Genomic DNA, 115,343 nt, shown 5'->3' with positions numbered 1-115,343 from the left:
TCAATTATCTCAAGATCAACTTTCAAATGTAATGTTTCCAATTGGAGATATCGAAAAGAGTGAAGTACGTCGTATTGCTGAGGAACAAGGACTTGTTACTGCCAAGAAAAAAGACTCCACTGGTATTTGTTTTATCGGTGAGAAAAACTTTAAAACATTCTTGTCTCAATATTTACCGGCACAACCAGGTGATATGGTTACACTTGACGGTAAAAAAATGGGTAAACATAGTGGTTTAATGTACTATACGATTGGTCAAAGACATGGATTAGGTATCGGTGGCGACGGTGATCCTTGGTTTGTCGTTGGTAAAAATTTAAAAGACAATATTTTATATGTAGAACAAGGCTTCCATCACAATGCACTTTACAGTGATTATCTTATTGCTTCTGATTATTCGTTTGTTAATCCTGAAGATAATGATATAGACGAAGGTTTTGAATGTACTGCAAAATTTAGATATCGACAAAAAGATACTAAGGTTTTTGTAAAGCGTGAAAATGAACATGCTTTACGTGTCACTTTTGATGAACCTGTAAGAGCTATCACACCTGGACAAGCTGTTGTCTTTTATCAAGGTGATGTTTGCCTTGGCGGAGCAACGATCGATGATGTATATAAAAATGCAGGTCAACTAAATTATGTCGTATAAATGTTTGTGATTTAAAGTGATATAAATGATTGAGTAATATTATATATATGATATGTGATTTTTCAACCCATCATGTAGCGAGTCGGACAGTGTAGAGCCACTAATGATTTACTATGTAGTGGTTCTTACACATTAGCCACAGCTAATATGTACTTAAAAATAGGAATACATGAGTAAAACTCATGCATAAGAAATACTAATATCTAAAGAAAAAGAATTGCTTTATGTTGGGGCCCACCCCAACTCGCATTGCCTGTAGGATTTCTTTTCGAAATTCTCTGTGTTGGGGCCCCAACACAGAAGCTGGCGGAAAGCCAGCTTACAATAATGTGCAAGTTGGGGTGGGGACCCGCCAACTACTGCTAATATAACATTGTAGAGCCTAGGACATTTGTGTCTCAGGCTCGCTTTTATTGGATGGGAAATACATAGTAATTCTAAATGATTACTGTTATAAGATTTGAGACAGAGTAATTATTGAAATGTTATAATTGTTAAGAAATGAGGTTCGGACATGATAGATCAACAGACAATATATCAATACATTCAAAACGGGGAAATAGAGGCTGCGTTACAAGCACTTTTCGATAATATCGAAGAAGACCCTAATATTATTGAAAACTATATTAATGCCGGTATTGTTTTGGCAGATGCGAATGAGATTGAAAAAGCAGAACGATTTTTCCAGAAAGCTTTAACAATCGATTCACAAAATGGTATCGTTTTTTACAATTTAGCTAACATATATTACAATCAGCAACGTTATCAAGAATCTATTAAATTATATCAACAAGCGTTGCGAACTAACATTGAACAAGTTGACTGTAATTATATGATTGGTATGGCATTTAATCAATTAGAAGCATTTAAACAAGCCTTACCATTTTTAATGACTGCTGCTGAATTAGATGAAAACAATGATATAGAAGTTCAATTTCAATATGGCCTAGTCTTATGCCAACTTGAAATGTTTGATGAAGCTATTACACAACTTAAACATGTTTTAGCAATAGATGGAAATCATGTTGATGCAAGATACAACTTAGGCTTAGCAATATTTATGAAGAATGAGAATATTGACGAGGCTATCGGGCATTTTAAAGAAGCAGTACAAATTGATCCTAAGCATTTGTTAAGTCAACATGCATTGAAAACATTCACTACAATGAAAGAGGAGGAATAGTATGTCAGACCCTACACTATTTGATTATTCGATGATCAAAGGTACTGTTGAAGCGATATTGTTTCAAAACAGTGATAATTTTTATACGGTGCTCAAAGTAGATACCATTGAAACAAATGAAGATTTTGACACAATGCCAACAGTTGTAGGGTTTCTTCCAAATATTGTTGAAGGAGATGTCTACACGTTTAAAGGACAAGTGGTTGAACATCCTCGTTACGGTAAACAATTAAAAGCCGAAACATTTGAAAAAGAATTGCCACAAACTAAAGAGGCCATCATAAGTTATTTATCAAGTGAGTTGTTTAAAGGTGTTGGTAAAAAAACTGCTCAAAATATTGTAAATACATTAGGTGAAAATGCGATTAACGATATATTGGATGATCCGACGGTATTGGAAAAAGTTTCAGGATTACCGAAAAAGAAACAAAAGCAAATTGCAGAACAAATTTCAGCAAATCAAGAATCAGAAAAAATTATGATTCGTTTGCATGACTTAGGATTCGGTCCAAAACTTTCAATGGCAATTTATCAATTTTATCTTGGAGAGACACTTTCGATTTTAGATCAAAACCCATATCAATTAATTTACGATATTAAAGGGATTGGCTTTAACAAGGCGGATCAACTTGCTAGAAATATTGGGATAGCATATAACGATAATGAGCGATTAAAAGCAGCACTGCTTTATACATTAGAGGAAGAATGCATAAAACAAGGACATACATATTTGCCTGTTAATGTTGTCATTGATTTAACTGCTGAAGTATTAAATTATCAAGACGATGAGTTCATCGATTCTGAAAAATTAGACGAAATGTTGCAATTTTTGAATGAAGAAAAGAAATTAATCATTGATAATGAGCAGGTGGCAATTCCTAGCTTGTATTACTCAGAAATCAAAAGCGTTCAAAATTTATTTCGAATAAAGACGCATACAAATAAACTTACTGAAATTGAACAGTCTGACTTACAGATGCATATTGGTGATATTGAAGATGCCAATCAAGTGAACTATGCAGCTTCACAAAGAGAAGCTTTACAAACAGCAATTAATTCTAAAGTAATGTTGTTAACTGGAGGGCCTGGTACTGGGAAAACGACAGTAATTAAAGGCATAGTAGAATTGTACGCAGAAATTCATGGATTATCTTTAGATTATGATGATTATGTTAACGACGACTATCCTGTTGTATTAGCAGCACCAACAGGAAGAGCATCAAAACGGCTACAAGAGTCCACTGGATTAGAAGCAATGACCATTCATCGTTTAATTGGATGGAATCAAGATACAAAGCCAGAGGATATTCTAGATAATGAGATAAATGCACGACTAATTATTATTGATGAAATGTCAATGGTGGATACATGGTTGTTTCATCAGTTTTTAAGTGCGGTCCCATTAGATGCTCAATTAATATTTGTAGGTGATGAAGATCAACTACCTTCAGTAGGTCCTGGTCAAGTTTTTAAAGATTTAATTGAATCTAAAGCGATTCCTAGAGTGAATCTAACAGAAGTTTACAGACAACAAGATGGTTCAAGTATTATTGAATTAGCACATCGAATGAAATTAGGGCAGAAAATTGATATTACACAACGTTTTCATGATCGTAGTTTTATTAATTGCCAAGCTAATCAAATTCCAGATGTTGTTGAAAAAGTTGTAACTAGTGCAGTTAATAAAGGATATACAATGGCAGATATTCAAGTGCTTGCACCAATGTATAAAGGAAATGCTGGTATTAAACGATTAAATCAAGTTTTGCAAGAGATATTAAATCCTAAAGTAAAAGATACGCGTGAAATTGAATTTGGTGACGTTGTATTTAGAAAAGGAGATAAAGTTCTACAACTTGTTAATCGACCTAATGATAATATATTTAATGGTGATATAGGTGTTATTGTTGGCATTTTTTGGGCTAAGGAAAATGCACTTAATAAAGATGTACTTGTTGTTGATTTTGAAGGTAATGAAATTACATTTACAAAACAAGATATGATGGAGTTAACACATGCATATTGCACTTCGATTCATAAATCACAAGGTTCAGAATTTCCAATTGTTATTATGCCGATAGTTAAACAATATTTTAGAATGTTACAAAGACCTATTTTATACACAGGTTTAACAAGAGCTAAAACAAGTTTGGTTTTACTTGGAGATCCAGAAGCATTTGATATTGGATTGAAAACAAATGGTCAAGCACGTTTAACACAGTTGTGTACCTTATTAAAAGGATATTTTAATTCTGATTCAGATGATAGCGCGACAACCTTTGTTGAAAACGGTACAAGTTCTAAACAAAACGATTCAATTGAGAGTGATGATAATCAAATTGAATTATTAAATGATAACGTCGAAGTAGACTTACCTGAGAATAAATCTACACAAAAAAATAATATTGTTCTAACTGAAGCTACTATATTTAAAATAGACCCTATGATTAATATGGGGGAAATCACGCCATATGACTTCATAGAACGTTGACAACAGGCATAAATGTCACTAAAATAGAATTAAATTCGTATAAAGATGAGTAGTTAATGATTTGTATCTCAGAGATGTGCTGGTTGGTGTAAAGTACAACAAACATTAGTGAACGCTACTTTATGCACAACTGTATAGTCAATTTAAAGTGATAAGCGTCTTAATTACGCTTATAACTAGGGTGGTACCGCGATAACGTTCGTCCCTTTTGAGGATGGGCGTTTTTTATTTTTTATAAAATATATGCATTTTTTTGTCGACGGTATAATTAAATTGATTATCTGTGTCATCAATTTTTATGGAATGATAATTTTTAAAAACAGTAAATAGGATGTGTAAATGATGAAAAAGTTAAAAGCGAGTGAAATTAGACAAAAATATCTTGATTTCTTTGTTGAAAAAGGACATATGGTAGAACCTTCAGCACCTTTAGTACCGATTGATGATGATACATTATTATGGATTAATTCAGGTGTAGCAACATTAAAGAAATATTTTGATGGTCGTGAAATACCTAAAAAACCTAGAATTGTAAACTCTCAAAAAGCAATTCGTACAAATGATATTGAAAATGTTGGTTTCACAGCGCGTCACCATACATTCTTTGAAATGCTAGGTAACTTCTCAATTGGTGATTACTTTAAACAAGAAGCAATTGAATTTGCATGGGAATTTTTGACAAGTGACAAATGGATGGGTATGGAACCAGATAAGTTGTATGTCACAATTCATCCAGAAGATATGGAAGCATATAATATTTGGCATAATGATATCGGTCTTGAAGAAAGTCGCATTATTCGTATTGAAGGTAACTTTTGGGATATCGGAGAAGGACCTTCTGGACCTAATACTGAGATTTTCTATGATCGTGGTGAAGCATATGGACAAGATGACCCAGCTGAAGAAATGTATCCAGGTGGAGAAAATGAACGTTATCTTGAAGTTTGGAATTTAGTATTTAGCGAATTCAACCATAATAAAGATCACAGTTACACACCACTACCTAATAAAAATATTGATACTGGCATGGGGTTAGAACGTATGGCCTCAGTATCTCAAAATGTTCGTACAAACTATGAAACAGATTTATTCATGCCAATTATGAATGAAATTGAAAAAGTTTCTGGCAAACAATATTTAGTGAATAGTGAGCAAGATGTGGCATTTAAAGTTATTGCTGATCATATCCGAACAATTGCATTTGCGATTTCAGATGGTGCTTTACCTGCAAATGAAGGACGAGGCTATGTGTTACGACGCTTATTACGTCGTGCGGTAAGATTTAGTCAAACTTTAGGAATCAACGAACCATTTATGTATAAATTAGTTGATATTGTTGCAGATATTATGGAACCTTACTATCCAAATGTTAAAGAAAAAGCAGATTTTATTAAGCGTGTTATTAAATCTGAAGAAGAGCGATTCCATGAAACATTAGAAGAGGGCTTAGCGATTTTAAATGAATTAATTAAGAATGCGAAAACATCTACAAATGAAATTGCTGGTAAAGATGCATTTAAATTATATGATACGTATGGTTTCCCAATTGAATTGACAGAAGAAATTGCACTTCAAGAAGGATTAAACGTTGATATGACTACATTTGAGTCAGAAATGCAACAACAACGTGACCGTGCACGTCAAGCACGTCAAAATTCACAATCAATGCAAGTTCAAAGTGAAGTATTGAAAAATATTACGACTGAAAGTACGTTTGTTGGCTATGAAACTGCCACAGCACAAACTACTTTAACACACTTAATTTATAACGGTGAAGAAGTAAACCAAGTTGAAGCAGGCGAAACAGTGTATTTCATGTTAACAGAAACACCATTTTATGCGGTTAGTGGTGGACAGGTTGCAGATACAGGTATTGTATTTAATGATAATTTTGAAATTGCTGTTAGCGAAGTAACAAAAGCACCAAATGGTCAAAACTTGCATAAAGGTGTTGTACAATTTGGTCAAGTTAATGTTGGCGCAACTGTGTCTGCTGAAGTAAACCAAAATGACCGACGTGACATTCAAAAGAATCATAGTGCTACTCATTTACTACATGCTGCACTTAAAACTGTGCTAGGCGATCATGTTAATCAAGCAGGTTCATTAGTTGAAGCAGATCGTTTACGATTTGATTTTTCTCATTTTGGACCAATGACAAATGAAGAAATTGATCAAGTGGAACGTCTAGTAAACGAAGAAATTTGGAAAGGTATTGACGTAAATATCCAAGAAATGGATATAGCGTCTGCTAAAGAAATGGGTGCGATGGCATTATTTGGTGAGAAATATGGCGAAGTTGTACGTGTAGTAAATATGGCGCCATTTTCAATTGAATTATGTGGCGGTATCCATGTACGTAATACTTCTGAAATTGGTTTGTTCAAAATTGTAAGTGAATCAGGTACAGGTGCAGGTGTTCGTAGAATTGAAGCTTTAACTGGAAAAGCAGCATTTTTATATTTGGAAGGCATTCAAAATAAATTCAATACTATGAAGTCACATCTTAAAGTCAAATCGGATGATCAAGTTGTTGATAAATTGACTCAATTGCAAGATGAAGAGAAAAACTTATTAAAACAATTAGAGCAACGTGATAAAGAAATTACGGCACTTAAAATGGGAAATATTGATGATCAAGTAGAAGAAATTAATGGCTTTAAAGTATTAGTTACGGAAGTAGATGTGCCAAATGCCAAAGCAATTCGCTCGACAATGGACGATTTTAAATCTAAACTACAAGATACAATTATCATTCTTGCAAGTAATGTTGATGATAAAGTATCAATGGTTGCAACTGTCCCTAAATCTTTAACGAACCAAGTTAAAGCTGGTGATCTTATAAGAGAAATGGCGCCAATTGTTGGCGGTAAAGGTGGCGGTCGTCCAGATATGGCTCAAGGTGGCGGTACACAACCTGAAAATATCTCAAAATCATTAAGCTTTATTAAAGATTACATTAAAAATCTATAATTTAAAGCCATAATATTGTATGATGATAGTGAGTTATATTTGTAATTAAAGGAGTGTCGCAAATGGAAAACTTTGATAAAACAATGAAATTCGACTATGAAGAGCTTCCAACACAAGACGTTAGAGATGTTTTAAATAATGTTTATCGTACATTAGATGAACGAGGATATAATGCCGTTAACCAAATCGTTGGTTACTTATTATCAGGCGACCCTGCATATATTCCACGCCAAAATGAAGCAAGAAACCAAATTCGTCATATCGATAGAGATGTCATTATGGAAGAACTTGTTTCATACTATTTAAAAGAGCAAAACAAATAATTTATGTTACAGCATAAAATTTTAGGACTAGATGTTGGTAGTAGGACAGTAGGAATTGCAATTAGTGATTTAATGGGTTGGACGGCACAAGGATTAGACACACTCCGTATCAATGAAGAAAATAATGAACTAGGTATTGACCAATTAGTGGACATTATTAAAAAACACAACGTAGGTACAGTCGTAATAGGACTACCTAAAAACATGAATAATTCAATAGGTTTTCGTGGGGAGGCATCTCTAACATATAAAGAGAAATTGCAAGAAGCTTGCCCATCTATTGAGATTGTGATGTGGGATGAAAGATTAAGCACAATGGCTGCTGAACGATCATTATTAGAAGCAGATGTTTCAAGACAAAAAAGAAAACAAGTGATTGATAAAATGGCAGCAGTATTTATTTTACAAGGCTATTTAGATTCACTACATTAAAAGGAGATTTTACTATGACTGAACATAATCATGATTCACAACTAGAAATTAATAACGAAGAAGAACTATTAACTTTATTTGATGAAGAAGGTAATGAAGTTTTATACCGTAAAGTATTAGAATTTTATCACCCAGAATTCAAGAAAGAATACGTTATTTTAGCAGAAGAAGGTGCACAATCAGATGAAGATGACATGATTGAACTTGTACCAATGATTAACGAACCAGATGAGTCAGGTGACGGTGGTAAATTAGTGCCAATCGAAACTGATGAAGAATGGGATATGATTGAAGAAGTCGTTAATACGGAAATGGAAGAATAAAAAACATAAGTCACTCTTGCTTGCCTTTAGATGGGTAAGTGAGAGTTTTTTGATGTCAATAACTCATATTTAAATAACGCTTATAATTTTGTTTGAAATATGGTAAAATATCTAAAGTTAATTTTTATATGAATGATTCGCTTCTAAGAATAAAATAGCATTGCGTCTAACACGAAATCAGTCATTTAATTGATTGGCACGATCGAAATCAATTGTGAAGGCTGATTTATTTTATTGTCATAATCATATTGATTTATTTTACATAAAGGAAGTTTAAAACATGGATGATCTAAATAAAAAATATTTAATAGATTTACATCAACATCAAAATAGTCCTATTGAAGTATTGCGTGACTTTGCAATAACAAATGAAGTGCCAATTGTTGATCGTTTAACTTTAGATTTGATTAAACAACTTATTCGAATGAATAAAGTAAAAAACATTTTAGAAATTGGAACAGCAATAGGTTATAGTTCTATGCAATTTGCCTCATTATCTAATGATATTAATGTCACTACGATAGAGCGTAATGAGACGATGATTAAGTATGCGAAACAAAATTTTGCTGACTATAAACTTGGAAACCAAATTCGTTTAATAGAAGGTAATGCATTAGAGCAATTTGAAAATGTAAATGATAAAGTTTATGATATGATATTTATTGATGCAGCAAAAGCGCAATCGAAGAAGTTTTTTGAAATATATACACCACTTTTAAAACAACAAGGTCTCGTTATTACAGATAATGTTTTATACCACGGTTTCGTATCAGATATTGGAATCGTTAGGTCGAGAAATGTAAGACAGATGGTTAAAAAAGTTCAAGATTATAATGAGTGGTTAATACAGCAACCGGGATATACAACGAATTTTTTAAATATAGATGACGGATTAGCGATTTCAATTAAAGGAGAATGACTATGACAGAATTACTTGTCACACCCAAGTCATTAAGCCATATGGAAACACTTATTGAAAAAGGTGCAGATGCTTTTGTAATTGGTGAACAAAAGTTTGGCTTAAGACTTCCTGGGGAGTTCAATAGACAACAAATGACAGAAGCTGTTGCATTAGCACATGAAAATGGCAAAAAAGTATACACAGCAGTAAATGGTTTATTCCATAATTATCATTTAGATGCTGTAGAAGATTATATTAATTTTTTACATGAAATAAGAGTGGATAGAATTATATTCGGAGATCCAGCTGTAGTGATGTATGTTAAAGCTCAAGAAAATCCAATTCCGCTTCATTGGAATGCAGAGACGTTAGTAACAAATCATTTTCAATGTAATTACTGGGGTAAAAGAGGTGCGTCTAGAGCAGTTTTAGCACGTGAATTAAATTTAGATGAAATCATAAATATAAAAGAAAATTCAGATGTTGAAATAGAAGTACAAGTCCAAGGTATGACATGTATGTTCCAATCTAAACGTATGTTACTTGGTAATTACTACACTTTCCAAGATCGTCAGATGAAAATAGAACGTCGCAATGATGAACAATCTTTATTACTTTACGATGAAGAAAGACAAAATAATTATCCTGTATATGAAGATTATAATGGAACACATATTATGTCACCGAATGATATTTGCTTAATTGAAGAATTAGCACCATTTTTTGAAGCTGGTATAGATGCTTTTAAAATCGATGGTATTTTACAAACAGAAGAATATATAAATGTTGTAACGGAACAGTATCGTCAAGCGATAGATTTGTACAATGAAGACCCTGAAATTTATGAGGATGAGAAATTTATGTTGATGGATCCAATAGAAGAAATTCAACCTGATCATCGCCCATTTGACGAAGGTTTCTTATATAAACAGACAGTATACTAAGGAGGATAATCATGAAAACAATAGAAGAGATTAAATCAACTCCTAAAACAGTTATGAAGAAACCAGAATTATTAGCACCAGCAGGTAACTTAGAAAAATTAAAAATTGCTGTTCATTATGGTGCAGATGCGGTATTTTTAGGTGGCCAAGAATACGGGTTACGATCTAATGCTGATAATTTCACAATGGAAGAAATAGCTGAAGGTGTTGAATTTGCGAATCGTTACGGTGCTAAAATTTATGTAACAACGAATATAATTGCACATGATGAGAACATTGAAGGTTTAGAAACATATTTACGTAATTTGGAAAAAACTGGCGCAACAGGTATTATTGTTGCAGACCCATTAATTATAGAAACTTGTAAAGAAGTTGCACCAAATCTTGAAATTCATTTATCAACACAACAATCACTTTCAAATTACAAAGCTGTTGAGTATTGGAAAGAAGAAGGATTAGATCGTGTTGTACTAGCACGTGAAACAGGCGCAATGGAAATGCGTGAAATGAAAGAAAAAGTTGACATTGAAATTGAAGCATTTATCCATGGTGCGATGTGTATTGCTTATTCAGGTAGATGCACATTAAGTAATCATATGACTGCAAGAGATTCGAATCGTGGTGGATGTTGTCAAAGTTGCCGTTGGGATTATGAACTATTAGAAGTTGATGATAACGGTGAACTTGATGTATTTTATAATCAAGGTGAGGTAACACCATTTGCGATGAGTCCTAAAGATTTAAAATTAATCGAATCTATTCCTCAAATGATGGATATAGGTGTGGATTCATTAAAAATTGAAGGGCGTATGAAATCAATTCATTATATTGCGACAGTTGTCTCAGTATATCGTAAAGTTATTGATGCCTATGCAGCTGACCCTGAAAACTTCAAAATTAACCCAGAGTGGTTAATTGAATTAGATAAGTGTGCAAATAGAGATACTGCGCCAGCATTTTTTGAAGGAACGCCAGGTTACGAAGAGCAAATGTTTGGTCAGCAACAATCGAAAAAGTCGCCATTTGATTTTTGTGGATTAGTATTAGATTATAATGAAGATACAAAAATTGCGACGATTCAACAACGTAATAATTTTAAACCGGGTCAAGAAATTGAATTCTTTGGTCCAGAAATTGAAACATTTACACAAGTAGTAGAAGCAATTTATGATGAAGAAGGTAACAGCTTAGACGCGGCGCGCCATCCATTACAAATCGTTCAAATCAAAGTGGATCGCCCGATATATCCAAACAACATGATGAGAAAGGAAATTGGCTAATGAAGGCTACTACAATCATTGGTATAGCTGGTGGATCAGGCTCAGGTAAGACAACTGTAACAAATGAAATAATGAAAAATTTAGAAGGGCATAGTGTGGCTTTATTAGCGCAAGATTACTACTATAAAGACCAGACGCACTTGACTTTCGAAGAGCGACTAGAAACCAATTATGACCATCCGTTTGCGTTTGATAACGATTTGTTAATTGAAAATCTTAAAGATTTAAAAAGTGGCAAAGCAGTAGAAGTACCTACTTATGATTATGCTAGTCATACAAGAAGTGACATTACCATTGATTTTAAACCTAAAGATGTTATCATCGTAGAAGGTATTTTTGCTTTAGAAAACAAGGTATTACGTGATATGATGGATGTTAAAATATATGTTGATACAGATGCTGATTTAAGAATATTACGTCGTTTAACACGAGATACTAAGGAACGCGGTCGTTCAATGGATTCTGTAATCAATCAATATTTAAGTGTTGTTAGACCTATGCATGACCAATTTATTGAACCAACGAAGAAATATGCTGATATAATTATTCCTGAAGGTGGTAGCAATAAAGTTGCAATAGATATCATGACAACGAAAATTCAATCTTTAGTTAGTAAACAATAGTATAACTCAGTAAAGGAAGATGACATTATGGAAAATCAAAAGCAATACCCAATGACTCAAGAGGGTTATGAAAAACTAGAACGTGAATTAGAAGAATTAAAAACGGTAAAACGTCCAGAAGTAGTAGAAAAAATTAAAGTAGCACGTTCATTTGGTGACTTATCAGAGAACTCTGAGTATGATGCAGCAAAAGATGAACAAGGATTTATAGAACAAGATATTCAACGTATTGAACATATGTTAAGAAATGCATTAATCATTGAAGATACTGGCGATAACAATGTTGTTCAAATTGGTAAAACTGTAACATTTGTTGAACTACCAGGTGATGAAGAAGAAAGTTACCAAATAGTAGGTTCAGCAGAATCTGATGCTTTTAATGGCAAAATTTCTAACGAATCACCTATGGCTAAAGCATTAATTGGTAAAGGGTTAGATGATGAAGTACGTGTACCTTTACCGAATGGTGGAGAAATGAACGTTAAGATTGTTAAAATTCAATAATTAGTAATAAATTTATTTAGACTACGATTGATGTATGTTAAACATACGTTGGCCGTAGTCTTTTTTTGTGCTGTGTTTCTTGCGAAGGCATAAGACTAACTTGGTCAGTCCGGTGGATAATAATTTAAAGAAAAGATGGTTTATGTTCACTACTTAACTTTGTTTTTTAAAGTAAACGATAATTATTCAAAATAATTGATTATCATTTGTTATTGTATACGATTATAATTACTTATTAAACAACTCGGGTATCGCAGTGATACAATGAAAAGGTATTCAATAGTGTTTTGTTGCAATACGAAGGGGGATTTAATGTGGATATAAGATTTATTAACGAGCAAACAATCATGATTTATTTTAAAAATGAAATAACTGAAGTAACTTATCATAATGTCATGTCAATGATGCGTTGGATAAGTGAAAAAAATATTTCAGAGATTCAAGATATTGTGCCATCGTATCGTGCTATTTTAATTTATTTTGATGATCAAGCTATAACAGCTTCAAAATTAATTGAAAATTTAGAACTTACAAAATTCAATGATAAAAATATTATTGATGTGAATCAGCATAAACGTATTATTAAAATACCTGTTCTCTATGGTGGGATGTTTGGTCCAGATATTGAAGAAGTTGCAGAGTATAATCAGATTTCAACTAAACAGGTTATTGAAAAACATACAAGTAGACCTTATTTAATATATATGCTGGGTTTTATGCCTGGATTTCCTTATTTAGGTGGTTTAGATGAATCTCTACATACACCTAGACGTAGTGAACCAAGGCTTAAAATAAAAGCTGGCTCTGTAGGTATTGCGAACAATCAAACAGGATTATACCCACTTGATTCCCCAGGTGGTTGGCAAATTATTGGACGAACTCCAGTTACAGTTTTTAATAGTAAACGTAACCCAATGACTTTATATGAAGCTGGTGATTGGATTCATTTTTATGAAATTGATGAAAAACAATATAAACAAATAGAAAAAAACATTTCTGAAGATAAGTTTAACTTTGCTGATTTGGTGGTGACAGAAATTGACTATTAAAATCTTACAACCTGGTTTATTTTCAACGATACAAGATAAAGGGCGAAGTGGTTTTGAACATGTAGGATTTTCTGGCGCAGGTGCTATGGATCAGCCTAGTTTTAAAGTTGCACAGTCTTTAATTGGGAACGAAGGACCTGCAATTGAATATACTGTGATAGGACCGACAATTCAGTTTAATACACAAAATACAATTGCACTTACTGGTGGTACTGTAAATGCGACACTTAATTGTGAGTCGATTCCGATGTATACAGTCATATTTGTAAATAAAGGAGATATTTTAAAAATAGGTCAAATCACAGAAGGCGCGCGTGGATATATCACATTTGGTAATCCGATTAATGTTCCTTTAATTGCTGGGAGTTATGCGACACATACTCGAAGTGGTATAGGTGGATATAAAGGTAGAACTTTGCTTTCGAATGATTGTATTACTATAAATATGAACGAACATTTTAAAGAAAATATTGGTAAGTGTATTAACGTAAATTTACTTCCAGAAAACAATATTATACACATACTTAAGGGGCCGCAAATTGAGTCGTTTTCAGAAGAAGCTATAAAAAAACTAGTAAATCTTCCATATACAATAACGGAACAATCAGATCGCATGGGTTATCGCTTGGAAGGTGAAAATGTTGCGCCAATTAACCATGCGGATATTATTTCAGAACCAGTTGCTTTAGGTAGCATTCAGGTACCGAACGACGGACAGCCAATTATTTTGTTGAATGATAAACAAACAATTGGTGGATACACCAAAATTGCAACTGTATGCAAGTTTGACTTGGGAAAATTAGCGCAGATGAAGCCAAAAGACCAGGTACAGTTTAAATGGCTTTCTTTTCAAGAGGCAGAAAAAAAGAATCGAGAACAAATGTCTATACTTAATGATATTTTAAAGGAAAATCTAGTATCACCAGTATTTGATATTTCAAAAATGCGCCAAACTTCTAAAAAATTAGCAACGTTAGTTAAAGGGGACTTTTAAAATGGATATTGAAAAAATCGAACAAATAATAAAGGTAGTAAAAGATTATGATGTAAAGAAATTTAAATATAAAAACTTTGATGATGAAATTGAAATTGATTTTACAGAAGAGCAACCTAAATCAGTTTATAGCAATTACCATAATCAAAACAATGATAATGAAACAGTAGTGGCCGATAAAAATGATAGCAAGAATGATACACATTCAGATGAAGGTGAAGCAATAAAATCCCCAATGGTTGGCACATTCTTTTTACAAGATAGTAAAGAACTTACTGAACCAAAGATTAAAGTTGGAGATACAGTAAATAAAGGCGATGTTATAGGATACATTGAAGCAATGAAAGTATTAAATGAAGTAACGACTAACGTTAGTGGAGAAGTCGTGGAAATTGTAGTTGATCATGGAACAAATGTTGAATATGATCAAGTGTTAGTGCGTGTAAAGTAAAGGGGGAAAACAAATGCTTCGTTGTTTAATTGCAAACAGAGGTGAAATCGCTGTAAGAATTATACGTGCTTGCAGAGAAATGGGAATAGATACTGTTGCAGTATATGCAAAAGGTGATGAACAAAGTTTACATGTTCATTTAGCAGATCAGGCTATATGTATTGGTGAAGCAAATGCTTTAGACAGTTATCTAAACATAAACCGTATAATTGCAGCTGCAGAAATAACAGGTGCAAATGCAATTCATCCAGGATATGGATTTTTATCAGAATCAACAAAATTTGCTCAAGCTGTAGAAGAACATAACATTTTGTTTATAGGTCCTACTAAGGAAACAATGCAAATGATGGGAGATAAAATAACTGCAAGACAAACAGTACATCGAGCTGGTGTTCCAGTTATTCCAGGTTCTAATGATGCTATCAATGAAGTTTCTGAAATAGAAACTCTTGCAAAAGATATCGGGTATCCAGTTGTAATTAAGGCCGCAAGTGGTGGCGGTGGTAAAGGTATTCGTATCGTTAAACGTGCCGAAGATCTTGAAAAAGCTTTTAAAGAAGCTAAAAGTGAAGGACAAAAGTATTTTGATGATGAGCGTGTATATGTAGAAGCTTTTATTCCTGTGGCAAAGCATGTAGAAGTGCAAATTATGGGAGATGGTAAAGATAATTATGTGCACTTAGGTGAGCGTGATTGTTCAGTACAACGTAAAAATCAAAAATTGATAGAAGAATCACCTTGCGCGGCACTTTCAGAAGAGAGACGACAACAAATTTGTAATGATGCAGTAAAGGTAGCGCGTGCTGCTAATTATAGAAGTGCAGGTACGATAGAATTTTTAGTAACAGAAGATGCACATTATTTCATTGAAATGAATGCACGAATTCAAGTAGAACATACAGTTACTGAAATGAGAGCAGAAAGGGATTTAGTTGCAGCTCAACTATTTTTACTTGAGCAAGACCGACTACCTTTTACACAAGAAGACATTAGATTTAATGGTCATGTTATAGAAGCGAGAATTAATGCTGAAAATCCAGAAAAGAAATTTATGCCAACGCCAGGCAAAGTGACTGGTTTACATTTACCTCAAGGTTTTAATGTACGTGTTGACTCTTTGTTATATCACGGTTATCAAGTATCACCATACTATGATTCTTTAGTTGCAAAAGTTATCGTAAAAGCGCGTGATAGAGCTGCTGCAATTGAAAAATTAAAAGTTACATTAGATGAAATGGTGATTGATGGTTTTTCAACAACAGCAGATTTTTTATATGCAGTATTAAATTATCCAGCATATTGCGATGGCGATGCGAAAGATGTTGATATCAAATTTTTAGAAAAGCACCAAATAGTAAACGGGGTGGAATTATAATGCGAGTCGATTTGAATTGTGATTTAGGAGAAGCATATGGAAATTATTCGTTTGGTGGTGATCATCAAATTATTCCATTAATTACAAGTGCAAATATTGCTTGTGGATTTCATGCAGGTGATGAAAATGTAATAAATGAAACTGTTAAGTTAGCAAAAGAACATAACGTTGCCATAGGCGCACATCCAGGCTTACCTGATTTAAAGGGGTTTGGTAGACGAAATATGGATATGTCTTTAGATGAAATTTATAATCTGATGATTTATCAATTAGGTGCACTACAAGGGTTTTGTCAAATTTATCAGGTTAGAATAAGTCACGTAAAGCCACATGGAGCGTTATATCAGATGGGAGCAAAAGATAAAGCGATTGCAAGAGTGATTGCACAAGCTGTTTATGACTTTGATCCCTCATTAGTCTTAGTTGGCTTGGCAAATTCATTCTTAATTTCTGAAGCAAAAGATGTTGGGCTCATTACAGCATCTGAAGTTTTTGCTGATAGACGTTATGAGGATAATGGACAGTTAGTAAGTAGGAGAGAAAGTGGAGCGGTTATCACTGATACTGAAGAAGCATTAAATCAAGTTTTGAAAATGGTTAAAGAAAATAAAGTCATCTCGAAAAACAACAAAGAAATAACGTTACAAGCAGATACAATCTGCGTGCATGGTGATGGTGCTCATGCTTTAGATTTTGTATCGAAAATAAGAAAAATATTAACGAAAGAAGGCATTGATATTCAATCCTTATAGGGGGCTAAAACATGGGGAGAAATTTAAAAAATAAACAGCATGGAAGTGACTTTGAATTTACTAAAAATCATAAAAGGTTATTATTAGGTTCCGTATTCTTAATGGCAACTTCTGCTATTGGACCGGCATTTTTAACACAAACTGCTGTGTTTACATCGCAATTTTTTGCTAGTTTTGCATTTGCAATTTTATTATCAATCATTATTGATATAGGTGCGCAAATCAATATTTGGCGTATTTTAGTAGTGACTGGCTTAAGGGGACAAGAAATTTCAAATAAAGTTATTCCAGGATTAGGTACTGTAATTTCGATTTTAATTGCATTTGGTGGTCTTGCATTTAATATTGGAAATATAGCAGGTGCGGGTTTAGGTTTAAATGCCATTTTTGGATTAGATGTAAAATGGGGCGCAGCAATTACTGCAATATTTGCCATATTAATCTTTGTAAGTAAAAGTGGACAAAAAATTATGGACATTGTTTCTATGATTCTCGGTATTGTGATGATATTAGTTGTCGCTTATGTAATGTTTGTTTCTAATCCGCCTTATGGGGATGCTTTTGTGCATACCTTTGCGCCAGAGCATCCAATGAAATTAGTATTGCCAATTATTACTCTAGTTGGTGGAACTGTAGGTGGTTACATTACGTTTGCAGGTGCACATCGTATTTTAGATTCGGGCATTAAAGGTAAGCAATATTTACCTTTTGTAAATCAATCAGCAATTGCTGGTATTTTGACAACTGGTATTATGAGAACATTATTATTCTTAGCAGTTTTAGGAGTTGTAGTAACAGGTGTTACACTAAGTTCTGACAATCCACCTGCATCTGTATTTGAACATGCTATTGGACCAATTGGTAAAAATATTTTTGGTATTGTATTGTTTGCTGCAGCTATGTCATCCGTGATTGGCTCTGCATATACTAGTGCGACATTTTTAAAAACACTTCATAAATCATTTAACGAAAAGAGTAATTTGATTGTAATTGTATTTATCGTAATTTCAACTTTGATTTTCTTATTCATTGGAAAACCAATCAGTTTATTAATTATTGCAGGAGCGATCAATGGTTGGATATTGCCTATTACGTTAGGTGCGATATTAATCGCTAGTAAAAAGAAATCAATTGTCGGTGATTACAAACATCCGAACTGGATGTTTATCTTTGGTATCGTAGCGGTACTTGTTACGATATTGACAGGTATCTTTTCATTTAAAGAAGTGCTCCAGTTGTTTTAAAATGACTTATTGTTTTAGGGTGTAACTTTACAAGAAGTTAATTTTAAAGATTAAGCTATATTTTGATTTTTAGAATTTTATTTTAATACTTCACAAGAGAAATGATAGTGAGTGGCACATGTTTCGTGTGCTGCTTTTTTGTTGTGTGGAAATAAAATATTCGTGTTAATTAGGAAGCTTTCTGTTTATATAGTTTTTAGAGTATAAGCATGATAAAATTTATCAAATATATTGAAAATTGATTTTTATCTCAAAAAACACATTTTTACATAAGGAGGGTATTGAATATGAGCTTTAGAACTTTAAAAAGTATTTTTCATGAATACAATGAAAGCAAAATGAAAGATGAGTATAAAAGAAGATTTAATTCCTTAGCCTCATTCAATACTAATATCAATATCACGCCTATGGTAAATGGAAAAAAGGTAGTAGATAAAAAATATCCATTGTTTTTCATGGTTACTAAAAATTTATCTAAAAAGCAAGAATTAATTTCGTTAAACAGTAGAAGAATCGATAGTGCACTAAATTCTGTACCGCATGCAGTTAGAGAACAATATTTTAATGATTTATTAATTGATGAATTACAAAGTACTAATGAAATTGAAAATGTATTTAGTACAAAAAAAGAAATTGCACATGCACTAAATAATAAATCATCAGAATTTTTAAAGTTTAGAGGACTAGTAGACCAATATAAAGAAATAGAACATAGTCAGAAAATAAGAGTTGATAGTGTTAAAGATATTAGAGAAATTTATGATAAATTAGTTTCTAGAGAAATTAATGAACAAGATAAGTTAGATGGGAATTTATTCCGTAAAAATTTTGTAGGTGTGCACGATGCATCGACGAATAAGTATATGCATGTAGGCTTAGAACCAGAAACCAAAATTATTGAATATATCGGTGAAATGCTGACGTTTTTAAAATATTTTGATGCACCTCAACCGTTTAAAATTATGGCTAGTCATTATCTGTTTGAATACATTCATCCGTTTTATGATGGTAATGGTAGAGTTGGAAGATTTATAATAGCAAAACTTTTAAGTGACTATTACGATAATTATACTGCATTGACATTTTCGTATGTAATTAATAGAAATAAATCAAAATATTATAAAGCATTTATAAATGCTTCAAATCACTTGAATTGTGGTGATTTGACAGGCTTTATAGAAATTATGCTTGATTTATTAATTGTGGGACAAGATAGGATACTCGATGATCTAGTACCTAAAATGAATGCAACTGAAAAATTAACACGCTGTTTATCAAATCATTATAAAAAGGTTGACTATGAATGTTTATATCTCTTATCAATGGATAAATTATTTGGTAATAAAAGGAATAGATTATCTTTAATCGATATAGAAAACATATTGGGTGTTAGTAGAGTTAAAATTAATAACACAATAAAAAAATACAATCAGTATTTAGTTAAAATTAAAAGTAGACCAGCAATTTATGAAATTAGTGATGAATTTTTAAATATGATTATTAAATAAGTTTTATTGTGCTTTAGCTATACTAGTTAAGTTGTTTGTAAGATTACGTAATTACTTCATAGAAAAAATAAATTCGTTGAGAGTGGCACATGTTTCGTGTGCTGCTTTTTTGTTTGGTAAAAAATCGCAAGTTAATTCTATAATTGTTAAATTAACTTTGTTCTCGACAAATATATTAAATTAGAATTTTTCTGTGATATAGGTTCTTGATTATAATTAGTGTAATTACATAAATATGTATCGTTTGTTTGATAGACCAAAATTAAAGACCAGATGATTTTAACAACTGGTCAGATGTAGAAATTAACGATATAGTTATGATTATTTTTGTAACAATGATTCACATTTCTATAGTAAAAAGAAGATAAAGACAATGATAATAAATGCATCGAATATAATTTTCTTGATGTTTTTATCAACAACATCAGGTAAGGACATAAGTATAAATCCTAAAATCAAAGTATATCGACATATATTCATCACCTGTGTTAAAAATTGAACGTCAAAAGTGAATTTTAAAAAAATACTAACAAATAAAATAATAAATGAAGCAATTGCGATAAAACTGCCCCAAGTGGCTATCTTTGTTACATAGTTGTTTTGATTATTTTGTGCCATTATATATCCCTCATATTTTCATCATGATTTATCTAAACATATCATTTTCATTCTGATTAATAAAGTGATCTTTGTTTTATAAATTATCTTATTTCTCGTCTTGAAAAATGAATGCAATGAATAAATTATTACCTCTAAGATAATCTCCAGTTTAGATTTCCGTTAGTAGTTTGTTTGTAGAAAGTTAAATTAACCTAAAATATGCAAAATATTAGCACTATGATGAAAATCATTATACTTGTCGTTGTAGTGATTAAAATGTGATAAAATAACAAATGCTAGGATTTTATAAATGAGGTGAATCAGATAATGATTGGTATAATTGGTGCCATGGAAGAAGAAGTTACAATTTTAAAAAATAAATTAACACAATTAAGTGAGATTTCAATTGCACATGTTAAATTTTATACTGGCATTTTACAAGAAAGAGAAGTAGTGATTACCCAAAGTGGAATTGGAAAGGTGAACGCTGCAATTTCTACAACATTATTAATTAATAAATTCAAACCTGATATTATTATTAACACTGGATCGGCAGGTGCACTAGACGAAAGTCTGAAAGTTGGTGACGTGCTTATAAGTGATGATTTAAAATATCATGATGCAGATGCAACAGCATTTGGATATGAATTTGGTCAAATACCACAGATGCCAGCTACTTTTGAATCAAGTAAAGGCTTAATAGAAAAAGTATCACAAGTAATTGATCAACAGCAATTAGCAGCTAAAGTAGGCTTGATAGTGAGTGGAGATAGCTTTATTGGTAGTGTAGAACAACGTCAGAAAATTAAAGAAGTATTTCCAAATGCTATGGCGGTTGAAATGGAAGCTACAGCAATTGCACAAACATGTTATCAGTTCAAAGTACCATTTGTTGTTGTGAGAGCTGTTTCTGACTTGGCAAATGGAGAAGCTGAAATTAGTTTTGAAGCATTTTTAGAAAAAGCAGCAGTATCATCTAGTCAAACAGTTGAAGCATTAGTTTCTCAATTATAAAAAGGTAAAGGTGAGTTAAATGGGTTTAGTTCGCAAGTTTTTTATGCCTAATTCATATGTTCAGTCAATATTTCAAATTGATTTAGATAAGTTAGTCGACAAAGGCGTGAAAGGTATCATAACAGATTTGGATAATACATTAGTAGGTTGGGATGTAAAAGAACCTACAGAACGTGTTAAAGCTTGGTTTAAAGAAGCTAATGAAAAAGGCATCACAGTCACAATTGTGTCTAATAACAACGAAACACGTGTTGCGAGTTTTAGTCAGCACTTAGATATAGATTTTATATTTAAAGCAAGAAAACCAATGGGTAAAGCATTTGACAAAGCAATGACTAAAATGAACATTAAGCCAGATGAAACAGTTGTCATTGGTGACCAAATGCTTACAGATGTATTTGGTGGGAATCGTCGAGGTTTATATACAATTATGGTAGTTCCAGTAAAGAGAACAGATGGATTTATTACTAAGTTTAATAGATTGATTGAAAGACGATTATTGCGTCATTTTAGTAAAAAAGGTTATATCACATGGGAGGAAAATTGATTGTCAGATATTTTAAAATGTATCGGTTGTGGTGCACCACTTCAATCTGAAGATAAAAATAAACCTGGTTTTGTACCAGAACATAATCTGTTCCGAGATGACGTGATTTGTAGACGTTGTTTCCGACTGAAAAATTATAATGAAGTTCAGGACGTAGGGTTAGAAAGCGAAGACTTTTTAAAATTATTATCAGGTCTTGCAGATAAAAAAGGTATTGTCGTTAATGTTGTCGATGTGTTTGACTTTGAAGGATCTTTTATCAATGCAGTTAAACGTATTGTCGGAAATAAAAAGATTATTTTAGCGGCAAATAAATTGGATTTATTACCGAAGCAAATTAATAAGCGTCGAGTTAAAGAATGGTTAAAACGAACTGCTAGAAAATATGGATTAGAAGCAGATGATGTCGTGTTAATTTCAGCAGAAAAAGGCTGGGGTATCGATGATTTATTAAGCTCAATTGCAAAAGTAAGAGAAAATGAAGACGTGTATATTGTAGGAACTACAAATGTTGGTAAATCAACACTAATCAATAAATTAATTGAAGCAAGTGTCGGAGAGAAAGATGTTGTAACAACATCAAGATTCCCAGGCACAACTTTGGATATGATTGATATTCCTCTAGATGAAACTTCATTTATGTTCGATACACCAGGTATTATTCAAGACCATCAAATGACTCATTTAGTGAGTGAAAAAGAATTAAAAATTATAATGCCTAAAAAAGAAATCAAACAACGTGTTTATCAATTAAATGAAGAACAAACATTGTTCTTTGGCGGATTAGCGCGAATTGATTATGTATCAGGTGGCAAGCGCCCATTAATTTGCTTCTTTTCAAATGAATTGAATATACATCGAACTAAAACAGAAAAAGCTAACGAATTATGGCGTAATCAATTAGGTGAGTTATTAACGCCACCTAGTAATCCTCAAAACTTTGATCTTAATGAGGTGAAAGCTGTTAGACTTGAAACTGGTAAAGAAAAACGAGATGTAATGATTTCTGGGCTTGGTTTTATAACTATTGGACCAGGAGCAAAAGTGATTGTACGTGTTCCTAAAAATGTTGATGTTATATTAAGAAATTCTATTTTGTAAGGTGATTTAAAAATGAAATTTGCAGTTATCGGTAGTCCAATTGAGCATTCTTTATCACCGTCGATGCATAGTGCAAACTTTAAGTCTTTAGGGTTAGACTATACTTATGACGCTTTAAATATTCCAGTTGAGGATTTTCATTTAATTAAAGAAATTATATCTGAAAAAAAATTAAATGGCTTTAATGTTACTATTCCGCATAAAGAACGTATCATGCCTTATTTAGACATCATTGATGAACAAGCAATTATTGCAGGTGCTGTAAATACCGTTTTGATAAAAGAAGGTAAGTGGATAGGGTATAATACAGATGGCATTGGTTATGTTAAAGGTTTATACCAAGTTTATCCAGATTTAGAGAATGCATATATATTAATTTTGGGGGCAGGTGGTGCAAGCAAAGGCATCACTTATGAATTATCTAAAATTGTAAAGCATAAATTGACAGTCGCGAATAGAACAATGTCTCGATTTGAATCTTGGAATTTAGATGTGAATCAAATTACGTTAAACGATGCTGAAATGTATTTAGATGAATTTGATATTGTGATAAATACTACTCCGGCAGGTATGGCAGAAAATAATGATAGTATTATCGAATTGAAGCATCTTTCTCAGAATGCTTTAGTGAGTGATATTGTTTATATACCTTATAAAACACCGATTTTATTAAAGGCAGAAGAAAAAGGAAACCCGATTTATAATGGATTAGATATGTTTATTTATCAAGGTGCTGAAAGTTTTAAAATATGGACAGGTAAAGAAGCTGATATTAACTGTATGAAATTAGCAGTATTAGAAAAATTAAAAGGAGAATAACACTATGCTTACAGGCAAACAAAAACGATATTTAAGAAGTTTAGCACATAATATTGATCCTATTTTTCAGATTGGAAAAGGCGGTATCAATGAAAATATGATTCAACAAATTGATGACACATTGGAAAATAGAGAACTAATTAAAGTTCATGTTTTGCAAAATAATTTTGATGATAAAAAAGAATTAGCGCAAACATTAAGTGAAGCTACACATAGTGAATTAGTGCAAGTAATTGGTTCAATGATTGTTATTTATAGAGAATCTAAAGAAAATAAAGAGATTGAATTACCATAACAATGAAAAAAATTGTACTTTACGGCGGGCAATTTAATCCAATTCATACTGCACATATGATAGTAGCTAGTGAAGTTTTTCATCAACTAAAGCCAGATGAATTTTATTTTTTACCTAGTTTTATGTCACCGTTAAAACAACATCATGATTTTCTTGATGTGCATCATAGATTAACGATGATACAGTTAGTGATTGATGAACTTGGTTTTGGGAAAATATGCGATATAGAAATTGAACGAGGCGGTCAAAGCTATACTTATGACACGATAAAGACTTTTAAAGAGTTACACAAGGAAAGTAAGTTGTATTTTGTTATTGGAACGGATCAATATGACCAGTTGGAAAAATGGTATCAAATTGAAATCCTGAAAGATATGGTGACTTTTGTAGTTGTAAATAGAGACAAAAATGTTCAAAGTGTTGATAGCAATATGATTGCCGTTCAGATTCCGAGGGTAGATATAAGTTCTACAATGATAAGACAAAGAGTTAAAGCAAAACAATCCATCCAAGTTCTTGTTCCTAAATCCGTTGAAAATTATATTAAGGGGGAAGGATTATATGAACATTGAAAAAGCTAAACGGCTTGCCAAAGAAAAATTGCCCGAAAAACGCTTCAATCATTCTTTAAGAGTGGCAGAAACAGCAGTAAAACTTGCTGAGATTTATGATGGAGATGCTAGCAAAGCAGAATTAGCAGGTGTTTTACATGATTTATGTAAGTATAATGACTTAGGAAAAATGTATCAAATTGTTAGACAATATGAATTAGGCAATGATTTACTAAGTTACGGTAGTGAAATTTTGCATGGCCCGGTATGTGCAGCAATTATGGAGCATGAATATGGTATTCACGATGAGGAAGTTTTAATGGCGATTAAGTATCATACTACAGGTCGTCAGCAAATGACAAAAACTGAAAAATTGATTTTTATTGCGGATTATATCGAACCTGGAAGAACAATACCAGGAGTTGAGGATATCCGGGATATGGCATACAATCAAGGTAGTTTAGATAAAACAATTTATGAAATTTCTAAACGAACAGTATTATTTTTAATTCAAAAAGACATTACAGTATATAATAAGACAATTGATTGTTTGAATTATTACAATTATAGCGACGAAAGAATAAAGGATGATTAAATGAATTCACAAGAATTATTAACAATTGCAGTGAATGCAGTTGACAATAAAAAAGGCGAAGATATCATTTCATTAGAGATGAAAAACATTAGTGATATGACAGATTATTTTGTTGTAACCCATGGAAATAACGAACGCCAAGTTCAAGCAATTGCTCGAGCTGTTAAAGAAGCGGCCAACGAACAAAATGTTGATGTAAAACGTATGGAAGGTTACAATGAAGCACGCTGGATTTTAATTGATTTAGCGGATGTTGTAGTACATGTTTTCCATAAAGATGAAAGAAATTACTATAATATTGAAAAGTTATATCAAGATGCACCATTAGAATCTTATGGCCAGGTTGCGTACTAATTATGTCACAATATGCGGAAATGAGTTTAGTGTATGATCAATTAACACAAGATCAACCTTATGAAAAATGGTATGAACTTGTTGCAAATTATTGTGAGAATGGCTCGAATATTTTGGATATTGGTTGTGGAACAGGGAGCTTGACTGTTCGATTAGTAGATTTAGGTCAAGTGACTGGTATGGATTTAAGCGTAGATATGTTAACTGTTGCGTCTCAAAAATCAACAAATGTTAATTGGATAGAGGGCAACATGACTTCTTTTGATTTGCAGCAAACATTTGATGTTATCACAATTTTTTGTGACTCTCTAAACTATTTACAAGATGAGAATGCTGTCATTGAAACATTCAAAAATGTATATAATCATTTGAATGACTCAGGTGTATTTATGTTTGATGTACATACAGTACACAAGATGATGACATTGTTTAATAACCAAAGTTATATTGATGATAGAGACGGAATATTTTTAGCGTGGGATGCAATACAAGGTGACTTACCTTTAAGTGTTTATCACGAAATGTCATTTTTCATACAAAATGAAAATCAAACATATTCTAGATTTGACGAGTCACATTATCAAAGGACATTCGCAGAAACAACTTATTTAAAATGGTTGACCGAAATTGGATTTAATGACATCGAAACTTTTACAGACTTTGATGAAAATGAACATAATGAACATGCAGATAGATTATTTTTTATTGCCAAAAAATAAAAGTAAAACCACTTGCTCAGACGTGTAAAAAGTTGAGGAGTGGTTTTGTTGTATCAATTTTTATTACGCTATAAAGATTTTTTCAATCAATGGAAGTTATATATTATAAGTGCTGTTGTTTTAATTATGTTATTAATAGGTTTTATATTCTGGAGACAAGATGAACATACTGCAAGAGATTTTGAAAATAAAGATACTGCTCTGAAACAAAACACTAGTGAAAATAGTAGTTTGTCCAAATTAGAAGATGTCCAGGTCAAAGATGGAGATAATTCAAAAAATAAAGGTCCTGTATATATCGATGTAAAAGGTGCTGTTAAACATCCTAATGTTTACAAAATGACATCTAAGGATAGAGTAATTGATTTACTTGATAAAGCACAATTATTGGATGATGCAGATGTAAGTCAAATTAATTTGTCTGAAAAATTAACAGATCAAAAAATGATTTTTATACCGCATAAAGGACAAAAGAACGTTGAACCACAAATTGGAGTAAATAGTGTGCACGAAAAAAATGGGAACACAAAAAATGGGAACACAAATAATGGAAACACAAATAATACTAAAGTAAATCTAAATACGGCATCTGTATCTGAATTGATGTCTGTTCCTGGAGTAGGTCAAGCTAAAGCTAATGCAATTGTTGAATATCGCAACCAACAAGGTGCATTTCAAGAAATTGACGATTTGAAAAAAGTAAAAGGTTTTGGAAGTAAAACTTTTGATAAACTGAAATCTTATTTCACGACATAACGGATTATTTTAATTGCAAATTTTATTTTTTGTGATTAATCTTATATTATTAGAAAATGTTACTAAATTTTAAGTATGGAAGGTGAACATCTTGGAAAGAATCAAGTGGGAAGAATATTTTATGGCACAAAGTCATTTGCTAGCATTACGTTCAACTTGTCAAAGATTATCTGTAGGTGCAACGATTGTTAAGGATAATCGTATTATTGCTGGTGGTTATAATGGCTCTGTAGCTGGCGAGGTGCATTGTATAGATGAAGGATGTTTAATTGAAGATGGACATTGTATCAGAACGATACATGCAGAAATGAATGCTTTATTACAATGTGCAAAACAAGGTGTATCTACTGAAGGTGCTACAATCTACGTTACTCATTTTCCATGCCTAAATTGTACAAAGTCAATTATTCAAGCAGGCATAAAGCGTATCTACTATGCAGAAGATTATCATAACCATGAATATGCAACTAAATTACTCAAGCAATCTGGTATTGAATTTAAAAAAATTCCATTTTCACCAGAATATGTTGCTAAATACCTGACTAAAGGTTAATGTGTTGCTGTATGTCGCATTATCAATGATTGTAGGAGTACTTTGGAATTCTAGCAAAGTGCTCTCTACATTTCTTTTCATTTTACTTTTGTTTATTGCTTATCGTAAAAATAAAATAGTTTATGCTCCTATTTCTCTCTTTTTAATCATTTTTTCCTCATGGTATTTACATTATTCGCAACAAGCAGTATTTAATTATATCAATTATATTGAACGTAATCCTCAGTTTAATGAGCGTGCTCAAGTAATCCAAATTCAACGTCAAGATAGTGACACATATAAAGGTAGGTTGAGTTTAAAGAATGAAATATATCCTTTCTTTTTAACAGATAAAAAGAATTTTGATTTAAAGAAAATTGAAAGTCGTAATTGTATTGTTAAAGGACAATTCAAAGTTAATGACAACAAGTTTGTAACTCTTAAATTACAAAGTATAGTTGTACAAAGCTGTCTAAAATCGAACCAGTCTAATTTAATTGAGAAACATAAACAGTTTATAATGAATCGAATTTATGATTCGGGTATTAAGTTTCCAAATCGTATTATGGCATTGATTACTGGTGACGTAAAAGAAATTAATGAGCAATTTAAGGAACGTGTTAAAGAGATAGGTATATATCATTTGCTGGCAGTAAGTGGCTCGCATATAGCTGCAATTGTATTCTTAATTTACCAACCTTTAAAACGATTAAATTTTCCTTTATTTGTCATTAAAGGAATTACAATCATTGTATTAGCTTTGTTTGCTCAATACACAAATTATGCACCTAGTGCGGTAAGAGCTATAATAATGACAACACTAGTACTACTTATTACTAAGCAAATTAAAATAAAGGGTATTCAGCTATTAGCATTTACTTTTATAATTATGTTTATTTTGAATCCACTAGTTGTTTATGATATTGGATTTCAATTTTCATTCATCATTTCATTTTTTATTATGCTACTTTTTCCTTTTTTACAGCAATTGTCAAAGTTACAATCATTATTCATAATTACTTTTATTGCACAATTAGCTTCATTTATCGTTGCCATTCCTAACTTTCATCAACTTCAATGGGTGGGTTTTTTATCTAATTTGATTTTTGTACCGTACTATTCGATTATACTGTTTCCTCTATCAATTGTATTCTTTATTACAAGCCATTTTATTGTGGGCTTAACGCCGCTAAATTACTTTGTTGACCTAAGTTTCAATTTTCATGATTGGTTACTAGACCTATTCACTCGAATCAAGCAATCACACTTTTCTATTCCTAAGTTTAATGATTGGATATTTATATTGTTTATAATTTCTGTTTATTACATATTTTGGTTATTGGCTAAACGTAAATATAGATTGGTTACGTTTTGGACTATAATTATTATGACATTATTAATAACGTATCCAACAAATTCACATCACAAAATTACAATGTTAAATGTGGGGCAGGGAGACAGTATTTTATATGAAGGCGGTAAGAACCAAAATGTCTTGATTGATACAGGTGGAAAAGTGATTAATGATACTAAACAACCTAGTTTTTCAATTTCTAAATATCATATTTTACCAACGCTAAATGAAAGAGGGATAAACGAATTAGAGTATTTAATTTTAACACATCCACACAATGACCATATTGGTGAAGTAGAATATATTATTAGTCATATTAAAATTAAGCATATAGTGATATACAATAAAGGATATAGTAGTAAAACATTGTTGTTATTATCAAAATTAAGCCATAAGTATAACATTAAACTTATGGATGTAAGACAAGTTAGTAGTTTTAAACTTGGGGATAGTAGTTTTCAATTTTTTGATAGTTTTATTCCAAATAGCCGAGATAAAAATGAATATTCGATTATTACTATGATTACATATCAAAATAAAAAAGCTTTATTAATGGGTGATGCTAGTAAAAATAATGAATCTTTACTATTAAAGAAATATAATTTGCCAGAGATTGATATTTTAAAAGTAGGACATCATGGAAGTAAGACAAGTAGTTCTAAAGAATTTATAGAGGTGATTAGGCCTAAAATAAGTTTGATTTCTTCTGGGAAGAACAATATGTATCATCTACCTAACATAGAAGTTGTTAAACGATTGCAAGGTATTCGCAGTCGCATTTACAATAGTCAACAAAACGGTGAAGTTACAATAGACTTAGATGAAAATTTAAAAGTTGATTCAAACTCTTATGGAAATGCAAGTGGTTTATAGATACAGAAACATGATATAATCTATTGATGTGTTAAACGAATGAAAGGGTGTAATGAATGAGCGACAATATTGTAGCTATTTATGGAGATGTGCCTGAATTGGTTGAAAAACAAAGCGCAGAAATCATATCACAATTTTTGGAAAGTGATAGAGATGACTTTAACTTTGTGAAATATAATTTATACGAAACAGAGATTGCGCCAATTGTTGAAGAAACATTAACATTGCCTTTCTTTTCAGATAAAAAAGCAATTTTGGTTAAAAATGCATATATATTTACAGGTGAAAAATCGCCAAAAGATATGGCTCATAATGTAGATCAATTAATAGAATTTATTGAAAAATATGACGGTGAAAATTTGATAGTCTTTGAGATATATCAAAATAAACTTGATGAAAGAAAAAAGTTAACTAAAACTCTAAAAAAGAATGCAAGGCTTAAAAAAATAGAGCAAATGTCTGAAGAAGAAATAAAAAAATGGATCCAAAGTAAATTAAATGAGAATTTCAAAGATATCAAAAGAGATGCATTAGATTTATTTATTGAGTTGACAGGTATTAACTTTAATATTGTTTCTCAAGAATTAGAAAAGTTAATTTTGTTTTTAGGTGACAGACCAACAATTAATAAGCAAGATGTCAATCAAATTATTAACAGAAGTTTAGAGCAAAATGTATTTCTACTCACAGAATACATTCAGAAAAGGAAAAAGGAACAAGCAATTCATTTAGTAAAAGATTTAATAACTATGAAAGAAGAACCTATTAAATTACTTGCACTAATTACGAGCAATTACCGATTATTTTATCAATGTAAGATTTTGAGTCAAAAAGGATATAGTGGACAGCAAATTGCTAAAACAATAGGCGTACATCCATATAGAGTAAAATTAGCGTTAGGACAAGTGAGACATTATCAACTTGATGAATTATTGAATATTATAGATGCTTGTGCGGAAACTGATTATAAACTCAAGTCATCTTATATGGATAAACATTTAATCCTGGAATTATTTATTTTATCGCTATAACATAAAAAATAAAAGTTCAAGCATATGCTTGAACTTTTATTTAAAAAGATTATTTATTTGCAGTCATTAATTGTGATTTAATACGGTCAGCTTTGTTTGAATGTATTAAATTACTTTGAGCAGCTTTGTCAACTAACTTAACTGCTAAGCTTACTAATTCATTTTTATTATCAGCGTTATTTGAAACAGCTGTTTTTGCGTTTTTCACTGCTGTACGCATTGCACTCTTTTGTGAAATGTTGCGTGCTTCAGCTTTTTCAGTTGTTTTTACACGTTTAATTGCAGATTTGATATTTGCCATTTCTGTCACCTCCTAAAAGTGAGATCATCTTATCAAATTTTTATTTGATTACAACAAGAAATATTTTAACAAAAGTCTAACCTTTGTGCAATCATTTATTTGATGGGGTTAGCTTAAATTTTGTTTGGTTCGATAAATTGTGTTGGAAACACAATCAATACGTTTTATAATTATAAGTACGTAACTTTAATATTAACATATCGTAATTAGGTATATAAATAAAGATTGTTTTAAAATCATAGTTCATCGTTGATTATGGCGTTTGCATTTACCTTTTAAAAACGTTATTATATCAAAGATACGAATGATAATACGGGTTTATTTTATGAAAGTGAGAAGGATAAAATGGATAAAGAGCAACGCTTAAAAAGAAGAGAGAATATAAGGAATTTCTCAATAATAGCACATATTGATCACGGTAAATCTACATTAGCTGATAGAATATTGGAAAATACAAAGTCAGTTGAAACAAGAGATATGCAAGATCAGCTATTAGACTCTATGGATTTAGAAAGAGAACGTGGTATTACAATTAAATTAAATGCAGTTCGTCTAAAGTATGAGGCAAAAGATGGAGAAACTTATACATTTCATTTAATTGATACACCTGGGCATGTCGATTTTACATATGAAGTATCTCGTTCGTTAGCTGCTTGTGAAGGCGCTATCTTGGTGGTTGATGCTGCCCAAGGTATTGAAGCGCAAACTTTAGCAAACGTTTATTTAGCTTTAGATAATGAATTAGAGCTATTACCTGTTATTAATAAAATTGATTTACCTGCAGCCGAGCCAGAACGAGTTAAACAAGAAATTGAAGACATGATTGGTTTAGATCAAGATGATGTTGTTTTGGCAAGTGCTAAATCTAATATTGGTATTGAAGAAATACTTGAAAAAATAGTAGAAGTTGTTCCAGCACCAGATGGTGATCCAGAAGCACCGTTAAAAGCATTAATATTCGATTCTGAATATGATCCATACAGAGGTGTTATTTCTTCAATAAGAATTGTTGATGGTGTAGTAAAAGCTGGTGATAAAATTCGAATGATGGCAACAGGTAAAGAATTCGAAGTAACAGAAGTGGGTATCAATACGCCAAAACAGCTACCAGTTGACGAATTAACAGTTGGAGATGTAGGTTACATTATTGCAAGTATTAAAAATGTTGATGATTCAAGGGTTGGTGACACTATCACATTGGCAAGTAGACCTGCATCAGAACCTTTACAAGGTTATAAGAAAATGAACCCAATGGTATATTGTGGGTTATTCCCAATCGATAATAAAAACTATAATGACTTAAGAGAAGCGTTAGAAAAACTACAATTAAATGATGCTTCGTTAGAATTCGAACCTGAATCATCACAAGCTTTAGGGTTTGGTTATAGAACTGGATTTTTAGGTATGTTGCATATGGAGATTATTCAAGAACGTATCGAAAGAGAATTCGGTATTGAGTTAATTGCTACTGCCCCATCTGTAATTTATCAATGTATTTTAAGAGATGGTTCCGAAGTGACAGTGGATAATCCTGCACAAATGCCAGATCGTGATAAAATCGATAAAATATTTGAACCATACGTTCGTGCGACTATGATGGTTCCAAATGACTATGTCGGTGCTGTAATGGAATTATGTCAACGCAAACGTGGTCAATTTATTAATATGGATTATTTAGATGATATTCGTGTAAATATTGTTTATGAATTACCACTAGCAGAAGTAGTATTTGATTTCTTTGATCAACTTAAATCTAATACTAAAGGTTATGCATCATTTGACTATGAGTTTATCGAAAATAAAGAAAGTAATTTAGTTAAAATGGATATTTTATTAAATGGTGATAAAGTAGATGCATTAAGCTTTATAGTTCATAGAGATTTTGCATATGAACGTGGTAAAGCGTTAGTAGAAAAACTTAAAACATTAATTCCGAGACAACAATTTGAAGTGCCTGTTCAAGCGGCAATAGGACAAAAAATAGTTGCGCGTACGAACATTAAATCAATGGGTAAAAACGTGTTAGCTAAATGTTACGGTGGTGACATTAGCCGTAAACGTAAGTTGCTTGAAAAGCAAAAAGCTGGTAAAGCTAAAATGAAAGCGGTTGGTAATGTAGAGATTCCACAAGATGCTTTCTTAGCTGTATTGAAAATGGATGATGAGTAAAATATAACGAGCTCTTATTTTTAAAATTACCAAAGTTGAATAGTTAAATTGAGGGTCTGGGACATAAGTGTTTCAGACTCTAATCTTTGCATTTACTATGAAAAAGTACTAAAAAAATTACAATCGGAAGTTCAATATAAACGTTAGAAATTATTCAAGTAGATATAGCTGTAGGAATTTTAGAATGAAAAGTGGGGCGTGAATATGACAGTAAAGAGTGCATATATACATATTCCTTTCTGTGTAAGGATATGTACATATTGTGATTTTAATAAATATTTTATACAGAACCAACCAGTAGATGAATACTTAGATGCATTAATAAAGGAAATGTCTACAGCAACCTATAAAAATTTAAGAACGATGTACGTTGGTGGAGGCACACCAACAGCTTTGTCAATTGCGCAACTTGAAAGACTTTTAATAGCTATACAAAACACTTTTACTATTACAGGTGAATATACGTTTGAAGCAAATCCTGATGAATTAACAAAAGATAAAGTTCAATTATTAGAAAAATACGGTGTGAACAGAATCTCGATGGGTGTACAAACTTTCAAACCTGAATTACTTTCAATTCTTGGAAGAACACATAACAGTGAAGATATTTATAATTCTGTGTCAAATGCGAAAAATGCAGGTATTCAATCAATAAGTTTAGATTTAATGTACCATTTACCTAAACAATCAATTGAAGATTTTGAACAAAGTTTAAATCAAGCACTAGCGATGGATATCCAACATATATCTAGTTATGGATTGATACTAGAACCTAAAACGCAATTTTATAATATGTATAGAAAAGGACTTCTTAAACTGCCAAATGAAGATTTAGGTGCCGATATGTATCAATTATTGATGTCTAAAATTGAACAATCCTCATTTCATCAATATGAAATATCTAATTTTGCATTAGATAATCATGAATCGGAACATAATAAAGTTTATTGGTTAAATGAAGAATATTATGGGTTTGGTGCTGGTGCAAGTGGATATGTAGACGGTGTTCGTTATACTAACATTAATCCTGTAAATCATTATATCAAAGCAATTAATAAAGAAACTAAAGCAATTTTAGTGTCAAACAAACCTACTTTAACAGAACGTATGGAAGAAGAAATGTTTTTAGGATTACGTTTGAATGAAGGTGTCAATAGACAAAGGTTTAAAAATAAATTTGACCAATCAATTGAAAACGTCTTTGGTCAAACGATAGAAGACTTGAAAAATAGACAATTGTTAATAGAAAAAAGTGAATCAATTGCACTATCAGAACGTGGAAAAGTCATAGGTAATGAGGTTTTTGAAGCTTTTCTTATAAATGATTAAAAAAATTTGAAATTTCGAGCCTTTAACATTGACTTACTTTGACCAATTTGATAAATTATAATTAGCACTTGAGATAAGTGAGTGCTAATGAGGTGAAAAACATGATTACAGATAGGCAATTGAGTATTTTAAACGCAATTGTTGAGGATTATGTTGATTTTGGACAACCCGTTGGTTCTAAAACGCTAATTGAGCGACACAACTTAAATGTAAGTCCAGCTACAATTAGAAATGAGATGAAACAACTTGAAGATTTAAACTATATAGAAAAAACACATAGTTCTTCAGGGCGTTCACCGTCACAATTAGGTTTTAGATATTATGTCAATCGTTTACTTGAACAAACATCTCATCAAAAAACAAATAAATTAAGACGATTAAATCAATTGTTAATTGAGAATCAATATGATGTATCTTCTGCATTGAGTTATTTTGCAGATGAATTGTCAAATATATCTCAATATACAACTTTAGTTGTTCATCCAAATCATAAACAAGATATTATCAATAATGTGCATTTGATTCGTGCTAATCCTAATTTAGTAATTATGGTTATTGTGTTTTCGTCAGGTCATGTTGAACACGTACATCTTGCTTCAGACATACCTTTCAATAATGACAAATTAAATACAATTTCAAACTTTGTTACGAATAAATTAACAGAGTTTAATAGAAATCATCAAGATGAAATTGTGTCTTTTGTTCAATCAGAACAAGAAGAGGAATTTATCAATAAATTATTGAATACGATGAATAACCATATTTCAAATCAAAGTAATAGCATTTATATGGGTGGAAAGGTTAAACTAATTGATGCATTGAATGAATCAAATGTATCTTCAATTCAACCGATTTTACAATATATAGAATCAAATAGAATTGCAGAATTATTACAGGATATATCTTCACCAAGTATTAATGTAAAAATTGGAAATGAAATTGATGACAGCTTAAGTGATATATCAATTGTTACTAGTCAATATCATTTTGATGAAACGTTAAAAGGTCAAATTGCAGTAATTGGACCAACAGCTATGCATTATCAAAATGTCATTCAATTATTAAATAGAATTTGGTAATGATGGAGTAGAAAAGTATTGGAGGGCAGAAAATGACAAATAAAGACGAATCAGTTGAGAAAAACACTGAATCAACAGTTGAAGAAACTAACGTCAAGAAGAATAACGATGATTCAGTTGAACAAACTGAAGAAAGTAAAGGTCATTTACAAGATGAAGCAATAGAAGAAACGTCTGACGAGAATGTTATTGAAGAAATAGATCCGAAAGATCAAAAAATTGACGAACTTCAACAATTAGTAGATGAAAATGAAGAAAAATATTTAAGACTTTACGCAGAATTTGAAAATTACAAGCGTAGAATTCAAAAAGAGAATGAAATAAATAAAACATATCAATCACAACGCGTATTAACTGATATATTACCAGCAATTGATAATATTGAACGTGCACTTGAAATAGAAGGTGAAGATGAAACGTTTAAATCACTTCAAAAAGGTGTTCAAATGGTTCATGAAAGTTTAATTAACGCGTTAAAAGATAACGGTCTTGAAGTTATCAAAACTGAAGGTGAAGTGTTTGATCCAAACATTCATCAAGCTGTAGTTCAAGATAACAATCCAGATTTTAAATCTGGAGAGATTACTCAAGAACTTCAAAAAGGTTATAAACTTAAAGATAGAGTTTTAAGACCATCAATGGTTAAAGTAAACCAATAAATCATTATTGGCGAAACGACATTGCTATAAATTAATTAATTTAATGATTAAATGGAGGAATTTTATTATGAGTAAAATTATTGGAATAGACTTAGGTACAACAAATTCATGTGTAACAGTATTAGAAGGCGATGAGCCAAAAGTAATTCAAAATCCTGAAGGTTCTCGCACAACACCATCAGTAGTAGCGTTTAAAAATGGTGAAACACAAGTAGGTGAAGTTGCAAAGCGTCAAGCAATTACTAACCCAAATACTGTACAATCAATTAAACGTCATATGGGTACAGATTATAAAGTTGACATTGAAGGTAAATCATACACACCACAAGAAATTTCAGCTATGATTTTACAAAACTTAAAAAATACTGCTGAAAGTTATTTAGGCGAAAAAGTAGATAAAGCTGTTATCACAGTACCTGCATACTTTAACGATGCTGAACGTCAAGCAACTAAAGATGCTGGTAAAATTGCTGGATTAGAAGTTGAGCGTATTATTAACGAACCAACTGCTGCGGCATTAGCATATGGTTTAGACAAAACAGACAAAGACGAAAAAGTACTTGTATTTGACTTAGGTGGCGGTACGTTTGACGTATCTATTTTAGAATTAGGTGACGGCGTATTCGAAGTACTTTCAACTGCTGGTGACAATAAACTTGGTGGGGATGACTTTGACCAAGTAATCATTGATTATTTAGTGGCTGAGTTTAAAAAAGATAACGGCGTTGATTTATCTCAAGATAAAATGGCATTACAACGTTTAAAAGATGCTGCTGAAAAAGCTAAAAAAGATTTATCTGGAGTATCACAAACTCAAATCTCATTACCATTTATCTCAGCTGGTGAAAACGGTCCATTACACTTAGAAGTTAACTTAACTCGTTCTAAATTTGAAGAATTATCAGATTCATTAATTAGAAGAACTATGGAACCTACACGCCAAGCAATGAAAGATGCTGGTTTAACTAACTCAGATATCGACGAAGTTATTTTAGTTGGTGGTTCAACTCGTATTCCTGCAGTACAAGAAGCAGTTAAAAAAGAAATTGGTAAAGAACCTAACAAAGGTGTAAACCCAGATGAAGTAGTAGCAATGGGTGCTGCAATTCAAGGTGGCGTAATCACTGGTGATGTTAAAGATGTTGTATTACTAGACGTTACACCATTATCATTAGGTATTGAAATTTTAGGTGGACGTATGAATACGTTAATTGAACGTAATACTACAATTCCAACTTCTAAATCTCAAATTTACTCAACAGCTGTAGATAACCAACCTTCAGTTGATGTACACGTTTTACAAGGTGAACGTCCAATGGCTGCTGACAATAAAACGCTTGGTAGATTCCAATTAACGGATATTCCACCAGCAGAACGTGGAAAACCTCAAATCGAAGTAACATTTGATATCGATAAAAATGGTATTGTAAATGTAACTGCTAAAGATTTAGGTACTAATAAAGAACAAAGAATTACTATTCAATCAAGTTCATCATTATCAGATGAAGAAATCGATCGTATGGTTAAAGATGCTGAAGTTAATGCTGAAGCGGATAAAAAACGTCGTGAAGAAGTTGACTTGAGAAATGAAGCAGATAGCTTAGTATTCCAAGTTGAAAAAACATTAACTGATTTAGGCGAAAATATTAGCGAAGATGATAAAAAATCTGCTGAAGAGAAAAAAGATGCACTTAAAACAGCTTTAGAAGGCCAAGATATTGAAGATATCAAAGCTAAAAAAGAAGAGCTTGAAAAAGTAATTCAAGAATTATCAGCTAAAGTTTATGAGCAAGCTGCGCAACAGCAACAACAAGCGCAAGGTGCAGATGCTGGTAAAAATAACGATAGCACTGTAGAAGATGCAGAATTTAAAGAAGTAAAAGACGACGACAAAAAATAATTAAATACCCAATTATAATATTGTGTCGTTATGATCTAAAAAGTCAAAGTCAATAGAACATTGGCTTTGGCTTTTTATTTGGATAGTGAGACAGTTTAAGATAAACTATATTAGTTAATTAAGAAAAGGAGAGATAGCTGTGGCCAAAAGAGATTATTATGAGGTTTTGGGTGTAAATAAAGATGCCTCAAAAGATGAAATCAAAAAAGCGTATCGAAAGCTTTCAAAAAAATATCATCCGGATATTAATAAAGAAGAAGGTGCAGATGAAAAGTTTAAAGAGATTTCTGAAGCTTATGAAGTCCTAAGTGATGATAATAAACGTGCGAATTATGACCAATTTGGCCACGATGGTCCTCAAGGTTTTGGTGGTCAAGGATTTAATGGCTCTGACTTTGGTGGTTTTAGTGGCTTTGGCGGTGGCGGCTTTGAAGATATCTTTAGTTCTTTCTTCGGTGGCGGCAGACAAAGAGATCCAAACGCGCCTCAAAAAGGTGATGATCTTCAATATACGATGACACTTACATTTGAAGAGGCTGTATTTGGCACAACAAAAGAAATATCAATTCGTAAAGATGTAACTTGTGAAACGTGTCATGGTGATGGTGCAAAACCAGGTACAAGCAAAAAGACATGTAGCTACTGTAATGGTGCAGGTCATGTAGCTGTTGAACAAAATACTATTTTAGGAAGAGTACGTACTGAACAAGTTTGCCCTAAATGTAATGGAAGCGGTCAAGAATTTGAAGAAGCTTGTCCGACTTGTCATGGTAAAGGAACTGAAAATAAAACAGTTAAACTAGAAGTTAAAGTACCTGAAGGCGTTGACAATGAGCAACAAATTAGATTAGCTGGCGAAGGTTCTCCTGGTGTAAACGGTGGCCCATCTGGCGATTTATATGTAGTGTTTAGAGTTAAACCTTCTGAAACTTTCAAACGTGAAGGCGATGATATTTATTACAAATTAAATATTAGTTTCCCTCAAGCAGCTTTAGGTGATGAGATTAAGATACCTACATTAAATAATGAAGTTGTATTGACTATTCCAGCTGGTACACAGACTGGCAAGCAATTTAGATTAAAAGAAAAAGGAATTAAAAATGTGCATGGCTATGGTTACGGCGACTTATATGTTGACATTAAAGTAGTTACACCAACTAAATTAAATGATAAACAAAAAGAACTAATGAAAGAATTTGCCCAAGTTAGTGGCGAAGAAATTAGTGAACAACCTTCGAATTTTAAAGATAGAGCAAAAAGATTCTTTAAAGGAGAATAAAGCATGAATTGGACAGAGCTTTCAATTATTATTAATCACGAAGCAGTAGAATTGGCTACAAACATACTAGAAAATCATGGTTCAAATGGTGTTGTAATAGAAGATTCCAATGATTTAATTAATCAACCGGAAGATAAATACGGAGAAATTTATGCCTTGAAAAAGGAAGATTATCCGGACAAAGGCGTGAGATTAAAAGCCTATTTTAATGAAATGACTTATGATAAAAACTTGCGTCAACAAATTAAGAGTGAGCTTTTAAATTTAGATGAACTTGATCAACAGCTTGTTCAATTTAATGAACAAGTTATAGCTGAAACAGATTGGGAGAATGAATGGAAAAATTATTTCCATCCATTCCGAGCATCTAAAAAGTTCACCATAGTACCAAGTTGGGAAACATATGCTAAAGAAGTTGAGGATGAACTTTGTATTGAACTAGATCCAGGTATGGCTTTTGGTACTGGGGATCACCCAACAACAAGTATGTGTTTAAAAGCAATAGAAACTTATGTATCACCAAAACATTCAGTCATAGATGTCGGTACAGGTTCAGGTATTTTAAGTATAGCTAGTCACTTAATCGGTGTAAAACGTATTAAAGCGTTAGATATTGATGAAATGGCAGTTAGTGTAGCTAAAGAAAATTTTAAAAGAAATCACTGTGAAACGTTAATTGAAGCTGTTCCAGGTAATTTGTTGAAAGATGAAACTGAAAAATTCGACATAGTAATAGCCAATATTTTAGCTCACATTATTGATGAAATGATTGAAGATGCTTATAATACTCTAAATGAAGGCGGATATTTTATTACTTCTGGTATTATAAAAGAGAAGTATGAAGATATACAGTCACATATGGAGCGTGTAGGTTTTAAAATTATTTCAGTACAACATGACAACGGATGGGTTTGTCTTGTTGGTCAGAAAGTGAGTGAATAATGTGCAACGTTATTTCTTAAACCAAAACGCTGATGAAAGTCAGCGTTTTTTTATTACAAAAAAAGAAGATATACATCATATTACAAACGTAATGAGAAATTCAGTTGGCAACAAAATTATTTTAACTTTTAAAGATCAAAGTGTTTATACTTGTGAAATTGTTGAAATAACGAACGAGAGTATTACAGTATCGCTAACTGAAAAACAAAATATTAATACAGAATTGCCAGTTGATGTAACTATTTGTAGTGGGTTGATCAAAGCAGATAAATATGAGTGGTTGTTACAAAAAGCTACAGAATTAGGCGCAACATCATTTATAGCAGTTAGCATGGAACGCTCAATTGTTAAATTAAATGATTCGAAGGTTGCAAAAAAATTAGAACGTTGGCAGAAAATTATTAAAGAAGCTGCTGAACAAAGCTATCGATTGGCAATTCCTTCTATTCAATTCGAGTCGAATTTAAACTTGATTTATGATACTATAGATAATTATGACTATGTACTTATTGCATACGAAGAACAAGCTAAAGATGGTGAAATGAGCAATTTCAAACAAACATTACAACAGTTTAAACCTCAGGATAAGGTGTTAATGATATTTGGACCTGAAGGTGGATTCTCTGAAAAAGAAATTGCTTTATTTAACAATTCAAGCACAGTAGTTGGGCTTGGACCAAGAATTTTACGGGCAGAAACAGCGCCATTATACGCTTTAAGTGCAATAAGTTATGAAAAAGAATTAATGGGGTGAATATTTATGTCAACAGTTGCGTTTCACACTTTAGGTTGTAAAGTAAACCATTATGAAACTGAAGCGATTTGGCAATTATTTAAAGAAGCAAATTATGATCGTGTTGATTTTGAAGCAAATGCAGACGTATTTGTTATAAATACTTGTACAGTAACTAATACTGGAGATAAGAAAAGTCGCCAGATTATTAGACGTGCTATTAGACAAAATCCAGATGCTGTTATTTGCGTGACGGGTTGTTATGCACAAACATCTTCTGCTGAAATTATGGAAATTCCTGGTGTAGATGTTGTAGTTGGTACACAAGATAGACATAAGCTTCTTGGTTATATTGATGAATTTCGAAAAGAACGACAACCAATCAATGGTGTCGGAAATATAATGAAAAACCGTAAATATGAAGAGTTAGATGTGCCATATTTTACTGATAGAACACGTGCATCTTTAAAAATTCAAGAAGGGTGTAATAATTTCTGTACATTTTGTATTATTCCATGGGCACGTGGCTTGATGCGTTCAAGAGACCCTGAAAAAGTAGTTGAGCAAGCGACACAACTTGTTAATTCTGGATATAAAGAAATAGTATTAACAGGTATCCATACTGGTGGATACGGCCAAGATTTAAAAGATTACAACTTAGCACAATTGTTACGTGATCTAGAAACGATAAATGGATTGGAACGTATACGTATTTCATCAATTGAAGCAAGTCAACTTACAGATGAAGTGATTGATGTGTTAGAACACTCCACTAAAGTTGTGCGTCATCTACACATTCCATTACAATCTGGTTCAGATACAGTGTTAAAACGTATGAGACGTAAATATACAATGGAACGTTTTTCAGAAAGATTAACGAAATTGCATAAAGCTTTACCAGACTTGGCTGTTACAAGTGACGTAATTGTTGGTTTCCCTGGAGAGACTGAAGCAGAATTCCAAGAAACATATGACTTTATCGTGAAACACAAGTTTTCTGAATTACACGTATTCCCATATTCACCTAGAATTGGTACACCAGCTGCTAGAATGGATGATCAAATTGATGAAGAAGTTAAGAACGAGCGAGTTCATAAATTAATTACTTTGAGCAATCAATTAGGTAAATTATACGCTTCTAAGTTTGATCAAGATGTTCTTGAGGTTATTCCTGAAGAACAAGGAGATATTGAGGGTACATTAGTTGGATATGCAGATAATTATATGAAAGTGCAATTTGAAGGTGATGAATCACTTATCGGTCAAATTGTCAAAGTGAAAATTACACAAGCGAACTATCCGTTAAATGAAGGTCAAGCTATTAAAGTTGTAGATTTTGCAACAAATAAATCAGATAGAGAAGTTTTAGTGTAAATTAACAACACCCATACTTTTATATAAAGCTTGGTTAGATAATATCTAGTGTTGTTTTTACAAATTGAAAAAGCACTATATAATCAACTCTTATCATTAAATAAAATATTTAGAGTTTTTTAGAACGAAATATGAAAGTCTTTGTGATTTTGATGTGAAATATGTTTCAAATAAAAAACAATTTACTAATTGACCATAAATTACAGATATATTATACTTATAAATGCATAGTTTTACTGTGCAATTGACTATAAAGTTCCGTTGATATTTGGAGGGAGGGAAATACAGATGTCTAAAACAGTAGTACGTAAAAATGAATCACTTGAAGATGCGTTACGTAGATTTAAACGTTCAGTTTCTAAAAGTGGAACAATCCAAGAAGTACGTAAACGTGAATTTTACGAAAAACCAAGCGTAAAACGTAAAAAGAAATCAGAAGCTGCACGTAAACGTAAATTCAAATAATTAATACCTCTGTTGACTCCCTCAACACGAATATTAATTATATAAAGTAAACATCACCTATTAGTGGAAGTCACTAATAGGTGATGTTTTTATTTGCCAAATTTTCGAGTTCTATAATAAATCAGTAACTTATCTTATTTAAAATGCATCTCTGAAAACTATAATCAAGTCGATGTTTAACGAGTATATAATTTGAATACTTATATAGTTTTGAATTAATTAATTTGATATTCTATGGGTTCTTTTAACTATAATGTAAATTCGTTTTCATGTATAATTAATGTGAGGGCGAGGTGAAATTGTGAGTTATAATAATTTTTTACAAATGACAACTATCTTGGAATCAACTACTGGTGACACATGGGTTGAACAAGTAAGTAATATAATTGTTCAACCTATTTTTACGTTAATATTAACCTGTTTGACATTCTTAGGATTTGTATATCAACTTTACTCTAAAAAAATCAATGCGGCTGGTATAATAGCTTCTTTATCATTACTTATTTTATTTTTGGGATTTCTCATCCAGGGAAATGTCAATATGCATTCTATCTTAATTTTCTCAATTGGCGTTATATTAGTTGTAATTGAATTATTTGTAGTAGGTGCAGTAATTGGTATTATTGGTATGATACTGATAACTGTAAGCATAACAACGCTCGGTGATAATTTGCTATTTATGCTTGCAAATGTTATTGTTGCGTTGATTTTAACGATTGTAGAATGGGTGATATTAGTGAAGATTTTCAACAGGAAGATTCCATTTTTGGATAAAGTTATCTTAAAAGATTCAACTAATTCTGAGTCTGGTTACAATTCGCATGATAACCGCTCGCATCTCGTAGGAAAAACTGCTCAAACAGTTACAGATCTTCGTCCAGCAGGGATTATTTTTTATGAAAATGAGCGTATTGATGCTGTTTCAGATGGTAACTTCATTTTACGCAATAAAACCGTTAAAATCCTTGAAGTAGAAGGTACGAGAGTAGTTGTGAGGGAAGTAGATTAATAAAAAGGAGCGATACCATGTTTAGTTTAAGTTTTATCGTAATTGCAGTTATTATAGTAGTTGCATTACTTATTTTATTCTCATTTGTACCGATTGGTTTATGGATTTCAGCTTTAGCAGCTGGTGTTCATGTTGGTATAGGTACATTGGTAGGTATGCGTTTACGTCGTGTATCTCCAAGAAAAGTTATAGCGCCATTAATTAAAGCGCATAAAGCAGGACTTGCGTTAACAACAAACCAATTAGAATCACATTATCTAGCAGGAGGAAATGTTGACAGAGTTGTTGATGCTAATATTGCTGCACAACGTGCTGACATTGACCTTCCATTTGAACGAGCTGCAGCAATTGATTTGGCAGGACGTGACGTGTTAGAAGCTGTTCAAATGTCTGTTAATCCTAAAGTTATTGAAACGCCATTTATTGCTGGTGTTGCTATGAACGGTATTGAAGTTAAAGCTAAAGCCCGTATTACAGTTAGAGCAAATATTGCTCGACTTGTTGGTGGTGCTGGTGAAGAAACGATTATTGCTCGTGTTGGTGAAGGTATCGTTTCAACAATCGGTTCAAGTAAACATCATACTGAAGTACTTGAAAATCCGGACAATATTTCTAAAACAGTATTGAGTAAAGGTTTGGACTCTGGTACAGCGTTTGAGATTTTATCAATTGATATTGCTGATGTCGATATTAGTAAAAACATTGGTGCGGATTTACAAACTGAACAAGCATTAGCGGATAAAAATATTGCGCAAGCTAAAGCCGAAGAGCGTAGAGCTATGGCTGTTGCGACTGAACAAGAAATGAAAGCGCGTGTGCAAGAAATGCATGCTAAAGTTGTTGAAGCAGAATCAGAAGTGCCATTAGCCATGGCGGAAGCATTACGTTCTGGCAATATAAGTGTGAAAGATTACTATAATTTAAAAAATATTGAAGCAGATACAGGAATGAGAAACGCTATTAATAAACGAACTGATCAAAGTGATGATGAGTCACCTGAACATTAATTCGAGAGGTGATTAGATGAGCGTTGGTATTCTAATTTTTGTCATATCAGTGATCATTTCTATCATTACAACTATGCGTGAAAATAGTCATAAAGATAGACAAAATCAAAAGCCACCTCAAAGAACATCTAGCGATAATGAACCAAAAAAAGGTGGCTTTTTTGAAGAAATCGAACGAACGTTTAAAGAAATTAGTGATGAAATAAATCAAGAAGAGAAGAAAACATCAAAGAGAAAATTTGATGATACGTTACCACCACTATTTGATGAACTTCCAAAAGAAGAACCTAAATCAAAACCTACTTCTGAACCAATGGCACCTCAAAGACAACCAGAAACAAAACCTATGTCTGAGAAACCTGTAAGTTTGCCTAAAGTAGAACCTGTGGAAGCAAAACCTAGACCTTCACGTCAAGATAATTCAGATGAAATTAGACGACAATTAGAAAAATCACTGAGAGATGATATTAAATCGATTCGTAACGATATAGACAAAGAAAAAGAAAAGCAAATTGCTAAAATGGAAAAACGTGCGCGTGATATTATTGAAGATAAATATTTATCAGAGCGTACAAAACGTTTGAAATTGAAACAATTGCTTAATTCTCAAAATGTCGAAAAAGGTATGACTAAATCCGCTTTCCAATTTGATAATGATGAAGTCATCAATGGCATGATATGGTCAGAAATTTTAGCTAAACCCAAACAGTTATAATATTAAATGAAACAAGCACTGTCGAAATGATAGTTGCTTGTTTTTTTATGTTTCAAAAACTGTGTACTGTAAAAATATTATTTTCTTAGTTCGATTCTACTCAGCCAAAAATATTATCGGAGTAAATTTAAAAATCAAATTAAGGTCGCTTCTAATAAAGAAAAATAAGTAAGTCGATGCAAAGATGTTTAAATCAATCAATAGCATGATATAATTAAGTAGATATTAAAGCATCATAGAATGAATATAAATGATATATGAAAAGGAGCGCGTGTATGCCTGGAATTATACAAATAGACGATATGAACCAATCTCAAGCTTTGATAGGAAATAATGATGAGCATTTAAAAGCAATTGAAGAGAGTTTCGATGTTGTCATCCATGCAAGAGGACAAGAAGTAGCCGTTAAAGGTACAAAAATTGAAAATGTTGAAAAAGCTGAATCTGTATTAATCAATTTGCTTAAAGTAATTGAGTTAGGTAATAATATAACAATTAAAGACGTTGAAGCGGCTATAAAAATGGCCCAAAATAATACAATACAACATTTATTAGATTTATATGATGAAGAGATAACAAAAGATGCATTTGGTAAAACGATTCGAGCAAAGACAATGGGGCAACGGTTATATGTCAATGCTATGAAAAATAATGATTTAGTTTTCGGCATTGGTCCTGCAGGTACAGGCAAGACTTTTTTAGCTGTAGTATACGCAGCAAAACAACTTCGCAAAGGTTCTGTTAAACGTATCGTGTTAACTAGACCTGCTGTAGAAGCTGGGGAGTCCCTTGGTTTCTTGCCAGGTGATTTAAAAGAAAAAGTAGATCCTTATTTAAGACCATTATATGATGGTTTATATACGGTTCTCGGTCGAGAACAAACAGAACGTTTTATTGAAAGAGGGATAATTGAAATTGCACCGCTTGCATATATGCGTGGTCGAACTTTAGAAGATGCCTTTGTTATTCTTGATGAAGCTCAAAATACGACACATGCACAGATGAAAATGTTTTTAACAAGATTAGGCTTTGGTTCTAAAATGGTTGTAACTGGAGATCAAACCCAAATTGACTTACCTAAAGGTGTTAAGAGTGGCCTGAAAGAAGCTGTTAACAGATTAAGTAATGTTAAGGGAATTAGTATCTTAAAACTAGATCAAAGTGATGTTGTTAGACATCCATTAGTAAGTAAAATCATTGAACAATATGAAGGAGAGAATTAAATGTTTACGATAGATTTTAGCGATCATACAGGATTAGTTAAAGATGATTGGTATAGACAAATTGAGGATTTACTTGAGTTTGCTAAAAATGAAGAACATATTGAAGATGATGCTGAACTGTCTGTGACATTTGTTGATAAAAAGGAAATTCAAGAAATTAATCGAACTTATCGTGATAAGGATAAAGTTACAGATGTCATTTCATTTGCATTAGAAGAAGATGAACCAGAAATTGATTTTAGTGATTTAGATATTCCACGTGTACTCGGAGATATTATTATTTGCACTGATGTTGCTCAAGAACAAGCTGATAATTATGGACATTCTTTTGAGCGAGAGTTAGGATTTTTAGCACTACACGGATTTTTACATCTATTAGGTTATGATCACATGACAGAAGCGGATGAAAAAGAAATGTTTGGTCGACAAGATGCAATATTAAATGCATATGGCCTTACTCGAGACTAATTATGAATAGGTTTAAATATGCACTTGATGGACTAAAAATCTTAATTCAAAAAGACTATAAATTTTTATTGCATGTGTTTGCTATGATTGTTGTAATAGTTTTTGGTTTCGTTTTTAATATTAATCGTATTGAATGGCTATTTATACTTATCGTCATTGCATTAGTTCTTACTGTAGAAGCATTAAATACAGCAATTGAATATGTGGTTGATTTAGTGACAGTTGAATATCATGAACTGGCAAAATATGCTAAAGATATTGCAGCATTTAGTGTTCTTATAGTTTCAATTTTAGCGGTAATCATTGGCTTGATTGTATTTGTACCACATTTTATTGCGTTATTTTAGGGAGGTATATATGAGTTATCAACCTCATTATTTTCAAGAAGTTAGAAAAGCACAACAAGAATCTTATTCACCATATAGCAATTTTAAAGTAGGGGCTTATTTAAAAGCGAAAGATGGTAGAACGTTTTATGGCACAAATGTAGAAAATGCATCATATCCGTTATCAATTTGTGCAGAAAGAGCAAGTTTAGTATCAGCAATTTCTCAAGGGTATCGACCAGGAGATTTTGAATCAATCACAGTAACTGTAGATGTAGATAAGCCTTCATCACCATGTGGTGCATGCCGTCAAGTATTAAAAGAATTATGCGATGATGATATGCCGGTATATATGACGAATCATAAAGGTGATATGGTAATGATGACTGTAGCAGAATTACTACCATTTGGATTTTCAGGAAAGGATTTAAAATAGATGACAGAACATAAATCAGGATTTGTTTCAATTATAGGAAGACCAAATGTAGGGAAATCTACATTTATGAATAGAGTAATTGGACATAAAATTGCAATCATGTCTGACAAAGCACAGACAACAAGAAATAAAATTCAAGGTGTAATGACTAGAGATGATGCTCAAATTATTTTCATAGACACACCGGGCATTCATAAGCCTAAACATAAATTAGGTGATTATATGATGAAAGTTGCTAAAAACACTTTATCTGAAATAGATGCCATTATGTTTATGGTAAATGCTAATGAAGATATTGGCCGTGGCGATGAGTATATTATGGAAATGTTGAAAAATGTTAAAACACCGGTATTTTTAGTATTAAATAAAATTGATTTAGTACATCCGGATGAGCTTATGCCTAAAATTGAACAATATCAAACATACATGAATTTTACAGAAATTGTACCTATTTCAGCATTGGAAGGTTTAAATGTAGATCATTTTATTGATGTATTAAAAACGTATTTACCAGAAGGACCAAAATATTATCCGGATGACCAAATTTCAGATCATCCAGAGCAATTTGTTGTAGGTGAAATTATTCGTGAAAAAATACTGCATTTAACAAGTGAAGAAATACCTCATGCAATTGGTGTAAATGTAGATCGAATGGTTAAAGAAAGTGAAGATCGCGTACATATCGAAGCGACAATTTATGTTGAAAGAGATTCTCAAAAAGGTATCGTCATTGGTAAAGGCGGTAAAAAGTTAAAAGAAGTTGGAAAGCGAGCAAGACGTGATATTGAAATGTTGCTTGGTTCAAAAGTATATTTAGAACTGTGGGTAAAAGTTCAAAGAGATTGGCGAAATAAAGTGAATTTTATACGTCAAATTGGATATGTTGAAGATCAAGATTAATCTTAAAAGTGGTGAAGATAATTGTTAATGCGCCAAAAAGGGATTATTATCAAAGCAGTCGATTACGGAGAATCCGATAAAATCATAACGATTTTAAATGAACACGGGGCTAAAGTACCACTAATGGCAAGACGAGCTAAAAAGGTTAAAACAGGTTTACAAGCTCAAACACAAATGTTTGTATATGGTTTATTTATTTATAATCAATGGCGAGGTATGGGAACATTGAATTCTGTCGATGTGATTAGTCAGCATTATAAATTACAAATGGACCTTTATGTGAGTAGTTATGCCTCTTTAGCAGCTGAAACAATTGATCGATCTATGGATGAAGGCGACATTGCACCATATAATTATCAATTATTACAATTTGTACTTGCTAAAATTGACGAAGGTACATCTGCGCAGTTAATGTCTGTAATTGTAATGTTAAAATGTATGAATCGCTTTGGATTTACAGCATCTTTTGACTATTGTGTTGTAAGTGGTAATTTAGCACAAGCTGATTTAGTTGGTTATAGTTTTAAATTTGATGGTGCTATTTCTAAGCAAGAAGCTTTCAAAGATCCACATGCTGTTATTTTATCGAATAAAACGTTATACCTTTTAGATGTATTGCAAAAGCTACCAATTGATAAAATGAATGCATTAAATATACATCAAGATATTATAGATGAAATGTCAGAATTAATACTAATGCTATATAGGGAGTATGCTGGTCTATTTTTTAAAAGTCAGAAATTAATTAACCAATTAAAAAGATTAGAACAATAATTAAAAAAAGGGTATTTAACCAGACACATAACGTAAGCTGTGTTTGTTTAAATACCCCTTTACTATATGTAAATATAAAAAATGAAGCTGAATCCAACTCGAACACAGCTTCATTTTTCTATCTATTCGCTTATTAGAATTTAGTTTTCTCTGTTAAGAATGCTTCCAACTCTGAGATTGGCATACGAACTTGTTCCATAGAGTCTCTGTCACGTACTGTAACTTGGTTATCTTCTAATGAATCGAAGTCAAATGTTACACAATAAGGTGTACCAATTTCATCTTGACGACGGTATCTTTTACCGATTGATTGTGATTCATCGAAGTCAATTGAGAATTTAGAACTTAATTGTTCGAAAATTTTAATTGCTTCACCAGATAATTTTTTACTTAAAGGTAAAATTGCTGCTTTATATGGTGCTAATGCAGGGTGGAAGTGTAGAACTGTACGTGCATCTTTACTACCTTCAACGCCTTCTTCATCATATGCATCACATAAGAAAGCTAATGTTACACGATCTGCACCAAGTGATGGTTCGATACAATATGGAATATATTTTTCGTTAGTTTCTGGATCATGGTATCTGAAATCTTCACCAGAGTGTTCAGCATGTTTACGTAAGTCGAAGTCTGTACGACTTGCGATACCCCATAACTCACCCCAACCAAATGGGAATTTATATTCAATATCAGTTGTTGCATTTGAGTAATGTGATAGTTCGTCTTCATCATGATCACGTAAACGCATATTTTCAGTACTCATATTTAAGCTTGTTAACCAGTCACTTGCAAAAGTTTTCCAGTAATTTTGCCATTCAATTTCTTCACCAGGTTTACAGAAGAATTCAAGTTCCATTTGTTCAAATTCTCTTGTTCTGAAAATGAAGTTACCTGGAGTGATTTCATTACGGAATGATTTACCAATTTGACCGATACCAAATGGTAATTTTTTACGCATTGAACGTTGCACGTTTTTATAGTTTACAAAAATACCTTGTGCTGTTTCAGGACGTAAGAAAATTTCATTTGTAGAATCTTCAGTTACACCTTGGAATGTTTTAAACATTAGATTGAATTGGCGAATTTCAGTCCAGTTAGCAGTTTTACTTACAGGACAAACAATACCTTCATCATCAATGATTTTTTTCATTTGTTCAAAACTTAAACCATCGGCAATAAAGTTTTCATCACCTTTAACATCTTGCATATAATCTTCAATTAATTTATCAGCGCGATATCGAATTTTACTATCTTTATTATCAATCATTGGGTCGTTGAAGTTGTTTAAGTGTCCTGAAGCTTCCCATACTTTTGGATTCATTAAGATTGCAGCGTCGATACCAACGTTAAAAGGTGATTGTGTGATAAATTTTTGCCACCATGCTTTTTTAACATTGTTTTTTAATTCAACACCTAGTGGGCCATAATCCCAAGTGTTTGATAAACCACCGTAAATATCACTACCAGGGAACACAAAACCTCTGTGTTTTGCTAATGAAACGATTGTATCCATATCTTTTGCCATAATTACCTCTCCTCATACATGAAAACGCCCCATGGAAAATAACAGCGTAAAATTTACGCTTTACTTCCATGGGACGAGTTAATATTTTAAATTGTATTAAATACAAAATAAGTTACCTAGTTAACCCGCGGTTCCACCCAAATTAGTGTAGTCACTCGCTTTGATTTTAAAATGATTTTTGCGCCAATCTTCAGTGTTAAGCTTACACTATCCTTAACTCGCTGTACGTTTATTCTAATTGATAGATTATTTAAAGGCAAGTAAAATTAATGTGTTTGTGACATGAAAGAAATATAGGTATAATAATATATGAATAAAAAAGGGGTGAAGACCTATAGAACTCAGTCAAAGACAAGAACGAATCATCGAAATTGTTAAAACTAAAGGACCTATTACTGGCGAACAAATAGCAGACAAGTTAAATTTAACTAGAGCAACACTTAGACCAGATTTAGCCATACTAACAATGTCAGGTTTTTTAGAAGCACGTCCCCGAGTTGGATATTATTATTCAGGTAAATCCAAAGACAAATTTTTTAATGATAAGTTAAGACAATACGAAGTTAAAGACTATATGTCTCAACCGGTTGTTCTTAGAGAGAATACAACAGTATATGATGCTATTTGCACAATTTTTTTAGAAGATGTTAGCACATTATTTATTATTAATGAGGAAAATGATTTTGTTGGCGTTTGTTCTAGAAAAGATTTATTAAGAGCATCAATGATAGGTGCAGATATTCATACCGTACCAATAAGTGTTAATATGACTCGTATGCCAAATGTAACTTATTTGGAAGAAAGTGAATTAGTCATATATGCCGCTGACCAAATGATTGAAAATGAGATAGATTCTATCCCGATTGTTAGAAAAAAGAACAATCATAAATTTGAAGTCATTGGAAGAATTTCAAAAACAACAATAGCTAAATTATTAGTAGCATTATATAAAGAATAGGTGAGAAATTTTGGAAAATATTAAAATTATAGTAGCCTCAGACTCTATTGGAGAAACAGCAGAATTAGTTGCAAGAGCTGGAATTTCGCAGTTTAATCCTAAACAATGTAAAAATGAATTATTAAGATATCCTTATATAGAATCATTTGAAGATGTTGATGAAGTGATTCAAGTTGCTAAAGATACGAATGCCATTATTGTATACACACTTATCAAACCAGAAATGAAACAATATATGAGCGATAAAGTGGCAGAATATCAATTGAAATCTGTTGATATCATGGGGCCATTAATGGATTTATTATCAGAGTCAGTTGAGGAAGAACCATATAATGAACCTGGTATTGTTCATCGATTAGATGATGCTTACTTTAAGAAAATAGATGCTATAGAATTTGCAGTTAAATATGATGATGGTAAAGATCCTAAAGGTTTACCAAAAGCAGATATTGTATTACTTGGTATTTCGAGAACATCAAAGACGCCGTTATCTCAATATTTAGCGCATAAAAGTTACAAAGTAATGAATGTTCCAATCGTTCCTGAAGTAACACCACCAGACGGACTGTATGATATTGATCCGAAAAAGTGTATTGCTCTAAAAATTAGTGAAGAAAAATTAAATAGAATTCGAAAAGAACGTTTAAAACAATTAGGATTAGGTGACACTGCTAGATATGCAACTGAAGCACGTATACAAGAAGAGTTGGATTACTTCGAAGAAATTGTAAGTGAAATTGGCTGTCCAGTTATAGACGTTTCACAAAAAGCAATTGAAGAAACAGCAAATGACATTATTCATTATATTGAACAAAATAAATCGAAATGATTTCATTTTTTGCGTAAATTAGGTATAATAGTATAACTAATGCTTAATAGGTGATTCAATTTGCGAATAGATCAATCGATCATTAATGAAATAAAAGATAAAACTGACATTTTAGACTTAGTAAGTGAATATGTAAAATTAGAAAAGAGAGGACGCAATTATATAGGTTTGTGTCCTTTTCATGATGAAAAGACACCCTCATTTACAGTATCCGAAGATAAACAAATATGTCACTGCTTTGGTTGTAAAAAAGGAGGCAATGTTTTTCAATTTACTCAAGAAATAAAAGACATATCATTTGTTGAAGCGGTTAAAGAGTTAGGTGATAGAGTTAATGTATCAGTTGACATAGAGACGACTCAAACTAATTCCAACGTACAAATTGCTTCTGAAGATTTACAAATGATAGAAATGCATGAATTGATTCAAGAATTCTATTATTACGCATTAACGAAAACAGTAGAGGGCGAACAAGCTTTAGCCTATTTACACGAACGAGGATTTACTGATGCGCTTATAAAAGAGCGTGGTATTGGTTTTGCACCTGATAGCTCACATTTTTGTCATGATTTTCTTCAAAAAAAGGGATATGATATTGAATTAGCATATGAGGCAGGTTTGCTATCTCGTAATGAAGAGAACTTTAGTTATTATGATAGGTTTAGAAATCGAATAATGTTCCCATTGAAGAATGCACAAGGAAGAATTGTGGGATATTCAGGCAGAACTTATACAGGACAAGAGCCTAAGTATTTAAATAGTCCAGAAACACCTATTTTCCAAAAAAGAAAATTGCTTTATAACTTAGATAAAGCACGTAAAACTATTCGGAAGACAGACGAAATTGTCTTATTAGAAGGATTCATGGATGTCATAAAATCTGATACAGCTGGGTTAAAAAATGTTGTTGCGACGATGGGAACTCAGTTGTCAGATGAGCACATAACATTTATACGTAAATTGACATCAAATATAACATTAATGTTTGATGGTGATTTTGCTGGTAGCGAAGCGACACTTAAAACAGGACAACATTTGTTACAACAGGGGTTAAATGTTTTTGTAATTCAGTTACCTACCGGAATGGATCCGGATGAATATATTGGAAAATATGGTGACGAAGCTTTCAACGCTTTTGTTAAAAGTGATAAGAAATCATTTGCACATTATAAAGTGGGAATATTGAAAGATGAAATTGCACATAATGACCTTTCATATGAGCGTTACTTAAAAGAAATAAGTCATGATATTTCACTTATGAAATCTTCAATTTTACAGCAGAAAGCATTAAATGACGTTGCGCCATATTTCAATATTAATCCTGAACAATTAGCAAATGAGATTCAATTTAACCAGTCAACTACAAACTATTTTCCAGAAGATGATTATGGTAGTTATATAGAATCAGAGCCACTTGGTATAGCGCAATTTGATAATTTAAATCGTCAAGAAAAAGCAGAACGTGCCTTTCTCAAACATTTAATGCGCGATAAAGATACTTTTTTAAATTATTATCAGAGTGTTGAAAAAGACAACTTTACGAATCAGCACTTTAAATATGTATTTAATATTTTACATGATTTTTATGCAGAAAATGACCAATATAATATTAGTGATGCAGTACAATATGTGGATTCTAATGAGCTCAGGGAAACGCTTATAAGCTTGGAACAATATAGTTTAAATGATGAACCGTATGAACATGAAATTGATGATTACGTCAATGTCATAAATGAAAACGGTCAAGAAACGGTTGAATCACTAAACCATAAATTAAGGGAAGCAACTAGAATAGGTGATATTGAATTGCAAAAATATTACTTGCAACAAATAGTTGCTAAAAATAAAGAACGAATGTAATGTATTTTAAGTTGGTAAGATGAAACATGATTATGTCAAAATATATAAGGGTAAATAATAGTTACCTTATTGAAACAACAAAATTGAAAAATTATTATAAGGATAAGTTCCAAATTGTAAAATAAAATTAAAAATATGGATGAATTAATTAAGAATTTGGTTTAAAATAGCAATATTGAATAAATTTCGAATGTTCATATTTAAAATCGGGAGGCCGTTTCATGTCTGATAACACAGTTAAAATTAAAAAACAAACAATTGATCCGACATTAACATTAGAAGATGTTAAGAAGCAATTAATTGAAAAAGGTAAAAAAGAGGGTCATTTAAGCCATGAAGAAATCGCTGAAAAACTTCAGAATTTCGATATAGACTCAGATCAAATGGATGATTTCTTTGATCAATTAAATGATAATGATATTTCATTAGTGAATGAAAAAGATAGTTCAGATACTGACGAGAAACTTAATCCAAGTGATCTTAGTGCCCCTCCAGGTGTTACAATAAATGACCCAGTTCGTATGTATCTTAAAGAAATTGGTCGTGTAAACTTATTAAGTGCACAAGAAGAAATTGAATTAGCTAAGCGTATTGAACAAGGTGATGAAGTAGCAAAATCACGACTTGCAGAAGCTAACTTAAGATTAGTTGTAAGTATTGCTAAAAGATATGTAGGTCGCGGTATGTTATTCCTTGATTTAATTCAAGAAGGGAATATGGGACTTATTAAAGCGGTTGAAAAATTTGACTTTAATAAAGGTTTTAAGTTCTCAACTTATGCAACATGGTGGATTCGACAAGCTATCACTCGTGCAATTGCTGACCAAGCACGTACAATTCGTATCCCGGTGCATATGGTCGAAACAATTAACAAATTGATTCGTGTACAACGTCAACTTTTACAAGATTTAGGCCGTGATCCAGCGCCTGAAGAAATTGGTGAAGAAATGGACTTGCCAGCGGAAAAAGTTCGTGAAATTTTAAAAATTGCTCAAGAGCCAGTTTCTCTAGAAACACCAATTGGTGAAGAAGATGATAGTCATTTAGGCGACTTTATTGAAGACCAAGAAGCGCAAAGCCCATCAGACCATGCTGCATATGAATTGTTAAAAGAACAATTAGAAGATGTGCTTGATACATTAACAGATAGAGAAGAAAATGTATTACGTCTAAGATTTGGTCTAGATGATGGTAGAACAAGAACACTTGAAGAAGTAGGGAAAGTTTTCGGTGTAACACGTGAACGTATCCGTCAAATTGAAGCAAAAGCACTTAGAAAATTAAGACATCCAAGTCGTAGTAAACGTTTGAAAGACTTTATGGATTAATTAAATCAATTTGATATTTGATACTAGGACATGAATTAGTGCTTAAAAACTTTAATTAATATTTATCATAAGTGAGGTTGGTACATTGAATAATGTTCAACCTCATTTTTACATAAAGGAGATTACAATGATTTCGTTAAATGACCGATTGACCGCAGTAAGTAAATTTTTAAAACAAGGTACAATTGTTGATATAGGTTCTGATCATGCATATTTACCGATTTTTGCAATTCAAAATCATTTATGTGAAAGTGGTGTTGCTGGAGAAGTAATCAAGGGACCTTTTCAAGCAGCAGTTAAAAATGTAGCTGCAAATCAACTAGCTGATAAAATTAATGTTCGTTTAGGTGATGGACTAAGTGTCATTCATTCTGAAGATATAGTTGATAATATTACAATTTGTGGAATGGGCGGCCCTCTAATTGCTAAAATATTAACGGAAGGTCACCAAAAATTAAGTCAACATCCAAGATTGATTTTACAAAGTAATATTCAAACAGAAAATTTACGAAATACATTACAACAATTGAAATATGAAATTATAGATGAAATAATTATGGAAGAAAAAGGGCATATTTATGAAATTGTTGTAGCTGAATATAATGAACAATTAAATGAATTATCAACTAATGAATTAAAATTTGGACCTAAGTTACTAGTTGAAAAGAATGAGTATTTTATAAAAAAATGGCAAAGAGAGCTAGAGGCATTATATCAAATTAAATCAAAATTAAATAAAGAGCAACATCATGCACGATTAGCTCAAATTACTGAAGAAATTGCTGTAATTGAAAGGGTGTTATAGTAATGAAAATAGCTGATTTAATGGCATTATTAGACAATCATGTTCCATTCGCAACTGCTGAATCTTGGGATAATGTAGGGTTGTTAATTGGTGATAGTGATGCTGAAGTTACAGGTATTTTAACTGCACTAGATTGTACGTTAGAAGTTGTAAATGAAGCAATAGATAAAGGGCATAATACAATTATTAGTCATCATCCTTTAATATTTAAGGGCCTAACAACGGTAAAAGCTGAAGGATATGGTTTAATTATTCGAAAATTAATCCAACATGATATTAATTTAATTGCAATGCACACAAACTTGGATGTTAATCCAAATGGTGTCAATGTTATGTTAGCAAAAGCCATAGGGTTAAAACACATTAATGTGATTAATAAGCAACAAGAAAATTATTATAAAGTTCAAACATATATCCCAAAGGAAAATGTGCGAAATTTTAAAGATAAATTAAGCGAAAATGGTTTAGCTCAAGAAGGAAATTATGAATACTGTTTTTTCGAAAGTGAAGGACAAGGTCAATTTAAACCTGTTGGTGAAGCAAATCCAACAATAGGTGAATTAAACAATATTGAATATGTGGATGAAATTAAAGTTGAATTCATGATATCAGGAAATCAAAAGCTATTGACTGAAAATTTGATTAAGCAACATCATCCATACGAAACGCCGGTTTATGATTTTATTGAAATGACACAATCATCACAATTTGGCTTAGGAATTATTGCAGAATTAGAAAATGAAATGACTATTGCAAATTTTGCTGCTGAAGTTAAGTTGAAATTAAACATTCCGAGTGTGCGCTTTGTAGGACTACCTAATCAAAAAATTAAACGTATTGCAATCATTGGTGGGTCTGGTATAGGTTATGAATATCAAGCAGCTCAACAAGGAGCAGATATTTTTGTCACAGGTGATATTAAACATCACGATGCGCTAGATGCGAAGATTCAAGGAGTCAATTTATTAGATATTAATCATTATAGTGAGTATGTTATGAAAGAAGGTTTAAAAGTATTACTTCTCAAATGGCTGCCTGCAGCTAATGTAGATATAAATATAGAAGCATCAACAATTAATACAGATCCATTTCAATATATTTAAGCTAAAATCTCGGGATTTCTAAATTTTGAAATTTCGAGGTTTTAATATTTTTATTTAAAATAGCACATTTATACTTTATAATAGTAAAGATGAACATATAAGGAGGCCAAATCATGGCAAAACATCCATTCGAACAATTTAATCTAGAATCTAGTTTAATTGACGCTGTGAAAGACCTTAATTTTGAAAAGCCAACTGAAATTCAGAATCGAATTATTCCAAGAATATTAAAGAGAACTAATTTAATTGGTCAATCTCAAACAGGTACAGGGAAATCTCATGCATTTTTGTTACCATTAATGCAATTAATTGATAGCGAGATTAAAGAACCACAAGCAATAGTAGTTGCACCAACAAGAGAGCTTGCACAACAACTATACGATGCTGCGAATCATTTAAGCCAATTTAAAAGTGGTGTATCAGTAAAATTATTCATTGGTGGTACAGATATCGAAAAAGATAAACAACGTTGTAGCACACAGCCACAATTAATTATAGGTACACCAACAAGAATTAATGACTTAGCAAAAACGGGACATTTGCATGTTCACTTAGCATCATATTTAGTTATTGATGAAGCTGATCTTATGATCGACTTAGGATTAATAGAAGATGTTGACTATATTGCTGCAAGACTTGAAGATAATGCAAATATCGCAGTATTTAGTGCGACAATTCCACAACAACTACAACCATTTTTAAATAAATATTTAAGTCATCCAGAATTTGTAGCTGTTGACAGTAAAAAGCAAAATAAAAAGAATATTGAATTCTTTTTAATTCCAACAAAAGGTGCTGCAAAAGTTGAAAAAACTTTAAATTTAATTGATATATTAAATCCTTACTTATGTATTATTTTCTGTAATAGCAGAGATAATGCTAATGATTTAGCGCGTTCTTTAAATGAAGCAGGTATTAAAGTTGGTATGATTCACGGTGGTTTAACACCACGTGAGCGTAAACAGCAAATGAAACGTATTCGTAATTTAGAATTCCAATTTGTTATTGCGAGTGATTTAGCATCAAGAGGTATTGATATTGAAGGAGTTAGTCATGTAATTAATTTCGACGTACCAAATGATATTGACTTCTTCACGCACAGAGTAGGCAGAACTGGTCGTGGTAACTATAAAGGTGTAGCAATCACACTATATAGTCCAGACGAAGAGTCTAATATTTCATTAATAGAAGATCGTGGTTTTGTTTTCAATACTGTTGATATTAAAGATGGAGAATTAAAAGAAACTAAAGCACATAACCAACGTCAAGCTAGAATGCGCAAAGATGACCATTTAACAAATCAAGTAAAAAATAAAGTAAGAAGTAAAATTAAAAACAAAGTTAAACCTGGATATAAAAAGAAATTTAAGCAAGAAGTAGAAAAAATGAAGCGTCAAGAACGTAAACAATTTAGTAAACAACAGAGCAGACAAAAGCGTAAACAAAACAAAAAAGGTTAGGTGTATTTAATGTTAATAGGATCACATGTTTCAATGAGTGGTAAAAAGATGTTAGAAGGTTCTGCATTAGAAGCGCATGATTATGGGGAAACAACATTTATGATATATACAGGTGCGCCACAAAATACGCGCCGTAAAAGTATTGAAGATTTAAATATTACTAAAGGTCATGAAGTAATGGAGAAATATGGTTTGTCTAATATTGTTGTTCATGCACCCTACATCATTAATATTGCAAATACAACTAAACCTGAAACATTTAATCTTGGTGTGGATTTCTTACAACAAGAAATTGAAAGAACACAAGCGATAGGTGCAAAAGATATTGTGTTACATCCAGGTGCACATGTTGGTGCTGGTGTAGATGCTGGAATTAACAAAATAATCGAAGGATTAAATGAAGTATTAACAAATGACAATAATGTTCGTATCGCACTTGAAATAATGGCGGGTAAAGGGACAGAGATAGGTCGTTCATTTGAAGAATTAGCACGAATCATTGATGGTGTACATAACAACGAACGATTATCAGTATGTTTTGATACATGTCATACACATGATGCTGGTTATAACATCAAAGAAGATTTTGATGGGGTATTAAACGAATTTGATAAAATCATTGGTGTCGATAGAATTAAAGTTGTACACGTAAATGATTCTAAAAATGAGCGTGGTGCTCAAAAAGACCGACATGAAAATATTGGTTTCGGATATATTGGTTTTGATGCATTAAATTATATCGTCCATCACGACAGTTTTAAAGATGTACCAAAAATTTTAGAAACGCCTTATGTTGGTGAAGATAAGAAAAATAAAAAACCCCCTTATAAATTAGAAATCGAAATGTTAAAACAACAACAATTTGATCCAGAACTTAAAAATAAAGTAATGGAACTATAAATTGATAATGCTCCTTTCAAGTGGATTGTTAACTATAACTTGAAAGGGGCATGTCTATTTATTATGTATAAATACCAGTCGTAAACATTACTGTTTACATATGTTACTAGGAGTTGTATAGTTGAATGCGAGGTGAGAATACGATGACACCAGTCTTTGAATTGAAAAATGTCAATTATAATTATGATCATAAAAAGGTGTTAGAAAATATTAACATCAAAATAAATAAGGGTGAATTTTTAGCAATAGTTGGACCTAATGGTGCTGGTAAATCGACCTTGCTAAAATTGATATTAGGTTTGCTACCTCTACAAAGTGGTGAAATATTTGTGGAAGGTGAAAATTTTAAAAATAAAAAAACATCTATTAAATTAAGTTATGTTTCACAAAAAGCGAATGCATTTAATTCTGGGTTTCCAGCTAGTGTTAAAGAAGTTGTTTTAAGTGGATTAACTAAAACAAAAAGACTATTTCAAACATTTAATAATGATGATAATAAAAAGGTAATAAAAGTTCTTGAGAGACTAAACATTGCTGATTTGATTCATAAAAACATTGCAGAATTATCTGGAGGGCAACAACAACGTGTGTTGATTGCACGTGCATTAATTTCTGAGCCTGCAGTACTTGTTCTAGATGAACCAACGAATGGTATTGATGCAAAACATGTAAATGAATTTTATAATACCTTAGATCAATTAAAACAAGAAGGAATTACAATTATCTTAGTTACACATGATATTGGAGTGGTAGCAGATACAGCAACAGAAGTTGCATGTTTAAACAAGCATTTACATTTTCATGGTACAACAGATGAATTTAAATCACTTGATGAAGTAGAAATTTCAAAAATTTATGGACATCCTGTACGTTTTGTCGATCATCAACATAATCGAGAATGTTGTAATTAATAAATTATGATTTTAAATAAAATGGAAAGGCGTGTCAAAATTGATAGATGCATTACTAAATTTTGATTTTATGAGGTACTCTTTAATAAGTGGTATCTTGATAGGTTTCATTGCGCCTTTAATTGGTGCTTTTATCGTTGTAAGGCGACTTTCGCTTATCGCTGATGCATTAAGCCATGTAACATTAGGTGGAATATCATTTGGTATGTTTTTATTAACTGTAATGCCGACACTTGTTTTTATTAATCCGATGTGGTTTGGTATATTATTTGCAATTGTTGGTGCATTGTTAATTGAAAAATTAAGAACGTCATATTCAGCATACCAAGAAATAGCAATTCCAATTATTATGAGTGCTGGTATTGCATTGAGCGCAATTTTCATATCGTTAGCTGATGGATTTAATCAAGAAATTGTAGGATTATTGTTTGGTTCTATTAGTGCAGTGAATATAAGTGATTTAACTACGATTATTATTATAGCAATTATCGTTGTGCTGTTTCTTATTCTGTTCTATAAAGAACTGTTTATATTGTCATTTGATGAAGAATACAGTAAAGTCATCGGCATTCCAAAATGGATTCAGTTTTTATTTATTGTTATTGTAGCAATGGTTATTTCAGCCTCAATGCGTGTAGTAGGGATATTGCTAGTGAGTGCGTTAATCACATTACCAATAGCAATAAGTATGCGATTAACTAAAAGTTTTAAACAGTTGATATTATTAAGTGTTTTTCTAGGAGAATTATCAGTTATTTTAGGGTTAGTTTTAGCGTTTTATATGGATATTTCTCCGGGTGGGGTAATTGTAGTATTACTAGTTATTATACTCATGATTACAATGACTTATCAGAAAATGCGAATGAAGTTTAAAAAGGGAGCTAATATCAATGAATACAAATGATGCTATTAAAATATTAAAAGAGAACGGTTTGAAATATACAGACAAACGTAAAGATATGTTAGATATTTTCGTTAAAGAAGATAAATATATTAATGCTAAGTATATACAACAAGTTATGGATGAAAATTATCCAGGTATTTCATTTGATACAATATACAGAAATCTACATTTGTTTAAAGATTTAGGGATAATCGAAAATACAGAACTTGATGGTGAAATGAAATTTAGAATTGCGTGTACTAAACATCACCATCATCATTTTATTTGTGAAAAATGTGGAGATACAAAAGTGATAGATTATTGTCCGATTGATCAAATAAAGTTATCACTTCCAGGTGTTAATATTCACAAACATAAACTTGAAGTTTATGGTATATGTGAATCTTGCCAAGACTAATATTATAAATGAGATTTATGTACATTTGGTCAGATAAATGCATAAATCTCATTTTTATTTTTATTGAAAAATGTAGAGAAGTTTTAAAATCATACTCCGTTCGTATGATTTATGGTAATTATGTTAACTTTTTTGAAGTAAAATGTTTAATTATTTTTGATTTGAGTTATATTAAGTAAGTAGACACAATAATAAGTAGCTAAATATAAGCAAATTCTTTGTTGAAGCATTTTCTGCTTGTTATTATTTACTTACAGACATTTTAGGAGGATGATTATTTATGGCTTTTGAATTACCAAAATTACCATACGCATTTGATGCATTAGAACCACATTTTGACAAAGAAACTATGGAAATCCACCATGACAGACATCATAACACTTATGTTACGAAATTAAATGCAGCAGTCGAAGGTACAGATTTAGAATCTAAATCTATCGAAGAAATCGTTGCTAATTTAGACAGTGTACCAGCTGATATTCAAACAGCTGTACGTAACAATGGTGGTGGACACTTAAACCATTCATTATTCTGGGAATTACTATCACCAAACTCAGAAGAAAAAGGTACTGTAGTAGAAAAAATTAAAGAACAATGGGGTTCTTTAGATGAATTCAAAAAAGAATTTGCTGACAAAGCAGCTGCACGCTTTGGTTCAGGTTGGGCTTGGTTAGTAGTTAATAATGGCCAGTTAGAAATCGTTACTACACCAAATCAAGATAACCCATTAACAGAAGGTAAAACTCCAATTTTAGGATTAGACGTATGGGAACACGCTTATTACCTAAAATATCAAAACAAACGTCCTGATTATATCGGCGCATTTTGGAATGTTGTTAACTGGGAAAAAGTTGACGAATTATACAATGCTACAAAATAATTAGTAATAACTATTTCGGTCTCTCTAACGAGACCGTTATTTTTTTGTCAAAAAGATAGAAATAATTTTGAAATTCATATATCATTTAAAGTGAAAGACTTTGAATAGAGGTAGGTAGTTTTGTTAAAAAGACTAAAAGAAAAATCAAATGATGAAATCGTTCAAAATACAATTAATAAAAGAATCAATTTTATATTTGGTGTAATTGTATTTATTTTTGCAGTACTAGTACTACGCTTAGGTTATTTACAAATTGCACAAGGCTCTCATTACAAACAAATCATTAAAAATGATGAAAATATTACTGTAAATGAGTCTGTGCCAAGAGGTCGTATTTTAGATAGAAACGGAAAAGTTTTAGTAGATAATGCGTCTAAAATGGCTATTACATATACTCGCGGTCGTAAAACAACGCAATCAGAAATGTTAGATACGGCTGAAAAGTTATCAAAGCTTATTAAGATGGATACGAAGAAAATTACAGAAAGAGATAAAAAGGATTTTTGGATTCAATTACATCCTAAAAAAGCGAAAGCCCTGATGACAAAAGAACAATCAATGCTAGCTGATGGCAGTATTAAGCAAGACCAATATGATAAACAACTATTATCAAAAATTGGAAAATCACAACTTGATGAACTATCATCAAAGGATTTACAAGTGTTAGCAATTTATCGTGAAATGAATGCAGGTACTGTATTAGATCCACAAATGATAAAAAATGAAGATGTTAGTGAAAAAGAATATGCAGCAGTTTCACAACAACTTTCAAAGTTGCCAGGAGTAAATACTGCTATGGATTGGGATAGAAAATATCCTTATGGAGATACATTAAGAGGTATATTTGGAGATGTTTCTACACCATCAGAAGGTATTCCAAAAGAATTAACGGAACAATATTTATCTAAAGGTTATTCTCGAAATGATCGTGTTGGGAAATCATATTTAGAATACCAGTATGAAGATGTATTACGTGGTAAGAAAAAAGAGATGAAATATACGACGGATAAATCTGGTAAAGTGACATCATCTGAAGTGTTAAATCCAGGTGCTCGTGGTCAAGACTTAAAATTAACAATAGATATTGATTTACAAAAAGAGGTAGAAGCTCTACTTGATAAACAAATTAAGAAACTTCGAAGTCAAGGCGCTAAAGATATGGATAATGCGATGATTGTTGTTCAAAATCCTAAAAATGGGGATATACTTGCTTTGGCAGGAAAACAAATTAATAAAAATGGTAAAATGACTGATTATGATATTGGTACATTTACATCCCAATTTGCAGTCGGATCTTCTGTAAAAGGTGGTACTTTATTAGCTGGTTATCAAAATAAAGCAATTAAAGTTGGGGAGACAATGGTCGATGAACCATTACATTTCCAAGGTGGTTTGACTAAACGATCTTACTTTAATAAAAACGGTCATGTTTCAATTAATGATAAACAAGCATTAATGCATTCATCTAACGTATATATGTTTAAAACAGCACTGAAGTTAGCTGGTGATCCATATTATTCTGGTATGCCTTTACCTTCAGATATAAGTTCTCCTGCACAGAAATTAAGAAAGGGTCTTAACCAAGTAGGTTTAGGTGTTAAAACAGGCATCGATTTACCAAATGAGACACGCGGACAAATTGAACCATTAACTAATAATCCGGGTAATTATCTTGATTTATCAATTGGTCAGTATGATACTTATACACCATTACAATTGGCGCAATATGTTTCAACGATTGCAAATGATGGATATCGAATTCAACCGCATATTGGTTTAACAATTCATGAATCAACTAATAAAGATGAAGTTGGTCCGCTTAAAAAGAAAATCACTGGAAATGTTTTGAATAAAGTTAATAATACCGAAAAAGAAATCAAACAGGTTCAAGAAGGTTTTAAAATGGCATTTAATGAAAAAGATGGTACAGGTTATGTAAGCTTTAAAGATACTGTTGTACCAACTGCTGGTAAAACTGGTACGGCCGAGGTATTCCAAAATGGGGAACCAAGAGTTAACTCAACATATATTGGATATGCTCCGATTGATGATCCGAAACTAGCATTTTCAATTGTCTATACAAATCAACCCGTACCACCACCATGGTTAACTGGTGGAGACCTAGGTAGAGATGTAATTAATTATTATTTCAAACAGCTTGGTAAAGATGATAAAGATAAAGACAAAGATAAATAAAGCTTAATGACTACTAGATATGCACATGGTTGTAAAATTTTAACTTTGCAAATATTATAGATGTTGGTATAATAATAAAGTCGTATTTAGAAATGATAAGGAGGAAGAACCATGCGCGTAAACGTAACATTAGCTTGTACGGAATGTGGTGACAGAAACTACATTACAACTAAAAACAAAAGAAATAACCCAGAACGTGTTGAAATGAAAAAGTTCTGTTCACGTGAAAACAAACAAACTTTACACCGTGAAACTAAATAATCATTGAATTTTAAATTTAAATAACAATAAAAAAGGTGAAATCTCAATTAAACGAGGTTTCACCTTTTTATTTGTACTTTGTGACAACGTATTAGATTAATTAAATGAATTATGTAAATAATTTTAGAATTGTCGCATAATTCAATAGGACAACTTAATGACATGAATAGTTATAAACGATATAATAGTAATGAATAAAGTGGGTGATGATGTGACTAAAAAAGAGATTAGGCAAACAATTTTACATAAAATGAAAAACTTTAATAAAAATGAAAAGCAAAAGGCCGACACATGGCTAGCTAATAATTTTTTTGAAACAAGTGAATATAAAGAGGCAAAGTCAATTGCATTGTTTCTTGCATTCAAACATGAGGTTGATACTTTCTCAATCATTTCGCATGCCTTAAAACAACATAAACGTGTTTTTGTACCAGAAATGGATTATTCAAATCGTCAAATGACTTTTAAAGAAATATTTAATCTAGACGACATTGAAGTTGATAACAAGGGGATTTATTTTTCGACTTCAGAAGGTGAAATTACAAACGCCTTGGATTTAGTTGTTGTGCCTGGTGTTGGTTTTCAAAATGATGGATATAGGATAGGGTACGGTGGTGGCTATTATGATAAATTTTTAGCTGAATACCAGACGAAGACAATAAGCTTACTATATGATTTTCAATTAACATCTTTTGAACCAGAATCATTTGATCAAGCAGTCGATAAACTGATTATATATAAATCAGCATAGTGGAGGACTAAATGAACATAGACAAACAATTTTGGAAGACAATTTATTATTGGATTAGGTATTTAAATTTCGATATCGTCAGTAGGGAGAAAGATGACCAAGAAATTTGGTTAGCACATAAAAGAAAAAAACAAATAGTTATTTTTAAGCAACACATAAATTCTACTCAGGAAATGCGCTTCGATAAAGCGAAAGTTCTAGATCATAAAAAAGAAATCGCTGAATTTATATCTTTTGAACCACAAAGTTTTGAATTTTACTATTTTACAGAAGCGTCATTCTCAGAAGAACAATTAAATGAAGTTGCGCCGATTAAAATTAAATTTAATATTATAAGAAACACTAATGATTTAATTAAGCAAATGCCGAATTTTATTTTAGCTAAAATGATTTCTGAAGATAATGATAAAAAAACATATATGTTTTATAAACGTAAAGTATTAACTGATAATTTTTTAGATAAATATATGCAGAAGTTTTCACCGGCAACATACATGTTAATATTTGTTAATGTCTTAATATGGTTATGTATGATTTTATATTTAAATAATTTTTCTGATGTAAAACTATTAGATGTTGGCGGACTTGTGCATTTTAATGTCGTGCATGGTGAATGGTATAGAATTATAACATCTATGTTTTTACATTTTAGTTTCGAACATATACTTATGAATATGCTTTCGTTGTTTATTTTTGGTAAAATAGTCGAAGCAATTATTGGTTCATGGAGAATGCTAGGTATTTATTTTATAGCAGGATTATTTGGTAACTTTGTATCCTTATCGTTCAATACGACAACCATATCTGTTGGTGCAAGTGGCGCGATATTTGGATTAATTGGGGCAATTTTTGCGATGATGTATGTTTCTAAAACATTTAATAAAAAAATGTTAGGACAGTTAATGATAGCATTAGTAATCTTGATTGGTGTGTCATTATTTATGTCCAATATCAATATCGTAGCACATATTGGTGGTTTCGTAGGTGGTTTATTAATAACATTAATTGGCTATTACTTTAATGTAAATCGTAAACTATTTTGGATTTTACTTATAGCATTGTTAGTTATATTTATAGCTCTTCAAATTAGAATATTTACAATTAAAGAAGATAATATTTATAATAAGCTAATTAAGGATGATATGCTTAATGGTAATTATGATAATGCCCAAAATATTGTTAAACAAACAATTAATAAAAACTATGCAGACGATCAGACTTATTACTTAAGTGGCATGATTATGGCAACTCAAAACTCTAAATCTGAAGGCATGACTGAATGGGAGAGAGGACTTAGAATGTTTCCTAAATCTGGAATTTTAAATTTTGAGTTAGCAATTGCAAATCGTTCATTAAATGATGATGGAAAAGCATTAAAATATGTGCGTAAAGCATTGAATACAGATCCTAAAAATACAGATTATATTAACTTAGAAAAAGAGTTGACTAAATCACATGAGTCGAAAAATAAATAACTTTTATGATGTGCAACAATTATTGAAAAGTTACGGATTTCTGATATATTTTAAAAATCCACAAGATATGTATGAAATGATTCAGCAAGAAATTTCATCACTATATCAATATGAACTTATATCCAAGGAAGAATATTTGAAATGTACGTTGATAATTAATCAGAGAAGGAATGAACAGTAATGACAAAAATTATTTTAGCAGCTGATGTAGGCGGAACAACTTGTAAATTAGGGATTTTTACACCTGAATTAGAACAATTACATAAATGGTCAATCCACACAGATACAACTGATAGTACAGGGTATACACTATTAAAAGGTATCTATGATTCATTTGTTGAACAAGTTGATGCCAATAATTATGACTTTTCTAACGTGCTAGGCGTAGGAATAGGTGTGCCAGGTCCAGTTGACTTTGAAAATGGCACAGTTAACGGCGCAGTTAATTTATACTGGCCAGGAAAAGTAAATGTGCGTGAAATATTTGAACAGTTTGTTGAGTGTCCAGTTTTTGTAGATAATGACGCAAACATTGCTGCTTTAGGAGAAAAACATAAAGGTGCTGGTGAAGGTGCTGATGATGTTGTAGCAATTACACTTGGAACAGGTCTAGGTGGAGGTATCATTTCAAATGGTGAAATCGTTCATGGACATAATGGTTCTGGTGCAGAAATCGGACATTTTAGAGCTGATTTTGATCAACGATTCAAATGTAATTGTGGCCGTTCTGGCTGCATTGAAACGGTTGCATCTGCTACAGGTGTTGTCAATTTAGTTAATTTCTACTATCCAAAATTAACTTTTAGATCTTCAATTTTAGAATTAATTAAAGAGAATAAAGTTACGGCTAAAGCTGTTTTCGATGCTGCTAAAGCGGGAGATCAGTTCTGTATTTTTATAACTGAAAAAGTAGCAAACTATATTGGATATTTATGTAGTATTATTAGTGTAACTAGTAACCCTAAATACATTGTACTTGGCGGAGGGATGTCGACGGCAGGACCTATTTTAATTGAAAATATTAAAACGGAATATCATAATTTAACATTTAAACCGGCACAATTTGAAACTGAAATCGTACAAGCAAAGTTAGGTAACGATGCTGGCATTACTGGTGCAGCAGGTTTAATTAAAACATATGTATTAGATAAAGAGGGGGTAAAATAATGGCTATTGTTGATGTAGTTGTTATTCCAGTTGGAACTGAAGGTCCAAGTGTTAGTAAATATATTGCTGATATTCAAAGAAAACTTCAAGAGTATAAAGATATGGGAAAAATTGATTTTCAATTAACTCCTATGAATACATTAATCGAAGGCGAATTAAGCGATTTACTAGAGGTTGTCCAGGCTATTCATGAATTACCGTTTGATAAAGGTTTGAGTAGAGTTTGTACTAATATACGAATTGATGATCGACGTGACAAGTCTAGACAGATGAATGATAAAATTACATCAGTACAAAAACATTTAAAAAATAGTGGTGAAAACGCATGAGAATATCAAACTTAACATTAGGGTTTGTTGACACAAATACGTATTTCATCGAAAATGATAAAGCTGTTATTTTAGTAGATCCATCAAGCGAAAGTGATAAAATCATTAAAAAATTAAATCAAATTAATAAACCTTTGAAAGCAATATTACTTACACATGCTCACTTTGATCATATTGGTGCTATTGACGATATCGTTGAACGTTATAATGTGCCAGTATACATGCATGAATCAGAGTTTGATTTTTTAAAGGATCCAGTTAAAAACGGCGCAGATAAATTTAAACAGTATGGACTACCAGTTATTACGAGTAAAGTAAATCCAGAAAAGCTCGATGAAGGCAATGTAGAAATCTCAGGGTTTAAGTTTAATGTATTACACACTCCTGGACATTCACCAGGAAGTTTAACATATGTATTCGATGAGTTTGCTGTTGTTGGGGATACATTATTTAATAATGGTATTGGTCGTACCGATTTATATAAAGGGGATTACGAAACATTAGTTGATTCCATTCAAGATAAAATTTTTGAATTAGAAGATGATCTACCTTTATTTCCTGGACATGGACCATACACGACAGTTGAAAATGAACAATTAAATCCATTTTTACATGGATAAAATAGAGTAATAAAAACACCTTCTACGTGAATATATGTAGGAGGTATTTTTATGAAGATATTATTTCAAGAGATAATCAACAAAGCGATAGTAATGAAAGCGAGTGATGTCCATTTTATTCCTGTTCATAATGAAGTGAGTATTAAATTTCGTATAAATGACAATTTGGAACAGTATGAAGAAATTGGAAATAGTATTTATCAAAAGCTATTAGTTTATATGAAATTTCAAGCTGGTCTCGATGTATCTACGCAACAAGTTGCTCAGAGTGGTCGTTATAGCTACCATTTTAATAAAATTTATTTTTTAAGAATTTCAACATTGCCATTATCACTTGGTCAAGAAAGTTGTGTGATAAGAATAGTTCCTCAATATTTTAAACAAACTAAATCAACATATAAATTTAATGATTTTAAACATTTAATGAATAAGAAACAAGGCTTATTGTTATTTAGTGGTCCGACGGGTTCAGGTAAAAGTACTTTAATGTATCAAATGGTCTCATACGCTAACAAAGCGTTAAACTTAAATGTTATATCTATTGAAGACCCAGTAGAAATGCAAATTCCTGGAATAGTTCAAATAAACGTAAATGAAAAAGCGGGGATTAACTATGTCAATTCATTTAAAGCGATATTAAGGTGTGACCCAGATGTTATTCTTATAGGGGAAATTAGAGATAAAGAAGTAGCTAAATGTGTCATCCAAGCAAGTTTAAGTGGTCATCTAGTACTCACTACCTTACATGCAACAGATTGTAAAGGTGCAATTTTAAGATTACTAGAAATGGGGATTTCAGTACAAGAACTAATACAAGCAACTAATTTAATTATAAATCAAAGACTTGTTACTACAATTAAACAGCAACGACAATTAGTGTGTGAAATTTTATCACAACAACAACTTCAGTATTTCTTCTCGCATAATCATTCACTACCTACCTCATTTAAAAAACTAGAAACAAAGCTTGATGATATGACAAAAGCAGGTGTCATTTGTGAAAGTACAATGGATACGTATATTTAAAAAATATTCTAAGAAACAACAATTAAACAAAGCACAACAAATAGAGTTAATTGTAAATTTAAAGAATTTACTACAATATGGGTTCACATTATATCAAAGCTTTCAGTTTCTAAACCTTCAAATTAAATATAAAGATAAAGAACTATCGTCAAAAATTCTTAGCGAAATTTCAAATGGTGCATCGTGTAGCAAAATACTAGCCATGTTAGGCTATAGTGATACTATAGTAATGCAAATTTACTTAGCAGAAAGGTTTGGTAATATTGTAGATATCTTAGATGAAACAGTGAAATTTATGAAAATAAATAGAAAATCCGAGCAAAGATTATTAAAAACTTTGCAATATCCCTTAGTGTTAGTTTCAGTATTTATAGGAATGATTATGATGTTGAATATCACTGTTATTCCACAATTCCAACAACTATATACTTCAATGAATATTAAATTATCAACATTTAAAAAAGCACTTTCCTTTTTTATCTCAAGTTTACCCTCATTAATTTTAATAACAATTTTTCTTATTTTAATTTTAACCACCTCAATAAAATTAATTTATAACAGGCTAACGATGTTATATAAAATCAACTTTATGATGAAGATGCCAATTTTATCCAGTTATTATAAGTTGTTCAAAACATATTTTGTTACAAATGAATTAGTTTTATTCTATAAAAATGGTATTACACTCCAATCTATCGTTGATGTTTATATCAATCATAGTAGTGATCCATTCAGACAATTTTTAGGTGAATATTTATTAACATATTCAGAAAAAGGACATGGGTTACCAGAAATTTTATCAAATTTAAAGTGCTTTAAACCACAATTGATAAAGTTTATACAGCAAGGTGAAAAAAGAGGGAAATTAGAAGTTGAGCTTAGATTATACTCTCAAATTTTAGTGAAACAAATTGAAGATAAAGCGATTCGTCAAACTCAATTTATACAACCAATTTTATTTTTAATCTTAGGGCTTTTTATTGTTGCAATTTATTTAGTAATAATGCTACCAATGTTCCAAATGATGCAAAGTATTAATTAGTGGAGGTTTAATATATGTTGAAAGTTATTAAAAAAGCTAAAGCATTTACTTTAATAGAAATGCTATTAGTTCTATTAATTATAAGTTTATTATTAATTTTAATTATTCCAAATATCGCGAAACAAACAGCGCATATCCAATCTACTGGATGTAATGCACAAGTTAAAATGGTTAATAGTCAAATTGAAGCTTATGCATTGAAACACAATAGAAATCCTTCTTCAATTGATGAATTAGTAGCTGATGGCTTTATTAAAGAGGCGCAAAAAACATGTAAATCTGGTGAAACAATATCGATTAGTAATGGAGAAGCTATTGCAAATTAGAAAACAACAAGCATTTACACTTATTGAAATGGTTGTTGTAATGATGATTGTTAGTTGTTTTCTTCTATTGACTATGACATCAAATAGTTTAAAAGATTTCAAAGTTATCAATGATGAATCGAATATCATTTCATTAATTACTGAATTGAATTATATTAAATCAAAGGCAATTGCTAATCAAAGTTTTATTAATGTAAGATTTTATGAAAATAGTGACACAATTAAAGTAGTTGAGAAAAATAAGATCTATTATTTAAAGTTAAAAGTTGGAAAAATAATTAATGTTGCGAAAGTGGATTCGATTTATTTTGATAAACATGGAAACATTAATAAGTTTGGGAGCATTTCGATTGAAAAAAACAACAAGGTTTATAGAATAATATTTCATATTGAAAAAGGAAGAATTCGTTATGAAAAATTATAAGCTCAAAGCATCATTCTTTTTAGATAGCATGGCAGCAGTTATGTTAGTAGGATTAATCTGTTTAGTTTTAATACCAATGATGAATCAAATGCGTATGAATTTCTATATTGAAGTAAAAAGTATAGATGCAGCAAAGACTATTCTAACTGCGGCTTCCACAAATAGTAAAAATGAGCTAAAAAAAGGAGTTAAAATTGGAGAATATGTTATTAAGTTGGATGATAAGCAAATTTGTGCAATTACAAATGAAAATTCTTCAAAATTTAAAGAATGTATTCAATATTAAAGTTAAGGCTTTTTCGTTAATTGAAATGATATTAGCAATGATGGCTATAAGTATTATTTTGCTAATTGTACCTGACACGATAAAAATAAGTAAGACGTTTTTAAATGAGAGCAAAGATTTAACGAGTGTTGATTTTGAATTCTTTGCAAGAGACTTAATTGATGATTTTAAAAAAATAGATAAAAAACAAATTGAAATCAAACCTCATAATATCCTTATCAATAAAACAAACGAGCAAATTGAGTATAAATTTTTGAATAATAAAATTATCAAAACAGTTAATGATAAGGGGAATATAACGATGTTAAATAATGTTCTGTCTTTTTCAATTAATAAAGATCAAAATGCTACTTTGCGAATATCAATATCATTAAAAGAAGGTGAATTAATACGCAAGAAAATATTATTTGTTTAAGTTGCTCTGTTAACTGTTGTTAAAAATTGATAAAGGTTGTGAATGAAACAATAAAATATTATAGATTACAACAAAACGGCTATGTTACACCATTTTTATTGATGCTTACTGCAATTTATTTTGCGATTTTCACTTTTTATATTAGTCAGTATAGTTTAAAATTAAAGACATTACATAATTTAGAAAGTGACTATAAAAATAAGATTGTTATGCTTTTGAAAGAAGGGGAAGGACATGGAGCTAAATAGAGCACCAATTATATTAATTGGTTTCATGGGTAGTGGTAAGTCAACAATTGGTAAATATGTTGCAGAAAAACAAAATTTGAATTTTGTTGATCTTGATTTATATATTGAAGACAAACAAAAATTAACAATTCCAGAAATCTTTAATCAGAATGATGAACGTTATTTTAGGGAACTTGAATTTAAATATTTACAAGAGTGTGTTAATAATGCTGATATTATTGCTACGGGTGGAGGTATCATTGAAAGTAATGATGCGTTCAATTATTTGAAAAATCAAAAAAATATTATATGGTTAGATTGTGAAATCGAAATATTATTCAGCAGAATAAATCATGATCCACATCGTCCGAATGCTAGCAATAAGACATTAGAGCAATTAAATGACTTGTATTGCTCTCGGTTTTTAAGATATAATGAAATCGCATTCAAGAAATTAGATAGTAATCTACTATCAATTTCAGAAATATATTATGAATTGCTAAATTTAATAAATGCGAGTGATCAGTATTAGAGAGAATAGAGCAGTTAGACTCTATCGCCGAAGGTGCAAGTAATTATTACGAAACTCTCAGGCAAAAGGATAATACTGTAACGCGTTCCTGAATTGGTGATTTATAAACAGGGTAGCAAAAGCTATCCTGTTTTTTAATTTTAAGGGGGTATTTCAATGTCAAGTGATTTAAAACAAACACCGTTATATCAAAATTATGTTGATAGAGGTGCTAAAATTGTAGAATTCGGTGGATGGGCTATGCCTGTTCAGTTTTCAAGTATTAAAGAAGAGCATAATGCTGTTCGTTACGAAATTGGCCTTTTTGATGTAAGTCATATGGGTGAAATTGAAGTGACAGGTAAAGATGCTAGCCAGTTTGTACAATTTTTATTATCAAACGATACTGATAATTTAACTTCTTCTAAGGCGTTATATACTGCGTTATGTAATGAAGAAGGTGGCATCATTGATGATTTAGTAATATACAAATTAGCTGAAGACAAATATTTATTAGTTGTCAATGCTGCTAATACCGAAAAAGACTATAATTGGATTTTAAAACATAAAGACCAATTTGACGTTGAAGTTCAAAATGTATCAAATCAATATGGTCAATTAGCGATACAAGGACCAAAAGCAAGAAACTTAATTAATGATTTAGTAGATGTTGATGTCACTGAAATGGGTATGTTCGAATTCAAAAAAGATATTCAATTATTTGGGACAAACGTCATTTTATCTCAATCTGGATATACTGGAGAAGATGGTTTCGAAATTTATTGTGATATTAATGATACAGAAAAAATTTGGGATGGATTATTAGAGTATAATGTATTGCCGTGTGGATTAGGTGCTCGAGATACATTAAGATTAGAAGCTGGATTGCCACTACATGGTCAAGATTTAACTGAATCAATTACGCCTTATGAGGGTGGTATCGCATTTGCGAGTAAACCGCTTATTGAAGCTGACTTTATTGGTAAATCAGTTTTAAAAGATCAAAAAGAGAATGGTGCCCCTAGAAGAACGGTGGGATTAGAATTACTTGAAAAAGGAATTGCAAGAACTGGTTATGAAGTCATGGATTTAGATGGCAATATTATTGGCGAAGTAACTTCAGGTACTCAATCACCATCATCAGGTAAATCAATTGCTCTAGCAATGATAAAAAGAGATGAATTTGAAATGGGTAGAGAATTACTTGTTCAAGTTCGTAAGCGTCAATTAAAAGCGAAAATTGTTAAGAAAAATCAAATTGATAAATAATTAAAAGGGGTGTGCATTGTGAGTCATCGTTATATACCTTTAACTGAAGAAGACAAACAAGAGATGTTACAAACAATTGGTGCAAAATCTATTGGAGAATTATTTGGAGATGTACCAAGTGATATTTTATTAAATAGAGATTTAAATATCGCTGAAGGTGAAGCAGAAACTACATTACTTAGAAGATTAAATCGTATCGCAAGTAAGAATATTACTAAAGAAACACATACATCATTTTTAGGAGCAGGTGTCTACGATCATTATACGCCATCGGTTGTAGATGCTATGATTTCTAGATCTGAATTCTATACAGCCTATACACCATATCAACCTGAAATTTCTCAAGGTGAATTACAAGCTATTTTCGAGTTCCAAACTTTAATTTGTGAGCTAACAGATATGGATGTAGCAAACTCTTCAATGTATGATGGAATGACTAGTTTTGCAGAAGCATGTATTTTAGCATTTAGCCAAACTAAGAAGAATAAAATTGTAGTTTCTAAAGGTTTGCATTATCAAGCACTACAAGTACTGCATACTTATGCTAAAACTCGTAAGGAATTTGAAATAGTTGAAATTGAATTAGATGGTACTGTAACAGATTTAAATAAATTAGAAAAAGCAGTAGATGATGATACAGCAGCTGTTGCCGTTCAATATCCAAACTTCTATGGCTCTATTGAGGATTTAGAAAAAATTCAAAGCTTTGTAGAAGATAAAAAAGCACTCTTCATTGTATATGCAAATCCATTAGCTTTAGGATTACTTACACCACCAGGTACATTTGGTGCAGATATTGTAGTAGGAGATACTCAGCCATTTGGTATTCCTGCACAATTTGGTGGCCCGCATTGTGGATATTTCGCAACTACAAAAAAATTAATGCGTAAAGTACCAGGTAGACTAGTTGGTCAAACGCAAGATGATGAAGGTAATAGAGGTTTTGTATTAACATTACAAGCACGTGAGCAACATATTAGACGTGATAAAGCGACATCCAACATTTGTTCAAACCAAGCATTAAATGCTCTAGCATCATCGATTGCAATGTCAGCGCTTGGCAAACAAGGTATATATGACATTGCTGTTCAAAATTTTGAACACGCAAATTATGCTAAACAGCAATTTATTAATAAAGGCTTCGAAGTACTAGAAGGCACTTCATTCAATGAATTTGTAGTTAAATTTGACAAACCAATTCAACAAATTAATAAAGAATTAGTTAAGCAAAACATTATTGGTGGCTTTGATTTAGGCGTTGTTTCAGACGACTTTAAAAACCATATGTTAATTGCTGTAACTGAATTAAGAACAAAAGATGAAATTGATACATTTGTAGAGAAAGCTGGTGAGTTAAATGACTAGTAAATCAAGTCCGTTAATTTTTGAGAGATCTCGTAAAGGAAGATATGCGTTTTCTTTACCAAAAAGTGAAATCAAAACAGATGCAGTAGAATCATTATTAGATGAAAAATTTATTCGTAAAAATAAAGCGGAGTTTCCTGAAGTAGCTGAATTAGATTTAGTTCGTCATTATACAGAATTATCAAATAAAAATTTCGGTGTCGATAACGGATTTTATCCATTAGGATCATGTACGATGAAATATAATCCTAAAATTAATGAGAAAGTGGCTAGAATACCAGGATTTAGTGAATCACACCCATTACAGGATGAAGATCAAGTCCAAGGTTCATTAGAAATTATTTATAGTTTGCAAGAAGAGTTGAAAGAAATTACTGGCATGGATGAAGTTACATTACAACCAGCTGCCGGTGCACACGGTGAATGGACTGCACTTATGATTTTTAAAGCATATCATGAAAATAACGGTGAAGGACATCGTGATGAAGTAATTGTTCCTGATTCAGCACATGGAACGAATCCAGCTTCAGCTTCTTTTGCAGGGTTTAAATCGGTCACTGTAAAATCTAATGAGCGTGGAGAAGTTGATATCGATGACTTAAAACGTGTTGTGAATGAAAATACAGCAGCAATTATGTTAACAAATCCGAATACTTTAGGGATTTTCGAAAAAAACATAATGGAAATTCGTGAAATTGTTCATAATGCCGGAGGTTTATTATATTATGATGGCGCTAATTTAAATGCCATTATGGATAAAGTACGCCCGGGAGATATGGGATTTGATGCGGTACATTTAAATTTACACAAAACATTTACTGGTCCACATGGCGGTGGCGGTCCAGGTTCAGGCCCAGTTGGTGTAGTTAAAGAACTTGCTAGCTATTTACCTAAACCAATGGTCATTAAAGACGGTGACACTTTTAAATATGATAATGACATTAAATATTCAATCGGCCGTGTCAAACCATTTTATGGTAATTTTGGAATTTATTTAAGAGCCTATACGTATATTAGAACGATGGGAGCGACTGGACTTAAAGAAGTTTCAGAGGCAGCTGTTTTGAATGCAAATTACATTAAGGCGCGTTTATCAGAACATTTTGAAGTTCCATATAAACAATATTGTAAGCATGAATTTGTCTTAAGTGGTGTTCGCCAAAAAGAATTCGGTGTGAGAACTTTAGATATGGCTAAACGATTATTAGATTTTGGAGTTCATCCACCTACAATTTACTTCCCACTTAATGTAGAGGAAGGTATGATGATTGAACCGACTGAAACAGAATCGAAAGAAACGTTAGACTACTTTATTGATAGTTTAATTAATATTGCTGAAGAAGCTAAAAATGATCCAGATAAAGTATTGGAAGCGCCACACACGACAGTAATTGACCGATTAGATGAAGCAACTGCTGCGCGTAAGCCAATTCTTAAATTTGAAAATCTTAAGCAAGAAAAATAAATAGGTATTGAAATGACTAGTGGGTATATGTATTGTACTCGCTAGTCTTTTTATTAGATTTTAGTTGCTGAGAAAACGTTTTGAATACATAAAATATATTTATTGCTAATACCATGGTTGGAAAATGAATTTTGAAATATGATTGAGTAATTTTAACAGCTTCAAGTAATATAACAGAACCAATATAAATAATAAAAATCTGAGTATTTAAATTGGTTCTCAATAAACACTCAGATTTTTTAGATATCTTGTATTAAATTTACTAAAACAAAAAACTACTTCTTAGACTTAATTTTTCCAGTCCATTTTTTATAGCCGCCTTTTAACATATAGATATCTGTATATCCATTCTTTTTTAAAATACGAGCAGCTCTATAACTTGCAATCCCATTAGCATCACATAGATAAACCGGTTGGTCTTTTCTTAATCCCTGGAATCTTTGTCTAAACATTGTCATAGGAATATTGCGAGAACCATTAATATGACCATAATCATAGTCAACTTTCTCTCTAACATCGATGACTTGAGCTTTTCTAATCCCATTATGGAATTCATTTTGATCTAATTCTTTAACAGCTCGTTTGTTAAGAATTTGTTGAACAATCATATAAGCAATAATTGCTACTACTAAAATTATTGCGATGTACAAACTAGCACTCATCTTGCATCCTCCCTAATTAAACGATAATATAATTATAAGACTGTTAGGTCAAATTATCAAAATATTTCACTAAAGAATTACAATTATTATTCATTTAGTTAAATTGATTAATTAGCGAATCAAATATTATACATTTTGCTGATAGGAGTTCTAGAATATGACTGAAACTTGGAATTTTATAAATACCGGAAGTAAAGATCCATATTTTAATATGGCGATGGATGAAGCGTTGTTAAATTTTGTCTCAAGAGGTGAAATTGATCCAGTCATCCGCTTTTATACTTGGAATCCAGCGACATTATCAATTGGATATTTTCAAAGATTACAAAAGGAAATTGACATAGATAAAGTTGAAGAGAAAGGTTTCGGTCTCGTAAGGCGTCAGACTGGTGGCCGAGGGGTGCTCCATGATAAAGAGTTAACTTATAGTGTTATAGTTCCAGAATCACATCCCAATATGCCTTCAACTGTAACTGAAGCATATAGAGTAATTTCACAAGGATTGTTAGAAGGATTCAAAAATCTTGGCTTTGAAACGTATTTTGCTGTACCTAAGACACCGGAAGTACGTCAAAAGCTAAAACAACCTCGAAGTTCAGTTTGTTTTGATGCGCCCAGTTGGTATGAATTAGTTGTAGAAGGACGTAAAATTGCAGGAAGTGCTCAAACAAGACAAAAAGGCGTTATTTTACAGCACGGTTCAATTTTACAAGATATTGATATTGATGAATTATTTGATATGTTTATTTATAAAAATGATAGATTAAAAGCAAAAATGAAAGAAGCTTTCGTGGAAAAAGCAGTCGCTATTAATGACATTTCAGATAAACATATTACGATAAAACAAATGGAAGAAGCATTTGAAGAAGGATTTAAAAAAGGTTTAAATATTCAATTGAAACCGCTTGAATTAACTGAATCACAATTAGCAGAAGTAAATGAACTTACAGAAAAATATCGTTCAGATGAATGGACGTATAGAAAGTAAATAATAATAGCGAAAAAATGGAAGCGAAAATAGGCTGTTTTTAACCTTAATTCGCTTCCATTTTTTCGCTATTATTATTTTCTTCTTTGATTTCTTTTATACTTACGCATTGCCTTACGATATTTACGTTGGTCTTCTGTTAAGATGAAGAAGTAATAAATAAGGTAAATAATTCCGGCTATAACTGCAAAACTGATTAACATTCTTACAATTGAAAAAATAAAATCATCTAAGTTAACTATTAATCCGATTGCAGCAACAATAAGTATTAAATAAAAAATTATATTACGCATTAAAATGCTCCTATCATGATTTAGCGTTTAAATTTAATTTGGATAATGCTTGTTGACCTTTAGTTAATTGCTTTTTATCTTTATTTTGATAGCCGTTTTTAATATCATCAAACGCGCTATTCAAATCAGAGTTTAATTTGTCGATGTTTTTAGATGTTTTTTTGTCATCATCATTTAGCGATAATCCATCAATGGAATCTTTATAAGTATTATGTGCACTCTGAATATCATTAGATATTTGATTTAATTTTGATTGAACATCTTTATCCCCTTTGTTCTTCGAAACATCTTTTTCAATATCATTATATGATTTTAAAGCATTAGCGACTTTATCATAATATGTTGAAGTTATATTCATCAATTTAATTTTCGTATTATTTGATGCAGTTTTTTTGCTATTTTCTTTATCTTTTTCAAGTCCTTTAATTTTGTTTTTAGAATCTGTGATTTGTTGATTAAGTTCTTGAATATCCAGTTTAAGTTGATGATTATCATCTCTTAAGTCTGTTGTTTTTTCTTCTAATGGTGCTAAGTTTTGTGATCCACAACCAGCTAACAATAATGTTGCGCCAACAATTGAAACCAATTTTTTCATTACAATCTCCCTAAAATCAATATCTATTATTTTTAATCGTTAATATGATATTATTTTAATGTATAAAGTAGAAATGCACAAACTTTTAACTAGGAGGTTATAAGATGAGTAGAATATCACAAGTGCATCGAATTTTAGAACAAAAACATTTAGATGCAGTTATTATACTTTCAGATTTTAATAGAAGATATTTATCCGGTTTTTCTGGAACAAGTGGTGCGTTAATTATATCAAAAGATAAGCAGTATTTAATTACTGATTTTAGATATATAGATCAAGCGACGGCACAAGCTCCAAATTATAAAATTATTAATCGTAAATCTACAATTATCGATGAAATTAAAGAGTTATTACATCAAGAAAAATTTGAGAACATAGGATTTGAGGGTCATCAAGTAAGCTACGATACTTATTTAGAATTAAACAAAAGTCGCTTAACGCTAATTAGTATTTCTAATGCTGTAGATAAAATCAGAGATGTGAAAGATAAAGAAGAAATAGCATTGATTCAAAAAGCTGCAGATATAGTTGATGAAACTTATGAATACATACTGACTGTTGCAAAAGCTGGTATGACTGAGAAAGAATTAAAAGCAATTTTAGAAAGCAAAATGCTTGAACTAGGTGCAGATGGACCATCATTTGATACGATTGTTGCATCAGGGCACAGAGGTGCATTACCCCATGGTGTTGCAAGTGATAAAGTTATTGAAAAAGGTGATATGATAACGTTGGATTTTGGCGCTTACTATAAAGGTTATTGCTCAGATATTACAAGAACATTTGCAATTGGGGAACCGAATCCAAAGTTAAAAGAAATTTATCAGATTGTGCTTGAATCTCAGATGAAAGCAATAAATGAGATTAAACCCGGCATGACTGGTGCAGAAGCGGATGCAATTTCTAGAGAATATTTAGATTCAAAAGGTTATGGTAAAGAATTCGGTCATTCACTAGGCCATGGTATTGGACTTGAAATTCACGAAGGCCCAATGTTGGCAAGAACAATTCAAGATAAACTACAAGTAAACAACTGTGTTACAGTAGAACCAGGCGTTTATATCGAAGGTTTAGGTGGAATTAGAATAGAAGATGATATTTTAATTACAGAAAATGGGTGTCAAGTCTTTACTAAATGCACAAAAGACCTTATAGTTTTAACATAAGCGTGTATAATGAGGAGGAAACTGAATGATTTCGGTTAATGATTTTAAAACAGGTTTAACAATTTCTGTTGATAATGCTATTTGGAAAGTTATTGATTTCCAACACGTAAAGCCTGGTAAAGGTTCAGCATTCGTTCGTTCAAAATTACGTAATTTAAGAACTGGTGCTATTCAAGAGAAAACGTTTAGAGCTGGTGAAAAAGTAGAACCAGCAATGATTGAAAACCGTCGTATGCAATATTTATATGCTGATGGTGATAATCACGTGTTTATGGATAATGAAAGTTTCGAACAAACTGAACTTTCAAGTGATTACTTAAAAGAAGAATTGAATTACTTAAAAGAAGGTATGGAAGTACAAATTCAAACATACGAAGGTGAAACAATCGGTGTTGAATTACCTAAAACTGTTGAATTAACTGTAACTGAAACTGAACCAGGTATCAAAGGTGATACTGCAACAGGTGCTACTAAATCTGCAACTGTTGAAACTGGTTATACTTTAAATGTGCCTTTATTTGTAAATGAAGGCGACGTTTTAGTTATCAATACTGGTGACGGAAGTTACATTTCAAGAGGTTAATCAATTAATTTTAAAGTAAATGTGTTGAGATAACCTCGTTAACTTAATGCATTATCTTTAAACGAAGTCTCATAAAAAGCTATTGCCTAAAATGTTTATAGGTTATATGCTGTTATGAGGCTTTTTAATTTTAAATAAATGTAAAAAAGTTGTGCAAGTATTACTTATAAGATAGTCATTAAACAAATTATGTAACAAAAGTACACAGCTAAAAGCAAAATTTAAAAACAAAACTCTTGTTTCGAAAAGCTATACGAAGAGGTTTTTTAATTTTTAATTGAACGTAAGATAATGATACTTACACAAGTAAATGCGTACATAAAACATTAAATGGTTTAATAATGTTAGTTAATTATGCACTTTATAATGTCGCCCGCGATATGAACATGCTTGAATTGAAGAGTTGTCTCAAGTAAAATAGACGGGTAGATGAAAACAAACTGAAGGAGTCAGTAATAATGAACTTTAAAGAAATTAAAGAATTAATCGAAATTCTGGATAAATCAACTTTAACGGAAATCAATATTGAAGATACAAAAGGCAAAGTTACTCTGAAAAAAGAAAAAGAGACTGAGATAATCACGCCACAAATCTCACAAATGCCAGTTGAGACTGCGGTGATGCCTGCACCACAAGTTCAATCAACTGATAACAATAAAGCTGAAGCGCCAAAAGCTGCGTCAGATAATCACAAAACAATTAATGCGCCTATGGTAGGTACATTCTACAAATCACCATCTCCAGATGAAGAAGCATATGTACAAGTTGGAGATACTGTATCTAATGATACAACAGTATGTATTTTAGAAGCTATGAAGTTATTTAATGAAATTCAAGCAGAAATTTCAGGTGAAATTGTTGAAATCTTAGTTGAAGACGGACAAATGGTAGAGTATGGCCAACCGTTATTTAAGGTGAAATAATGAAAAAGGTTTTAATAGCAAATCGTGGTGAGATCGCAGTTAGGATAATCCGAGCATGTCGTGACTTAGGTATCCAAACTGTTGCAATCTATTCTGAAGGGGATAAAGATGCACTACATACTCAAATTGCTGATGAAGCATATTGCGTCGGTCCCACTTTGTCTAAAGATTCATATTTAAATATTCCAAATATCTTATCTATTGCAACATCTACAGGTTGTGATGGTGTGCATCCAGGATACGGCTTCTTAGCGGAAAATGCTGATTTTGCAGAATTATGTGAAGCATGCCAATTGAAGTTCATTGGACCGAGTTATAAATCTATTCAAAAAATGGGGATTAAAGACGTTGCTAAAGCTGAAATGATCAATGCTAACGTACCAGTTGTTCCTGGTAGCGACGGTTTAATGAAAGACGTTTCAGAGGCAAAGAAAATTGCTAAAAAAATTGGATATCCAGTTATTATTAAAGCGACTGCTGGTGGTGGCGGTAAAGGTATCCGTGTTGCCCGTGATGAAAAAGAACTTGAAACTGGCTTCCGTATGACTGAGCAAGAAGCACAAACTGCTTTTGGTAATGGTGGATTATATATGGAGAAATTCATCGAAAATTTCCGTCATATTGAAATTCAAATTGTCGGAGATAGTTACGGAAATGTTATACATTTGGGTGAACGTGATTGTACGATACAAAGACGAATGCAAAAATTAGTAGAAGAAGCGCCTTCTCCAATATTAGACGATGAAACACGTCGTGAAATGGGTAATGCTGCAGTACGAGCAGCTAAGGCAGTTAACTACGAAAATGCGGGAACTATTGAATTTATTTATGATTTAAATGACAACAAGTTTTATTTCATGGAAATGAATACTCGAATTCAAGTAGAGCATCCTGTAACTGAAATGGTGACAGGTATTGATTTAGTAAAATTACAATTACAAGTTGCTATGGGTGAAGTATTGCCTTATAAGCAAGAAGATATTAAGTTAAATGGACATGCTATCGAGTTCAGAATAAATGCTGAAAATCCATATAAAAACTTTATGCCATCACCAGGTAAAATTGAGCAATATCTTGCACCAGGTGGATATGGTGTTCGAATAGAGTCTGCATGTTATACTAATTATACAATACCGCCATATTATGATTCGATGGTAGCAAAATTAATTATACATGAACCAACACGAGACGAAGCTATTATGGCAGGCATTCGTGCATTAAGTGAGTTTGTGGTTCTTGGTATTGATACAACTATTCCATTCCATATCAAATTATTAAATAACAACATATTTAGAAGCGGTAAATTTAATACAAACTTTTTAGAGCAAAATAGTATTATGAATGATGAAGGTCAATAGGAGGTCAATCCATGGTCAAAGTAACAGATTATTCAAATTCAAAGTTAGGTAAAGTAGAAATAGCACCAGAAGTGTTATCTGTTATTGCAAGTATAGCCACTTCGGAAGTAGAGGGTATTACTGGTCATTTTGCTGAATTAAAAGAAACAAATTTAGAAAAAGTTAGTCGTAAAAATTTAAGCCGTGATTTAAAAATCGAGAGTAAAGAAGATGGCATTTATATTGATGTTTATTGTGCCTTAAAACATGGTGTTAATATTTCAAAAACTGCAAATAAAATTCAAACGTCAATTTTTAATTCAATTTCTAATATGACAGCGATAGAACCTAAACAAATTAATATTCATATTACACAAATCGTTATTGAAAAGTAATGTGATATAGCTAAAGTAGATAAAGACAAATACAAACGTTTGAAGGAGTTAATAATGAGTCGTAAAGAATCCCGAGTACAAGCTTTTCAAACTTTATTTCAGTTAGAAATGAAAGACAGTGATTTAACGATAAATGAAGCAATTAGCTTTATTAAAGATGATAATCCTGACTTAGACTTTGAATTTATTCATTGGCTAGTTTCAGGTGTGAAAGATCATGAACCTGTATTAGATGAAACAATTAGTCCATATTTAAAAGATTGGACAATTTCACGTTTGCTAAAAACAGACAGAATTATTTTGAGAATGGCGACGTATGAAATATTGCACAGTGATACACCGTCAAAAGTTGTAATGAACGAAGCAGTTGAATTGACAAAGCAATTTAGTGATGATGATCATTATAAATTTGTAAATGGTGTATTAAGTAATATAAAAAAATAAAATTGAGTGATGTTATATGTCAGATTATTTAAGTGTTTCAGCTTTAACGAAATATATTAAATATAAATTTGATCAAGACCCACATCTCCAATCTGTATTGATTAAAGGTGAGCTTTCAAATTTTAAAAAGCATTCAAGTGGTCATTTATACTTTAATGTAAAAGATAAAGAAAGCGTTATAAGTGCCATGATGTTCAAAGGTAGTGCTTCTAAATTAAATTTCGAACCAAAAGAAGGTGACGAGGTTTTATTAGAAGCACGTGTTTCTGTTTTTGAACGTCGTGGCAACTATCAAATTTATGTAAATAAAATGCAATTAGATGGTATTGGTAACTTATATCAAAAATTAGAAGCATTAAAAAAGAAATTAGCCAAAGAAGGCTATTTTGATGACTCAAATAAAAAATTAATACCCAAGTTTCCTAAAAAAATTGCAGTTTTAACAGCAAGCACTGGTGCAGCTATTCGCGATATTCATTCAACAATAAATAGTCGATTTCCACTCGTTGAGCAAATACAAATAAGTACTTTAGTTCAGGGTGAAAAAGCAAAAGATGACATTATTGAAAAAATTGAATATGCTGATAGTTTAGGTGTAGACACGATTATTGTTGGTCGTGGTGGTGGCTCAATTGAAGATTTGTGGAATTTTAATGAAGAAGAAGTTGTACGTGCGATTTTTAATTGTCAAACACCTATCATTTCAGCTGTTGGACATGAAACGGATTTTACATTAAGTGATTTTGTAGCAGACGTCAGAGCGGCTACTCCAACACAAGCAGCTGTAATCGCTACACCAGATCAGTACGAACTATTACAACAAATTCAACAATATCAATTTACGTTAACTCGTTTCATCAAAAAGTATTTAGAGCAACACCGTAAACATATCGAACATTTATCGTCATACTATAAATTTAAACAACCTAGTTTATTGTATGACCAGCAAATTCAACGTCGAGATGATTTAGAAAAAAGATTAAAACAACAAGTTGAATTAACATTTGAACAACAAAGGCATCAATTGAAATTATTACAGCAACGATTTAATTTACGTGAATTGTTACGACATGTTAATCGAGAACAACAAAATAATGTTCAAATGACACAACAACTTGTCAAAGCTTTAAATAGCAAAATAATAAGTTATAAAAATGACTTGAAATTTAAAGTGGAAAATTTAAATAATTTAAGTCCAACTAATACGATGTTACGTGGATATGCAATCGTTAATAAAGAAAACCAAGTCATTACAAGTACTAAAGATTTAAATGAAAATGATCAATTAACTTTAACGATGAAAGATGGTTCAGTAGACGCAAAAGTTACGAAAGTAAGGTGGAATAATGACTAAAGAAACGCAAAGTTTTGAAGAAATGATGCATGAATTAGAGCAAATTGTTCAAAAATTAGATAATGAAACAGTATCTTTAGAGGAATCATTAGATTTATATCAGCGAGGTATGAAATTATCAGCAGCTTGTGACACTACATTAAAAAATGCCGAAAAAAAGGTTAATGATTTAATAAAAGATGAAGCTGAGGATGTTCAGGATGATGAATCAAACAATGAATAATTTAGTTAAACAAGTCAATCATGAATTGTCTGTTGCGATTAATAATTCCACTATGAATACTAGATTAGAAGAAAGTATGTTGTATTCATTGAATGCTGGGGGTAAACGAATTCGTCCAGTACTATTATTGCTAACTCTTGATTCATTAGGTATGAATTACAAGTTAGGTATGAAAAGTGCAATAGCATTAGAAATGATTCATACGTATTCATTGATACATGATGATTTACCAGCAATGGATAATGATGATTATCGACGAGGTAAGTTGACTAATCATAAAGTATATGGTGAGTGGACAGCAATTTTGGCCGGTGATGCATTGCTAACTAAAGCATTTGAACTAATTTCTAATGATGACATGCTAGCTGACCAAGTTAAAATTCAAGTATTACAACGTCTTTCTTTTGCAAGCGGCCATCTAGGTATGGTTGGTGGCCAAATGCTTGATATGCAAAGTGAAGGTAAATCAATTAATCTAGAAACATTAGAAATGATTCATAGAACTAAAACAGGTGCGCTGTTAACCTTTGCAGTAATGAGCGCTGCTGAAATTGCCAATGTAGATGAAAATACGAAAACGCTTTTAAATAGTTATAGTGAACATTTGGGTTTGATGTTTCAAATTAAAGACGATTTACTTGATTGCTATGGTGACGAAACAAAATTAGGTAAAAAAGTTGGAAGTGACCTAGAAAATAATAAAAGTACATATGTAAGTTTATTAGGAAAAAAAGGCGCAGAAGATAAACTGTCATATCATAAAGATGCTGCAATTAGTAATCTTAAACAAATCGATGATAAATATAATACCAAGCCATTATTAGATATCGTTGAGTTATTTTATAATAGAGATCACTAAAAGCAAAGTTATCGATTAGTAACAATAGTTAAATTTGTAAATGACGTTCCGTATATTTACGACTAACATTGTTACTAGTCGATTTTTTGAATAAAGATTGTTTCGCAATTTTTATATTAATAATTATAGTCATTTATTATTCTAACAATGACAAGCACAATAATGACGCTTACTTAAAAAATATATTTCTCTTTATGGACATTATAGATAATAATTAGCAAGCAAATTACACATATATTCATTTTTATACATATATCGAGCGATATTTATGAGTTATTTGAAAACTGAACATTACTAAGTAAGCGAAATATAAACCATATTTACCCTTTTTACGCAAAGGTGTTTAGTAGTAGTATAGGTGTGCATGTGTTAAAATAAATGTATAAATATTCGTAATCAGAGGTGTTTACTATGCCCAAAAAATCGGTTAGGCATATTAAAATTAGAGAAATTATTTCAAATGAACAGATAGAGACACAAGATGAATTAGTTAAACGATTAAACGATTATGATTTAAATGTTACTCAAGCAACTGTATCTCGAGATATTAAAGAATTACAACTCATTAAAGTACCTATACCTTCAGGACAATATGTTTATAGTTTGCCAAATGATAGAAAATTTCACCCGTTAGAAAAATTGGGACGTTATTTAATGGATTCATTTGTGAATATAGATGGTACTGATAATTTACTAGTATTAAAGACATTGCCAGGTAATGCACAATCAATTGGTGCTATCTTAGACCAAATTAATTGGGAAGAGGTTTTAGGTACGATATGTGGTGACGACACTTGTTTAATTATTTGCCGTAGTAAAGAGGCGAGTGATGAAATTAAGTCTAGAATTTTTAATTTGTTATAAGGATGCGATGTGTTTATGTTACAAACCTTATCAATCAAGCAATTTGCTATTATTGAAGAGCTAGAAATTCAATTTTCTGATGGTTTAACTGTTTTAAGTGGTGAAACAGGATCTGGTAAATCAATTATTATCGATGCAATTGGTCAATTAATAGGTATGAGAGCATCATCAGATTTTGTTCGACATGGTGAAAAAAAGGCTGTTATCGAAGGAATATTTGATATTGATGATAGTAAAGATGCAATACATATTTTGAAAAGTTTGGATATAGATGTAGACGAAGATTTCTTGTTAGTGAAAAGAGAAATTTTTAGTTCTGGTAAAAGTTTATGTAAAATTAATAACCAAACTGTAACATTGCAAGATTTACGAAGAGTTATGCAAGAACTATTGGATATTCATGGACAACATGAAACGCAATCTCTGTTAAAACAAAAGTATCATTTAACATTATTAGATAATTATGCAGAATCTCGTTATCAAGATTTGCTAGACGAATATCACCAAACTTTTCAAAATTATAAAGACAAAAAGCAAGAATTAGAAGAATTGGAATCTGCAGACCAAGCCTTGCTTCAGCGTTTAGATTTGATGAAGTTTCAATTAGAAGAACTGTCTGATGCTCATCTAAAAGATGGTGAAATTGAACAGCTTGAAGTAGATATTAAACGTATCCAAAATTCTGAAAGACTGAGCTTGGCACTTAACAGTGCACATTTAACGTTAACTGATGAAAATGCGATTACAGATCGTTTGTATGAATTAAGTAACCACTTGTTAACAATAAATGATATTGTGCCAAACAAATATGACAAATTAAAAGAAGATATTGATCAATTTTATTACATTTTAGAAGATGCAAAGCATGAGTTATATGATGAGATGGCTAATACAGAATTTGATGAACAAGTGCTAAATGAATATGAATCACGTATGAATTTACTTAATAATTTAAAACGTAAATATGGTAAAGATATATCTGAGTTGATTGCATATCAGGAAAAGCTTAATAACGAAATTAATAAGATTGAAAATTATGAGCAAAGTACTTCGCAACTCAGACAAGAAATAAAAGAGTTATATCAACAAGTAATTGTTGTAGGACAATCATTGTCAAAACAACGTCGCATTGTGGCAAGAGAGCTTAGAGACCACATCGTATCTGAAATACAGAATTTACAAATGAAAGATGCAAATTTAGAAATTTCGTTCAAAGCATTAGAAGAACCAAATAAGGATGGTATTGAATTTGTAGAATTTCTAATCAGTCCTAATAAAGGAGAACCTTTAAAAAGCTTGAATAAAATTGCTTCAGGCGGAGAACTTTCGAGAATTATGTTAGCTTTAAAAAGCATTTTTGTTAAATCAAGAGGTCAAACTGCAATCTTATTCGATGAGGTTGATTCAGGCGTTTCAGGACAAGCTGCGCAAAAAATGGCTGAAAAAATGCGTGATATAGCAGAATTTATTCAAGTTATCTGCATCTCTCATTTACCACAAATTGCTTCTATGAGTGATCATCATTTATTGATAACAAAAACATCAAAAGATGACCGTACAACTACACAAGTTAAAGAACTAATTGGTGACGATAAAGTCGATGAAATTGCACGAATGATATCCGGTGCAAGTGTAACGGATTTAACGAGAGAAAATGCGCGAGAAATGATTCAACATAATCAAAGACGTTAGCATATTTATATATTGATGAATGAGTATTCTATGAAAATGTATTAAAATTATTCATTCTATGTAAACATTGATGTAAAATTAATAAGTATTCAATTTAACAAATAAGTAATAATACATTTTTAATCAAATGTATATCATTAGTTAGGAGTAAGAGCATGTCAGAGAAACAATATGATTTAGTCGTTCTCGGTGGAGGTACTGCTGGATATGTAGCGGCAATACGTGCGTCTCAATTAGGCAAAAAAGTAGCCATAGTAGAACGTCAATTATTAGGTGGCACTTGTCTTCACAAAGGATGCATTCCAACTAAGTCACTACTTAAATCTGCAGAAGTGTATCAAACTGTAAAGCAAGCATCTAAGTTTGGTGTTGAAGTTCAAGAAGCAACTGTTAATTTTGAAAATATGTTGGCACGTAAAGAAGATATAGTTAATCAAATGTATCAAGGTGTTAAACATTTAATGCAACATAATCATATTGATATTTATAATGGTACAGGCCGAATTCTAGGAACTTCAATTTTTTCACCGCAAAGTGGTACAATTTCTGTCGAATATGAAGATGGTGAATCAGAATTATTGCCAAATCAATTTGTATTAATCGCAACAGGTTCGACACCAGCTGAGTTACCATTTTTAACTTTTGATCATGATAAAATTTTATCAAGTGATGACATATTATCATTAGTAACGTTACCATCTAGCTTGGGTATTATTGGTGGTGGCGTTATTGGAATGGAATTCGCATCGTTAATGACGGATTTAGGCGTTGATGTAACAGTTATTGAGGCTGGTGAAAGAATATTGCCTACTGAAAGTAAACAAGCGGCTCAATTGCTTAAAAAGTCATTATCAGCGAAAGGTGTTAAATTTTATGAAGGTGTTCAACTTTCAGAAAATGATATAAATATTAACGAAGATGATGTCACATTTAAATTTAATGAACAAAGCATTACTGTAGATAAAGTATTACTTTCGATTGGCAGAAAACCAAATACTTCAGATATTGGCTTAAATAATACTAAAATTAAATCGACTTCAACAGGTCATATTTTAACAAATGAATATCAACAAACTGAAGATAAACACATATATGCGGCGGGTGATTGTATTGGAAAATTACAATTAGCTCATGTTGGATCAAAAGAAGGTGTTGTGGCAGTTGAGCATATGTTTGAAAGTAATCCAATACCAGTTGATTATAATTTAATGCCTAAATGCGTATATACACAACCTGAAATTGCTTCTATAGGTTTAAATATAGAGCAAGCAAAAGCAGAAGGAATGAAAGTTAAAAGTTACAAAGTGCCATTTAAAGCAATTGGTAAAGCTGTAATTGATAACCACAGTCCAAATGAAGGATATAGTGAAATAGTTATTGATCAGTCAACGGATGAAATTGTAGGTATTAATATGATTGGTCCACATGTAACAGAATTAATAAATGAAGCATCACTGTTACAGTTCATGAATGGCTCAGCATTAGAATTGGGACTAACAACACATGCACATCCTTCCATTTCAGAAGTATTAATGGAATTAGGATTAAAAGCAGAAAATAGAGCTATTCACGTATAAATAGGAGGATTTAATATGATTGATTATAAATCATTAGGCCTTAGCGAAGAAGACCTAAAAGTAATATATAAATGGATGGATTTAGGTAGAAAAATAGATGAAAGGTTATGGTTATTAAACCGTGCTGGTAAAATTCCATTCGTTGTAAGTGGTCAAGGACAAGAAGCAACTCAAATAGGAATGGCCTATGCTTTAGAGCAAGGGGATATCACAGCGCCATACTATAGAGATTTAGCTTTTGTTACTTACATGGGTATCTCAGCTTATGATACATTTTTATCTGCTTTTGGTAAAAAAGATGATGTTAATTCGGGTGGAAAACAAATGCCATCACATTTCAGTAGTAGAGAAAAAAATATTTTATCTCAAAGCTCTCCAGTAGCGACACAAATTCCGCATGCAGTCGGAGCTGCTTTAGCTTTAAAAATGGATGGATCGAAAAAAATTGCAACAGCCACTGTTGGAGAAGGTAGTTCCAACCAGGGAGATTTCCATGAAGGATTAAACTTTGCTGGAGTACATAAACTTCCTTTTGTTTGTGTGATTATTAATAATAAATATGCAATTTCTGTGCCAGATTCATTACAATACGCTGCAGAAAAATTGTCTGATAGAGCTCAAGGTTATGGAATTCATGGTGAGCAAGTAGATGGTAATGATCCTTTGGCAATGTATAAAGCGATGAAAGAAGCTAGAGAAAGAGCCGTTTCTGGAAAAGGCTCTACATTAATTGAGGCAGTTACTAGCCGTATGACAGCACATTCATCGGATGATGATGACCAATATCGTACGAAAGAAGAGCGTGAAGCGCTTAAAAAAGACGACTGCAATGAAAAGTTCAAGAATGAATTATTAACTGCAGGTATTATCGATGAGGCATGGTTGTCTGAAATTGAAACGGAACATAAAGATATTATAAATAAAGCGACTAAGGCAGCTGAAGACGCACCATACCCTAGTGTAGAAGAAGCATATGCATTTGTTTACGAAGAAGGGAGTCTAACTCATGGCTAAATTATCTTATTTAGAGGCGATTCGCCAAGCACAAGATTTAGCATTACAACAAGATAAAGATGTGTTTATACTGGGAGAAGATGTAGGTAAAAAGGGTGGCGTATTTGGTGCAACTCAGGGACTACAACAAAAATATGGTGAGGATAGAGTCATTGATACCCCGTTAGCTGAGTCAAATATTGTAGGAACTGCTATTGGTGCTTCTATGGTAGGAAAAAGACCAATTGCAGAAATTCAGTTTGCTGATTTTATTTTACCAGCGACTAATCAAATTATTAGTGAAGCAGCAAAAATGCGCTATCGCTCAAATAATGATTGGCAATGTCCTTTAACAATTCGAGCACCATTCGGTGGTGGTGTTCATGGTGGTCTTTACCATTCGCAAAGTATTGAAAGTATATTTGCTTCATCACCAGGATTAACGATTGTTATTCCATCAACACCTTATGATGCCAAAGGTCTTTTATTATCATCGATTGAATCAAATGATCCAGTTTTATACTTTGAGCATAAAAAAGCATATAGATTCTTAAAAGAAGAAGTACCAGAAGACTATTATACTGTGCCTTTGGGTAAAGCAGATGTTAAACGTGAAGGCGAAGATTTAACAGTCTTTTGCTATGGATTGATGGTTAATTACTGTTTACAAGCCGCTGATATTTTAGCAGCAGATGGTATTAATGTAGAAGTCATTGACTTACGAACTGTTTATCCTTTAGATAAAGAAACAATTATTGAACGTGCTAAGAAAACTGGTAAAGTTTTATTAGTTACAGAAGATAATTTAGAAGGAAGCATCATGTCAGAAGTTTCGGCAATTATTGCTGAACATTGTTTGTTTGAATTAGATGCACCAATAATGCGTTTGGCAGCGCCAGACGTACCATCTATGCCATTTTCACCAATATTAGAAAACGAAATAATGATGAATCCAGAAAAAATATTGAACAAAATGAGAGAATTAGCAGAGTTCTAGGAGGGAAAGTCATGGAAATAACAATGCCTAAATTAGGTGAAAGTGTTCATGAAGGTACAATTGAACAGTGGTTAGTTTCTGTTGGAGATTATATCGATGAATACGAACCACTTTGTGAAGTCATAACTGACAAAGTGACAGCTGAGGTCCCTTCTACAATCTCTGGTACAATTACAGAAATTCTTGTTGAAGCAGGTCAAACTGTTGCTATTGACACAGTAATTTGTAAAATTGAAACGGCTGATGAAAAGTCTGGTAAAACATCTAATGAGAAACCATCAAAAGTAATTGAAGATACAACAGTCGAAGCTGATACAGCAAGTACTGCTGTAGAACAGCCAAAACAACAAGAAAATGCACCTCGTAACAATGGTCGCTATTCACCTGTTGTGTTTAAATTAGCATCTGAACACAATATTGATTTATCACAAGTTGTCGGAAGTGGATTTGAAGGTCGTGTTACAAAAAAAGATATCATGGCAGTTATTGAAAATGGTGGCACGACAGCTCAGACTGACAACAAAGATAAAGCGTCATTAGGCCAGCTAGACACTTCAAATTCAACTAGCCAATCATCACAAGGAAATGGTGAAACAAATAAAATACCTGTTAATGGAGTACGTAAAGCGATTGCACAAAACATGGTAAATAGTGTTACAGAAATACCACATGCATGGATGATGATTGAAGTTGATGCAACTAATCTAGTAAATACGAGAAACCACTATAAAAATGGATTTAAAAATAAAGAAGGTTATAATTTAACGTTCTTTGCTTTCTTTGTCAAAGCTGTCGCAGATGCTTTAAAAGCATATCCACTTTTAAATAGTAGTTGGCAAGATAATGAAATCGTCTTACACAAAGATATTAATATATCTATTGCTGTTGCAGATGAAAATAAATTATATGTTCCGGTAATTAAACATGCAGATGAAAAATCAATTAAAGGTATCGCGAGAGAAATTAATGATTTAGCAACAAAGGCTCGTAATAAAAAATTGACGACAGAAGATATGCAGGGCGGTACATTTACAGTAAATAATACTGGAACGTTTGGCTCTGTATCATCAATGGGTATCATTAACCATCCTCAAGCAGCAATACTACAAGTTGAATCAATCGTTAAAAAACCTGTTGTAATCAATGATATGATTGCAATTCGTAGTATGGTCAACCTTTGCATTTCAATAGATCATAGAATTTTAGATGGATTACAAACAGGTAAATTTATGAATCATATTAAACAACGCATTGAACAATACACTTTAGAAAATACAAACATATATTAAAACAAAAAAATAGACATCTACTGACAAATTAATTTATTTTGTCGGTAGATGTTTTATTTTTTAGAAAATTAATAATCAAATTCGAAAGTTATAGGGAAATTGTCTTGGATAAAATTGTCATATATGACTGAAAGTTTGTTAGATTGTTAAAATTGTATCTAAATATAGGTGCAATTCAGATTAGTTTATTGAACAATAAGATATTAATTAGTAGAATGAGTATAGCTTAAATATAAAGGGATAGGTGATTGGATTTATGGACATGAATTTCGATTTATATATGAATGGTGTTGTGGAACAAGCAAGAAATGAGATTGAATCTGCAGGATATGAACAATTAACAACTGCAGAAGACGTTGATCAAGTTCTTAAACAAGATGGTACAACACTAGTTATGATCAATTCAGTATGTGGATGTGCAGGTGGCATCGCAAGACCAGCAGCTTCTCATACTTTACATTATGATGTAATACCTGATCGATTAGTGACAGTGTTTGCTGGTCAAGATAAAGAAGCAACACAAAGAGCGAGAGATTATTTTGAAGGGTATGCTCCTTCAAGTCCATCATTTGCTTTAATAAAAGATGGAAAAATTACTGAAATGATTGAAAGACACCAAATTGAAGGTCATGATGTAATGGACGTAATTAATCAATTACAAACATTATTTAATAAATATTGTGAAGAAAGATAAGAGGCACTAACCCATGTTAAAGTTAAATCCTTATAAGATTGGATTTAGAACAATAAAGACAGCAGTGGGTATGACGCTTGGTGTAATTTTAAGTAAACTTATTGGTTTAGATAATTATGCTTCGAGCGCCATATTAGTCGTTTTATGTATCAAACATACAAAAGTACATTCGCTACAAGCGATTATTTCTAGATTAGTGTCATGCTTTTTAGTATTGTTTTTAGGTTCAGCAATATTTAGTTTATTAGGTCAAAGTCCTATTGTGTTGGGCTTAATCGTATTATTATTTATACCGTTAACTGTCGTCTTAAAGGTTCAAGAAGGTGTAATTACTAGTTGCGTCATTTTACTGCATATATTTAATGCGAAGTCGATTGATGCGCATTTGATTGTGAATGAAACGTTATTACTTTTAATCGGTCTAAGTATAGCATTTGTTATGAATTTAATGATGCCAAGTTTAGATAAACAGTTGGATGAATATAAATGTAAAATAGAACAACAAATTGCAGATATTTTTAATAAGTATAGTTATATTTGTGAAAAATATGAAGATACTATTGCGATTGAATTTGAAGCATTATTGCTTAATATAAAAAAAGCAAAGTCAATTGCATTCCGAGATGTAAAAAATCATTTTGTTAGAAATGAAAATTCATATTATCATTATTTTGATATGCGAGAAGAGCAAGTAGAATTATTGATGAGAATGAAAACACTCATAGAAAGTATTTGTCATAAAGACCCGCTTTTAAATGATGTGTCAAGCTTATTAAAAGAAATAGGACAAAATGTAAACAGCAATGATTATACAGCGATGCGATTGCACAATTTATACGAAATTCGTTTGAAATTAGATGAACTACCATTGCCAACGTCACATAAAGCATTAAATTCAAGAGCTAGCATTATTCAAATATTAAATGAATTAGAAGAGTATCTTCAAATTAAATCACAATTTGGCTCTTTAAAAATGCATAGTGAAGTGAGTTAAAAAATTAATCCATCCGAATGATATTTGCCAAATAAGTATGCGTTAAATACGATAACTTTAAGGTTTGTGATCATAACGGATGGATTTTTGTTTTTATTACTATATAAATTATGTAGGACTAAATTATAAGATAGGAATTAAACTAGTTAATAATAAAGCCAATACGACTGATACAAGCAAGACGATGATGATGATTCTTAAAACTTTATTTTGCATTTTTGATTGCCTCCAAATAAATATGCTTTCTTAATTTTAACTAAGACATAAGCCGTAAACCTTGAAAGGTTATTTCTAGATCAAATGTTAGAAATTAATAAAAAGTTAGCCATTTCAACTTATGTCATTTTCCTCATTATACGATACCTTTGAAAATGCAATCAATATATTTTTGACAATGCATTATTTAAGTTACAATTATAATATATATTTAAAACTGAGATAACGTTATACAATATAGTTATTCATTTGAACAATAAATTGATTACTGATTTGTAAATGAATTAACGTTATATACTGGCAAATTGTAGCTGAAGATTTAATAAATAATTCTAATTTAAAAGGGGCATTTATATGATTAACGAACAAAGATTGTTGAATACATTTTTAGAATTAGTACAGATTGATTCTGAAACTGGGCATGAAGAAACCATTCAACCTATTTTAAAAGAAAAATTTAAATCATTAGGACTAGATGTAAAGGAAGATAATGCAAGTAATCATCCAAAATTAGGCGCAAATAATCTAGTATGCACATTGGAAAGTACTATCGAAGAAGGGGTAGCACCAAAATTATATTTTACTAGTCATATGGATACAGTAGTGCCTGCAATAAATGTGAAACCAATTGTAAAAGAAGATGGATATATTTATTCTGATGGTACAACTATTTTAGGGGCAGATGATAAGGCGGGATTAGCGGCTATATTTGAAGTTTTGCAAGTTATTCAAGAACACAACATACCACATGGACAAATTCAATTTGTGATTACTGTAGGAGAAGAATCAGGGTTATTGGGAGCTAAAGAATTAAATCCACAATTGTTAGATGCTGATTTTGGTTATGCAATTGATGCCAGTGCTGGCGTAGGTACAACAGTAGTAGGGGCACCAACGCAAATGTTAATATCAGCTAAAATTGTTGGGAAAACTGCACATGCAAGTACGCCAAAAGACGGTATAAGTGCAATTAATATTGCAGCAAAAGCTATTAGTAGAATGAAATTAGGTCAAGTTGACGAGTTAACAACTGCCAACATCGGTAAATTCCATGGGGGTTCTGCTACTAATATTGTAGCGGATGAAGTTATTTTAGAAGCAGAAGCACGTTCACATGATCCAGAAAGAATTAAAGACCAGGTCAAACATATGACAGAAGTATTTGAAAATACTGCGACTGAATTAGGTGGTAAAGCGATAGTATCGGTAGAACAAAGTTATCCAGGGTTTAAAATAAATGACGATGAAGCGGTCGTTAAAATTGCTCAAGAAAGTGCACGAAATTTAGGTTTAGAAGCCAATACAGTTATATCTGGAGGTGGCTCTGACGGTAGTATTATTAATACGTTTGGAATTCCATCTGTCATTTTAGGGGTAGGTTATGAAAAAATTCATACTAAAAATGAACGTATGCCGATTCATGCATTAAACTTATTAACAAGTCAAGTATTGGAAATTATCAAACTAGTTGCGCGACAATCAAAATGATTTAGTGTAGTGTATGTCTATTTTGTGATACAATACTAATGAAAAATCAACAAGTGAGGTAAGTAATATGACACAACAAATTGGAGTTATTGGTTTAGCCGTAATGGGTAAAAACCTAGCTTGGAATATTGAATCACGTGGATACAGTGTATCAGTATTTAACCGCTCAAGTGAAAAAACGGATTTAATGGTTGAAGAATCAAAGGGGAAAAATATCCACCCTACATATTCATTAGAAGAATTTGTTAATTCTTTAGAAAAACCACGTAAAATTTTATTAATGGTGCAAGCTGGTAAAGCTACTGATGCAACTATCGATAGTTTATTACCTTTGTTAGATGATGGTGATATTTTAATTGATGGTGGTAATACAAATTATCAAGATACAATTAGACGTAATAAAGCATTAGCTGAAAGTGCAATTAATTTTATTGGTATGGGCGTTTCTGGTGGAGAAATTGGCGCATTAACAGGCCCTTCATTAATGCCAGGTGGACAAGAAGAGGCATACAATAAAGTTGCTGACATTCTAGATGCAATTGCTGCAAAAGCTAAAGATGGTGCTTCATGTGTTACTTACATTGGACCAAATGGTGCTGGTCACTATGTGAAAATGGTACACAACGGTATTGAATATGCTGATATGCAATTAATTGCAGAAAGCTATGCGATGATGAAAGAACTTCTAGGTATGTCACATGAGGAAATTGCTCAAACGTTTAAAGATTGGAATGCTGGCGAATTAGAAAGTTATTTAATTGAAATAACTGGTGATGTTTTCATGAAATTAGATGAAGATAAAGAAGCATTAGTTGAAAAAATTCTTGATACTGCAGGTCAAAAGGGTACAGGAAAATGGACTTCAATTAACGCATTAGAATTAGGTATTCCATTAACAATCATTACTGAATCTGTATTTGCACGTTTTATCTCTTCAATCAAAGAAGAGCGCGTAAATGCTTCTAAAGAATTAAATGGTCCAAAAGCATCATTTGATGGTGACAAGAAAGACTTTTTAGAAAAAATTCGTAAAGCATTATATATGAGTAAAATTTGTTCTTATGCACAAGGTTTCGCGCAAATGCGTAAAGCAAGTGAAGATAATGAATGGAATTTAAAACTTGGTGATTTAGCTATGATTTGGAGAGAAGGTTGTATTATCCGTGCACAATTCTTACAAAAAATTAAAGATGCTTATGATAATAACCCAGGATTACAAAACTTGTTATTAGATCCTTACTTTAAAAACATCGTTACTGAATACCAAGATGCATTGCGCGACGTTGTAGCAACAGGTGTTCAAAATGGTGTACCAACACCTGGATTCTCATCAAGTATTAATTACTATGATAGTTACAGAGCTGCTGATTTACCAGCAAACTTAATTCAAGCTCAACGTGACTACTTCGGTGCACATACTTATGAAAGAAAAGATAAAGAAGGCGTATTCCATACGCAATGGATTGAAGAATAAATCTGGCTAATGAGCCTGAGGCATTAGGAATTTAGGTAATGTTAAAGAGACGATTTCTATTATTTATTTGATAGAAATTGTCTCTTTCTTTATGTATTTAACGAAATTTTCTACGCATGAAATATCTTCAGTGATCTTCTTTCTCTTGTCAAATTAAAATTTCCTACTTTTATAAATTAACGATATCTATCCTCATAGAATTTGTCCGTTTAAGTGTAGACGATTTACTTACATACTATTAAGATAGCATTAGTTAGTAATTTTTAAATTTAGATAAATAGATTACGTTTTATTATTTGATGAAGAAGAGGGATAGAATGTCATATACTTCTGTATTATTTAATAAGAACTTTACTTTTTATTTAATAGGGGTAGCTTTTTCTAACATGGGCAGTGCTTTTACTACGTTTGTTTTTCCTTTAATGATTTTAAAGCTTACTGGCTCTGCATTTCAAGTTGGCATAGTTTCTGCACTAAGTTTTATACCTTATGCAATTTTAGGATTACCAGCAGGTGCTTTAATTGACAGATTGAATAAGAAGACCATAATGAAATGTGCTGATATAATTAGGTTCGTTTCATATTTAAGTATACCATTATTAAGTTTTTTCAATATGTTAAGCATCTTTCAAATTTATGTAGTTGCAATCATTTCAGGTATTGGATTAGTATTTCACAGTATTTCTGAGGTTTCGATAATCCCAAGTATTGTAAAAGAAGAAGATTTGGCGAGTGCAAACAGTTATATATACGCTACTCAAAATGTTTCGGAATTTTTGGGCCCTATAATTGGAGGTTTACTTTATACATATATGGGTTATTCAATATTAATTTTTATAGATTCTATGACTTTTTTACTCTCGTTTTTCAGTTTGATATTAATTAAAATTGAAAGTAAGAGTATATTCAATCAAGAAAAGTTGAGTGGAAAAAAATTTTTGAGCGATGTTAAAGTTGGGTTTGATTATCTATTATCTAATTCAACTATTAGAGTAATGGCTGTTGTTGTAAGTTTATCTAATTTAATTATCTCACCTTATTATATTTATATAGTTATGTTTGTAAAGGAAGACATGAATCAATCATCTCAAGTATTGGGGTTAGTTTTAGGTATCTCATCTCTAGGTGCGCTAATCGGTTCATTATCTGCTAGTTTTCTCTTGAAATTATTTAATTTCGGAAAACTAATTGTAATTATATTATTTTTAGATACAATTTTTAGATTAATGTTACCGTTTAGTACTTATATTTTTATACTCATCCCACTTTTAGGGTTGACGTATATGACACAATCCATTATAAATATAGCGATAATCACACTGAGGCAAAAGAAATGTTCAGAACATATGTTAGGACGCGTTAATAGTGTTTTTAAAACAATGGTTTTTGCATTCAGACCTATAGGCCTTTTTTTAGGCGGTATATTACTTGAAAATAAAGGTGGATTTTATGCACTTACGATCAGTGCTGTGTTATTTATACCATTAGTGTTATATATTCTGAAAAATAGATTTTATAAAGTAGAAGAATAGTAAGGAGAAAATTAATGAAAAACAGCCAAAATATTGTTTGTATTGGTGCAGCGAATATAGTTAAACAATTATATTTAAAATCTGAATTGGTTAATAAAAGTTCAAACCCTGTATCTTCGATAAGTGTATCTGGAGGTGTAGCTAGGAATTTAGCGTATAATATTGGCAAATTAAGTAATAAAAAAACTATTCTCTTAACTTTATTAGGTAATGATAAAGAAGGTGACTATATTTTAAATGAAGCTAATAAGTTTATCGATTTAAAACATATAAAAAGTATAGATAATATGAACACAGGAATGTTCACTTCTGTAATCGATTATAATGGGGAAATGATATGTGGTATTGCAGATATGGATATATATAACTTAATAAATAACAAATATTTAAATGAAAAAATAGAAGTAATAAAAAATGTAGATTTTGTGGTTGTAGACTCTAATATACCCAAGGAAAGTATACAATATTCAATTCAGTTGTGTGGAAAGAGTAATATTCCAATAGGTATAATCCCAGCATCTATAAAGAAGGTGAAAAACATACCAAAAAACTTAGCAAGGATAGACTATTTAATATTTAATAAAAAAGAAGCTGAAGCTTTTTGGAACTGAAATACTCCCTTCAAAGTAGACATAGAAAATACGAAAACTTTGAACGAAGTAATATGTCCCAGACGACATGTTTGATTAATGAAGTTCTATGTGGCTACAAAATTTTAAAAGGTACACTAGCAATATCTATTACCTTAAAAGCATCCCGCCATATTTTTAAGCATTTTGTGAAGTAATAAAATATATACTGTGTTATGATAGCATGTATTATAGAGAAATAGAGGTACTATTTTATGGAAAAGTTAAATCAAGTTATGTTATATGTTGATGATGTTGACAAAGCGAAAGCATTTTGGACAGAAACTTTAGAGTTTGTTGTTGTAAGTGAAACACCGTTGGCTGAGGACTATGTTGCAGTTGAAGTATCACCTACGAAAGATGCTGAAACGTCATTGACGATTATGGCAAAAGAATTTATTGAAAAGTATAGTCCTGAAGTGAATTTAGGAACGCCATCATTAATGTTTAAAGAGAGAAACTTTGATGCATTATACTCAAAATTAAAAGAATTAGGTTTAACTGGACACGACATAGTAGAAATGAATGGACAACGTGTATTTAATTTCCAAGATGGCCAAGGAAACTATTTCGCTGTTAGTGACTAAATAATCGATTTTAATATTTAATTAACCTTTATATTGATTTTCGACTTGAATTTCAGTATGAAGGTTTTATTTTTATCATTTTATGCAATCGTTTGCACAAATCTTTTGACATTTTTAGAAAGTGTGACTAAACTGATATTATACATGACATGGAAGCGTTTTCCGATACAGAGATAAACAGGAGGTGATTATATGGTTACAATTAAAGATGTTGCAAAAAAAGCGGGTGTTTCACCTTCGACAGTTTCAAGAGTTATAAAAGGGAATCAACGTATTAGTGAAGCGACAATTTCAAAAGTGAAAAAAGTTATGGAAGAATTGAGTTATTTTCCGAATACTGCAGCTAGAACGTTAATCACCAATCAAACTTATAAAATTGGGTTGGTTTTAAAAGGGTCTGAAGAGCCCATAAGACTTAATCCTTTTTATATAAATGTATTACTTGGTATTTCTGAAGAATGTAATCAGCATGGTTATGGAACTCAAACAACAGTATCGAATAATATGGATGATTTAAAAGAAGAAGTATATAAAATGATAAAACAGCGTATGGTCGATGCTTTTATTTTACTTTATTCAAAAAATGATGATCCAATTAAACAAATGTTAATGGAAGAAAATATGCCTTTTATTGTAATAGGAAAGCCAACATCAGATTTAGACTATAAATTTACACATATTGATAATAATAATGTTTTAGCATCTGAAAATTTAACACAACATATTGTTAATCAAGGTGTTAATGAAATATTATTTATTACTGAAAAAGGCGACTTTGAAGTTTCCAAAGATAGAGTTAAAGGATTTGAAAATATAGTATCTCAACATAATATTAATTATCAAATCATTGAAACGGATAGTGATAGGGAATCTATTTTAAGTTGTTTACAAAGGCAACAAGTAAGATTGAAAGACCCAAATATTAAACAAGCAATCATTTCGTTAGATGCAATATTACATTTAGGTATTTTAAGTGTCCTTTATGAATTAAACATTGAAATACCTAATGATATTTTGACAGCCACATTTAATGATTCTTATCTAACAGAAATAGCATCACCGCCTCAAACATGTATCGATATTAAACCTCGATTATTAGGACAACAAGCTGGTAATGCAATTTTACAAATTTTAAATAAGAGAGAGAAAAATGTAATTGAATTAGTAATTATTGATACTGAATTAGTAATTAGAAAATCTACACAACGATAGCAAAGGAGTTTTAAAATGAATAAACAATGGTGGAAAGAAGCAGTAGCATATCAAGTATATCCAAGAAGTTTTAATGATAGTAATCATGATGGGATTGGGGATTTACCTGGAATGATTGATAAATTAGACTATTTAAAAGAGTTAGGTATCGATGTCATTTGGTTAAGTCCTATGTTCAAGTCACCTAATGATGATAATGGATATGATATTAGTGATTATAAAGAAATTATGGATGAATTTGGCACGATGGAAGACTTTGATCGTTTATTAAAAGGTGTTCATGATAGAGGCATGAAGCTTATTTTAGATTTAGTTGTAAATCATACATCTGATGAACATCCTTGGTTTATAGAATCCAAATCTAGTAAAGACAATCCCAAACGTGATTGGTACATTTGGCAAGATCCAAAGCCAGATGGCTCTGAACCTAACAACTGGGAAAGTATATTTAATGGATCTACATGGGAATATGATAAAGATACGGGGCAGTATTACTTCCATTTATTCAGTAAAAAGCAGCCTGACTTAAATTGGGGTAATCCAGAAGTTAGAGATGCTGTATTTGAAATGATGAATTGGTGGTTCGATAAAGGTATTGATGGGTTTAGGGTAGATGCAATAACTCATATTAAAAAGACATTTGAAGCAGGTGATTTACCTCTACCTGAAGGTAAAACATATGCACCAGCTTTTGACGTGGATATGAATCAACCAGGCATACAAACTTGGTTACAAGAGATGAAAGATCGCTCATTAAGTCAATACGACATTATGACTGTTGGAGAAGCAAATGGTGTAAGCCCTGATGATGCTGATGACTGGGTCGGTGAAGAAAATGGTAAATTTAATATGATATTCCAATTTGAACATTTGGGACTGTGGAATAGTGGTGATTCTCACTTTGATGTAAATTCGTATAAATCTGTATTAAATAGATGGCAAAAGCAACTTGAAAATAAAGGTTGGAATGCGTTGTTTATTGAAAATCACGACCAACCACGACGTGTTTCGACGTGGGGTGACGATGACAAGTATTGGTATGAATCAGCAACGAGCCATGCAGCTGTTTACTTTTTACAACAAGGGACGCCTTTCATTTATCAAGGGCAAGAAATTGGTATGACAAATTATCCATTTGAAAGTATTGAAACATTTAATGATGTTGCCGTTAAAAATGATTATCGCATTGTTAAAAATCAAGGTGGCGATGTAGAGGCTTTGCTTGCGAAATATAAAGATGAAAATAGAGATAATTCTCGTACGCCGATGCAATGGGATGACACATTAAATGGAGGATTTACAAATGGAGAACCATGGTTCCCAGTGAATCCAAATTATAAAAATATTAATGTTGCACAACAATTAGAAGATAACCATTCAATTTTGCAATTTTATAAAGATTTAATTCAATTAAGAAAATCTGACGATGTGTATGTCTATGGTCAATTCGATTTAGTAGATGCTGAAAATTCTCAAGTGTTTGCCTATACAAGAACACTAAATGATAAAAAGGTTCTAATAGTCGGAAACCTTACTGACAAAGAAGCAATGCTAGATGTACCATTTGATATTAGTAGCGCAAATATTAAACTATTTAATTATGATGACAACATTGATATAAAACATTTACGTCCGTATGAAGCGTGTGTAATGGAACTAAATTAATATTTTAAAATACCCCTTATACAAAATGATGTTAATTCATCAAATGTATAAGGGGCTTCTTTGTTTATAATTATTTAATCTTCGTCATAAGGGCTCTGTTTAACAGGAATCCAAAGCTGAATTTTAGTGAATGGGTCATTAAAGGAAATATCGAGAGGGTACACTTCAACATATAAATCATTTCGTTCATATGGCAATGTTAACTGCAAACTTGATTCAATGTAATACCAAGCTTCATTAGTTGCATAATCAATTTCACCTTGTAAATTGAATTTCGCACAATGTTTGCCAGGTAAAAATCTACTTTCTAAGTGTGCTGGATAACGTTCACTTGGAACACCTACAAATATTTCTAAACCATTTTCAAGAGGACAACTAATAACGAACAATTCAAATGGGCTGACATCATTATATCGTCGTAACTCTTTAATTTTACCATCAATGAGCAAGTCTTCTAAAAAATCCGGGACATTAAAAGGATGTGACAAATACTTAGTGTCTATAAATCTTGCATATCCAACCAATGAAATATCATCTGTCTCTTCTAATCTATATGGATAGGGTGCTCTCTCAGTAGTTGATAACTTGATATATAATCGCTCTTGAATTTGTAATTCATCTTTTTTAGTAGAAGCTTGAATAGGTGAAACGCCATGAAAATCACTAAAATCATTAGCGAAATCATTTGAGTTTGCATAGTGATATTTCTTAGCGATATCAACGAGTCGTGTTGCGCCATGAATCACATCATTTGCTGCGAGCGTCATTTTGCGTGCTCGTGCATAAGCTTCTGGAGATAAGCCGACAATCATTTTAAATGATTGATCAAGATGGTATGGCGAAAGACCAACGTAATCACTTAATTCTTGCAAATTGAAAGGCTCTAATAATCGATCTTCAATATAAACAATTGCCTGTTGTATTTGCTTGATAACGTCCAAAACTTTCACTCCAATTAATTCAATCATTTATTTTTATTCTACATTATTTCTAATAAATATACACCAATTTGTTCAGTGATTATTAAAATAGTTTGTGTAGTTTAAAATATACTTATTCAGTCTAGTCTAGAAAAAAAGCGAATGATAGAACCTTTGATTAGCTTAAAATGTAATCAATGCTTGTCATTCGCTCATGTATTTATATTTAATATGTGCGTATTAATTTAATTATTGAATATCGTCCCACCAGTGGTTACCATCTCGAGCTAGTAATAAATCACTTTCTAATGGACCATTTGTGCCTGATTCATAGTTAGGGAACTCTGGGTCTACCATGTTCCATTCATCTTGAATAGCGTCAACAAATTTCCATGTTGATTTTAACTCTTCCCAATGTGTAAAGTTAGTCGCATCACCTTTTAGACAATCGAATAGTAAGTTTTCATATGCATCAACTGTATTCATTTTATCTTGGGCACTCATTGAATATGATAATTGAACAGGTTCTGTTTCGATACCTTGCGTATTTTTCTTAGCGTTTAAATGTAAAGAAACACCTTCGTTCGGCTGAATATTGATTACTAATAAATTTGAGTCTAACAGTTTGTCAGTTTCATAGTATAAATTCATTGGCACTTCTTTGAATTCAACGACAACTTGTATTGTTTTAGATTTCATTCGTTTACCGGTACGGATGTAAAATGGTACACCAGCCCAGCGGAAATTATCAATTGTTAATTTGCCTGAAACGAAAGTAGGTGTATTTGAATCGTCTGCAACGCGATCTTCGTCACGGTATGCTTTAACTTTTTTACCATCAATATAACCTTCACCATATTGACCGCGTACAAAGTTCTTTTTAACATCTTCAGATTGGAAGTGACGAAGTGATTTAAGCACTTTTACTTTCTCAGCTCGGATATCTTCACTATTTAAACTAATTGGAGCTTCCATAGCTAATAATGCAACCATTTGTAACATGTGGTTTTGCACCATGTCTTTTAGCGCACCACTTGATTCATAATAACCACCACGGTCTTCAACGCCTAATATTTCAGAAGATGTGACTTGAATATTTGAAATATACTTGTTGTTCCAAAGGGGTTCAAACATTGCATTTGCAAAACGTAACACTTCAATGTTTTGAACCATGTCTTTACCTAAGTAATGGTCAATTCGATAAATTTCTTCTTCTTTAAATGATTTACGAATTTGATTGTTTAATGCTTCTGCAGATTTTAAATCACTACCGAATGGCTTTTCGATAACAAGACGTTTAAATCCGTTTGTATCTGTTAGACCAGATGATTTTAAATAATCTGAAATGACACCGAAGAATTGCGGAGCCATAGCTAAGTAGAATAATCGGTTGCCGTTTAATTTAAATTTACTATCAAGTTCATTACTGAATTCTAATAATTCTTGGTAACTTTCTTCGTTACTTACATCGTGTCTATGATAGAAGACATGTTCCATAAACGCGTCAATTTTATGTGTATCTTTTACGTGCTTTTGAATTGATGATTTTACTTGATTACGGAAATCATCATTAGTAATGTCACGACGTCCAATACCGATGATGGCAATATGTTCATCTAAATTGTCTTGTTGGTAGAGATGGAATATTGATGGGAACAACTTACGATGACTTAAGTCACCAGTTGCACCAAAGATTGTGATTAAACATGGGATGTGTTTGTTTTTAGTACTCAAGATTAAAACCTCAATTCTTAATTAGATATATGATTTATTATTATAAGATAATCCATTCTGTAGGTCATACAATATGCTCGACTGTATTAGCTAACTTAAAATTAATTATCACTATGTGTATCATGCAAAATGTGATACTTATTAATGTTTAGTATAACGTAATTATCAAAATTTATATAGTTATGTCTACGTTTAAGTTTGAAAATTTAACATGTAAGGTAGAATTTTTAACAGAATTTGATTAAAGAATAAATTAAAACTAAATTGATACAAATTTTATGATAAAATGAATTGAAGAAAAGGAGGGGCATATATGGAAGTTACATTTTTTGGAACGAGTGCAGGTTTGCCAACTAAAGAGAGAAATACACAAGCAATCGCATTAAATTTAGAACCATATTCCAATTCCATATGGCTTTTCGACGTTGGTGAAGGTACACAGCACCAGATTTTACATCATGCAATTAAATTAGGAAAAGTGACACATATTTTTATAACACATATGCATGGCGATCATATCTTCGGTTTACCTGGGTTACTTTCCAGTCGTTCTTTTCAAGGCGGAGAGCAAAAGCCACTTACATTAGTAGGGCCGAAAGGTATTAAAGCTTATGTAGAAATGTCATTGAATTTATCTGAGTCACATTTAAATTATCCAATTACATATATTGAAATCGATGATCATTTAACTTATCATCATGAAGGTTTTACTGTAGAAGCACATTTACTTAACCATGGAATTCCTTCATATGGTTATAGAGTTATTGCACCAGAGACGACAGGCACAATCAATGTTGAAGCTTTGAAGCAAATTGGTCTTGAACCGGGTCCGAAGTATCAAGAAGTTAAATCACAAGATACATTTGAACATAATGGTCAAGTTTATCAATCACAAGATTTTCGAGGCACCTCTAAGCAAGGACCAATTGTTGCTATATTTGGTGATACAAAGCCTTGTGCTAATGAACGATTGATTTCACAAGATGCTGATGTGATGGTACATGAAGCAACTTATATAGATGGTGAAAAGCATTTGGCCAACAACTATCATCATAGCCATATTGAAGATGTTTTTACGTTGATAAAAGAAGCAAATGTAAAGCGAACATTGATTACGCATTTGAGTAATCGCTATAACTTGGAAGATATTAATGAAATTTATCAAACATTAATACAAAGTGAAGACGCACCAAATTTCAGTTTTGTAAAAGATTTCGATAGCTTTAAAATTTAATTTCATTTTTATTTTGAAGTTAAAGTTTAAAATCAAATTTATTCAAAATAATAACCCGACTATACAAGTGAGTTTAATTACACTTGTCGGTCGGGTTTGTTTATTTATTGGTCTTCAATATTAGATAATTCAATGCTTCGTTCAACTGCAGCATTGAGGCAATCTTCGAAAATTGATACTAAATCATATTGTGATAATGTATCTAGTCCGGCTTGTGTTGTTCCGCCTTTAGAAGTTATATTCTTGCGTAATTGAGCCATGCTTAAATCTGAACGTTCAATCATTTTGCTTGTTCCAATAATTAGATTACGAATTGATTCCTCAACTTGCTCTCTTTCTAAGCCTAATTTAGTACCTGCTTTAACATATTGCTCGAATACATGGTATAAAAATGCTGGACCGCTTCCTGTAATGGCAGTTACTTGATGTAAGTGATCTTCTGACACTTCTATGACTGAGCCAAACGCTTTAACCAAATCATTAATTTCATCTTTTGACTTAGGATCAAAGTTATTTGAAAAACTAATACCAGTAACTGAATGTCCAACTTGAGCATTAGTGTTGGGCATAATTCTAGCAACTGGATTTTTACATTCTAATTGCTGTTTTATATAATCAATCGGAATACCTGCCATAATTGAAATAAAACAATTATCTTTAGTAATATGAGGTTTAATTCGTGTTGCTAAAGCATCAAAGTCATGTGGTTTTGTGCCCAAAAATACATAGTCAGCATCTTTCAATAATGTTGCATCATCGTAACTATAATTAACACCTAGTTTTTCTGCAAATGCTTTTAACGCTTGTTCATTTGATTTATTTGTTAAATGTATATCATTGGCATCTAAGTTGCTTGAGTTAATAATACCTGTAAATATAGCTTGTGCCATATTTCCTGCTCCATAAAATACGAGTTTCATTAACGTCACATCCCTTTAGTTTTTGATTTGTGTGTTATATTTCCTTATTATTGTATATATAATAAGGAAGATAATCAACTTGTCTCGTTTGAGTAAAATAATATATCGCGATTCACTTGATTGTTTGTGTAAAAAGGAAGGTCAAAAGATGAAAGGTCAACATTTTATAGTAACTGGAGGAACAAGTGGCTTAGGTCTATCAATTGTCCGTAAATTACTTGAAAATAAAGTACATATAACTTTACTAGTACGTGATATAGATAAAGCAAATGGGATTTTTAAACAAGAGTTAGGTGACACTTTGAATGTTGTTTTTTGTGACTTAAATGATAATGCGTCGATTCAGGCACTGCAATTTGAAGATAATACATCATTCGATGGTTTCATTTATAGTGCAGGTTTAGGATATTTCAAATCAATTTCAGACCATAGTTTTTCAGAAATGATTGAAACGTATCAGCTTAATTTGATTGGGTTTAATGTATTATATACTAAGTTAAAACCATATTTAACACCAAGCGCACATATTGTAGGTATTTCAAGTCAAGCAGCATTTACTTCTCAAGCAAACGCTGCGCATTATGGTGCTTCTAAAGCTGGTTTTTATGCACTATTCAATGCTTTAAGGCTAGAGTCACCAAACTTACATATTATGACAGTTAATGTTGGACCGATTGACACGCCATTCCATCAAAAAGCAGATCCATCGATGCAATATGCTAAAAAGATGGGTAAAATAATGCTTAATGCTGACACACTTGCTGATGATATCATTCATGGTATTAAAACAAACCAATTAGAAATTAATAGACCGAAATGGATGCATTATGCATTAAAAGTGTATCAAATTGCGCCAAGATTTTTCGAACGAAGTTTTCCTAAATTATTTAAAAATAAAGCATAAATAGGTGGGATGACTATGAATTGCCAAACGAAAAATATCATCAATGAATGTGTACGTTACACGGAACAGTTATCAGCATTCGATGAATTTAGAGTGGTTGATATTTTAGGGGACTTGTCTGTCGTTGGAATTTCAGAAAGTACATTATATTATATATGTGAAAAATTTAAACTGCTCGTGTTGCAAAATAACATAATGGGTATACAAATAATTGAAGATAATACGGAAACGGCATGTGAAGTTAAATATAAAAAAATGTTTTAGTTTAACTATGATGTTGTAAGTAATCCAAGTGAAAGTATTCATGCTGGGTTGTATAAAAAGAAAAACAGCAGTAAGTTGAGTTAATGTAAAAATTTAACATACTGCTGTTTCATGCATGCCCATAGAATAACGCCAATGGTATAACATTTTATTATAGAAATTATTGCTGAATTAAATGATTAGTATATTCTAAATCTTTAACACGTGCTCTAGCTGTTTTGATTTGATCTAAACTAACTTTAGAATGATAGTTTTCAATATTATCTTTTAATTGGTCGACACTGCTTGCACCAACAATAATAGAACCAAGTACGTCGTGTGAAGTTAAGTAATTAAATGTTAAAGCAGACAAATTACTTTCAATTTCTTTAATTGAAGCTAAAGTTTCACCTAATTCATCATGAGAATAATCAAAAATACCATCTTTAAATTTATTATCGAGCACATTAACGCTATTTGAAGTTAATAATCCTTTAAACACTGGTCCTCTTGCAAGTACTTTGACATCATTGCTGTGTATTGCATCTAATAATGATTCTGGACGATTATCAATTAAATTGAATTGAGACATAATTGTCTCGATTTGGCTATGTTTCAAGTAATAATCAATTACATTTGGACGAATTGAAGAAATGCCATAGGCACGGATAACGCCTTCTTGTTTCAACTCATCAAATGCACTAATTGTTTCGTCCAATGGATCATCAATAGTTCCACCATGTAATTGATAAAGATCAATATGATCAATACCTAACCGTTTTAGAGAACCTTTAACTGCTTCTTTAATATAAGATTTGCTTGGATCCCATGTAGTACTGCCATCTTTTGTTAAACGATTCCCCACTTTAGTACCAATAACTATGTCATCACGTTGCTGATACTTATGAAGTGCTTTTCCAACAACTTTTTCATTAATGCCTTTATCATACATATCTGCTGTATCAAAATAAGTGATGCCATGTTCAACAGCATAATCTATAATTTCTTCTGCTTTCTTTAAATCTGTACCTAAACTCATGCAACCTAAACCTAATTCAGATAAAGCAATACCACTTTTTAATATATTTTTTTGCATGTCTGTTCTCCTTTCGATACACTTTAACTAACAAGCATAGTGTATCAATATATAATATGAAATTAAAGGAACGTGATTAAAATGGACTTAAATGAAAAAACAATTGATCGAACGGTTATATATAACGGTAAAATTGTTGATGTAGAAATTCATACCGTAACTTTGCCAAATGGAGAAACTTCAACAAGGGAATTAGTTTATCATAATGGTGCAGTTGCTGTGTGTGCTGTGACTTCTGAAAATGAAGTTGTTTTAGTAAAACAATTTCGAAAGCCAATCGAAAAGCCATTGCTAGAAATTCCAGCAGGTAAGTTAGAAGATAATGAAGATAGAATCGAAGCGGCTAAACGTGAGTTAGAAGAAGAAACAGGATACATTGCTAAAGAGTTAACGCATGTAGTAGATATGTATGGTTCACCAGGATTTTGTGATGAACAATTATCGATATATTTTACAGATAATTTAGAGAAAGGTACCGTAAATTTGGATGAGGATGAGTTTGTCGAATTTGTAAAAGTACCTATTGAGAATATAAAATCGATGTTAATAAATAAAGAAATTGAAGATGCTAAAACAATCATAGCTTTACAGCACCTATTATTAAATTATAATCATTCTAATTAACAAATGAGAAAAGCTTGCATTTTATTGAGAAAACTGTTAATTTTAATTGTGAAGTTTGAAATAATTTGTAATGATTTTAATTATTAGTAGGGGAGTGGACATCGTTGGAAGAACGATTAAATCGCGTTAAGCAACAATTACAACAATCATCATATAAGCTAACGCCACAACGCGAAGCTACTGTTAGAGTTCTAATTGAAAACGAAAAAGACCATTTAAGTGCTGAGGATGTTTACTTAAAAGTAAAAGATAAAGCACCAGAAATTGGCTTGGCAACAGTATACAGAACGTTAGAGTTATTAGCTGAATTAAAAGTAGTTGACAAAATTAACTTTGGCGATGGGGTTGCACGATTTGATTTAAGAAAAGAAGGCGCAAAACATTTCCATCACCATTTAGTATGTATGGAATGCGGTCGTGTAGATGAAATCGATGAAGATTTATTACCAGAAGTTGAAAATCGAGTTGAAAATGAGTTTAAATTTAAAATTTTAGATCATCGTTTAACTTTCCACGGTGTGTGTGAAGAATGCCAAGCGAAAGGTAAAGGATAGGAAATTGCGTAGGTTAAATTAACCTTCGCTTTTTTTAGAGGTGTGGTTATGGAGACAATTATTGAAGAATATTTACGTTTTATACAAATTGAAAAGGGATTAAGTTCTAACACTATTGGTGCGTATAGACGTGATTTAAAAAA

General features: G+C 31.6%; 123 protein-coding genes, 2 pseudogenes, 1 riboswitch and 1 other annotated feature (2 of these 127 running past the window's edge). Of the genes and pseudogenes, 114 read left to right on the top strand and 11 right to left on the bottom strand.

Translation table 11 applies throughout. The annotated features are described in order from the left end of the window. The 19 genes from mnmA to SAMSHR1132_RS07535 all read left to right on the top strand — a co-directional run. Positions 1 to 652: the 3' portion of a tRNA 2-thiouridine(34) synthase MnmA gene (gene mnmA, locus SAMSHR1132_RS07630; RefSeq protein ID WP_000066108.1), read on the top strand. Its footprint begins 467 nt before the window's first position; only the last 652 of its 1,119 coding nucleotides appear in the window; its start codon lies beyond the left edge, outside the window; the stop codon is at positions 650 to 652. Between the two features lie 514 nt (positions 653 to 1,166). Next, positions 1,167 to 1,835 (top strand): tetratricopeptide repeat protein, encoded by a 669-nt coding sequence (locus SAMSHR1132_RS07620; RefSeq protein WP_000567012.1) that lies wholly within the window; start codon positions 1,167 to 1,169, stop codon positions 1,833 to 1,835. Between the two features lies 1 nt (position 1,836). Further along, complete coding sequence (gene recD2, locus SAMSHR1132_RS07615; RefSeq protein ID WP_001283330.1) at positions 1,837 to 4,326, top strand: SF1B family DNA helicase RecD2; 2,490 nt, start codon at positions 1,837 to 1,839, stop codon at positions 4,324 to 4,326. A 33-nt stretch (positions 4,327 to 4,359) separates the two neighbouring features. After that, positions 4,360 to 4,536: a binding site (T-box leader), on the top strand. Positions 4,537 to 4,668: 132 nt separating this feature from the next. Beyond that, positions 4,669 to 7,299 (top strand): alanine--tRNA ligase, encoded by a 2,631-nt coding sequence (gene alaS / locus SAMSHR1132_RS07610; protein ID WP_000734060.1) that lies wholly within the window; start codon positions 4,669 to 4,671, stop codon positions 7,297 to 7,299. A gap of 62 nt (positions 7,300 to 7,361) precedes the next feature. Beyond that, positions 7,362 to 7,622, top strand: a complete 261-nt coding sequence (locus tag SAMSHR1132_RS07605) for an IreB family regulatory phosphoprotein (protein WP_000426912.1) — start codon at positions 7,362 to 7,364, stop codon at positions 7,620 to 7,622. Positions 7,623 to 7,625: 3 nt separating this feature from the next. Then, entirely contained in the window at positions 7,626 to 8,054 is a 429-nt protein-coding gene (ruvX, locus tag SAMSHR1132_RS07600) for a Holliday junction resolvase RuvX (protein WP_000939064.1), read from the top strand. A gap of 14 nt (positions 8,055 to 8,068) precedes the next feature. After that, the gene (locus tag SAMSHR1132_RS07595; protein ID WP_000134779.1) at positions 8,069 to 8,377 is read left to right on the top strand and encodes a DUF1292 domain-containing protein; all 309 of its coding nucleotides are present in this window, start codon (positions 8,069 to 8,071) and stop codon (positions 8,375 to 8,377) included. A gap of 280 nt (positions 8,378 to 8,657) precedes the next feature. Beyond that, on the top strand, positions 8,658 to 9,296 hold the full coding sequence (locus SAMSHR1132_RS07590) for an O-methyltransferase (protein WP_000342257.1): 639 nt from the start codon (positions 8,658 to 8,660) through the stop codon (positions 9,294 to 9,296). A 2-nt stretch (positions 9,297 to 9,298) separates the two neighbouring features. Next, positions 9,299 to 10,222, top strand: a complete 924-nt coding sequence (locus SAMSHR1132_RS07585) for a peptidase U32 family protein (protein ID WP_000137782.1) — start codon at positions 9,299 to 9,301, stop codon at positions 10,220 to 10,222. 11 nt (positions 10,223 to 10,233) lie between these two features. Next, the gene (locus SAMSHR1132_RS07580; protein WP_000848308.1) at positions 10,234 to 11,502 is read left to right on the top strand and encodes a peptidase U32 family protein; all 1,269 of its coding nucleotides are present in this window, start codon (positions 10,234 to 10,236) and stop codon (positions 11,500 to 11,502) included. After that, positions 11,502 to 12,125 (top strand): uridine kinase, encoded by a 624-nt coding sequence (udk, locus tag SAMSHR1132_RS07575; protein ID WP_000648618.1) that lies wholly within the window; start codon positions 11,502 to 11,504, stop codon positions 12,123 to 12,125. Before SAMSHR1132_RS07580 ends, udk begins: the two co-directional genes overlap by 1 nt. 27 nt (positions 12,126 to 12,152) lie before the next feature. Further along, positions 12,153 to 12,629: a transcription elongation factor GreA gene (greA, locus tag SAMSHR1132_RS07570; RefSeq protein WP_000431313.1), complete on the top strand. Its 477-nt coding sequence runs from the start codon at positions 12,153 to 12,155 to the stop codon at positions 12,627 to 12,629. Between the two features lie 314 nt (positions 12,630 to 12,943). Beyond that, entirely contained in the window at positions 12,944 to 13,678 is a 735-nt protein-coding gene (gene pxpB / locus SAMSHR1132_RS07565; protein WP_000354590.1) for a 5-oxoprolinase subunit PxpB, read from the top strand. Then, positions 13,668 to 14,672, top strand: a complete 1,005-nt coding sequence (locus SAMSHR1132_RS07560; protein ID WP_000152860.1) for a 5-oxoprolinase subunit C family protein — start codon at positions 13,668 to 13,670, stop codon at positions 14,670 to 14,672. Before pxpB ends, SAMSHR1132_RS07560 begins: the two co-directional genes overlap by 11 nt. 1 nt (position 14,673) lies before the next feature. Beyond that, positions 14,674 to 15,123 carry an acetyl-CoA carboxylase biotin carboxyl carrier protein gene (locus tag SAMSHR1132_RS07555; protein WP_000350645.1) on the top strand — a complete coding sequence of 150 codons (450 nt, stop codon included), beginning with the start codon at positions 14,674 to 14,676 and terminating at the stop codon, positions 15,121 to 15,123. A gap of 13 nt (positions 15,124 to 15,136) precedes the next feature. Then, a complete protein-coding gene (locus tag SAMSHR1132_RS07550; protein ID WP_000942719.1) occupies positions 15,137 to 16,498 on the top strand; it encodes an acetyl-CoA carboxylase biotin carboxylase subunit in 1,362 nt (453 codons plus the stop codon). Next, positions 16,498 to 17,250 (top strand): 5-oxoprolinase subunit PxpA, encoded by a 753-nt coding sequence (gene pxpA, locus SAMSHR1132_RS07545; protein WP_001261807.1) that lies wholly within the window; start codon positions 16,498 to 16,500, stop codon positions 17,248 to 17,250. Before SAMSHR1132_RS07550 ends, pxpA begins: the two co-directional genes overlap by 1 nt. Before the next feature lie 11 nt (positions 17,251 to 17,261). Beyond that, positions 17,262 to 18,494 carry an NRAMP family divalent metal transporter gene (locus SAMSHR1132_RS07540; protein WP_000533249.1) on the top strand — a complete coding sequence of 411 codons (1,233 nt, stop codon included), beginning with the start codon at positions 17,262 to 17,264 and terminating at the stop codon, positions 18,492 to 18,494. Between the two features lie 287 nt (positions 18,495 to 18,781). Next, a complete protein-coding gene (locus SAMSHR1132_RS07535; RefSeq protein ID WP_000010066.1) occupies positions 18,782 to 20,002 on the top strand; it encodes a Fic family protein in 1,221 nt (406 codons plus the stop codon). A 348-nt stretch (positions 20,003 to 20,350) separates the two neighbouring features. Here the strand turns inward: SAMSHR1132_RS07535 and SAMSHR1132_RS07530 are convergent, their stop codons facing one another. Further along, complete coding sequence (locus tag SAMSHR1132_RS07530; RefSeq protein ID WP_000068427.1) at positions 20,351 to 20,620, bottom strand: hypothetical protein; 270 nt, start codon at positions 20,618 to 20,620, stop codon at positions 20,351 to 20,353. 309 nt (positions 20,621 to 20,929) lie between these two features. On the opposite strand from SAMSHR1132_RS07530, the gene mtnN reads away from it, so the two are divergent. The 13 genes from mtnN (at position 20,930) to holA (ending at position 31,143) form a co-directional block, all read left to right on the top strand. Beyond that, positions 20,930 to 21,616: a 5'-methylthioadenosine/S-adenosylhomocysteine nucleosidase gene (gene mtnN, locus SAMSHR1132_RS07525; protein WP_000579263.1), complete on the top strand. Its 687-nt coding sequence runs from the start codon at positions 20,930 to 20,932 to the stop codon at positions 21,614 to 21,616. A 19-nt stretch (positions 21,617 to 21,635) separates the two neighbouring features. Further along, positions 21,636 to 22,163: a YqeG family HAD IIIA-type phosphatase gene (locus tag SAMSHR1132_RS07520; RefSeq protein ID WP_000524904.1), complete on the top strand. Its 528-nt coding sequence runs from the start codon at positions 21,636 to 21,638 to the stop codon at positions 22,161 to 22,163. Then, complete coding sequence (yqeH, locus tag SAMSHR1132_RS07515) at positions 22,164 to 23,264, top strand: ribosome biogenesis GTPase YqeH (RefSeq protein ID WP_001280131.1); 1,101 nt, start codon at positions 22,164 to 22,166, stop codon at positions 23,262 to 23,264. A gap of 12 nt (positions 23,265 to 23,276) precedes the next feature. Then, positions 23,277 to 24,083, top strand: coding sequence for a shikimate dehydrogenase (gene aroE / locus SAMSHR1132_RS07510; RefSeq protein ID WP_000666768.1), 807 nt, complete (start codon positions 23,277 to 23,279; stop codon positions 24,081 to 24,083). 4 nt (positions 24,084 to 24,087) lie between these two features. Continuing rightward, positions 24,088 to 24,378, top strand: a complete 291-nt coding sequence (gene yhbY / locus SAMSHR1132_RS07505) for a ribosome assembly RNA-binding protein YhbY (protein WP_000955238.1) — start codon at positions 24,088 to 24,090, stop codon at positions 24,376 to 24,378. A 2-nt stretch (positions 24,379 to 24,380) separates the two neighbouring features. Further along, entirely contained in the window at positions 24,381 to 24,950 is a 570-nt protein-coding gene (locus SAMSHR1132_RS07500; protein ID WP_000725169.1) for a nicotinate-nucleotide adenylyltransferase, read from the top strand. Continuing rightward, positions 24,940 to 25,524, top strand: a complete 585-nt coding sequence (gene yqeK / locus SAMSHR1132_RS07495; RefSeq protein ID WP_001019321.1) for a bis(5'-nucleosyl)-tetraphosphatase (symmetrical) YqeK — start codon at positions 24,940 to 24,942, stop codon at positions 25,522 to 25,524. Before SAMSHR1132_RS07500 ends, yqeK begins: the two co-directional genes overlap by 11 nt. Beyond that, positions 25,525 to 25,878: a ribosome silencing factor gene (gene rsfS / locus SAMSHR1132_RS07490; protein WP_001088023.1), complete on the top strand. Its 354-nt coding sequence runs from the start codon at positions 25,525 to 25,527 to the stop codon at positions 25,876 to 25,878. A gap of 2 nt (positions 25,879 to 25,880) precedes the next feature. Next, positions 25,881 to 26,597, top strand: coding sequence for a class I SAM-dependent DNA methyltransferase (locus tag SAMSHR1132_RS07485; RefSeq protein ID WP_000084842.1), 717 nt, complete (start codon positions 25,881 to 25,883; stop codon positions 26,595 to 26,597). 39 nt (positions 26,598 to 26,636) lie between these two features. Continuing rightward, positions 26,637 to 27,353: a ComEA family DNA-binding protein gene (locus SAMSHR1132_RS07480; protein ID WP_096001314.1), complete on the top strand. Its 717-nt coding sequence runs from the start codon at positions 26,637 to 26,639 to the stop codon at positions 27,351 to 27,353. A gap of 91 nt (positions 27,354 to 27,444) precedes the next feature. Then, positions 27,445 to 27,906 (top strand): ComE operon protein 2, encoded by a 462-nt coding sequence (locus SAMSHR1132_RS07475; RefSeq protein ID WP_000439693.1) that lies wholly within the window; start codon positions 27,445 to 27,447, stop codon positions 27,904 to 27,906. A gap of 4 nt (positions 27,907 to 27,910) precedes the next feature. Continuing rightward, positions 27,911 to 30,112 (top strand): DNA internalization-related competence protein ComEC/Rec2, encoded by a 2,202-nt coding sequence (locus SAMSHR1132_RS07470; protein WP_042355915.1) that lies wholly within the window; start codon positions 27,911 to 27,913, stop codon positions 30,110 to 30,112. Between the two features lie 56 nt (positions 30,113 to 30,168). Further along, on the top strand, positions 30,169 to 31,143 hold the full coding sequence (gene holA, locus SAMSHR1132_RS07465) for a DNA polymerase III subunit delta (RefSeq protein WP_001282558.1): 975 nt from the start codon (positions 30,169 to 30,171) through the stop codon (positions 31,141 to 31,143). Positions 31,144 to 31,192: 49 nt separating this feature from the next. Here the strand turns inward: holA and rpsT are convergent, their stop codons facing one another. Beyond that, positions 31,193 to 31,444 carry a 30S ribosomal protein S20 gene (gene rpsT / locus SAMSHR1132_RS07460; RefSeq protein WP_001274017.1) on the bottom strand — a complete coding sequence of 84 codons (252 nt, stop codon included), beginning with the start codon at positions 31,442 to 31,444 and terminating at the stop codon, positions 31,193 to 31,195. Positions 31,445 to 31,789: 345 nt separating this feature from the next. Here rpsT and lepA point away from each other — a divergent pair, with 345 nt between their 5' ends. From lepA to recO, 19 genes are all read left to right on the top strand, one after another. Continuing rightward, a complete protein-coding gene (lepA, locus tag SAMSHR1132_RS07455) occupies positions 31,790 to 33,613 on the top strand; it encodes a translation elongation factor 4 (RefSeq protein WP_000356945.1) in 1,824 nt (607 codons plus the stop codon). Positions 33,614 to 33,817: 204 nt separating this feature from the next. Continuing rightward, positions 33,818 to 34,942, top strand: coding sequence for a radical SAM family heme chaperone HemW (hemW, locus tag SAMSHR1132_RS07450; RefSeq protein ID WP_000216825.1), 1,125 nt, complete (start codon positions 33,818 to 33,820; stop codon positions 34,940 to 34,942). A gap of 101 nt (positions 34,943 to 35,043) precedes the next feature. Continuing rightward, positions 35,044 to 36,021: a heat-inducible transcriptional repressor HrcA gene (hrcA, locus tag SAMSHR1132_RS07445; protein WP_000627139.1), complete on the top strand. Its 978-nt coding sequence runs from the start codon at positions 35,044 to 35,046 to the stop codon at positions 36,019 to 36,021. A gap of 32 nt (positions 36,022 to 36,053) precedes the next feature. Then, positions 36,054 to 36,680, top strand: coding sequence for a nucleotide exchange factor GrpE (gene grpE / locus SAMSHR1132_RS07440; protein WP_000182213.1), 627 nt, complete (start codon positions 36,054 to 36,056; stop codon positions 36,678 to 36,680). Between the two features lie 67 nt (positions 36,681 to 36,747). Beyond that, positions 36,748 to 38,580, top strand: coding sequence for a molecular chaperone DnaK (gene dnaK, locus SAMSHR1132_RS07435; RefSeq protein ID WP_000034709.1), 1,833 nt, complete (start codon positions 36,748 to 36,750; stop codon positions 38,578 to 38,580). 139 nt (positions 38,581 to 38,719) lie between these two features. Continuing rightward, positions 38,720 to 39,859, top strand: a complete 1,140-nt coding sequence (gene dnaJ / locus SAMSHR1132_RS07430) for a molecular chaperone DnaJ (protein ID WP_001119026.1) — start codon at positions 38,720 to 38,722, stop codon at positions 39,857 to 39,859. Between the two features lie 3 nt (positions 39,860 to 39,862). Continuing rightward, complete coding sequence (gene prmA / locus SAMSHR1132_RS07425) at positions 39,863 to 40,801, top strand: 50S ribosomal protein L11 methyltransferase (RefSeq protein WP_001104619.1); 939 nt, start codon at positions 39,863 to 39,865, stop codon at positions 40,799 to 40,801. A gap of 1 nt (position 40,802) precedes the next feature. Next, the gene (locus SAMSHR1132_RS07420) at positions 40,803 to 41,555 is read left to right on the top strand and encodes a 16S rRNA (uracil(1498)-N(3))-methyltransferase (protein WP_001190137.1); all 753 of its coding nucleotides are present in this window, start codon (positions 40,803 to 40,805) and stop codon (positions 41,553 to 41,555) included. Between the two features lie 6 nt (positions 41,556 to 41,561). Then, on the top strand, positions 41,562 to 42,908 hold the full coding sequence (mtaB, locus tag SAMSHR1132_RS07415) for a tRNA (N(6)-L-threonylcarbamoyladenosine(37)-C(2))-methylthiotransferase MtaB (RefSeq protein WP_000108658.1): 1,347 nt from the start codon (positions 41,562 to 41,564) through the stop codon (positions 42,906 to 42,908). Positions 42,909 to 43,196: 288 nt separating this feature from the next. Further along, a complete protein-coding gene (gene rpsU / locus SAMSHR1132_RS07410) occupies positions 43,197 to 43,373 on the top strand; it encodes a 30S ribosomal protein S21 (protein WP_000048060.1) in 177 nt (58 codons plus the stop codon). Positions 43,374 to 43,698: 325 nt separating this feature from the next. Further along, positions 43,699 to 44,382, top strand: a complete 684-nt coding sequence (locus tag SAMSHR1132_RS07405; RefSeq protein ID WP_031787275.1) for an NfeD family protein — start codon at positions 43,699 to 43,701, stop codon at positions 44,380 to 44,382. A 17-nt stretch (positions 44,383 to 44,399) separates the two neighbouring features. Then, positions 44,400 to 45,389, top strand: a complete 990-nt coding sequence (floA, locus tag SAMSHR1132_RS07400) for a flotillin-like protein FloA (RefSeq protein ID WP_000492114.1) — start codon at positions 44,400 to 44,402, stop codon at positions 45,387 to 45,389. Positions 45,390 to 45,405: 16 nt separating this feature from the next. Further along, entirely contained in the window at positions 45,406 to 46,104 is a 699-nt protein-coding gene (locus SAMSHR1132_RS07395; protein ID WP_000110609.1) for an SPOR domain-containing protein, read from the top strand. 275 nt (positions 46,105 to 46,379) lie between these two features. After that, complete coding sequence (locus SAMSHR1132_RS07390; RefSeq protein WP_001117772.1) at positions 46,380 to 47,327, top strand: PhoH family protein; 948 nt, start codon at positions 46,380 to 46,382, stop codon at positions 47,325 to 47,327. After that, complete coding sequence (gene ybeY / locus SAMSHR1132_RS07385; protein ID WP_000494140.1) at positions 47,328 to 47,795, top strand: rRNA maturation RNase YbeY; 468 nt, start codon at positions 47,328 to 47,330, stop codon at positions 47,793 to 47,795. Between the two features lie 2 nt (positions 47,796 to 47,797). After that, entirely contained in the window at positions 47,798 to 48,142 is a 345-nt protein-coding gene (locus SAMSHR1132_RS07380; RefSeq protein WP_001079001.1) for a diacylglycerol kinase family protein, read from the top strand. Between the two features lie 10 nt (positions 48,143 to 48,152). Continuing rightward, positions 48,153 to 48,557, top strand: a complete 405-nt coding sequence (gene cdd, locus SAMSHR1132_RS07375) for a cytidine deaminase (RefSeq protein WP_000121873.1) — start codon at positions 48,153 to 48,155, stop codon at positions 48,555 to 48,557. Next, positions 48,558 to 49,457 (top strand): GTPase Era, encoded by a 900-nt coding sequence (era, locus tag SAMSHR1132_RS07370; protein ID WP_000134756.1) that lies wholly within the window; start codon positions 48,558 to 48,560, stop codon positions 49,455 to 49,457. A 27-nt stretch (positions 49,458 to 49,484) separates the two neighbouring features. Continuing rightward, entirely contained in the window at positions 49,485 to 50,231 is a 747-nt protein-coding gene (gene recO, locus SAMSHR1132_RS07365; RefSeq protein WP_014373841.1) for a DNA repair protein RecO, read from the top strand. Between the two features lie 133 nt (positions 50,232 to 50,364). On the opposite strand, the gene SAMSHR1132_RS07360 is transcribed toward recO, so the two are convergent. Beyond that, positions 50,365 to 51,756 (bottom strand): glycine--tRNA ligase, encoded by a 1,392-nt coding sequence (locus SAMSHR1132_RS07360; RefSeq protein ID WP_001030083.1) that lies wholly within the window; start codon positions 51,754 to 51,756, stop codon positions 50,365 to 50,367. Positions 51,757 to 52,090: 334 nt separating this feature from the next. Between SAMSHR1132_RS07360 and SAMSHR1132_RS07355 the strand changes: the two genes are divergently transcribed. The 31 genes from SAMSHR1132_RS07355 to gcvPB all read left to right on the top strand — a co-directional run bounded on the left by SAMSHR1132_RS07355 (position 52,091) and on the right by gcvPB (position 79,246). Then, a complete protein-coding gene (locus SAMSHR1132_RS07355) occupies positions 52,091 to 52,714 on the top strand; it encodes a helix-turn-helix transcriptional regulator (protein ID WP_096001313.1) in 624 nt (207 codons plus the stop codon). Between the two features lie 10 nt (positions 52,715 to 52,724). Beyond that, entirely contained in the window at positions 52,725 to 53,543 is an 819-nt protein-coding gene (locus tag SAMSHR1132_RS07350) for a pyruvate, water dikinase regulatory protein (RefSeq protein ID WP_000427723.1), read from the top strand. A 60-nt stretch (positions 53,544 to 53,603) separates the two neighbouring features. Then, on the top strand, positions 53,604 to 55,403 hold the full coding sequence (gene dnaG / locus SAMSHR1132_RS07345) for a DNA primase (RefSeq protein WP_001217267.1): 1,800 nt from the start codon (positions 53,604 to 53,606) through the stop codon (positions 55,401 to 55,403). Positions 55,404 to 55,624: 221 nt separating this feature from the next. Further along, on the top strand, positions 55,625 to 56,731 hold the full coding sequence (gene rpoD / locus SAMSHR1132_RS07340; RefSeq protein ID WP_001283060.1) for an RNA polymerase sigma factor RpoD: 1,107 nt from the start codon (positions 55,625 to 55,627) through the stop codon (positions 56,729 to 56,731). A 127-nt stretch (positions 56,732 to 56,858) separates the two neighbouring features. Continuing rightward, on the top strand, positions 56,859 to 57,536 hold the full coding sequence (locus SAMSHR1132_RS07335; protein ID WP_000624530.1) for a tRNA (adenine(22)-N(1))-methyltransferase TrmK: 678 nt from the start codon (positions 56,859 to 56,861) through the stop codon (positions 57,534 to 57,536). Between the two features lie 2 nt (positions 57,537 to 57,538). Continuing rightward, the gene (locus SAMSHR1132_RS07330; RefSeq protein WP_000683912.1) at positions 57,539 to 58,639 is read left to right on the top strand and encodes a Nif3-like dinuclear metal center hexameric protein; all 1,101 of its coding nucleotides are present in this window, start codon (positions 57,539 to 57,541) and stop codon (positions 58,637 to 58,639) included. 113 nt (positions 58,640 to 58,752) lie between these two features. Beyond that, entirely contained in the window at positions 58,753 to 60,099 is a 1,347-nt protein-coding gene (locus tag SAMSHR1132_RS07325; protein ID WP_001062184.1) for a DEAD/DEAH box helicase, read from the top strand. A gap of 9 nt (positions 60,100 to 60,108) precedes the next feature. Further along, positions 60,109 to 60,999 carry a deoxyribonuclease IV gene (locus SAMSHR1132_RS07320; protein ID WP_000904875.1) on the top strand — a complete coding sequence of 297 codons (891 nt, stop codon included), beginning with the start codon at positions 60,109 to 60,111 and terminating at the stop codon, positions 60,997 to 60,999. 125 nt (positions 61,000 to 61,124) lie between these two features. Continuing rightward, entirely contained in the window at positions 61,125 to 61,910 is a 786-nt protein-coding gene (locus SAMSHR1132_RS07315; RefSeq protein ID WP_001213902.1) for a metal ABC transporter ATP-binding protein, read from the top strand. 40 nt (positions 61,911 to 61,950) lie between these two features. Continuing rightward, positions 61,951 to 62,814: a metal ABC transporter permease gene (locus SAMSHR1132_RS07310; protein ID WP_000564321.1), complete on the top strand. Its 864-nt coding sequence runs from the start codon at positions 61,951 to 61,953 to the stop codon at positions 62,812 to 62,814. Further along, positions 62,801 to 63,211, top strand: coding sequence for a Fur family transcriptional regulator (locus SAMSHR1132_RS07305; RefSeq protein ID WP_001095262.1), 411 nt, complete (start codon positions 62,801 to 62,803; stop codon positions 63,209 to 63,211). Before SAMSHR1132_RS07310 ends, SAMSHR1132_RS07305 begins: the two co-directional genes overlap by 14 nt. A gap of 280 nt (positions 63,212 to 63,491) precedes the next feature. Beyond that, positions 63,492 to 64,091: a superoxide dismutase gene (locus SAMSHR1132_RS07300; RefSeq protein ID WP_000863553.1), complete on the top strand. Its 600-nt coding sequence runs from the start codon at positions 63,492 to 63,494 to the stop codon at positions 64,089 to 64,091. 120 nt (positions 64,092 to 64,211) lie between these two features. Further along, positions 64,212 to 66,287: a peptidoglycan D,D-transpeptidase FtsI family protein gene (locus SAMSHR1132_RS07295; RefSeq protein ID WP_000919756.1), complete on the top strand. Its 2,076-nt coding sequence runs from the start codon at positions 64,212 to 64,214 to the stop codon at positions 66,285 to 66,287. A gap of 111 nt (positions 66,288 to 66,398) precedes the next feature. After that, positions 66,399 to 66,548 carry a 50S ribosomal protein L33 gene (gene rpmG, locus SAMSHR1132_RS07290; protein ID WP_001265709.1) on the top strand — a complete coding sequence of 50 codons (150 nt, stop codon included), beginning with the start codon at positions 66,399 to 66,401 and terminating at the stop codon, positions 66,546 to 66,548. 211 nt (positions 66,549 to 66,759) lie between these two features. Further along, positions 66,760 to 67,299 (top strand): 5-formyltetrahydrofolate cyclo-ligase, encoded by a 540-nt coding sequence (locus SAMSHR1132_RS07285; protein ID WP_096001342.1) that lies wholly within the window; start codon positions 66,760 to 66,762, stop codon positions 67,297 to 67,299. Between the two features lie 11 nt (positions 67,300 to 67,310). After that, positions 67,311 to 68,774, top strand: coding sequence for a rhomboid family protein (locus tag SAMSHR1132_RS07280; RefSeq protein ID WP_001017853.1), 1,464 nt, complete (start codon positions 67,311 to 67,313; stop codon positions 68,772 to 68,774). Beyond that, the gene (locus SAMSHR1132_RS07275) at positions 68,755 to 68,955 is read left to right on the top strand and encodes a YqgQ family protein (protein ID WP_000087563.1); all 201 of its coding nucleotides are present in this window, start codon (positions 68,755 to 68,757) and stop codon (positions 68,953 to 68,955) included. The genes SAMSHR1132_RS07280 and SAMSHR1132_RS07275 overlap by 20 nt, the downstream gene beginning before the upstream one ends. Next, complete coding sequence (locus SAMSHR1132_RS07270) at positions 68,955 to 69,941, top strand: ROK family glucokinase (RefSeq protein ID WP_000161316.1); 987 nt, start codon at positions 68,955 to 68,957, stop codon at positions 69,939 to 69,941. The genes SAMSHR1132_RS07275 and SAMSHR1132_RS07270 overlap by 1 nt, the downstream gene beginning before the upstream one ends. Next, positions 69,941 to 70,270, top strand: a complete 330-nt coding sequence (locus SAMSHR1132_RS07265) for an MTH1187 family thiamine-binding protein (RefSeq protein WP_001018874.1) — start codon at positions 69,941 to 69,943, stop codon at positions 70,268 to 70,270. Before SAMSHR1132_RS07270 ends, SAMSHR1132_RS07265 begins: the two co-directional genes overlap by 1 nt. Then, positions 70,267 to 70,890 (top strand): MBL fold metallo-hydrolase, encoded by a 624-nt coding sequence (locus SAMSHR1132_RS07260; RefSeq protein ID WP_001222932.1) that lies wholly within the window; start codon positions 70,267 to 70,269, stop codon positions 70,888 to 70,890. The genes SAMSHR1132_RS07265 and SAMSHR1132_RS07260 overlap by 4 nt, the downstream gene beginning before the upstream one ends. A gap of 51 nt (positions 70,891 to 70,941) precedes the next feature. Then, positions 70,942 to 71,916 (top strand): competence type IV pilus ATPase ComGA, encoded by a 975-nt coding sequence (comGA, locus tag SAMSHR1132_RS07255; protein WP_000697234.1) that lies wholly within the window; start codon positions 70,942 to 70,944, stop codon positions 71,914 to 71,916. After that, a complete protein-coding gene (gene comGB, locus SAMSHR1132_RS07250; protein ID WP_000868162.1) occupies positions 71,888 to 72,958 on the top strand; it encodes a competence type IV pilus assembly protein ComGB in 1,071 nt (356 codons plus the stop codon). The genes comGA and comGB overlap by 29 nt, the downstream gene beginning before the upstream one ends. A gap of 14 nt (positions 72,959 to 72,972) precedes the next feature. Beyond that, positions 72,973 to 73,284: a competence type IV pilus major pilin ComGC gene (gene comGC, locus SAMSHR1132_RS07245; RefSeq protein WP_000921699.1), complete on the top strand. Its 312-nt coding sequence runs from the start codon at positions 72,973 to 72,975 to the stop codon at positions 73,282 to 73,284. After that, complete coding sequence (gene comGD / locus SAMSHR1132_RS07240) at positions 73,262 to 73,708, top strand: competence type IV pilus minor pilin ComGD (protein ID WP_072467207.1); 447 nt, start codon at positions 73,262 to 73,264, stop codon at positions 73,706 to 73,708. The genes comGC and comGD overlap by 23 nt, the downstream gene beginning before the upstream one ends. After that, on the top strand, positions 73,695 to 73,994 hold the full coding sequence (locus tag SAMSHR1132_RS07235; protein WP_000800819.1) for a hypothetical protein: 300 nt from the start codon (positions 73,695 to 73,697) through the stop codon (positions 73,992 to 73,994). Before comGD ends, SAMSHR1132_RS07235 begins: the two co-directional genes overlap by 14 nt. After that, complete coding sequence (locus SAMSHR1132_RS07230) at positions 73,912 to 74,409, top strand: competence type IV pilus minor pilin ComGF (protein WP_072467206.1); 498 nt, start codon at positions 73,912 to 73,914, stop codon at positions 74,407 to 74,409. The genes SAMSHR1132_RS07235 and SAMSHR1132_RS07230 overlap by 83 nt, the downstream gene beginning before the upstream one ends. A 98-nt stretch (positions 74,410 to 74,507) precedes the next feature. After that, positions 74,508 to 74,657 (top strand): hypothetical protein, encoded by a 150-nt coding sequence (locus SAMSHR1132_RS07225; RefSeq protein WP_072324192.1) that lies wholly within the window; start codon positions 74,508 to 74,510, stop codon positions 74,655 to 74,657. Next, on the top strand, positions 74,644 to 75,168 hold the full coding sequence (locus SAMSHR1132_RS07220) for a shikimate kinase (RefSeq protein WP_000422579.1): 525 nt from the start codon (positions 74,644 to 74,646) through the stop codon (positions 75,166 to 75,168). Before SAMSHR1132_RS07225 ends, SAMSHR1132_RS07220 begins: the two co-directional genes overlap by 14 nt. Continuing rightward, positions 75,155 to 75,251: riboswitch (glycine riboswitch) on the top strand. Its footprint overlaps the gene before it by 14 nt. Positions 75,252 to 75,324: 73 nt before the next feature. Then, positions 75,325 to 76,416 (top strand): glycine cleavage system aminomethyltransferase GcvT, encoded by a 1,092-nt coding sequence (gene gcvT, locus SAMSHR1132_RS07215; RefSeq protein ID WP_000093342.1) that lies wholly within the window; start codon positions 75,325 to 75,327, stop codon positions 76,414 to 76,416. 18 nt (positions 76,417 to 76,434) lie between these two features. After that, positions 76,435 to 77,781 carry an aminomethyl-transferring glycine dehydrogenase subunit GcvPA gene (gcvPA, locus tag SAMSHR1132_RS07210; protein ID WP_000019677.1) on the top strand — a complete coding sequence of 449 codons (1,347 nt, stop codon included), beginning with the start codon at positions 76,435 to 76,437 and terminating at the stop codon, positions 77,779 to 77,781. Then, complete coding sequence (gene gcvPB, locus SAMSHR1132_RS07205; protein ID WP_000202195.1) at positions 77,774 to 79,246, top strand: aminomethyl-transferring glycine dehydrogenase subunit GcvPB; 1,473 nt, start codon at positions 77,774 to 77,776, stop codon at positions 79,244 to 79,246. The genes gcvPA and gcvPB overlap by 8 nt, the downstream gene beginning before the upstream one ends. Before the next feature lie 275 nt (positions 79,247 to 79,521). Here gcvPB and SAMSHR1132_RS14495 read toward each other — a convergent pair whose 3' ends face one another. Then, positions 79,522 to 79,908 carry a rhodanese-like domain-containing protein gene (locus SAMSHR1132_RS14495; protein WP_001276576.1) on the bottom strand — a complete coding sequence of 129 codons (387 nt, stop codon included), beginning with the start codon at positions 79,906 to 79,908 and terminating at the stop codon, positions 79,522 to 79,524. A gap of 157 nt (positions 79,909 to 80,065) precedes the next feature. On the opposite strand from SAMSHR1132_RS14495, the gene SAMSHR1132_RS07195 reads away from it, so the two are divergent. Beyond that, positions 80,066 to 80,896, top strand: coding sequence for a lipoate--protein ligase family protein (locus SAMSHR1132_RS07195; protein ID WP_000141104.1), 831 nt, complete (start codon positions 80,066 to 80,068; stop codon positions 80,894 to 80,896). Positions 80,897 to 80,970: 74 nt separating this feature from the next. Here the strand turns inward: SAMSHR1132_RS07195 and SAMSHR1132_RS07190 are convergent, their stop codons facing one another. Both SAMSHR1132_RS07190 and SAMSHR1132_RS07185 read right to left on the bottom strand, forming a co-directional pair. Further along, entirely contained in the window at positions 80,971 to 81,189 is a 219-nt protein-coding gene (locus SAMSHR1132_RS07190; protein ID WP_001244296.1) for an SA1362 family protein, read from the bottom strand. Between the two features lie 13 nt (positions 81,190 to 81,202). After that, positions 81,203 to 81,784 carry a hypothetical protein gene (locus SAMSHR1132_RS07185; RefSeq protein ID WP_000737681.1) on the bottom strand — a complete coding sequence of 194 codons (582 nt, stop codon included), beginning with the start codon at positions 81,782 to 81,784 and terminating at the stop codon, positions 81,203 to 81,205. Between the two features lie 104 nt (positions 81,785 to 81,888). Between SAMSHR1132_RS07185 and SAMSHR1132_RS07180 the strand changes: the two genes are divergently transcribed. From SAMSHR1132_RS07180 to SAMSHR1132_RS07100, 17 genes are all read left to right on the top strand, one after another. Then, positions 81,889 to 82,950 carry a M24 family metallopeptidase gene (locus SAMSHR1132_RS07180; RefSeq protein WP_000086998.1) on the top strand — a complete coding sequence of 354 codons (1,062 nt, stop codon included), beginning with the start codon at positions 81,889 to 81,891 and terminating at the stop codon, positions 82,948 to 82,950. A gap of 25 nt (positions 82,951 to 82,975) precedes the next feature. After that, complete coding sequence (gene efp, locus SAMSHR1132_RS07175) at positions 82,976 to 83,533, top strand: elongation factor P (protein ID WP_000626505.1); 558 nt, start codon at positions 82,976 to 82,978, stop codon at positions 83,531 to 83,533. 458 nt (positions 83,534 to 83,991) lie between these two features. After that, complete coding sequence (gene accB / locus SAMSHR1132_RS07170; RefSeq protein WP_001009523.1) at positions 83,992 to 84,456, top strand: acetyl-CoA carboxylase biotin carboxyl carrier protein; 465 nt, start codon at positions 83,992 to 83,994, stop codon at positions 84,454 to 84,456. Continuing rightward, entirely contained in the window at positions 84,456 to 85,814 is a 1,359-nt protein-coding gene (accC, locus tag SAMSHR1132_RS07165; protein WP_000756606.1) for an acetyl-CoA carboxylase biotin carboxylase subunit, read from the top strand. The genes accB and accC overlap by 1 nt, the downstream gene beginning before the upstream one ends. 11 nt (positions 85,815 to 85,825) lie before the next feature. After that, positions 85,826 to 86,188: an Asp23/Gls24 family envelope stress response protein gene (locus SAMSHR1132_RS07160; RefSeq protein ID WP_000241588.1), complete on the top strand. Its 363-nt coding sequence runs from the start codon at positions 85,826 to 85,828 to the stop codon at positions 86,186 to 86,188. Between the two features lie 54 nt (positions 86,189 to 86,242). Further along, complete coding sequence (gene nusB, locus SAMSHR1132_RS07155) at positions 86,243 to 86,632, top strand: transcription antitermination factor NusB (protein WP_000087387.1); 390 nt, start codon at positions 86,243 to 86,245, stop codon at positions 86,630 to 86,632. A 16-nt stretch (positions 86,633 to 86,648) separates the two neighbouring features. Then, the gene (xseA, locus tag SAMSHR1132_RS07150) at positions 86,649 to 87,986 is read left to right on the top strand and encodes an exodeoxyribonuclease VII large subunit (RefSeq protein ID WP_001286921.1); all 1,338 of its coding nucleotides are present in this window, start codon (positions 86,649 to 86,651) and stop codon (positions 87,984 to 87,986) included. Continuing rightward, complete coding sequence (locus tag SAMSHR1132_RS07145; RefSeq protein ID WP_000159864.1) at positions 87,979 to 88,209, top strand: exodeoxyribonuclease VII small subunit; 231 nt, start codon at positions 87,979 to 87,981, stop codon at positions 88,207 to 88,209. Before xseA ends, SAMSHR1132_RS07145 begins: the two co-directional genes overlap by 8 nt. After that, the gene (locus SAMSHR1132_RS07140; RefSeq protein WP_000981873.1) at positions 88,187 to 89,068 is read left to right on the top strand and encodes a polyprenyl synthetase family protein; all 882 of its coding nucleotides are present in this window, start codon (positions 88,187 to 88,189) and stop codon (positions 89,066 to 89,068) included. Before SAMSHR1132_RS07145 ends, SAMSHR1132_RS07140 begins: the two co-directional genes overlap by 23 nt. Positions 89,069 to 89,479: 411 nt before the next feature. Beyond that, positions 89,480 to 89,932: a transcriptional regulator AhrC/ArgR gene (gene ahrC / locus SAMSHR1132_RS07135; protein ID WP_001124985.1), complete on the top strand. Its 453-nt coding sequence runs from the start codon at positions 89,480 to 89,482 to the stop codon at positions 89,930 to 89,932. A gap of 15 nt (positions 89,933 to 89,947) precedes the next feature. Then, entirely contained in the window at positions 89,948 to 91,624 is a 1,677-nt protein-coding gene (gene recN, locus SAMSHR1132_RS07130) for a DNA repair protein RecN (protein WP_000942198.1), read from the top strand. 155 nt (positions 91,625 to 91,779) lie between these two features. Further along, on the top strand, positions 91,780 to 93,201 hold the full coding sequence (gene lpdA / locus SAMSHR1132_RS07125) for a dihydrolipoyl dehydrogenase (RefSeq protein WP_001291545.1): 1,422 nt from the start codon (positions 91,780 to 91,782) through the stop codon (positions 93,199 to 93,201). A 15-nt stretch (positions 93,202 to 93,216) separates the two neighbouring features. After that, positions 93,217 to 94,215, top strand: coding sequence for a thiamine pyrophosphate-dependent dehydrogenase E1 component subunit alpha (locus SAMSHR1132_RS07120; protein ID WP_000568364.1), 999 nt, complete (start codon positions 93,217 to 93,219; stop codon positions 94,213 to 94,215). Further along, positions 94,208 to 95,191, top strand: a complete 984-nt coding sequence (locus tag SAMSHR1132_RS07115; RefSeq protein WP_001096627.1) for an alpha-ketoacid dehydrogenase subunit beta — start codon at positions 94,208 to 94,210, stop codon at positions 95,189 to 95,191. The genes SAMSHR1132_RS07120 and SAMSHR1132_RS07115 overlap by 8 nt, the downstream gene beginning before the upstream one ends. A gap of 11 nt (positions 95,192 to 95,202) precedes the next feature. After that, positions 95,203 to 96,480: a dihydrolipoamide acetyltransferase family protein gene (locus tag SAMSHR1132_RS07110; RefSeq protein WP_000406862.1), complete on the top strand. Its 1,278-nt coding sequence runs from the start codon at positions 95,203 to 95,205 to the stop codon at positions 96,478 to 96,480. A 256-nt stretch (positions 96,481 to 96,736) separates the two neighbouring features. Further along, positions 96,737 to 97,174, top strand: coding sequence for a bacilliredoxin BrxB (brxB, locus tag SAMSHR1132_RS07105; protein ID WP_000367422.1), 438 nt, complete (start codon positions 96,737 to 96,739; stop codon positions 97,172 to 97,174). A 13-nt stretch (positions 97,175 to 97,187) separates the two neighbouring features. After that, positions 97,188 to 98,168, top strand: a complete 981-nt coding sequence (locus SAMSHR1132_RS07100) for an aromatic acid exporter family protein (protein WP_000916204.1) — start codon at positions 97,188 to 97,190, stop codon at positions 98,166 to 98,168. A gap of 123 nt (positions 98,169 to 98,291) precedes the next feature. On the opposite strand, the pseudogene SAMSHR1132_RS14225 reads toward SAMSHR1132_RS07100, so the two are convergent. Further along, positions 98,292 to 98,387, bottom strand: a pseudogene (locus SAMSHR1132_RS14225) (stressosome-associated protein Prli42); the annotation flags it as partial. A gap of 351 nt (positions 98,388 to 98,738) precedes the next feature. On the opposite strand from SAMSHR1132_RS14225, the gene SAMSHR1132_RS07095 reads away from it, so the two are divergent. The 8 genes and pseudogenes from SAMSHR1132_RS07095 to SAMSHR1132_RS07060 all read left to right on the top strand — a co-directional run bounded on the left by SAMSHR1132_RS07095 (position 98,739) and on the right by SAMSHR1132_RS07060 (position 106,971). After that, a complete protein-coding gene (locus SAMSHR1132_RS07095) occupies positions 98,739 to 99,872 on the top strand; it encodes a tripeptidase T (RefSeq protein ID WP_000606682.1) in 1,134 nt (377 codons plus the stop codon). 67 nt (positions 99,873 to 99,939) lie between these two features. After that, complete coding sequence (gene gndA / locus SAMSHR1132_RS07090) at positions 99,940 to 101,346, top strand: NADP-dependent phosphogluconate dehydrogenase (RefSeq protein ID WP_000193705.1); 1,407 nt, start codon at positions 99,940 to 99,942, stop codon at positions 101,344 to 101,346. A gap of 317 nt (positions 101,347 to 101,663) precedes the next feature. Continuing rightward, complete coding sequence (locus SAMSHR1132_RS07085) at positions 101,664 to 102,878, top strand: MFS transporter (RefSeq protein ID WP_000122714.1); 1,215 nt, start codon at positions 101,664 to 101,666, stop codon at positions 102,876 to 102,878. A 14-nt stretch (positions 102,879 to 102,892) separates the two neighbouring features. Beyond that, positions 102,893 to 103,489: a carbohydrate kinase family protein gene (locus SAMSHR1132_RS07080; RefSeq protein ID WP_000798486.1), complete on the top strand. Its 597-nt coding sequence runs from the start codon at positions 102,893 to 102,895 to the stop codon at positions 103,487 to 103,489. Positions 103,490 to 103,722: 233 nt separating this feature from the next. Further along, the gene (locus SAMSHR1132_RS07075) at positions 103,723 to 104,094 is read left to right on the top strand and encodes a VOC family protein (RefSeq protein ID WP_000413429.1); all 372 of its coding nucleotides are present in this window, start codon (positions 103,723 to 103,725) and stop codon (positions 104,092 to 104,094) included. Positions 104,095 to 104,101: 7 nt separating this feature from the next. Next, positions 104,102 to 104,271, top strand: a pseudogene (locus SAMSHR1132_RS14105) (hypothetical protein). 15 nt (positions 104,272 to 104,286) lie between these two features. Further along, on the top strand, positions 104,287 to 105,306 hold the full coding sequence (locus SAMSHR1132_RS07065) for a LacI family DNA-binding transcriptional regulator (protein ID WP_000256315.1): 1,020 nt from the start codon (positions 104,287 to 104,289) through the stop codon (positions 105,304 to 105,306). Positions 105,307 to 105,321: 15 nt separating this feature from the next. Next, the gene (locus tag SAMSHR1132_RS07060) at positions 105,322 to 106,971 is read left to right on the top strand and encodes a glycoside hydrolase family 13 protein (RefSeq protein ID WP_001041942.1); all 1,650 of its coding nucleotides are present in this window, start codon (positions 105,322 to 105,324) and stop codon (positions 106,969 to 106,971) included. 74 nt (positions 106,972 to 107,045) lie between these two features. Here the strand turns inward: SAMSHR1132_RS07060 and SAMSHR1132_RS07055 are convergent, their stop codons facing one another. Next, entirely contained in the window at positions 107,046 to 107,912 is an 867-nt protein-coding gene (locus SAMSHR1132_RS07055; protein ID WP_014373838.1) for an AraC family transcriptional regulator, read from the bottom strand. Between the two features lie 228 nt (positions 107,913 to 108,140). Further along, on the bottom strand, positions 108,141 to 109,625 hold the full coding sequence (zwf, locus tag SAMSHR1132_RS07050) for a glucose-6-phosphate dehydrogenase (RefSeq protein WP_000105065.1): 1,485 nt from the start codon (positions 109,623 to 109,625) through the stop codon (positions 108,141 to 108,143). A gap of 313 nt (positions 109,626 to 109,938) precedes the next feature. On the opposite strand from zwf, the gene rnz reads away from it, so the two are divergent. Continuing rightward, positions 109,939 to 110,859 (top strand): ribonuclease Z, encoded by a 921-nt coding sequence (gene rnz, locus SAMSHR1132_RS07045; RefSeq protein ID WP_000454058.1) that lies wholly within the window; start codon positions 109,939 to 109,941, stop codon positions 110,857 to 110,859. Positions 110,860 to 110,963: 104 nt separating this feature from the next. Here rnz and proC read toward each other — a convergent pair whose 3' ends face one another. Further along, the gene (proC, locus tag SAMSHR1132_RS07040; RefSeq protein ID WP_000779742.1) at positions 110,964 to 111,779 is read right to left on the bottom strand and encodes a pyrroline-5-carboxylate reductase; all 816 of its coding nucleotides are present in this window, start codon (positions 111,777 to 111,779) and stop codon (positions 110,964 to 110,966) included. 148 nt (positions 111,780 to 111,927) lie between these two features. On the opposite strand from proC, the gene SAMSHR1132_RS07035 reads away from it, so the two are divergent. Both SAMSHR1132_RS07035 and SAMSHR1132_RS07030 read left to right on the top strand, forming a co-directional pair. Beyond that, positions 111,928 to 112,683: an SDR family NAD(P)-dependent oxidoreductase gene (locus tag SAMSHR1132_RS07035; RefSeq protein WP_000678224.1), complete on the top strand. Its 756-nt coding sequence runs from the start codon at positions 111,928 to 111,930 to the stop codon at positions 112,681 to 112,683. 15 nt (positions 112,684 to 112,698) lie between these two features. Continuing rightward, the gene (locus SAMSHR1132_RS07030) at positions 112,699 to 112,947 is read left to right on the top strand and encodes a hypothetical protein (RefSeq protein WP_000995807.1); all 249 of its coding nucleotides are present in this window, start codon (positions 112,699 to 112,701) and stop codon (positions 112,945 to 112,947) included. A 160-nt stretch (positions 112,948 to 113,107) separates the two neighbouring features. Here the strand turns inward: SAMSHR1132_RS07030 and SAMSHR1132_RS07025 are convergent, their stop codons facing one another. Beyond that, a complete protein-coding gene (locus SAMSHR1132_RS07025) occupies positions 113,108 to 114,022 on the bottom strand; it encodes an aldo/keto reductase (protein ID WP_001171330.1) in 915 nt (304 codons plus the stop codon). An 81-nt stretch (positions 114,023 to 114,103) separates the two neighbouring features. On the opposite strand from SAMSHR1132_RS07025, the gene SAMSHR1132_RS07020 reads away from it, so the two are divergent. The 3 genes from SAMSHR1132_RS07020 to xerD all read left to right on the top strand — a co-directional run. After that, positions 114,104 to 114,646, top strand: coding sequence for an NUDIX hydrolase (locus SAMSHR1132_RS07020; protein ID WP_000365250.1), 543 nt, complete (start codon positions 114,104 to 114,106; stop codon positions 114,644 to 114,646). Between the two features lie 104 nt (positions 114,647 to 114,750). After that, positions 114,751 to 115,200: a ferric iron uptake transcriptional regulator gene (gene fur, locus SAMSHR1132_RS07015; protein WP_000392689.1), complete on the top strand. Its 450-nt coding sequence runs from the start codon at positions 114,751 to 114,753 to the stop codon at positions 115,198 to 115,200. A 48-nt stretch (positions 115,201 to 115,248) separates the two neighbouring features. Further along, positions 115,249 to 115,343, top strand: partial view of a site-specific tyrosine recombinase XerD gene (gene xerD, locus SAMSHR1132_RS07010; protein ID WP_000447724.1) — the 5' end (the start) only. The gene runs 793 nt beyond the window's last position; 95 of the gene's 888 nt are visible here — the first part of the coding sequence; the start codon lies at positions 115,249 to 115,251; the stop codon falls past the right edge of the window.

The sequence above is a fragment of the Staphylococcus argenteus genome, assembly GCF_000236925.1.
GTDB classification, from domain to species: domain Bacteria; phylum Bacillota; class Bacilli; order Staphylococcales; family Staphylococcaceae; genus Staphylococcus; species Staphylococcus argenteus.
This window is presented reverse-complemented; position numbering and strand designations above follow the sequence as displayed.

Bases quoted from the DNA above. Each gene is read 5' to 3' on its own strand.
- SAMSHR1132_RS07620 (WP_000567012.1), top strand. From the start codon at position 1,167: ATGATAGATCAACAGACAATATATCAATACATTCAAAACGGGGAAATA.
- recD2 (WP_001283330.1), top strand. From the start codon at position 1,837: ATGTCAGACCCTACACTATTTGATTATTCGATGATCAAAGGTACTGTT.
- alaS (WP_000734060.1), top strand. From the start codon at position 4,669: ATGAAAAAGTTAAAAGCGAGTGAAATTAGACAAAAATATCTTGATTTC.
- SAMSHR1132_RS07605 (WP_000426912.1), top strand. From the start codon at position 7,362: ATGGAAAACTTTGATAAAACAATGAAATTCGACTATGAAGAGCTTCCA.
- ruvX (WP_000939064.1), top strand. From the start codon at position 7,626: ATGTTACAGCATAAAATTTTAGGACTAGATGTTGGTAGTAGGACAGTA.
- SAMSHR1132_RS07595 (WP_000134779.1), top strand. From the start codon at position 8,069: ATGACTGAACATAATCATGATTCACAACTAGAAATTAATAACGAAGAA.
- SAMSHR1132_RS07590 (WP_000342257.1), top strand. From the start codon at position 8,658: ATGGATGATCTAAATAAAAAATATTTAATAGATTTACATCAACATCAA.
- SAMSHR1132_RS07585 (WP_000137782.1), top strand. From the start codon at position 9,299: ATGACAGAATTACTTGTCACACCCAAGTCATTAAGCCATATGGAAACA.
- SAMSHR1132_RS07580 (WP_000848308.1), top strand. From the start codon at position 10,234: ATGAAAACAATAGAAGAGATTAAATCAACTCCTAAAACAGTTATGAAG.
- udk (WP_000648618.1), top strand. From the start codon at position 11,502: ATGAAGGCTACTACAATCATTGGTATAGCTGGTGGATCAGGCTCAGGT.
- greA (WP_000431313.1), top strand. From the start codon at position 12,153: ATGGAAAATCAAAAGCAATACCCAATGACTCAAGAGGGTTATGAAAAA.
- SAMSHR1132_RS07555 (WP_000350645.1), top strand. From the start codon at position 14,674: ATGGATATTGAAAAAATCGAACAAATAATAAAGGTAGTAAAAGATTAT.
- SAMSHR1132_RS07550 (WP_000942719.1), top strand. From the start codon at position 15,137: ATGCTTCGTTGTTTAATTGCAAACAGAGGTGAAATCGCTGTAAGAATT.
- pxpA (WP_001261807.1), top strand. From the start codon at position 16,498: ATGCGAGTCGATTTGAATTGTGATTTAGGAGAAGCATATGGAAATTAT.
- SAMSHR1132_RS07540 (WP_000533249.1), top strand. From the start codon at position 17,262: ATGGGGAGAAATTTAAAAAATAAACAGCATGGAAGTGACTTTGAATTT.
- SAMSHR1132_RS07535 (WP_000010066.1), top strand. From the start codon at position 18,782: ATGAGCTTTAGAACTTTAAAAAGTATTTTTCATGAATACAATGAAAGC.
- SAMSHR1132_RS07530 (WP_000068427.1), bottom strand. From the start codon at position 20,620: ATGGCACAAAATAATCAAAACAACTATGTAACAAAGATAGCCACTTGG.
- mtnN (WP_000579263.1), top strand. From the start codon at position 20,930: ATGATTGGTATAATTGGTGCCATGGAAGAAGAAGTTACAATTTTAAAA.
- SAMSHR1132_RS07520 (WP_000524904.1), top strand. From the start codon at position 21,636: ATGGGTTTAGTTCGCAAGTTTTTTATGCCTAATTCATATGTTCAGTCA.
- aroE (WP_000666768.1), top strand. From the start codon at position 23,277: ATGAAATTTGCAGTTATCGGTAGTCCAATTGAGCATTCTTTATCACCG.
- yhbY (WP_000955238.1), top strand. From the start codon at position 24,088: ATGCTTACAGGCAAACAAAAACGATATTTAAGAAGTTTAGCACATAAT.
- SAMSHR1132_RS07500 (WP_000725169.1), top strand. From the start codon at position 24,381: ATGAAAAAAATTGTACTTTACGGCGGGCAATTTAATCCAATTCATACT.
- yqeK (WP_001019321.1), top strand. From the start codon at position 24,940: ATGAACATTGAAAAAGCTAAACGGCTTGCCAAAGAAAAATTGCCCGAA.
- rsfS (WP_001088023.1), top strand. From the start codon at position 25,525: ATGAATTCACAAGAATTATTAACAATTGCAGTGAATGCAGTTGACAAT.
- SAMSHR1132_RS07485 (WP_000084842.1), top strand. From the start codon at position 25,881: ATGTCACAATATGCGGAAATGAGTTTAGTGTATGATCAATTAACACAA.
- holA (WP_001282558.1), top strand. From the start codon at position 30,169: ATGAGCGACAATATTGTAGCTATTTATGGAGATGTGCCTGAATTGGTT.
- rpsT (WP_001274017.1), bottom strand. From the start codon at position 31,444: ATGGCAAATATCAAATCTGCAATTAAACGTGTAAAAACAACTGAAAAA.
- lepA (WP_000356945.1), top strand. From the start codon at position 31,790: ATGGATAAAGAGCAACGCTTAAAAAGAAGAGAGAATATAAGGAATTTC.
- hemW (WP_000216825.1), top strand. From the start codon at position 33,818: ATGACAGTAAAGAGTGCATATATACATATTCCTTTCTGTGTAAGGATA.
- hrcA (WP_000627139.1), top strand. From the start codon at position 35,044: ATGATTACAGATAGGCAATTGAGTATTTTAAACGCAATTGTTGAGGAT.
- grpE (WP_000182213.1), top strand. From the start codon at position 36,054: ATGACAAATAAAGACGAATCAGTTGAGAAAAACACTGAATCAACAGTT.
- dnaK (WP_000034709.1), top strand. From the start codon at position 36,748: ATGAGTAAAATTATTGGAATAGACTTAGGTACAACAAATTCATGTGTA.
- prmA (WP_001104619.1), top strand. From the start codon at position 39,863: ATGAATTGGACAGAGCTTTCAATTATTATTAATCACGAAGCAGTAGAA.
- mtaB (WP_000108658.1), top strand. From the start codon at position 41,562: ATGTCAACAGTTGCGTTTCACACTTTAGGTTGTAAAGTAAACCATTAT.
- rpsU (WP_000048060.1), top strand. From the start codon at position 43,197: ATGTCTAAAACAGTAGTACGTAAAAATGAATCACTTGAAGATGCGTTA.
- SAMSHR1132_RS07405 (WP_031787275.1), top strand. From the start codon at position 43,699: ATGACAACTATCTTGGAATCAACTACTGGTGACACATGGGTTGAACAA.
- floA (WP_000492114.1), top strand. From the start codon at position 44,400: ATGTTTAGTTTAAGTTTTATCGTAATTGCAGTTATTATAGTAGTTGCA.
- SAMSHR1132_RS07395 (WP_000110609.1), top strand. From the start codon at position 45,406: ATGAGCGTTGGTATTCTAATTTTTGTCATATCAGTGATCATTTCTATC.
- SAMSHR1132_RS07390 (WP_001117772.1), top strand. From the start codon at position 46,380: ATGCCTGGAATTATACAAATAGACGATATGAACCAATCTCAAGCTTTG.
- ybeY (WP_000494140.1), top strand. From the start codon at position 47,328: ATGTTTACGATAGATTTTAGCGATCATACAGGATTAGTTAAAGATGAT.
- SAMSHR1132_RS07380 (WP_001079001.1), top strand. From the start codon at position 47,798: ATGAATAGGTTTAAATATGCACTTGATGGACTAAAAATCTTAATTCAA.
- cdd (WP_000121873.1), top strand. From the start codon at position 48,153: ATGAGTTATCAACCTCATTATTTTCAAGAAGTTAGAAAAGCACAACAA.
- era (WP_000134756.1), top strand. From the start codon at position 48,558: ATGACAGAACATAAATCAGGATTTGTTTCAATTATAGGAAGACCAAAT.
- recO (WP_014373841.1), top strand. From the start codon at position 49,485: ATGCGCCAAAAAGGGATTATTATCAAAGCAGTCGATTACGGAGAATCC.
- SAMSHR1132_RS07360 (WP_001030083.1), bottom strand. From the start codon at position 51,756: ATGGCAAAAGATATGGATACAATCGTTTCATTAGCAAAACACAGAGGT.
- rpoD (WP_001283060.1), top strand. From the start codon at position 55,625: ATGTCTGATAACACAGTTAAAATTAAAAAACAAACAATTGATCCGACA.
- SAMSHR1132_RS07335 (WP_000624530.1), top strand. From the start codon at position 56,859: ATGATTTCGTTAAATGACCGATTGACCGCAGTAAGTAAATTTTTAAAA.
- SAMSHR1132_RS07330 (WP_000683912.1), top strand. From the start codon at position 57,539: ATGAAAATAGCTGATTTAATGGCATTATTAGACAATCATGTTCCATTC.
- SAMSHR1132_RS07325 (WP_001062184.1), top strand. From the start codon at position 58,753: ATGGCAAAACATCCATTCGAACAATTTAATCTAGAATCTAGTTTAATT.
- SAMSHR1132_RS07320 (WP_000904875.1), top strand. From the start codon at position 60,109: ATGTTAATAGGATCACATGTTTCAATGAGTGGTAAAAAGATGTTAGAA.
- SAMSHR1132_RS07315 (WP_001213902.1), top strand. From the start codon at position 61,125: ATGCGAGGTGAGAATACGATGACACCAGTCTTTGAATTGAAAAATGTC.
- SAMSHR1132_RS07305 (WP_001095262.1), top strand. From the start codon at position 62,801: ATGAATACAAATGATGCTATTAAAATATTAAAAGAGAACGGTTTGAAA.
- SAMSHR1132_RS07300 (WP_000863553.1), top strand. From the start codon at position 63,492: ATGGCTTTTGAATTACCAAAATTACCATACGCATTTGATGCATTAGAA.
- rpmG (WP_001265709.1), top strand. From the start codon at position 66,399: ATGCGCGTAAACGTAACATTAGCTTGTACGGAATGTGGTGACAGAAAC.
- SAMSHR1132_RS07280 (WP_001017853.1), top strand. From the start codon at position 67,311: ATGAACATAGACAAACAATTTTGGAAGACAATTTATTATTGGATTAGG.
- SAMSHR1132_RS07275 (WP_000087563.1), top strand. From the start codon at position 68,755: ATGAGTCGAAAAATAAATAACTTTTATGATGTGCAACAATTATTGAAA.
- SAMSHR1132_RS07270 (WP_000161316.1), top strand. From the start codon at position 68,955: ATGACAAAAATTATTTTAGCAGCTGATGTAGGCGGAACAACTTGTAAA.
- SAMSHR1132_RS07265 (WP_001018874.1), top strand. From the start codon at position 69,941: ATGGCTATTGTTGATGTAGTTGTTATTCCAGTTGGAACTGAAGGTCCA.
- SAMSHR1132_RS07260 (WP_001222932.1), top strand. From the start codon at position 70,267: ATGAGAATATCAAACTTAACATTAGGGTTTGTTGACACAAATACGTAT.
- comGA (WP_000697234.1), top strand. From the start codon at position 70,942: ATGAAGATATTATTTCAAGAGATAATCAACAAAGCGATAGTAATGAAA.
- comGC (WP_000921699.1), top strand. From the start codon at position 72,973: ATGTTGAAAGTTATTAAAAAAGCTAAAGCATTTACTTTAATAGAAATG.
- comGD (WP_072467207.1), top strand. From the start codon at position 73,262: ATGGAGAAGCTATTGCAAATTAGAAAACAACAAGCATTTACACTTATT.
- SAMSHR1132_RS07235 (WP_000800819.1), top strand. From the start codon at position 73,695: ATGAAAAATTATAAGCTCAAAGCATCATTCTTTTTAGATAGCATGGCA.
- SAMSHR1132_RS07230 (WP_072467206.1), top strand. From the start codon at position 73,912: ATGTTATTAAGTTGGATGATAAGCAAATTTGTGCAATTACAAATGAAA.
- SAMSHR1132_RS07220 (WP_000422579.1), top strand. From the start codon at position 74,644: ATGGAGCTAAATAGAGCACCAATTATATTAATTGGTTTCATGGGTAGT.
- gcvT (WP_000093342.1), top strand. From the start codon at position 75,325: ATGTCAAGTGATTTAAAACAAACACCGTTATATCAAAATTATGTTGAT.
- gcvPB (WP_000202195.1), top strand. From the start codon at position 77,774: ATGACTAGTAAATCAAGTCCGTTAATTTTTGAGAGATCTCGTAAAGGA.
- SAMSHR1132_RS14495 (WP_001276576.1), bottom strand. From the start codon at position 79,908: ATGAGTGCTAGTTTGTACATCGCAATAATTTTAGTAGTAGCAATTATT.
- SAMSHR1132_RS07195 (WP_000141104.1), top strand. From the start codon at position 80,066: ATGACTGAAACTTGGAATTTTATAAATACCGGAAGTAAAGATCCATAT.
- SAMSHR1132_RS07190 (WP_001244296.1), bottom strand. From the start codon at position 81,189: ATGCGTAATATAATTTTTTATTTAATACTTATTGTTGCTGCAATCGGA.
- SAMSHR1132_RS07185 (WP_000737681.1), bottom strand. From the start codon at position 81,784: ATGAAAAAATTGGTTTCAATTGTTGGCGCAACATTATTGTTAGCTGGT.
- SAMSHR1132_RS07180 (WP_000086998.1), top strand. From the start codon at position 81,889: ATGAGTAGAATATCACAAGTGCATCGAATTTTAGAACAAAAACATTTA.
- efp (WP_000626505.1), top strand. From the start codon at position 82,976: ATGATTTCGGTTAATGATTTTAAAACAGGTTTAACAATTTCTGTTGAT.
- accB (WP_001009523.1), top strand. From the start codon at position 83,992: ATGAACTTTAAAGAAATTAAAGAATTAATCGAAATTCTGGATAAATCA.
- accC (WP_000756606.1), top strand. From the start codon at position 84,456: ATGAAAAAGGTTTTAATAGCAAATCGTGGTGAGATCGCAGTTAGGATA.
- SAMSHR1132_RS07160 (WP_000241588.1), top strand. From the start codon at position 85,826: ATGGTCAAAGTAACAGATTATTCAAATTCAAAGTTAGGTAAAGTAGAA.
- nusB (WP_000087387.1), top strand. From the start codon at position 86,243: ATGAGTCGTAAAGAATCCCGAGTACAAGCTTTTCAAACTTTATTTCAG.
- xseA (WP_001286921.1), top strand. From the start codon at position 86,649: ATGTCAGATTATTTAAGTGTTTCAGCTTTAACGAAATATATTAAATAT.
- SAMSHR1132_RS07145 (WP_000159864.1), top strand. From the start codon at position 87,979: ATGACTAAAGAAACGCAAAGTTTTGAAGAAATGATGCATGAATTAGAG.
- SAMSHR1132_RS07140 (WP_000981873.1), top strand. From the start codon at position 88,187: ATGATGAATCAAACAATGAATAATTTAGTTAAACAAGTCAATCATGAA.
- ahrC (WP_001124985.1), top strand. From the start codon at position 89,480: ATGCCCAAAAAATCGGTTAGGCATATTAAAATTAGAGAAATTATTTCA.
- recN (WP_000942198.1), top strand. From the start codon at position 89,948: ATGTTACAAACCTTATCAATCAAGCAATTTGCTATTATTGAAGAGCTA.
- lpdA (WP_001291545.1), top strand. From the start codon at position 91,780: ATGTCAGAGAAACAATATGATTTAGTCGTTCTCGGTGGAGGTACTGCT.
- SAMSHR1132_RS07120 (WP_000568364.1), top strand. From the start codon at position 93,217: ATGATTGATTATAAATCATTAGGCCTTAGCGAAGAAGACCTAAAAGTA.
- SAMSHR1132_RS07115 (WP_001096627.1), top strand. From the start codon at position 94,208: ATGGCTAAATTATCTTATTTAGAGGCGATTCGCCAAGCACAAGATTTA.
- SAMSHR1132_RS07110 (WP_000406862.1), top strand. From the start codon at position 95,203: ATGGAAATAACAATGCCTAAATTAGGTGAAAGTGTTCATGAAGGTACA.
- brxB (WP_000367422.1), top strand. From the start codon at position 96,737: ATGGACATGAATTTCGATTTATATATGAATGGTGTTGTGGAACAAGCA.
- SAMSHR1132_RS07100 (WP_000916204.1), top strand. From the start codon at position 97,188: ATGTTAAAGTTAAATCCTTATAAGATTGGATTTAGAACAATAAAGACA.
- SAMSHR1132_RS07095 (WP_000606682.1), top strand. From the start codon at position 98,739: ATGATTAACGAACAAAGATTGTTGAATACATTTTTAGAATTAGTACAG.
- gndA (WP_000193705.1), top strand. From the start codon at position 99,940: ATGACACAACAAATTGGAGTTATTGGTTTAGCCGTAATGGGTAAAAAC.
- SAMSHR1132_RS07085 (WP_000122714.1), top strand. From the start codon at position 101,664: ATGTCATATACTTCTGTATTATTTAATAAGAACTTTACTTTTTATTTA.
- SAMSHR1132_RS07080 (WP_000798486.1), top strand. From the start codon at position 102,893: ATGAAAAACAGCCAAAATATTGTTTGTATTGGTGCAGCGAATATAGTT.
- SAMSHR1132_RS07075 (WP_000413429.1), top strand. From the start codon at position 103,723: ATGGAAAAGTTAAATCAAGTTATGTTATATGTTGATGATGTTGACAAA.
- SAMSHR1132_RS07065 (WP_000256315.1), top strand. From the start codon at position 104,287: ATGGTTACAATTAAAGATGTTGCAAAAAAAGCGGGTGTTTCACCTTCG.
- SAMSHR1132_RS07060 (WP_001041942.1), top strand. From the start codon at position 105,322: ATGAATAAACAATGGTGGAAAGAAGCAGTAGCATATCAAGTATATCCA.
- rnz (WP_000454058.1), top strand. From the start codon at position 109,939: ATGGAAGTTACATTTTTTGGAACGAGTGCAGGTTTGCCAACTAAAGAG.
- proC (WP_000779742.1), bottom strand. From the start codon at position 111,779: ATGAAACTCGTATTTTATGGAGCAGGAAATATGGCACAAGCTATATTT.
- SAMSHR1132_RS07035 (WP_000678224.1), top strand. From the start codon at position 111,928: ATGAAAGGTCAACATTTTATAGTAACTGGAGGAACAAGTGGCTTAGGT.
- SAMSHR1132_RS07030 (WP_000995807.1), top strand. From the start codon at position 112,699: ATGAATTGCCAAACGAAAAATATCATCAATGAATGTGTACGTTACACG.
- SAMSHR1132_RS07025 (WP_001171330.1), bottom strand. From the start codon at position 114,022: ATGCAAAAAAATATATTAAAAAGTGGTATTGCTTTATCTGAATTAGGT.
- SAMSHR1132_RS07020 (WP_000365250.1), top strand. From the start codon at position 114,104: ATGGACTTAAATGAAAAAACAATTGATCGAACGGTTATATATAACGGT.